We start from the raw sequence: 114,772 nt of genomic DNA, 5'->3' as shown, positions 1-114,772 counted from the left end.
CCATGGTGATCCGGCAAAATCCTCGTGCCCACTTTGTTGCTCTGCATAGCTCCGGGTCCGGCCTCAGGCGGTTCCTCAAAAGCGGCAGTTAAATGACTTTTGGGGCCGGTTGCCAGCTGATGATCTGCATGGCGGGTATACGGATCGGTTCGTCCGTTCCGGTGGTGCGGCGCCGATGTCGGGTCATTCAATCTTTTCTGTATTGGAAAGAGTTCCGCTCAAGATCTGATATAGGCCGCCTGTTTTCCAACCGCAAAAAGGGGGTACTTGCCGCGATCCGGCTTGCATTTGTCAACGAAGACGAATTTCTGCAGCTTGTGATCCACGAATTCGCACAGGCTCACGAGGCTGTCTCCATCGCGATCAAGAAAGGCAACCGTGTCCGGGAGGGTCAATTCTTGTCGAGGTAATCGTCCACAACAACATTGCAGTTCCAGCCAAGTGCGTTGCCCCAAAAGCCGATCTGACCCTGACAATAGTCCAGAATGAACTCCCTGCGGAACGTCTTGAAGAACCGGTCACCAAGGCCCCAGTAGAAGTCGAGTTCGTTGAATTCAACGTCCTTGATCGTGAAGTCACCGATCTTGAACTCTCCCTTGTCGCAAAAGGAGCCGGCCGCGATCTTCTGATCGAAGCGGCGCATGCATTCAGTTTGAAGGGACGGTGATTCCGCGCCAAGACAGGACTGGTAGTAGGCCTGGATATTGCGTCGGTGGCGCAAGCGGCACTCGGTGTAATCGTGTTCACGGTAATTGTAGATGCGCTTGTGCATGGACGCAAAGACGCTGTGCACGGAATGGCCCGATGACTTGGTCAGGAAATAGGTCGGGCAGAACCTGGACTCCTTCAAAAATCGCTCTCGGGCCTTTTCCGCCTTTCCGGGTTGTGCTTCCAGGTAGGGGCTGAAGCCGTCCAGGCTGACAAAGAGATTGAAATGCGGGTCGATCGCCCGTTTCCGGGCATCACTCGCATCGCGCGGAAACCTGACCTCGCACTTGGTCGTCTCAAGTATTTCCCTTGCCATCGCGTCGTGATGATTGTTCCAGTCAGTCAACGCAGCGTTGTAGACGGCATAGAAATCGTTGAAGGCGGAAACGCTGTCGTCGGCAATGTATTTGATGATCCGCTGGGTCTGGCGACGCCGCTCCCGCAGTCTTGTGTCATAGACGGCTCTAGCCGCGGCAAAAGCCTCGTCACCATCCTTGGGGCTGGAGATGAAGGCGGTATGTTGGGCGTTGTAGGTCTGAATGTTCTTCTTCACGATCAGGTCGCCGAAAACAGCACCGATCAGGATCGTAATCACCGATGTGATGATGAGGTTCTTGTATGGATTTCCGGTAGACGGCCTGGCAGCGCTGGTCCTGTTTTTCCTGCGCTTCGATCTGGAAATCCTGTTTCGAACAGTCCTTGTGCCTGCCATCCGGCACTCCCCCGCCATACACAAACTACGTAGGGGAATATACAACGCGGCCAAAACCTGAGGGCTAGCTACCAAAAATTGCAACCGGGTTGCAATTGTGAAGGACTGTCACTGCAGGCAGGAAATCAGGTACGCTCCACGACAGGAGATCGGCGATGCAGTATGACGTAAAAACACCGGACGAATATCTTCAGAAGATCGAAGACGATTGGCGGCGGACCAGTCTGTTGCAGCTTCGCGCGCTCATCCTCGCCGCTGCACCGGATGTCGTCGAAAGCATTCATTACAAGATGCTGGGATATGCACTCGACGGCGACTTTGTATTTCATCTCAACGCGCAGCGGAACTATGTGAGCCTTTATGCGGGCGATGCTGCCCGTATTGATCCGGAAGGTGCCCTTTTGAAAGGACTGAGCGTCGGCAAGGGGTGCGTGCGGTTTTCCAAATCGAAATCCGTGACGGACAGCCGGATCGTCGAATTCATCGAGCGCGCAGTCGTTCTGAAACGGCAGGGTATCGATTTCAGTTGCTGACAGGCTCGGTGATGGAAGCTCGCGGTTCTTGCGCGTCCTGTTCCCGCGCAGGCAACAAGGGACTTCCGTGCAGGGCGTATGCGTATCGTTTCCGGTCGCTGCCGAACGGTCCTGGATTTCTCTGCAGGTTATTGTTCTCATCGGCGAACTGAAAGTGCAACAGAACTCGCAGCCGGCGGATTGAAGGAGAGCAGGATGATCATCTGCATATTCGGCGTGACGTACCGGGACGACATCGACTGGGATCTTCACAAGCGCATCAGCGACGACATGGCCCATGCGGTCGCCGCGATGCCCGGCTTCATTTCACTGAAATTCTACAAGGCAGACGATGGCGATCAGATCGGGATTGTCCGCTTCAGAACCCGGGAAGACCTCAAGAGCTGGCGCGATGACATTGCCCATCGCGGCGCGTGGGGGCATGCGCCTAAGCTTTATCATGAGTTCTGGGTCCAGAACTCAGAAACATTCGACGATTACGTCTGGATTGACGGGGTTCATCACGACAAGGACCAGAGCGATCGTTTCCAGATGACCAGGGATGAGGTTCTCGACGTCTTGTCGACCGACCGTTCCTGACGTTTTTTCTGACCTGCCAACACCGCGATTGCGTTGACGCTAAGAAGTGAACTTCAGTTACGCAGGTGTTTCAGGGCGTGGCTGGCTGCATTCCTGGAGCGGCAATTCGCCTGCAGGTTCTGCTCTCGCCAGTGGCATGTGATTTCAGGCAACCGTTTCGTCCTGGACCTATACTCCTGCGCCAGGCTTTGGTGTGACGTTCCGCGAGATTGAGACAGACAGGATTGTTCCGCGAAAAGGGGGCATTCAGTGCTTCCTGCCGCAGCAGCGCGGTCAGTTGTCGCCGTGAGATGGCCAGCGTAATGGTGTGCAATAGTAAATTGTTGACAATCTACAATAAGAGAGTTTTTATGAAGCGACATGAGCGCTTCAAACACTGCGCCGCTTGACGAGAAGGGGAACCACGAGATGAAATTGAACCGTCGAACAGTTCTGACTCTGACGGGAGCCACGATGGCTTCTGCATTGATCGCAGGCGGAACGCCGGTCCTGGCCGCAGGATCTCTGGAAGATATAAAGGAACGCGGGAAACTGCGTGTCGGCGTGACCCAAGCGCCGCCCTGGTACTCGAAAGATCCCTCAACGGGCGAATGGGCTTCCGGGGTCGGTGTATCTGCCGGCAAGGCCATGGCAGAGACGCTCGGGGTCGAATTCGAACCTGTCGAAGTCACCTGGGGAACCGCGGTCGCGGCGCTGCAAAGCAACAAGATCGACGTCATGTTCGTACTGGACGCGACGGATGAACGGAAAAAGGCTGCCAGTTTCCCGGACTCGCCGCTGCTTTATTACTCTCTCGCCGTACTTGCGAAGGACGACGTGCCGGTGACTTCCTGGGAAGATCTCAACAAGGCCGATATCAAGATTGCCGTCCCCCAGGCGACCAGCATGGACAAGTTTCTGACCGAAAATGTCGGTGCTGCCGATATCCAGCGCTTCCCGGGCAACACGGAGGCGATTGCCGCTTTCCAGTCCGGACGGGTTGATGCGGTTTGCCTGTTTCATCCGCCCCTGATTGCGGCCCGCCAGAAACTGGGAAGGGGCAAGATCGTGGTTCCCTCACCTGTCAAGTCAAATCCGACCAGCGCGGCCGTGCGCAAGGGCGATACCGAATTCGTTGAATTCGTCGACGCCCAGCTCGCGGACTACTACCAGTCTGGAAAAATCCAGACCTGGTACGAGGAATTCCTGACCGGTTTCGGTCTCGACCCCAAATCCGCGCCGCCGATTATCAAGGAACTTCTCTGAGGCTCTCGGATAGATCATGTACGAGTGGGATTTTTCACCGGTGCTGGCGGAAGGCGGCTTCTTGCTTGTCGGCTTCCGCAACACGCTTGTCCTGACCGCGACAGCGCTTTCCGGCGGACTGGTTGTCGGTCTTCTGCTGGCCTTTGCGAGATTGTCTCACAGAAGGTGGCTGAAAGTTCCTGCGGGAATTGTCATCGAGGTTTTCCGCACAACCCCGCCACTCGTGCAATTGTTCTGGTTCTATTTCGGTTTGCCGATCGTGCTTTCCATCGAAATGACGCCATTCCTTGCCGCATCACTGACTTTCATGATCCAGAGCGGAGCGTTCTTCGCTGAGATCTTCCGTGCAGGCATCGTTTCGATCGAACGGGGGCAATGGGAAGCCGCCAACGCAATCGGCATGACCTACAATCAGTGCATGCGCAGGGTGATCCTGCCTCAGGCCGTCAAGCGCATGTTTCCATCCATGATGGAGCGTTCCATCGAGCTGATGAAGACAACAACGCTGGTGGCGACGGTTTCCTATGCTGATCTGCTGTTTCAGGCCAACGAACTTGCCCAGAAGACTTTCCGGCCGCTGGAGGTCTTCACCGTTGTCGCGCTGATCTATTTCGTGTCGATCTCGTTCATCAGTTTCATTGCTTCCCGCATGGAGCGCCGCTTTGCCAAGAGCGGTGAGTTCACGCCATGAACTACATATGGAATTTCCAGGACGTATTCGACAACTGGTGGGCGCTTGCGATCGGTGCGGCCGGGACACTGCGATTGTTCGTTGTCTGCCTGGTGCTGGGCATGGGGCTTGGCCTGATCATCGCGCTGGGCAAGCGATCCAGGAACCGGCCGGTCCGCTGGCTGTCGACGGCGTTTGTGGAGTTCTTCAGAAACACGCCGGTACTCGTGCAAATCCTCTGGTTCTATTATGCCCTGCCGATCATCGCGCCGATCGAGATTGGTCCATTTCTGGCGGCCATCCTGGGCATCTCGTTGAACTCGGCCGCCTATTCGGCGGAGATCTATCGCGGTGGCATTCAATCCATCGAGCCCGGTCAGTGGGAAGCCGCGCGGGCGATCGGCATGAGCGGTCTTCAGACGTTGCGCCGTGTGATCCTGCCGCAGGCAATCAGGCGGATCATCCCGGCCCTGACGAACCGCGGGGTGGAAATCTTCAAGATGACCACACTGGCGTCGGTCGTCGCCTATGTGGAACTGCTGCAGCAAGGCAAGCTGATCGCCTCACTTAATTACAATCCGCTCGAGGTCTATACCGTCATCGCGGCGATCTTCCTCATTATCCTCTACCCGATCGTGCGCCTGACCTATGCGCTCGAGCGCCATCTTGCACGGAGTGACTGAACGTGAGCGCACCTGTTCTCAGATTGTCCGGTTTTGGCAAACAATTCGGGTCGTTGCGCGTGTTCTCCGACGTCGATCTCGATGTCATGCCAGGGGACCGAATTGCCATTCTGGGTGCTTCGGGGTCCGGCAAGAGCACGTTGCTTCGCTGCATCAACGTTCTTGAAACACCGAGCGAGGGGCGCCTTGAGCTGGACGGCGAACTCGTGGGTCAGCCATCGCGTGCAGGAGACATGCGTTTTTCGGAACGTGAATTATGTGCCCTCCGGCAACGCGTGGGCATGGTGTTTCAGCAGTTCAACCTTTTTCCGCACATGACCGTGGCCGGAAATGTCGCCGAGGGCCTGAAAACCGTTCGCAACGTCAAATCCCAAAAAGCGCATGAGCGGGCCGTCGCAGAATTGCAGCGTGTGGGCCTCGCCGACAAGGCCGACACATATCCGTCCCGTCTATCCGGAGGGCAGAAGCAGCGTGTCGCCATTGCGCGCGCACTGGCCATGGACCCCGAAATTCTGCTGTTTGACGAACCGACCTCCGCACTCGACCCGGCGCTGGTCGGCGAAGTTCTCGGGGTTATCGAACAGCTGGCAAACGAAGGCCGCACAATGCTCCTCGTCACCCACGAAATCGGCTTTGCCTATCATTTCGCAACGCGGATCCTCTATCTGGCCGAAGGCGGGATCTACGAGAGCGGGACACCTGATGAAGTCCTGAAAAATCCGAAACGCCCCCTGACCCAGCAGTTTCTTGCAGAGCATCGGCGTTTTCAGTTCTAGAGCCCTTTTTGGAGACAAATAATCGATGAACAACTCTGCAAGCGCTCAAAGCTATTTGGCAGATCCGCGGAATGAAAATGTTCTGGTCTATGTCGACGACCGGCTTGTGCCCCGTCGCGAGGCCGTTGTTTCCGTTTTCGACAGTGGTTTTGTTCTGGGAGACGGGGTCTGGGAAGGGCTACGCGTCATTGACGGGCGTATCCTTCAATTGGACGCTCATCTGAACCGCATGTTCGAAGGCGCGAATTCGATTGCACTCGACATCGGCCGCAGCCGCGACAATCTCAAAGCCGCCATTCGTCAAACGCTGGATGCCAATGGCATGAAAGACGGCGTCCATATCCGGCTGATGGTCTCGCGCGGGCTGAAAAGTACGCCCAACCAGGACCCCCGGTTCGTGATTGGCAAGGCCACCGTCGTGATCGTCGCCGAATACAAGGCGCCCCGGCCCGAGACCAAATCGAAGGGGCTCGCCCTGTTTACGTCGACCTTCAGAACAAGCGGTCCGGATGTGTTTGACCTGCGTTTGAATTCGCACAGCCGATTGAACCTCATTCAGGCTCTCATCCAGGCGATCAATGCCGGCGCGGATGAAGCGCTGATGCTTGATCCGAGAGGGTTCGTCGCCAGTTGCAATTCAACGAATTTTTTCATTGTCCGGGGCCGTGAACTCTGGACGTCGACCGGGTCCTTTTCCTTCAAGGGATTGACGCAAAAGGCGGTGATCGATAGTTGGCGAAGTGTCGGCAATATCGTTGAGGAAAAGGACTTTACGTTGGCAGAAGCCTATTCGGCCGATGAAGCTTTCATTACTGGGACGCTCGGCGGATTGACCCCTGTTGTTCGCATCGATGGCCGCCTCATCGGAGGCGGAGCACCGGGGCCGGTCACCGCCGAAGCCGAAAAAGCGTACAAGGAATGGGTCTTGCGGTAGAACTGGCAAGAAGCGTCTTCCGGCAAGAATGCGTGATCATAACGAACAAGTGCACACGACCATGAACGAACCGCAACTGATGTCGCAAAACCGGGTCAAACCCATCAAGCGTGAAACTTTCAGCAACCAGATTGCCGCCAATCTGCGTCGCGCGATCATCAGTGGCGAGATCGAATCGGGAAGTCAGATAACCGAGTCGGATCTGGCAGCACGGTTCGGCGTGAGCAGGGGCCCCTTGCGGGAAGCCATGGGACAGATCGCGGCCGAAGGCCTGATCGAAACCATACCTTACACGGGAACCCGCGTCCTCAAACTCTCGCCAGAGGATGTCCGGGAGATCTATTCACTGAGGACGTCGCTCGAAACGCTGGCGTTCCGTGAAGTCTGGGAGCGCCGGGACGAAGCGTTTGTCCACGAACTCGAAATCCGGCACAAGGCGTTGCTTGAAACACTTGCGCTTGACGATCACGTGGCGTCGAGCGAGGCGGAAGTCCGTTTTCATTCTCTTGTCTATGAAACATGCGGTCACAAGCTTCTACTGGAAAGCTGGCGCCGCATAGCGGGCCGGATGCAGCTTTATCTGGCTGAACACCAGCGGGCACATGGCCGAAAGGCTCCGATCGAAGATGCCCATGAACGGTATCTTCAGCTTGCCGTTGGCAACAGTCTCGCGCTCATGCTGGAAGAAATCGATGCCCATATGCAACGCGGGTTCAGGCAGATGGAACAATATCTGAGCTTTGCGGACTGACACTGCATCAATGTACTGTGCCGCGTCGGTGGCGCGACTCGTTCAAAATCGTATTTTCTTTCGACCTGTCATGTCTTTGCAGCCGACAAATCGCGCAAATCCGGTGCGATTTTGAAGAATGGATCGCGAATTCGGTTCGTAATCGGATAGACTGCGGGGAATGAAGCAATCGGAAATCAAAAAAACCAATCCCACGGTTCAGGATGTCGCGCGCGCTGCCAATGTTTCAACGGCAACTGTCAGCCGGGCCCTGTCCGCGCCGGATCGGGTGTCGGCCAAGACCCGCGACAAGGTGGCGAAGGCAGTTGAAGAGACCGGATACGTACTCAATCACGCGGCGCGAAATCTACGCCGTCGCGATACGGGGACTATCGTCGCGCTCGTCCCGGATATCGGGAATTCTCATTTTTCGAACATCCTGCAGGGCATCGAAACCGTCTGCGCCGACAGGAACCTGAAGGTTTTGATCGCAGATACACGAAAACCTTCCATGTCGCGTCAGCGGATCAATGACTATTTCAGCAAGAACAATTGTGACGGGATCGTCATTCTCGACGGACATTTCTCGATTTCGGAAATCCGTGCGACCAACCCGAAATTGCCACCGATCGTGACTTGCGGTGAATGGAGTGACGATCCGGCGGTGCCGATCGCCGTTGTCGACAATCTTCTCGGAGCTGATCTGGCAGTTTCACATCTGCTCGAACTCGGTCACCGGAATATCGGACATGTCACCGGATTGCTGACACACAAACCGGGGAGAGACAGGGTCGAGGGCTTCAAGGCAACCTTGAAAAGGGCTGACCTCGATCCCGAGAGAGCCTGGATTTTCGAAGGCGACTACACCCTGGAATCGGGCGAAACGGCTGCTTCGACGTGGCTCAATCTGCCCGAGCGACCAACCGCGGTCTTCTGCGCTGCCGACCGGACTGCCTTCGGTTTCATTTCCGCCTTGAACGAGGTCGGTGTGCGTGTGCCTCACGACGTGTCGGTGGTTGGATTCGACGACATCGATATTGCCGGCCACTTCGTGCCGCCCCTGACGACCGTTCACCAGCCGCGCCGGGCGATCGGCGAGCAAGCTGCACAATTGCTGCTCAATGTAATGGAGGGCGGAAATCCGGAGGAGGGCAACGTGAAGCTCCAACCCTGGCTTGTGGTGCGCAAGAGCACGGCGCACCGTGGCGGTTCGCAGCAAGATTGACAGGGTTATGCTCGCCGGCTGTGGTGAAAATTCCTAGTATCCCGTCACGTCTTCCGGCTGGAAGCCTTTGGCGGCCGAGGGTCTTCTGCCGAGAATATTTTTCAGGATATTGTTCATGGTTGCCCGGTCATTGTCGAAGCCGCCATGGGTTTTGCTGTCCGTTATGGCGTCGGCCCGACCCGCATAATGGAGAGTGTGATCGGGCTTCAGCACAAGGTCGTTCGCGAACACTTCCATGCCGAGAAGGGGCGTTTTCTTTTCGTCCTCGAATGCGTTGGAGACAAAATAGAGCAGCGACTTCCGGTAAGGGCCGACGGAATCGTCCCGTTCGCGCTGATCGATCAGGTTGTATTGCCACAGCTTCGACAATCCGGCGGCCGCGTTTTTGTCCCCGACCCTGTCGGTGTAATGGGTCATGAAGAAATCATTGGTGCAGGCCGGGGCCATGAGGGAACAGGATTGCACCGGGACAGCAAGCGGGTTCGCGGCATTGAGCTTGCCCAGCAGATGGCCCAGCAGAATGCTGCCCGCGCTGTGACCGATCAGGTGTACCTTGAGCGGGTTGCTGCGCTGCGCGTTGCCTTTGAGCAGTATCTTGAGCGCTTTGGTGCCGCCGCTGCTGCTCCCTGCAAAGCACTTTTCCGCATCCCGCTTCATGTCGCGCCATACGGCCCGCCCCGGACCGCGAGCGGTGAATTCCAGCATGCGGTCAAAGAAATCGGAAACACTCCCGACACGCGCTTCGGCCTTGGCGTTGGAAGAAAAGATGATGTCTGTCAGGGTTTCAAAGAACCCGGTCTCCCACATGAAGTGAATCGGGTATATCCCGTTCCGCTTGAAAACTTCCTTCATCTTGCGAACGCGATTTGCAGATGCATTCTGGTCATTGAGTCCGCCATGGGCATAAAAAACCAGATGCTTGTAGTCGCGCTTTGCAGTCGCCGTCTCGTCTGCGAGAAAATCCGCCGTTTCCTTTAACGTTGCCTCCGGAGTTGGGTATTTCCCGCGCTCCACAAGCCGGCCGTCATCCAGATGAACGATGTGGCCGACAATTTCCTCGAAACGCGGAGCTCGCGTTTTCGGACTGTCGAACAGGCTGCGACTGCTCCTGTCAGGTTCCCCGACTGTAAGATCGAACGACTCCGGGGTCGGCACTGCAAGCCTCAACACCCAGGCATCCATGACGTTCGCCGCCCAATCCTCGTAGCGCCATCTGGCGATTCCCGGTCGGCCATCGAAACCGCCCCAGGTTTCGCCCCAGGAGTTCTGGATGAGGAAGCCCCGTTCGTCATAGCCGACGATGACGAAGGCATGGCCTCCCTCGGTCAGGTTGGACGGAGCAATGTCACCGTTCCGCGGATTTTGCCAACCGCGATGGACCATTGCAGATACATAGATGACACCGGTTTCGTTGAGCGCGGCGTGATAGTCGATAATCTGCGGGCGCAGACGAAAATAGGCACCAAGCCCGACCTTTCGGGCATCTACCGCCCGGTCCTTGGTCAGGTGCCAGTTTTTCTCGCCCACCCGATAGGGGGCCAGTTCTTCGCTGCAGACCCCGTTGTTGAAAAATCCCTTCAACGCGGCCCTTATGCTGGAGCCTTCATAATCCTCGCCGGGCCATTCGTCATTCAGCTTTGCCATTTCGTAAAGCATGCGTGCACTTGCCATCGGGGCTTCGTCCGGTTGGGACCGGCGTGCGTGACGTTGTCTGTTCAGCAGCGTAATGGCACTTGAAAGTGCAAATCCGGTGCACGCTCCCTCCATTCCCTGGTCGCGGATCGGACTGACACCGGGATCGGGCGCGTCCATGGAAAGGTCGAGCGCCAGGAGTGCAGGCTCATACATGCGGTCGCGCAAATCGGTGATGTCCGCCGGAACGTTAAGCACATGGTCTCCAAGTCGTGGCGCAGCTTCCAGGGTGTTCGAAGCAGGCAGGTTCTGTTTTTGACTTGGTGATTTGGTTTTTTTGGACTTTTTCGGCTTTGCTGGACGTTTAGGCATGGCTTCCCCCTGATTAGTACCTTTGTGCTAATCAATTAACCGGTTGCAATTGCATGTCTTAGCAGCTTTGCGAGTATACGCATGAAGCGATGCCGCCGCAATTACCTAAGGTAAGTTGCGATGTATGCTGGACTGCAAAGAGGCCCGGTCGCATTGCTGCCCACCCGTTGGGTGCAAGAGAAACGTCACGAATTTTTCAAAAAGATCAGCGGTCCGGGACAGGCTGCATCTCAGTGGGTGCGGTTTTGACGAAAATTTCGGCCGATTCCAGGATCGGTCGAGGAACACAATTCGTGAGACCCGCAATGCAACCCCATGTGCCTGCAGCTGGAAACAGGCTCACAGACCGGATCGGCATGTGCCTGTTCGCAGCTGCAGCGCAATTGAAACAATTCGAAACAGTTGGATCATATTGCTGCAAATCGGCCGGTCTAGCTTCTCTATCAAGGATGTGAGGCAAGATCCGTGATCGCCTTCGACGAATTACTTGTTGAAGGTTGCAGCGGCAGACTGTTTCATACCCCTTGAAAGAACGACCCCGAAACAGGGGCACCTTCCAGACCGGTGCGTTTTGCAAAATTACGCACCGGTTAAACAAAAGACGGAACATCTGACGGTTCGTGTAAGCGGGTACGGAAACGATGGTCCAAGGGGAAGAAACAGATAATGGTAGGGTCGGCCAGCGCTTCACCGCGCGGGGAGGACACTTTTCCGAAGATCCTGTTGCACAATGCAAAGGTTCTTGGAACCCGGACAGCGTTTCGGGAAAAGGATTTCGGGATCTGGCAAAGCTGGACCTGGTCCGAGGTGTGTGAAGAAATCCGCGCGTTTTCAATCGGACTGAAGTCACTCGGGATTGAGGCTGGTGACAAGGTTGCCATAGTCGGTGCGAACCGGCCGCGACTTTACTGGTCGATGGTCGCCGCTCAGGCGGTGGGGGCGGTTCCTGTGCCGGTCTATTCCGACTCGGTTGCCGAGGAAATGGCGTATGTCCTTGGTCATGCCGAAGTGAAATTCGCGGTCGTAGAGGATCAGGAACAGGTCGACAAGCTGCTGTCGATGTCCGAAGAGGTTCCGACACTCAAAGATGTCATTTACGACGAAATGCGCGGGTTGCGCGACTACGACCATACTCACCTGCACTCTTATGAATCCTTGCAGAACAAAGGTCGTGAACTGCAGGCGCAGAACAGTTCGCTGTCGAGGGAGTGGGAGGAAGGATTTGCCGGTGGCAAGGGCGACGATGTTGCCGTGATGCTTTATACCTCCGGAACGACCGGCCGTCCGAAGGGCGTCATGTTGTCGTTCGACAATCTGGCTGTTTCAGCACGCAATGCGAACGTGTTTGATCACCTTGACGAGACCGAGGAAGTGCTTGCCTACCTGCCGATGGCATGGATCGGCGACCATGTATTTTCGCTCGCCCAGGCCTTTACCGCAGGCTATTGCGTCAATTGTCCGGAAAGCATTGACACGATCGATGTTGACCGGCGTGAGATCGCACCAACCTATTTCTTTGCGCCGCCAAGGGTCTTTGAAATGCTGCTGACGCACATCATGGTGCAAATGGAAGATGCAGGCAAAACCAAGCGCGCCATGTTCGACTACTTCATGAAAATCGCGCGCAAGGTGGGCGAAAAGATCCTGAACGGCGAGGACGTCGACGCAAAGGACCGTCTTCTCTACAGGCTTGGAGAGTTCCTGGTCTACGGTCCGCTCAAGAATCGCATGGGGCTGACGCGAATGAAAGTCGGCTATACGGCGGGAGAGGCGATCGGTCCGGAGATCTTCCGTTTTTATCGCTCGCTCGGCCTCAATCTGAAACAGCTTTACGGACAGACGGAAGCGAGCGTCTATATTACGCTTCAGCCTGACGGGGAAATCTTCGGCGATACGGTCGGAAAACCGGCGCCTGACGTCGAACTGAAAATCGCCGACAACGGCGAGGTCATGTACCGCTCGCCCGGTGTCTTTGTCGGCTATTTCAAGAATGACGAAGCCACCAAAGAGACCAAGACGGCCGATGGCTGGGTGCATACCGGAGATGCCGGCATCATCGCGGAAAACGGACACCTGAAGATCATTGACCGGGCCAAGGATGTCGGAAAACTCACCGACGGGGCGTTGTTCGCGCCGAAATATATCGAGAACAAGCTCAAGTTCTTCCCTAATATTAAGGAGGCGGTCGCCTTTGGTCACGAACGCGACGTGGTCGCGGTCTTTCTCAATATCGATCTGACTGCCGTCGGGTCCTGGGCGGAACGCAACAACGTCAACTACGCTTCCTATCAGGAACTGGCAGCTCATCCGGATGTCTATTCGATGGTTGAAAGCCATGTCGACCAGGTCAACCGCGATCTTTCCCGTGAGCCGATGATGGCCGGTGCCCAGATCAGAAGATTCCTGATCCTGCACAAGGAGCTGGATGCGGATGACGGCGAACTGACGCGGACCCAGAAGGTGCGCCGATCCTTCATCGCAGACCGATATGCGCCCCTCATCGAAGCGCTTTATGACGGTTCCAAAACCAAGCACGTGCGCACGGAGGTGACATTCGAGGACGGCCGGAAGGGCGCCATCGAAGCGACAGTCGAAATCCGCGATATGGAGCCTCATGTTCCCGGCAAAGACTATCAGGAGGCCGCCGAATGAACGCCTTTGCCACAGACATTACAGCTAAACCGGATGGTGTCCCCGAAACGGCGAATAGCGAAGAGTTGCTGAGGGTCGACAATGTGTCGCTGTCCTTCGGCGGCGTGAAGGCGATCACAGACATTTCCTTCGATATCCTGAAGGGCGAGATCCGCGCGATCATCGGACCGAACGGTGCCGGCAAGACTTCAATGCTCAATGTCATCAACGGCTTCTATCATCCCCAGGAAGGCACGATCACCTGGCGGGGCAAGGAACGGCGGAAGATGAAGCCGTATGAGGCGGCAAGCCAGGGCATCGCGCGGACCTTCCAGAACGTTGCGCTCTTCAAGGGCATGACGACACTCGACAACATCATGTCCGGGCGTTCGCTGAAGATGCACCGGAATTTCTTCTGGCAGGTCATCTGGCGTGGCCCTGCCGAGCGCGAGGAAATCGAGCATCGCAGGAAAGTCGAGGACATTATCGACTTCCTGGAGATCCAGGCGATCCGAAAGACGCCTGTCGGGCGTTTGCCCTACGGTTTGCAGAAGCGGGTCGAACTCGGCCGGGCTCTTGCCATGGAGCCGGATCTCCTGCTGCTCGATGAGCCGATGGCCGGAATGAACCTTGAAGAAAAAGAAGACATGAGCCGGTTCATCCTCGACGTGAACCAGGAATTCGGCACCACGATCGCGCTTATCGAGCATGACATGGGCGTGGTCATGGATCTGTCCGACCGGGTCGTTGTGCTCGACTACGGCAAGAAGATTGCGGACGGTCCGCCTGAGGAAGTTCAGGCGAACCAGAACGTGATCGACGCTTATCTCGGCGTCAGCCACTAGAAGGGAAAATCATGCTTTACGACATTTTCATCGATCCCTTCGTGCAAATGTACGAGATGCCGGACTTCTTCCTGCAAGTCCTGTGGGAAGGTTTCGTCGCCGGAATTCTCTACGCCCTGATCGCACTTGGTTTTGTGTTGATCTTCAAGGCTTCCGGCGTTTTCAACTTCGCACAGGGCATCATGGTGGTGTTTGCCGGTCTTACCCTGGTGGGTCTCAATGAAAACGGTGTACCGGCCTATCTGGCACTTGCCCTGACTATTGCCGCGATGGGCATACTCGCCTATGGCGTGGAACGGGTCGTCATGCGTCCGCTGGTCAACCAGCCCGACATCATCCTGCTGATGGCCACCATCGGACTGACCTATTTCCTGATCGGCTTCGGAGAATTCGTTTTCGGCGGCGAGCCGAAGCAGATGATCACCGAGGAACTCGGTCTGCCGACCGGCTCCACCGCGATTGAATTCGGGGAACGGGGGCTGGTCATCCTGCAGCATATCGACATCGCGGCAGCCGTTATCGCTGTTCTGATGGTTGCAGCGCTAGGTATCTTCTTCAACAAGACCCGAATCGGCCGGGCGCTCAGGGCGGTCGCGGACGATCACCAGGCGGCGCTTTCCGTGGGGATCTCACTCAATCAGATCTGGGCAATCGTCTGGTTCGCAGCCGGTCTCGTCGCATTGGCAACAGGCATCATGTGGGGCGCGCGCTCCGACGTGTCGTTTGCGCTGGAAATCGTCGCCTTCAAGGCATTGCCGGTGCTGATCCTGGGTGGCTTCACGTCCATCCCCGGCGCGATTGTCGGCGGTCTGATCATCGGTTTCGGCGAGAAGATCGGTGAACTCTACTGGGGCGGTCTCGTGGGCGGCGGCATCGAGTCCTGGCTCGCCTACATCATCGCGCTGATCTTCCTTCTGTTCCGGCCGCAAGGCCTCTTCGGCGAACGCATCATCGAGCGGGTTTAAGGTACAAGTTCATGTTTTATCGCGAAGCTGGCCAATTCAAGACGAGTTACAAGGCGGATCAGGCGCTCATGCCGATCCTGCAGGACAGGGTGGGTCTTCTGGTCATCCTGGCTGTCGCCTTTGTTGTCATTCCCGTCTTTGCCAACGACTTCTTCCTGACCTCCATCATGATCCCGTTCCTGGTGTTCTCACTGGCGGCGATCGGCCTGAATGTCCTGACGGGTTTTTGCGGACAGCTTTCGCTCGGTACAGGGGCCTTCATGGGTGTGGGCGCCTATGCGGCCTACAAGCTGACCTCGATCTTCCCGGACGCCAATGTCATATTGATGGTTCTGCTTTCCGGTGTGTTTTCCGCCGCAATCGGTGCCGTGTTCGGTCTGCCGAGCCTGCGCATCAAGGGTCTGTATCTGGCCGTGACGACATTGGCCGCCCAGTTCTTCCTGGAGTGGTGTTTCATCCGCATACCCTGGCTCTACAACTACAATGCCTCCGGCGCGATCGAGATCCCGCACCGGGAGGCCTTTGGCGTAGTCGTTTCCGGTGCGGAAGCAACGCCGATCGTGCGCTACTTCATCGTGCTCGGTATCACCGCGCTGATCGCCTATCTGATGGCCAACGTCCTGCGCGGCCGGATCGGGCGTTCCTGGATGATGATCCGCGACATGGACATCGCAGCTGAACTCATGGGCATCCGCCCGCTCCAGACCAAGCTGATGGCGTTTGCCGTGTCGTCCTATATCTGCGGCGTCGCCGGCGCGATGATGGTGTTCTTCTGGCTGAATGCCGCAGAACCTTCGTCCTATTCGATATCCCTGTCCTTCCAGATCCTGTTCATGGTCATCCTGGGGGGGCTGGGAAGCCTGAGCGGCGCGTTCATGGGTGCGGCCTTCATCTGGATCCTGCCGGTTTTCCTGAAATTCATTCCGGGCACCATTGGTATCAATGTGGCCGCCGAAACCGTTGAACACATCACGTTCATGATCGTCGGCGCCCTGATCATCTTTTTCCTGATCGTCGAACCGCACGGCTTTGCGCGGCTCTGGCAGATCGCGAAACAAAAGCTCAGGGTCTGGCCATTCCCCTATTAGGGTGGCCAACCTTATCGCACGTCATCCGGACCCGGACCTGTCCGGGGAGGAATGGCGCAACTGGTCTGGCGGTACCGGATGGTCCGGAGCCGCATGGGAGGAGAAACATGAAAAGCATCAAGCAAATTGCGCTGGGAACCGCTGTTGCGCTTGGAGTCGGATTTTCCGGTCTCGCGACAACGGTTGCCCAGGCTGAAGACGCCAACTATGTGCCGCTGCTGACATACCGCACCGGTCCGTTCGCGGCTTCAGGCATTCATATCGCCAACGGCATGCATGACTACCTGAAAATGCTGAACGAGCGTGATGGCGGTATCGGCGGCGTGAAGCTGGAGCTCGAGGAATGCGAGACCGGTTACAATGCCCAGAAAGGCGTCGAGTGCTATGAGGCGACCAAAGGCAAGGGTGCTCTGGTCTATAACCCTTATTCCACAGGCATCACCCTGCAGCTGATCCCGAAGGCAGGTGTCGACAAGATCCCGGTTCTGTCCATGGGCTACGGCCTGTCGGCTGCTGCCGATGGGTCCGTCTTCCCCTGGGTGTTCAACGTGCCGGACACGTACTGGGACGGCGCGTCGGTCGTGATCAAGTATATCGGTGAGCAGGAAGGCGGTCTTGATAACCTCAAGGGCAAGAAGATCGGTTACATCTTCCTGGATGCAGGTTATGGCCGCGAGCCGATCCCGCTGCTGGAACAGCTGGCTGAAAAATACGGCTTCGAGCTGCTGCAGTATCCGGTCGGTGTCAAGGAGATGCAGAACCAGTCCTCGCAATGGCTGAACGTACGCCGTGACCGTCCCGACTACATGGTCATGTGGGGCTGGGGTGCGATGAACCCGACTGCCATCAAGGAAGCCGTGAAGATCCGCTTCCCGATGGACAAGTTCATCGGTGTCTGGTGGTCAGCAGGTGATGACGACGCCGCTGCTGGCGGTGAAGGTGCCAAAGGCTACAAGGCCATGAACTTCTCCGGAGTCGGCAGTGACTTTCCGGCGCTTGACGACATCAAGAAACACGTTGTCGATGCCGGCCTGAGTTCAACTGACGCGAGTTCCATTGGCGGCACCCTCTACAATCGTGGTGTTCTGAACTCCGTCATCATCGCCGAAGGTATCCGTACTGCACAGGAATTGACCGGCAAGAAAGTCATCACCGGTGAAGACATGCGTATGGGCCTTGAAGCGCTCAACCTGGACGAGGCCCGCCTGAAGGAACTCGGTCTGGCAGGTTTTGCGCACCCGATGAAGGTCACCTGCGAGGATCACGCTGGCAGCCACCCGGTCTTCATTCAGGAGTGGGACGGCAAGCAGTGGCGTCAGGCTTCCGGCTGGATCGAGCCGATGACCGATCTTGTACGTCCGCTTCTGGAAGCGGCGGCCGCCGAGTATGCGGAAAAGAATGCGCCGTGGCCGGCGCGCACGGAACCCTGCCCGAACTGATCAGGCAGATCGCTCCGCCGCGCACAATGCGCGGCGGAGTATCCCGGGAGAGAATGGAATGGCATTGCTGGATGTAGATCAGGCCGGTTCGGACAACGCGGTAGAAGCTGCGGAAACGATACTTTCGGTCAACAATATCGAGGTCATTTACGACCATGTGATCCTGGTTCTCAAGGGTGTTTCCCTTACGGTTCCCAAGGGCGGGATCGTCGCACTGCTGGGAGCGAACGGCGCCGGCAAGACGACAACGCTGAAGGCAGTCTCTAACCTTCTGAGTGCCGAGCGTGGTGAGGTGACAAAGGGAACGATCCTGTTTGACGACGACGAAGTCCAGGCGCTCTCACCCAACGAACTGGTACGGCGCGGTTGCATTCAGGTGATGGAGGGCCGCCACTGTTTCGGCCACCTGTCCATCGAGGAGAACCTGTTGACCGGAGCCTATACCCGCAAGGACGGTCATGCGGCTGTGAAAGCCGATCTTGAGATGGTCTACAATTATTTCCCGCGCCTCAGGGAGCGGCGCCAGAGCCAGGCAGGTTACACGTCCGGCGGCGAACAGCAGATGTGCGCGATCGGACGCGCCCTGATGAGCCGACCAAAAATGATCCTGCTCGACGAGCCCAGCATGGGACTTGCACCGCAATTGGTTGAGGAGATTTTCGAAATCGTCCGGCAGCTCAACGAGAAGGAAGGGGTTTCCTTCCTGCTGGCGGAACAAAACACCAATGTGGCGCTGAGATACGCCACCTATGGCTATATCCTGGAATCGGGACGCATCGTGCTCGACGGGGACGCGAAGGCGCTCCGTGAAAACGAGGATGTGAAGGAATTCTACCTGGGCGTCGGCGGCGAAGGCCGCCGTTCGTTCCGGAATGTCAAACATTACAAACGAAGGAAGCGCTGGCTAGCCTGACGGTTTTCTGACCCAGGGCGGAAATAGCGGAGACGACCATGAGCGACCAACAGTTTGATGCACGCGAGCGGCAGGATCCCGCTCAGCGTGAACAGGATCTCTTTGCCAGGTTGCCGGAACTTCTGGCACATGCGGCCGGAAATGCCGATGGCTGGGCAGAGCAGCTGCGAGGTTGCGATCTCTCCGGCACTCGCGACAGAAACGCTTTGTCGTGCCTGCCGGTATTGCGCAAATCCGACCTGATGGATCGGCAGAAGGCCAACCCTCCCTTTGGCGGTTATCTGGCCGGTGAACTTTCCGAAGCCGCGCGCGTTTTCATGTCCCCGGGTCCGATCTGGGAACCACAGGCGCCTGGCCTGGATGCCTGGAACGGGGCACGCAGTCTGTTTGCCGCGGGATTCCGCAAAGGGGACGTGGTCCTGAATGCCTTCTCCTACCACCTGACGCCAGGCGGGTTCATTCTGGACCAGGGTGCGATTGCTCTGGGGTGCACTGTTTTTCCAGCAGGCGTCGGCAATACCGACACGCAGGTGGAAGCCCTGGAAGTCTTGAAGCCCACCGGTTTTGTCGGGACACCCGACTACCTCAAAATCCTCCTTGACCGTGGCCGGGAACAAGGCCGGGATGTCTCCTCCATCAAAAAGGCTCTTGTTTCCGGTGGGGCGTTGTTTCCCTCGCTGCGGCAGGAATATGAAGACCAGGGGATTCAGGTCGGCCAGTGTTATGCGACGGCAGATCTTGGAGTGATCGCCTACGAAACCGAGGCTCGCGAGGGTATGGTCGTCAACGAAGACTACATCGTTGAAATCGTGCGTCCAGGCACCGGGGAACCGGTTGCAGACGGTGAGGTTGGCGAGCTGGTCGTTACCAACTTCAACAGGCTTTATCCGCTGATCCGGTTCGGAACAGGCGATTTGTCAAAAGTCATTCCGGGCCAGTCACCCTGCGGGCGGACCAACATGCGCCTCGCGGGCTGGATGGGACGAGCGGACCAGCGTACGAAGATCAAGGGAATGTTTGTCGACCCTGCCCAGATTGCCCAGATTGTCGCGGCGCATCCTGAAGTCAGCAAGGCGCGCCTGGCGGTCAGCCGTGCCGGTGAGGCGGATGCGATGGTGCTTTCCGTTGAAACGGAAGCGCATGGGGACGGGCTGACCGACAGGGTGGCCACAACGCTCAGGGATGTCACCCGGCTCAGCGGCGATGTTCAGATCGTGTCTCCCGGTGCCTTGCCTAATGACGGCAAGGTCATTGCCGATGAGAGAGAGTATGGTTGACCACGTTGAGGCGCCTTGACTGAAGCCAGATCGTGTTTACGGGTCCTGATTGCGCGAAAGTACCTCGTTTTTGCATAACTCATCTTCGATGATTCTCCTGCCGGGCGCAGCGCAGAGACCGGTCCGAACCGCCTGTTCGTTTTGTCGATGACTTCGTGAGGAACTGCTGGTCCAGTTAGTCGCTCTTGAATCAAGGGGCTCAGGTCCCGCGGCGTTCGACCGTGATGGCGGTGCAAATCGGCGTCTGTCCGTTGGAACAACAACGGCTGCCGTGCATCTCCGGCTTTCTTTCCCGTCCGAGCGTGTCCGCCGGTGATCTGTCCTTTTCGCCAAGCGTATGAAAAATGCCGCATTGGCCTCGGCTTTGCCTTGGCCTATGTATGGCATCAGAGGACTAGCCGCTGAGGGACAATCCGCGCTTATGAACGTTCAACCGACCACTTCGCTTTCGGCCGAGAGGGCCGCTGAGTTCCGCAAACTGGATCTGCCTGAGAACCACCCGCCGGTGAAAAGCGGCAAGGTCGGTGTGCTCCTGGTCAATCTCGGGACCCCGGATGCAACGGATTACTGGCCGATGCGCCGTTACCTGCGTGAGTTTCTGTCCGACAAGCGTGTCATCGAATGGCCGAGGGCGATCTGGTATCCGATCCTTTACGGAATTGTCCTGATGACCCGTCCGGGTAAATCCGGCAAGGCTTATGACGAGATCTGGAACAACGAGAAGAACGAGTCCCCACTGCGTACCATCACGCGCAGTCAGTCCGACAAGCTGTCCGAGGTTCTCGGTGATGAAGGCGGCAGGCTCAAGATTGATTGGGCGATGCGCTACGGTCAGCCTTCGATCCCTGACAAGTTGAAGGCACTCAAGGAGGAAGGGTGCGACCGGATTCTTGTGTTTCCGCTCTATCCGCAATATTCGGCAACAACCACGGCAACCGTCAATGACGTCGTCTGCAGAACCCTGCTGGAGATGCGGTGGCAGCCGGCGATAAGGACCGTGCCGCCCTATCACGATGATCCGGTCTACGTGACCGCGCTGGCCGAATCCGTCAAACAGCACCTGGACACACTGGACTTCAAACCGGATGTGCTGCTGACGTCCTATCACGGTATTCCGCAATCCTACTTCAAGCGCGGCGACCCCTATCATTGTCATTGCATGAAAACGACGCGCCTGATGCGTGAGGTCCTCGGATGGGATGACCAGCAACTCCGCGTCACATTCCAGTCCCGATTCGGACCGGAGGAGTGGCTGCAGCCCTATACAGACAAGACAGTCGAGCAATTGGCAAAGGATGGCGTCCAAAACGTCGCGGTGATGAATCCCGGTTTTGTTGCCGATTGTCTTGAGACTCTCGAGGAGATCGCGGGCGAGGTTGGTGAGATCTTCGAGGAAAACGGTGGTGGCAATTTCACCCATGTTCCGTGTCTGAACGACAGCGACCTGGGCATGAAGGTGATCGAACACGTTGTCCGCCGGGAATTGGGCGGCTGGCTCTGAGGGCCAGTTACCTTTGAATATTATCGCAATCAATCGGCCTGACGCTCATGTTTCATCTGAGCGTTTTGGCTGTTCATGATTACCTGATCAACATTGCGTGGAGTGCCGGTGGTCGCCGGAGCGACGGCTGTCGTCCTGTTCCCAGGTACATTCCGCCCTGGTGGTGACGAGGCCGATGGCACCAGTTCAGTCGCCGGGGAAATCTAGCTGATTGCCTCCGTGGCGCGTGGATCTCGCGCAATGGCGCTGGAACGACTCACTCAAACAGAGCATAGTGACCGCGAAATTCCAGATGTTTACGGGAGAAATTCATGCCGTTAGAAATTGATGGACCCAGCATTTTCCTGATCGGCCTATTGGTTCTGGTCATTCTGGTGTTTTTCGCCGGGGTCAAAACCGTACCCCAAGGCTACAACTATACCATCGAACGGTTCGGCAAGTACCGCAAGACGCTGTTACCGGGCCTGAATTTCATTATCCCGTTCATTGACAAGGTCGGCCACAAGCTGAACATGATGGAACAGGTTCTCGACGTTCCCTCGCAGGAAGTCATCACGCGGGACAATGCCACCGTGACGGCGGATGGCGTGACGTTCTATCAGGTGCTCGATGCGGCGCGGGCCGCGTATGAGGTGCTGGGACTTCAAAATGCGATCCTGAATTTGACGATGACCAATATCCGTTCGGTGATGGGATCCATGGATCTTGATTCCCTCCTGTCAAACCGTGACGAAATCAATGCAAAAATCCTGAGGGTTGTCGATGCTGCTGCCGAACCCTGGGGCGTGAAAATCACGCGTATCGAGATTAAGGACATCAATCCGCCACGGGATCTGGTCGACGCCATGGCGCGCCAGATGAAGGCAGAGCGCGACAAACGGGCGTCCATTCTGGAAGCGGAAGGCAAGCGACAGTCTGAAATTCTGAAGGCGGAAGGTGAGAAGCAATCACTTATCCTGGAGGCAGAGGGACGTCGCGAATCCGCTTTCCGGGATGCGGAAGCGCGCGAAAGGGAAGCTGAAGCGGAAGCGAAGGCTACCCAAATGGTAAGCGCGGCGATTGCCTCCGGTGATGTTCAGGCGATCAACTATTTCGTTGCGAACAAATATGTCGAAGCCTTCCAGGCGCTCGCGACGTCGAGAAACCAGAAAACACTGATCCTGCCCATGGAGGCTACCGCTCTTCTGGGATCCCTGAGTGGTATCGGTGAAATTGCCAAGGAGGCATTCGGCGACCATTCGAAGGAAAATCAGACATCGTCGCGCATCCCGAACACCGGTTCGTCTGAGGGAGGCAATCCGTGAGCCTGATTGAAAGCGCTATTGATGCTCTCGGGCCCTGGAGCTGGTTTGTTCTCGGTCTGGTGCTTCTGGGGCTGGAAATAGCCGCTCCGGGGACCATTTTTCTGTGGTTCGGTCTGTCGGCACTTGTCGTCGGTGTCATTGCGCTGGTCTTTGACCCGAGCTGGCAAATCCTCGTCAGCATTTTCCTGGTTCTGTCGATTGTGAGCCTGCTGATAGGCAGGCGCATGATGATCAGGCTTGCCTCGGAAAAAGGGGACCCCGGACTAAACCAACGCGGCAGTCGTTATGTCGGGCGCGAATTCACGTTGGAAAAACCCTTGAGTGAGGGCGCAGGAAACCTGTCGATCGACGACACCATCTGGCGGATCACAGGACCGGATCTTCCCGCGGGCACAAAGGTGCGTGTCGAATCCATCGACGGGGTCCGACTGGTCGTTTCCCAGGTGGAGTAGGCGCCGTCCGGTCAAATTTGAAAAGTGTTCTGGCAAGAACAACTTTGCAAGGCCGGGATTGGTTTGCAGACATCCAGCGCGGCATGGTCTCGGGTCAGTTTGAGTGACCCTAGACGGTGTCAGAGCTTGTGGCCCGGCGGAACCGGCGGTTCCTCGGCCTTAAGCAGAATGCCGATGCGCCTGTTTGCGGCCAGATAGGGGTCGTTCGGAAAGAGCGGTTCGGTGTCTGACTTGCCGATGACTGCGAAGAACTGGTCTTCCGGAACACCGTATTCCGCCAGGATCTGGCGGGCAATGTTTGCGCGCTCGCTCGACAGGTCCCAACCGGTGTAACCGGGGTTTGACGTTTGCTGACCGGCGGTGGTGTGACCGGTGATCTCGACGCGATTTGGCATCTGCGCAAGAACGGGTGCCATTTTGGCGATCAGCCGGCGGGTGGTCTCATAAGGATATTTCGAACCTTCGCGGAACATGGACCGGCCATCCTGGTCGACCAGCATGATGTTCAGGCCGTCCTCGGTTTCTTCGAGAATGATGTTGCTGGAAATTTCTGTAATTTCAGGCATCTCCTGCCATGCCTGACGCAGGGAGGCTGCGGCTGTCGCGAATTGCCGGGGTTTTTCGATCTCTGCTTCCAGCGTGTCGTGAGTATTCGCCTCAGGTCCCTGTTTGCGCCGTTTTTCATGGCGCTCCTGGGAGAAATCTGAATCGTTTTCCTGTTCGACCTGGCTGATGTCTTTCATGTAGTCGCGGATCGGGATGCCCTCGACTTCGATGATACCCGTGCGGCGGGAGGTTTCCTTGACACCGAAAGCCTCTCGCATGGACCCTGCCACGACCTGCAGCTTTTCCTTGTCCTGAATTGAAAACGAGATGATCAGAACGAAGAAACAGACGAGCAGCGACATCAGGTCGGCAAAGGTAACCAGCCAGTCGGGAGCGCCGCCGCCGCCTTGCTGTTTTTTCTTTGCCATCGGCTCTCGTCCGTTCGAATGCTTGTGTTACGCCGCTTCAGCCATATCGGCCCGGGCTTTTTCTGGCAGATAGGCGACCAGCATTTCCTTGATGAGCGCAGGGCTCTTGGATTCGCGAATCTGGCAGACACCGTCGATTATCAGCGTCTGGTTGACTTCATCGACGTCGAACTTGGCATCGAGCTTGTCCACCAGCGGCAGGCAGATGATGTTGGAAATGAGCGCACCGTAGAGTGTTGTCAGGAGTGCGACCGCCATGGAAGGACCGATTGCGGCAGGGTCATCCATGTTCGCCAGCATCTGCACCAGACCGACAAGCGTTCCGATCATGCCGAATGCCGGCGCAGAGTCGCCGAGAGCCTTCATTACGCGCTTGCCTTCCGACAACCGCGACAACTGAAGATCACGCTCCCGTTCCATCGCTTCCTTGATGAACTCCAGTTCGTAGCCGTCAGCAATGTATTGAACGCCTTTGGCAAGAACCGGATCGGACACGTCCACGTTTTCCAGGCCGAGCGGACCGGACTTGCGAACGATCTCGCCAAGATTGGTGATCTCCGTGATCAGATCGCGAGGGCTGGGGCCTTTACCGGAAAGGGCAACCTTGAACCCGGTTACGAAAGCGGCGGCGATGTTGGACAGCTGAAACCGGATCAGGGTTGCGGCAAGACCGCCACCGATCACGATCAACATCGAAGGAATGTCGACGAACTGTGTGAAGCTCCCGCCCAGAAAGATAGCGGTTATCACAATGCCAAACGCACCAACAATACCGATTAGGGTCGCCAGATCCATTCTGTTCACACACCAAGGTCTTTGGCATCAAGCCAGTGAAACGTGTGAGCAGTCTAAGGTCGGTGTGGCTAATCAAATCCTAATGCAGGGCGACTGAGGACGCTGAAATTCAACTTTTTTTGGCTGTTGACGCAGTTTTGACAGGATGTCGGCGTGCCAGCCTGCGGATCAGGCGGCTCCGATGCGCAGCAGGTCATGCAGATGCACTATGCCGACCGGCCGTCCGTCTTCAATCACGAAGACCGACGTGATCGACAGGCTGTTCACCAATTCCAGAATGGATGCCGACAGCGTATCCGGCTGAACAGTCTTCGGCTCGCGTGTCATGATTTCGCCGGCGGTCTTTTCAAGGAGGTTTGCGGAGACGTGACGACGCAAGTCACCATCGGTAATGATGCCGATCAGCTGGTTCAGTTCGTCCGTTACGCCCAGGACACCGAACCCGCTGCGGGTCATCAGCACGATGCCTTCACTCATGGATGTTGAGGCGGACACGATCGGTATCCGTTCGCCGGAATGCATGATGTCGCGGGCGGTTTTCAGGCTTGCGCCAAGGCGGCCGCCAGGATGCAACACACGAAAATCCTGAGCCGTGAAACCCCGGCCTTCCAGAAGGGCGACGGCCAGCGCATCTCCGATTGCAAGCTGAATGAGCGCAGACGTCGTCGGCGCAAGCCCGTGCGGACAGGCCTCTGCCACACTCGGGAGTTTCAAAACGATGTCCGCAGCCCTGCCAAGCGAACTGTCGTCGCGCGACGTGATCGCAACCAGCGGGACCTTGAACCGACGTGTGTAAGTGACGATGCTGGCAAGTTCCTGGGTTTCGCCGGACCAGGACAAGGCGAGGACGACGTCATCTTCGGTGACCATTCCAAGGTCGCCGTGACTTGCTTCGCTTGCGTGGACGAAAAAGGATGGTGTGCCGGTCGACGCAAGGCTTGCGGCAATCTTTGTGCCGATGTGCCCACTCTTGCCGATCCCGGTTACGATCACCCGCCCCTTGCTCTTGCTAATGAGATCGAAGGTCCGTTTGAACGGAACTGCGAGACCGTTCTTCAGCGCTGCCCTGACCGCGCTCAAACCCGCAATTTCAGTTTCGAGAGTCCGTTCTGCTGAAACCAGGCTTTGAATCAGGCTATCTGCATCGTCTTCGAAACAGGATTCGAGTGAGGAATTTGCCATTGGCTCTTTCTTTTTGTCAGGGTCGCATAGGACTAGGACACTCGACTGCCGCGATCAAGAAGCCGTGAATGATTAAATGCATTAGATCGTGCGCTGCGTACCCCTGTCGTTTCGAAATGTGCCAAATCTATGGAAATTGACGATTTTTCAGCAACTGGTACGGCATGGCCGCACGTGACTTGTGGAAGACTTGCATTGGCATCTGCAGAGGAATGACGCTGTAACCGAAAACTCTGCCCTGCAAGTGGTTGTTCCGAATGTGCCGGGTGTCGGGTTCCAACCTGTCAATTTGCAAAAAGGAAACGAAGCATTAACCAACATTCGTCAGTTTGAACCGGATCACGAATTCGACCGGTCCTGAATTTCAATGCGCCGCATCCTGCACCTGATTGTCTGTTTCGCCGCTCTTCATGCGGTGCCGTCGGTTGCGCAAACCGCACTCTCCGGCCTTCGCGGGCCTGGTGATCCCATTGCTTCGGAAGGTGCAACGGACCAGGCAGCCGAGGGCGCGACGGTCAACCCGACACAATCGAATGTCTATGCGCTGAGGCGTACGCTCAACAGTGCGGAAGAAGAGACGGGCTCGAGCGGACTTGGTACGAACGGGCAGGTTCTTCCGGTTCGTCCGTTCTCCGACAGGCTCGCGGCGGTCGATCGGTCGGTTCCATTGGCTGACAGCCTGATCGACGACAGCGTGTTTGGCGGCGACACGACCTTCGACGCACCGGACGGAATTCGGCTTGGATCGTTTACCTTTACACCGCAAATCACATTCTCGACCGGTTGGACGGACAACACATCTCAATCCGCATCGGGAACCGCGGGCGGGCTTTACCGAATTTCGCCGGACCTTGGCCTGGTTTCAAACTGGTCGCGGCACCAGTTCGACGCGTCCTTGCGTGGCACCTATACGGGTTATCCGAAGAACTCGGACGACAACGATGGCAATGTCTCTGCTGCCGCCAATCTGCGTCTCGACATAAGTGATGCAACACGGGTGGATACGGGAGCGTCCTATACCTATTCGCGCGAAGAGGACGGAAGTGCTGAATCGACGTCTTCAGGAGCGGATCACGTCCAGACATTTTCCGCCGATTTAGGTGCAACGCGCGCCGTCGGCCTTGTTGCCGCGACAGGCTCATTCGGTGTCAACCGGAGTGTTTACATGTCCGACGACGACATCGAAAGCGGGCGTGACAACACACTTTATTCGGCAACACTGAGACTGGATGCCGACACGGGAAGCGTTTTCACTCCGTTTGTTGAAGGCTCATTGCTGCTGCGGCGATATGATGAAAGCTGTAGTGACAGCCTGTGCGAGAAACGGGATGCCAACGGCTACCAGCTCCGAGGTGGGCTGGCCATCGCCTCCGGGCCGAAACTGGCCGGCAATATCGGTGTCGGCTGGCGGATAGAGGATATAGAGGACAATCGGCTGGATGCCCTTTCAGGCTTTGTCGTTGACGGGTCGCTGGTCTGGTCACCTTCCCGGCTGACGACTGTCACGGCAGGTGTGGGCACGAGTTTCGAGGCAACGGATATTGACACTGCGAGCGGGTCGATCATTTATTCCGGGGACCTGAGGATTGCCCATGGCTTCTCCGACCGGCTGGTCGCGGAAACGGGTGTCGGGTACAGTTACAGGACGTATCAAGGGGTCTCGATCGAAGAAAACACACTGACCGGATTTGGGGGTCTGACCTATGCCTTGACCCAGAACGTGGCGCTGACGGCGGATTACACCCACCGGCGGTTCGACAGTTCGGAAGACGGCAGCGACTACACGGAAAATGCTATTGAGGCAGGTGTTCGTTTCCGGCATTAACGGTACAGTAACCAATAGAAGATCATTCATGGGGCGGGGCAGAAGCGAACACGGACATGGGCATAAGGAGGCCCTGATGCGGAGCTTTGTGCAACAGACTGCAAGCGTGACGGCTTTATTGCCTAAAAGGAAAACCATGAAATCGCGAATCAAGCGGTGGACCGGCAGACTGGTTCTGGCCTGCGGTCTGGCTTTAATCTTTTCACCCGCCCAGGCCGATCCGGGTTTCGACCGGTTTGTTCGTGACTTCTGGCCGAAAGCAAAAGCCGCCGGAATAACCTCCCAGACCTACAATTCCGTTTTTACGGGAATGGAGCCTGACGACGACACGCTGCGGCTGATGAGCAAACAGTCGGAATTTGTGAAGCCGATCTGGGAATACATGGACAGTGCCGTATCTGAAGACAGGGTCGAAAAGGGCCGGAAGCTGCTTCAGGAATATTCGACTGTCCTGCGGCAGATCGAGGCCCGATATGGCGTCGACCGGGAAGCCGTTCTAGCTATCTGGGGAATGGAAACCAATTATGGCGGCTACATGGGCCGGCACAACGTTATCCAGGCGCTTGCAACGCTTGCCTACGCCGCGCCGCGCCGCAAGAAGTTCTGGAACAAGGAGCTGGTAACAGCACTTGGCATCGTGCAGGCGGGCCATGTCCGCTTTCAGGATATGGAAGGTTCCTGGGCTGGTGCGATGGGACATACCCAGTTCATGCCGTCCAGCTGGAAAGCATATGCTGCAGACTATAATGGCGACAGCCGCCGTGACATCTGGACATCAATCCCGGATGCGCTTGCCTCGACAGCCAACTACCTGAAGAAACACGGATGGCAGACCGGCAAGACCTGGGGCTATGAAGTCAAGCTTCCGGCAAGCTTCAATTACAACTTGGCTGACGGCGACAAGACGCTGACGCTCGGTGAGTGGTCGAAATACGGCATCCGCCGGTCAAACGGCAAAGGGTTTCCAAGGCCGGCTGACAAGGCAATCCTGGTATTGCCGGCCGGTGCAAGTGGGCCGGCGTTTTTGATGCTCAGAAACTTCTACGTGATCAAACGCTACAACAATGCCACCGCATATGCGCTCGCGGTCGGGCATTTGTCGGATCGCCTGATCGGTGGCGGGCCACTGGCCGGCGACTGGTCCAGGGACTATCTCCCGCTTAGCCGCTCCGAAAGAGTGGAATTGCAGAACTATCTGAACCGGCTCGGTTTTTCAGTAGGAGCGGCAGATGGAAGGATTGGTCCGGCAACCCGGCGCGGCATTCGGGCTTATCAGAGTTCGCGTGGACTTGTTCCGGACGGTTATCCTTCCGTGGTTCTGCTGACACACCTGAAAAAAAGAGGCTGATGGCAGCACACGCACCACGGGGAGCCCCGCAATGTCTTCCCATTCATGGTGGTTGGTATAAGCTCTGCCTGAATTGAACTGAACAGGAGCTTGCTGTGACGGTCGCGGCTGGAACAGGAATACTGAAGGCAGCCGCAAGGCTGATGGTTCGGTGTGCCCTGATCATTTCCTTCTGCGCAGCCGCCGAGACATTTCCAAACGCAATGGCTCAGCAAGCGACCGACAAGGAAATAGTCGTTGCGCAAAGCGGTCTCCTGCGCGGCTTCAATCCATTTTCGCCGCTGCAAAAACTCTTTGGCAGCAAGGAAAGGCGTCGCGGTCAGCCGCCGCCCCAAACGCAACAAAAACGCCGTACGCCGTCGCGGGCTGCAGGTACCCCTCCGAAAATTGAGATCACGCCGAAGGACCCCAATGCGGGTGTGATCCTGGTTGTCGGGGACAGGATGGCCAGGGGTGTTGCGGACGGGTTGGAGTTCATGTTTGCCGACAAGCCACAGATCCGCGTGGAAAGGGTTACGGAAGACAAGGCCGGATTTGCAGGTGACACCCCGCCTGAATGGCCGACAAAAGTTCTCGCCAAGATCCGGGGTGCCGACGTGAAAGCGGTTGTTGTCATGATCGGACGCCAGGACCTGGGCAAGGCGTTTCCAGGCGATCCGCCGATCGAGTTCATGACGCAGGAATGGCTCGACACCTATCGCAAGACGGTCGAAGCGCTGGCACGTGTGGTGCGGCAGGAAAAGAAACCCATCGTCTGGGCAGGACTTCCGCCAACCAACACAGAAAGCGTCAATGCCGAATTCACGCAGCTGAATTCAATCTTCCAGTCAGCGTCCGAGGACAGGCGTGTCCGTTACGTCGATATCTGGGACATCTTCCTGGCCGAAGATGGCAGCTACTCGTCGTTTGGTCCTGACGTCGACGGCAAGAATACACGGCTGCGGACCGGAGACCGGATCGGATTTACCTGGCCCGGGTTCCAGAAGGTTGCCTTTTTTGTGGATCGAGAGCTCTTGCGGCTGCTAGGCGGTTATGGCGGACTTGCATTTGAAGGGGTCGAGGATGATCCCAACTTTATCGTCCTGACCGGACGGACGACCTCACCTGAAGCCTTGCTGCTGGGAGGGGAAGACGACGACGGGGAAAAAGACCGGAAAAGTACCGCCTATCGCTTCTTCGTAAAGGGAGACGCCCTGCCACCGATGCCCGGCCGCGTCGACGATCCGCGGATGGCCGTTGAGGGTACGTCTGTTCTGGACGGGGTAACGGCGAGCGGCTCCTGAGTTGTTCGGCACAGAAAAACCCCTGCGAACGTTGCATGTGCGCAGGGGTTCTGTTGCAGTGTGAATTCGATTATCGCGGCAGATCGGAAGATCCGGTGAGGAATTCGTCAACGGCCCGGGCCGCCTGACGGCCTTCGCGAATTGCCCAAACCACCAGTGACTGACCCTTGCGAACGTCACCCGCCGCGTAGATTTTTTTCATGGTGGTTTTGTAGTCCTCGGTGTTCGCCTTCACGTTCGTGCGGCCGTCCAGTTCAAGTTGGTCGCCAGCCTCCGCGATATAGGTGTCGAGCAGAGGTCCGGAAAATCCGATGGCGGCAAGGACGAGATCGGCGCGCAGGATGAATTCCGTTCCCTCGATCGGGCGGCGCTTTTCGTCGACGCGGGCGCATTTGACGCCCGTCACCACGCCGTCTTCTCCAACGAGCGCAAGCGTTGCCGCGGAAAATTCGCGTTCGGCGCCTTCCGCCTGCGAGGAAGACGTGCGGAACTTGGTCGGCCAATAGGGCCAGACGGTCATCTTGTCTTCCTTGAGCGGTGGGATCGGACGTATATCGAGCTGAGTGACCGACAGTGCGCCCTGACGAAACGCGGTGCCGACGCAGTCGGACGCCGTGTCGCCGCCACCAATGACCACAACGTGTTTGCCGCCAGCCCAGATCGGCAATTCATCTGTTTCCGGCTCACCGCCCAGGCGGCGGTTTTGCTGAACCAGGTATTTCATGGCCCAATGGCAACCTTCCAGCTCCATTCCCGTGACGCCGGGATCGCGCGGGCGCTCGGCGCCGGCGCACAGGATGACCGCATCGTGGCGTTCAGCCAGTTCTTCCAGAGCCGTATCGACGCCGACATTGACGCCGTAGTGGAAGGTGACGCCCTCGGCTTCCATCTGCTCGACACGGCGGTCGATATAGTGTTTTTCCATCTTGAAGTCAGGAATGCCGTAGCGCAGAAGGCCACCGGCCTTTGGCTCGCGCTCGTAGACATGGACCGTGTGTCCGGCACGCGCAAGTTGCTGGGCCGCTGCCATTCCGGCCGGGCCGGAGCCGATTATCGCGACCGCCTTGCCGGTTTTCCGGGCGGAGGGCTCCGGTACGATCCAGCCTTCTTCCCAGCCCTTGTCGGCCAGGGCCTGCTCAACGGTTTTGATGTTGACCGGTATGTCTTCCAGATTAAGCGTGCAGGCTTCTTCGCACGGTGCGGGACAGATGCGGCCGGTGAATTCGGGAAAGTTGTTTGTCGAATGCAGATTGCGCAGCGCGATGTCCCAGTCGCCCTGGTAAACCAGATCGTTCCAGTCCGGAATCTGGTTGTTGACCGGACAACCGTCCGGGCCGTGGCAAAACGGGATGCCACAGTCCATACAACGTGCGGCCTGATTAACGACTTCGCGATCGTTCAGCGGAATTGTGAATTCGCGGAAATGGCGGATACGGTCAGAAGCCGGCTGATACTTCTGCTCCTGACGATCGATTTCCAGAAAACCGGTTACCTTGCCCAAGGCGACCTCCTCAAATTTGTGTCTTTCCAAGGTGGCTGCAATCGGCCGCACCAAGCGACCGAGAGCCAAGCTGTTCTATTGGCGGTTATTCGGCGGCGACCATGCCGAGGCGCTGTTCTTCCATTTCCCGAAGCGCTCGACGGTACTCGACCGGCATGACCTTGACGAATTTCGGCCTGTAGGTTGCCCAATCTTCAAGGATTGCACTCGCTTTTGCCGAGCCGGTCAGCTCCAGATGCTTGGTCAGCATCTGCCGCAGGCGTTCATCGTCGTGACGGGTCATGTCCGAGGACAGATCGACACGCCCCTTGTGTTCGATGTCACCGCCATGGTGGTGGAGTTTCTCCAGAAGATCGTCTTCTTCCGTAACCGGTTCCAGATCGACCATCGCGAGATTGCAGCGCGTTCCGAAACTGCCGTCCTCGTCAAGAACATAGGCGATCCCGCCAGACATGCCGGCCGCGAAGTTCCGTCCGGTCCGGCCGATGACAACGACGACTCCGCCGGTCATGTATTCACAGCCGTGATCTCCGACACCTTCAACAACAGCAATGGCGCCTGAATTGCGGACCGCAAAACGCTCACCGGCCACGCCGCGGAAGTAGCATTCACCTTCCGTCGCTCCGTAGAGAACGGTGTTGCCGACGATGATGGACTCCTCAGCAACGATGCGCGTGTTTTCCGGTGGACGGACGATAAGCCTGCCCCCGGCGAGACCTTTGCCGACATAGTCGTTGGCATCACCTGCCAGATCGATCGTGACGCCGCGGGCGACGAAGGCACCGAATGCCTGGCCCGCCGTTCCCGTCAGGTTGATCTTCAGCGTATCAGGCTTCTTCAATCCCTTGTTGCCATAGCGCTTTGCGATTTCGCCGGACAGCATTGCACCGACTGACCGGTCAACCGAGCTGATCGTCTCATTGACGATGGTTGGTTCCTTGCTGTCGAGAGCCGGTTTGGCTGCCGCGATCAGGCGACGGTCCAGAATGTCAACGATCGGGTGCTCCTGGGTTTGCGTCCAGCGCGTTTCCTCAGGCGATGCCTCCGGCTGGAAGAAGATGCGCGAGAAATCGAGCCCCTTGGCTTTCCAGTGTTCGATGGCGGCGTTCTTGTCGAGGAAATCAGACCGGCCGATCAGATCATCAAGCTTTTCGACGCCGAGCCCGGCCATGATCCCGCGGACTTCTTCAGCGACATAGAAGAAGTAGTTGATGACATGCTCGGGAGTGCCCTTGAACCGCTTGCGCAGGACCGGGTCCTGGGTCGCAATGCCAACCGGGCAGGTGTTGAGATGGCACTTGCGCATCATCAGGCAGCCTGCAGCTATCAACGGCGCGGTGGAGAAACCGAATTCATCGGCCCCGAGCAAGGCTCCGACAATGACGTCGCGGCCGGTGCGCAATCCACCGTCGACCTGAAGCGCGATGCGCGACCGCAGACCATTCAGCACCAGTGTCTGCTGGGTCTCGGCAAGACCGATTTCCCATGGGCTGCCGGCGTGTTTTATGGACGTCAGCGGGGAAGCGCCGGTTCCGCCGTCAAAGCCTGAAATCGTGATGTGGTCGGCGCGGGCCTTGGCGACGCCCGCCGCAACCGTCCCTACACCGACTTCCGACACCAGTTTGACCGATATGTCAGCATCGGGGTTGACGTTTTTCAGGTCATAAATGAGCTGAGCCAGATCCTCGATGGAATAGATGTCGTGGTGCGGTGGAGGCGAGATCAGGCCGACACCCGGTGTCGAGTGACGAACCTTGGCAATGACCGCATCCACCTTGTGCCCGGGCAGCTGACCGCCTTCACCCGGCTTTGCACCCTGGGCAACCTTGATCTGGATCATGTCGGAGTTGACCAGATACTCAGTGGTTACGCCGAAACGGCCAGAGGCGACCTGCTTGATCGCGGAACGGCGCGGGTTCATCGAACCGTCGGGCAGCGGATTGAAGCGTTCCTGCTCCTCTCCGCCTTCACCGGTATTCGACTTGCCGCCGATCTGGTTCATGGCAATGGCAAGGGTCGTGTGGGCTTCACGGGAAATGGATCCGAAGGACATGGCGCCGGTGACGAAGCGTTTGACGATGTTCTCGGTCGGCTCGACCTGATCGATATCGATCGCAGTGCGGCCGATCTCGTCCGCGCCCTTGATACGGAACAGGCCGCGGATCGCATAGCGGCCGCTCTTGTCGTTCACCTCCTCGGCGAAGGCCCTGTACATGTCTGGCAGTTTTGCGCGAACGGCATGCTGGAGCTGAGCAATGGAGTCCGGTGTCCACATGTGGCTTTCGCCACGGGTCCGGTAAGCGTATTCGCCTCCGATCTCAAGTGATCGGCGGAGAATTGCAACGTCGCCGAATGCTTCGGAGTGACGCAGAACCGTTTCCTCGGCAACTTCCGCAAGACCAATTCCTTCGATCATGCTCGCTGTGCCGAAGAAGAACTTTTCAATGAACCTGGAGTCGAGGCCGACAGCATCGAAAATCTGTGCACCGCAATAGGACTGATATGTCGATATGCCCATTTTGGACATGACCTTCAGGATGCCCTTGTCGATCGACTTGATGTAGCGCTCGACGACCTCGTACTGATCAACCTCTTCCGGGAAGTCCATTTCCATGTGCATGGAAAGAAGGGTCTCAAATGCGAGATAGGGATTGATTGCTTCTGCACCGAAACCTGCAAGCACGCAGAAATGATGAATTTCGCGCGCTTCACCTGTCTCGACAACCAGGCCGACGGAGGTTCGCAGCCCCTTGCGAATCAGGTGATGGTGGACCGCGGCTGTTGCGAGCAGCGCAGGGATAGCGATCCTGGACCGGCTTATCAGACGGTCCGAAAGGATGATGATGTTGTAACCGTCGCGAACAGCCTTTTCAGCGCGCTTGCACAATTCCTCCAGTGCACCGTCCATGCCGTTGGCACCCTTCTCGGCATTGTAGGTAATGTCGAGGGTCTTGGCGGAAAACTGATTGTCGGCGATGTCGCCGATCGCGCGGATCTTTTCCAGATCCTCGTTGGTCAGGATCGGTTGGCGCACTTCGAGGCGCTTGGAAGAGGACAGCCCCTTCAGGTCGAACAGGTTCGGGCGCGGGCCGATGAAGGACACCAGGCTCATCACCAGTTCCTCGCGGATCGGATCGATCGGCGGGTTGGTGACCTGGGCAAAGTTCTGCTTGAAATAGGTGTAAAGCAGCTTCGACTTGTCGGAGAGCGCGGAAATCGGAGTGTCCGTGCCCATTGAACCGATCGCTTCCTGTCCGACGGTGGCCATCGGTGTCATCAGAAGCTTGATGTCTTCCTGGGTGTAGCCAAAGGCCTGCTGCCGGTCGAGCAGACTTTCGCCGGCAACCGGTGCACGCTGGCGAACGCCCGGAAGGTCTTCCAGAACGATCTGGGTCCGGTGGAGCCAGTCCTTGTAGGGGTTGGCGGTCGACAACTCGCGTTTGATCTCGTCGTCGGAGACGATGCGGCCTTCCTCCAGGTCGATCAGCAGCATCTTGCCCGGTTGCAGGCGCCATTTCTGGATCACGCGCTCCTCGTCGACCGGCAGGACGCCGACCTCGGAGGACATGATGACAAAATCATCGTCAGTAACGATATAGCGTGCCGGGCGCAGGCCGTTCCGGTCCAGGGTTGCGCCGATTTGCTGTCCGTCGGTGAAAGCAACCGCGGCCGGACCGTCCCATGGCTCCATCAGTGCCGCATGGTACTCATAAAAGGCACGCCGGTTGTCATCCATCAGCGGATTGCCGGCCCAGGCTTCCGGGATCAGCATCATTGCCGCGTGCGCAAGCGAGTATCCGCCCATGACGAGAAACTCGAGCGCATTGTCGAAACAGGCAGTATCCGACTGGCCTTCGTAGGAAATCGGCCAGAGCTTCGAAATGTCGTCGCCAAGCAGCGCAGAGGAAACGGACGCCTGCCGGGCCGCCATCCAGTTGACGTTGCCGCGAAGGGTATTGATCTCACCGTTGTGGGCAACCATGCGGTAAGGGTGCGACAGGTCCCATGACGGGAAAGTGTTGGTCGAAAAACGCTGATGCACCAGGGCAAGAGCGGATGTGAAGCGTTCGTCTTTCAGGTCCGAATAATAGGCTCCGAGCTGGTACGCCAGGAACATGCCCTTGTAGACAATGGTACGGCTCGAGAACGACACGATGTAGAAGCCCTTGGAGACAGCGTCGGTCTCGGCACGCACCGTGTTGGAGATAACCTTGCGCAAGACGTAAAGACGGCGCTCGAACGCGTTCTGGTCCTCACTGCGCGTGCGCTTGATGAAAACCTGACGGGACACCGGTTCTGTCGCGGCGATATCTGGTGCCTTGGACAGGGACGAATTGTCGACAGGAACGTCCCGCCAACCGATCAGGTCCTCACCCTCAGCCTTGATAACCCGTTCGACGATTTCTTCACATTTTGCGCGCAGCGCATCGTCCTGTGGCAGAAAAACGAAGCCGACACCGTAATGGCCGAAATCGGGAAGGGGAGTACCGGACCGCTCCATCTCTTCCGCATAGAAACTGTGGGGGATCTGCACCAGCATGCCTGCACCGTCTCCCATCAGGGGATCCGCACCGACTGCTCCGCGGTGCGTCAGGTTTTCAAGAACCTGAAGGCCGTCCGCAATGATCTTGTGAGACTTTTCGCCCTTCATGTGGGCAACAAAACCGACACCACAGGCATCGTGTTCGCGCGACGGATCGTAGAGCCCTTTGTCGGCGGCCGTGCCCAGTCGTTCGGCAAGTGTCCGGGTAGCGGCGGTTTCCCTGTCCACGTCCCCTGCTCGCATGGCTGTGCTGGTCGTCAGCTCTCGTATCGTCATGTGCGCCCTCACTGTTAACCCCAGTGGTGCCGTGGCTTGAAGCGTCCGGTTTCGTTCGGGTCGCATTCCATCAAGAATGCGGCTCGGCGAACCCTGGCACTCGCGCCCCGGCTCTGTCGTTGTATTACCGCGCCGGTCTACCAAAACAAACCGTCGCATTGCCGCAGCGAACGTATCGCTGCCGAAACCTGTCGTTTCGTCCTGTCACGAATCCTCTTCCGGATCCGTCGACCAGTCAGCCTGATCGCTGCTTCTTGTGCGGTCGTCAGCATGTTCCGCCGGAACCGCAACAATTGGGACAGCATACCTGTCCTATTCTAGGCGGGCGGAACATGACAGATTTCACCGCCATGGGCAAGTGTGTTTCTGTGCGGCCGCATTATAATTGTTTCGCCTCAAAAGTGCCAATTGTCTGGAAAGGTCAAATTCGGCAGATTTTTCGTAAGATTCTTTCGTCTGTGAAAATCTGAGCATTACCTGCTCGCAAATCGGTCACAGGCGTTTGATTTCCTATTTATCAGCAATATGCTCATCTACGTGCTGCGCCCGCGCTGTATTTAGAAGAGCGTTGGCCTCGATTGGAATTTAGTTCGACCAGAGGAGTTCGAAATGAAGCATAAGGCTATGTCTGCAGCAATTGTCGCTGGTGCCGTTGCAACAGCGGTTGCCGGTCTGTCCGCGACCGCGCCGGCCCACGCCCAGGCGAAAGAAAAGTGCTACGGAGTGTCCCTGAAAGGCCAAAACGACTGTAAGGCGGGTGCCGGAACCACTTGTGCAGGTACATCCACCGTTGATTACCAGGGAAATGCCTGGACTCTTGTCCCGAAGGGTACCTGCGTTTCCATGGATCTGCCTGACGGTCGTCACGGCTCTCTGACCGAACTTGATCGCGATCTGCCGGAAGCATAAGTCCGGATCTGTTTATTGCTGTAAGTACAGCCGTTTATTCGGGCAGGCGGGTCTAGCACGCCTGCCCGGCTATCGATACTGCCTGCCCATGGAGCAATTCATGTCCGTTCAACCTTCTCGTCCAGACCGAACAGACGCAACAGTACCGGCGCGTGCGGGTGCGGGGCTAAAAGCGGAACATGTCGAGGAAATCCTGACTTCCTCTGCAGATATCGGTTTTTTTGAAGTTCATGCGGAAAACTATATGGGCGCAGGGGGGAAACCGCATCGTCAACTCGAGGCGATCCGTGACGTTTACCCGCTTTCGCTTCATGGCGTCGGGCTCTCGATCGGCGGTGAACAGCCGCTGGACAAGGATCACCTTCAGAGACTTGCCGCGCTCAACAAGCGCTACGAACCCGGTCTGTTCTCCGAGCACCTGGCCTGGTCGACGCACGACACGACCTACTACAACGATCTTCTACCCGTCCCCTATGACAAGGCGACCCTTGACCGGGTCTGCGAACATATCGAAGAAGTTCAGGACGTCGTCGGGCGCAAGATGCTGCTGGAGAATCCGTCGACTTACGTTGCCTTCGAGCAAAGCACGATGAGCGAGATCGATTTCCTCAAGGAAATCACACGCCGCACGGGATGCGGTCTGCTGCTCGATGTCAATAATGTCTATGTTTCGTGTACCAACCACGAGCGTTCGGCCGAGACCTATCTTTCGGAATTTCCGATTGGCGATGTCGGTGAAATTCACCTCGGAGGCCATGCGCCGGATGTGGATGACGCCGGCCGACTCCTGTTGATCGATGCACACGACCGGGAAGTCGATGACGCCGTTTGGCCGCTCTATGAAATGATTGTCAGCCAAACCGGCCCTTTGCCGACACTCATCGAGTGGGATAACGAAGTTCCGGTCTGGTCGGTCCTGCTTGCCGAAGCACAGGCAGCGGAGCGGATCCTTCATCGGGCCTCCGCAACGGGTTTGCAGCGTGCGGTCTGAGATGGATCTACCCGAGTTTCCCCCAAAAGTGGGTGTCGGCGATTTCGGGGAGGCACTCTGGAACCCGGAAGCCGCCACGCCGCCGGGCCTGATCGGGCCGGACGGATTGACGGCCCCGAAGCGTTTCAACGTCTATCGTAACAACGTGATCGTCAGTCTCTGTGATGCGCTGGAACAAACGTTTCCCGCGCTCCAGAATTTGCTTGGCGAGGACTATTTCAAGGCACTGGCGCGGGCATTTGTCGTGCAGCATCCGCCGAAGTCTCCAGTGCTCATCTGGTACGGGTCTGATTTTCCGGATTTCATTGAAGCTTTTCCGCCGCTGGCCAGCTATCCGTATCTGGCAGACGTCGCTCGGGTCGAGTGGGCCTGGGTACAGGCCTATCACGCTGCAGATGTTGCCCCGTTGGACCCTGCTGCACTTGGAAGCGTGGACCCGAATGTACTAGGTTCGATCAGATTCGAAAAACACCCGGCGGCTGCACTCATAATGTCCAGCTGGCCTGTCTGGGACCTGGCGCGCGCAAACAGGTTTGAACCCGATGAGGAAATTCGCGTCGATCTGGACAGGTCTCAATCGGTCCTGATCGCGCGACCGGAATTTGATGTGGAGCTCTTGCAGCTCCGGCCTGGTGGAGACGTTTTCCTGAACGCTCTCCTGTCAGGGGCAACACTGGGCGAAGCTGCAGCACTGGCTGAAGGACAGGTTGCGGAATTTTCATTGTCCGACTGTCTGTCGGATTGTCTTTCAATTGGTGTCTTCACAGACCTCGTAACGGCTTGAACAGATAACTGCCGGAGGTCCTTGCTTGAAAGGGAAGGGGGAATTTATGGGTGCTCTCATCGGATTCTTCGTAAGATTGTACACAGCGGTATTCGGTACGCTGGAACGTATTACCAATGGTTGGCTGCTGGGACTGGCGTCCAGGTTCATATTTGCAGCGGTTCTGCTGCAGTTCTTCCTGAATTCGGCCATGACCAAAATAGGTGGCAGCATTACGAACATCTTCACGCCGACCGCCGGCGCATATGCGCAAATGCTGCCCCAGATGATGGAGCAGGTAAGCTATGACACCAGTCAGATCGCGTTCTTCCCTTACGGTCTGATGGTCCTCGCCGGAACCTGGGGTGAATTTATCTTGCCGGTCCTGGTGGTGGTCGGATTGTTTACACGATTTGCAAGCCTGGGCATGATCGTTTTCATCATTGTCATGTCCTATGTGGATATTACCGGACACGGCGCCGACGCAAAGACGATTGGTGCTCTGTTCGACGGTGAACCCTACGCGATCATTTCCGATGACCGCCTGCTCTGGATCTTCCTGCTGCTGGTGCCGACTCTCAAGGGACCGGGTGTGATCTCGCTCGACTGGTTGTTCGGGCGCATGTACCGCAAGCGGGAAATGTACTACTGAGCAAATTCAGGTTGCCGGTTTCCGGACGAGGTGCTTAAACCGGCACATGAACTTCGCAAGCGACAATTGGGCGGGTGCAGCTCCGGCGGTGATGTCGGCGCTGACCCGCCATAATTCCGGGTACGCACCGGCCTACGGCACAGACCCGCTGACCGACAGCATCAACCAGAAATTCAACGACATTTTCGAGCGTGAAGTCGCCGTGTTTTTCGTGGCGACGGGAACGGCTGCCAATGCACTTTCCCTGGCCGCCTATAGCAAGCCCGGTGGAGCGATTTTCTGTCACCGGGACAGCCATATCAATATCGACGAATGCAACTGCCCGGAATTCATGACCAGCGGCAACAAACTTGTCGGCATCCCCGGCGACGAGGGCAAGATTGCACCGGAAACCCTGAACGAGGCGATGTCCGCATTTCCGGACGGGGTGGTGCACCATGGCCAGGTCGCATCGGTTTCGATCAGTCAGGCAAGCGAATGTGGAACTGTCTACTCGCTCGACGAGATAGCAGCCATCAAGGAAATCGCGAATTCTCGCTCGGTGCCACTTCACATGGACGGCGCCAGGCTCGCAAACGCGCTGGTCACGCTCGACTGCACTCCGGCGGAGATGACCTGGAAATCGGGTGTGGATGTCTTGTCCTTCGGAGCCACGAAGAACGGCTGCTGGTGTGCCGAGGCGGCGGTCTTCTTTGATGCCGATGCCGCCAGGAACTTCGAGTATTTCCGCAAGCGCGGTGGACACCTTTTTTCCAAGAGCCGGTTTGTTGCGGCGCAATTTGACGGATATTTCGAAAACGACAACTGGCTTGCCACGGCGAGACACGCCAATGATGCTGCGACCAGACTGGCGGACGGTATCCGGGCTGCCGGCGGGCGGACGGCCTGGGCGGTCGAGGCAAACGAGTTGTTTCCGATCCTCAGGCGCCACCAGTTCGACACGCTCCAGTCCGCGGGTGCGAAAATCTACGAGTGGCCGGCCAAGGACCTGTCGCCGGAACACGCGCCGGCAAAGGACGAAGTCTGCTTTCGCATGGTGACGAGTTTTGCGACGCAAAGAGAAGACGTCGAGGCGTTTTTGAACACGCTCGCCGGGACGGTCTGAACATCCAGCTCATTTGACCGTAGCCGGCTCAAAGGCTGGGACGGCCGCAAGCTGAAAGGTCATTGTCGGACGCCCGACTGTGCCCGTGCGTTGACATTGCGTTTTTTGAATATTGTCATCTTGGCTGCGAGCCGGGTCACACAGCACTGAGGGATCAGGATCCGGACTAGGCTGGGGACGGCGATGGCGATGGCTGGAGGTTTGCGCTTCGCCTTGACGTGATGACAAGGTTTGCACAACATCAAGAAAGGCGCCTGGTTTCCCAGGCGCCCCGATTTTCCAAAGCTACAGGATCAATCCTGAAGGCTTAGTGAGCCTTGGATTCGATCTGCTTGGACGCGCTGGATGTGATTTCTATCTTGCGCGGTTTCATGGCTTCAGGAATTTCTCTGACGAGGTCAACATGCAGCAGGCCGTTTTCCATGCTTGCACCGTTAACACGGACGTGCTCGGCGATCTGGAAACGGCGCTCGAATGTGCGCGATGCGATGCCGCGATACAGGATTTCCTTGTCGGAATCTTCTTCCGATTTTTCGCCCTTGATGGTCAGAACGTGTTCCTTGGCTTCCACCGAGAGTTCGTCGTCCGTGAAGCCGGCGACGGCCATGGTAATCCGGTAGGCGTTTTCGCCGGTACGTTCGATGTTGTAGGGCGGATAGCTCGGGGCGTCGTTGCCGGCTGTGTCCAGCATCGAGAAGAGACGGTCGAAACCGACGGTAGAGCGGTAGAGGGGGGAGAAGTCCAAGTGACGCATTTAAGTGTCCTCCTTTGAGCAACGGATACTTCACTGATTTTGATGTTTCCCCTGTCCCCCATTATTGGCGGGACCGGAGCGTTTCGCAGACCCTGTTTGGCGCCTGCAGGTGTGAGGTGGGAATTTCGCAATCCGATTTCAAGGGCATGACGCTGCGGCTCTCTTCACACATGAACACCAGATGAACGGGGTCTTCCGCTACGGTTCAAACGGAGTGAGGCATCTTCCAGTCAACGTCAGCATGGCGCTGGCGGTCAGATCAGGAGACGAGAAATGTCCGCATTTGCCTCAAAACTTTCCGCGCCGATCGCAGGTGCCATTCTGATGGCCACAATCGGGTTCGCTCCGTCAGCGTCTGCTGCACCGCTTTCGATTGCAAAACAGATCCAGGCATCACAAGACACCCCGATCGTGCAGGTTCATCACAAGAAGAAAAAGCATGGCAATCGCCGCGGCAACGGCTGGCATGGTGGCCACGGTGGCGGACATTATTCACTCGGCCCGCGCCAGATCCGCCGCAGCCTGCGTCATCGGGGTTTCCACAGGATCAGGATCATCGACCGCCGCGGTCCCATGTACATCGTCAAGGCTATCGGATGGCGGGGCATGCCGGTCAAGCTTGTTGTCGATTCGCGCACTGCGCATATCGTTCGCAGCCGGCCGGTCGGGCATGGCCGACGCGGAGGGCACGGCGGACATGGAGTTTTCTGGCAGCACAGCTGGTGATTCGACGAAAATCATGTTCATTTCCAGGCCGGTCCCAGAGACCGGCCTGAAGTCTGTTGTCGCCCGGACCGATCCCCGCTATCAAATGAGGTCATGAGTCTCATTGAAATTCCCGACAACCCGGTGCCGGACGGGACAAAGACCGGGTTCGTCACGACACCGGACGGCATAAAGATACGTTACGCGCATTGGCCTACGGCCGGCGGGCCGCGGCGCGGCACCGTGACTCTTTTGCAGGGGCGCGCGGAATTTATCGAAAAATACTTTGAAGTGGTCCAGGACCTGCGCCGGCGTGGATTTGACGTTGTCGCCTTCGATTGGCGTGGGCAAGGGGGGTCCCAGCGTGTCACCCGAAATCCCCGTCGGGGCCACATATCGAATTTCAAGAAATTCCGATTGGATCTGCGCACGGTTTTGAAGGAAGTTTCGCTTGCGACCTATCCCGGCCCGCATTTCGCTCTTGCGCATTCCACCGGAGGCCTGGTGCTGCTGTCGGACACCGAGCGATTGCGCACGATGCTCGACAGGGCTGTCATCACCGCACCATTGTTGGGTTTGCCTTCCGGAGCCTGGTCTCCCGGTCTTGTTGCGGCAAGGCGCTGGGTATTGCGCAAGCTTACATTTGGACTTCTGGGAAAACCGCCGCTGAGAGCCAAAGCCCCGAAGACGTCGGCGGCCGTCGAGAAATTCGGATTTGGCCTGGCTCGGATTTTCTCCCTGATCGGACTGGGCCGGCTTTATATCCTGGGCGGCAATGGCAAGATCTTCGTGCCGTTCGAGACCAATCGCCAGACATCCGACCAGACCCGTTTCGACCGTTTCAACAAGGTCCTCGAAAAAGCACCGGAACTTGGTATCGGATCCCCGACCTTCGGCTGGCTGAATGCGATGGCGCGCACCATGATGCCGCTGCGCAGACGACAGGCCGGCCCCGGGATCAAGCTGCCCTGCCTGATGCTCGGGGCTGGCGAGGACAGAATTGTCTCAACACCGGCTATTGAGGATTTTGTCGCCCGGACAAGATCTGCGGCCTATGTCGAAATTGCAGGCGCCGCACATGAGTTGATGATGGAGCGCGATGTCTTCAGGGACCAGTTCTGGGCTGCATTCGATGCCTTCGTCCCGGGTCTGGAAGCGGTTCAGGAACTGGAAGATGCCGACTTGTCGACGATTTCCGTCCACAACACCGGGAAGGAAACTTCGGACCCTGCAGAAGTCAGACAGGTTTAGCCAGTTCCTTCAGAAGTATGTCATGCAGGCGCGGGTCTCCGGTCGCAAGAATCTGTCCGCCCTCTGACGGCGATCCGCCGGTCCAGGTCGTGACGACTCCACCAGCTCCCTCGATGATCGGGACAAGCGCGACGATGTCATAGGCCTGAAGACCTGTTTCGATGACGGCGTCGCCCTGCCCGGCGGCGACCATGCAATAGGCGTAGCAGTCGGTCCCGTATCTCGCGAGTTGGACAGAAGCTTCGATGCGGTCGTAGACATGGCGCTCCGACGCGGTGAAAATTGCTGGAGTCGTTGTGAATATCGCCGCGTCCGCGAGCCGGTTGCAAGGCCGGGTTTTCAACGATTTTTGTCCAAGGGGCCCCTGGTACCAGGCGTGTTCCCGATCACCGGCGAAGCGTTCGCCGACATAGGGCTGTACCATCATGCCCAGGCTCGGCGTTCCCAGGGTGCGGAGCCCGATCAGCGTTCCCCAGGTCGGCAGGCCGGTGATGAAAGCGCGTGTACCGTCGATCGGATCCAGAACCCAGACGTTTTCCGCATCCAGATTCTCGGCTCCATGTTCCTCACCAAGTATACCGTGGTCCGGATAAGCAGTGTTGATCAATTCCCGCATGACGGTTTCGCCATTCCTGTCGGCAATCGTGACAGGGTCGAAACCTTCATTCCGTTTGTTGTCGACCGCAAAGCCCTGGCGGAAATGGGGCATGATGGCTTTCGCAGACGCGTCAGCCAACCTTTCCAGAAAGGGAGCGAATTCGTTTGAACCGGAAACGGGCGTGGTCATCATCATTTCCCATGGTTAAACGCGAACAGGCGACGTCGAAAATTACCGAAGTGCCGCTTGTATAACCTGTTCTGCTGAAAATTGAATCGGCAATATCGCGATAAATGCCCATAGTTTGTACAGGAGGGCCCCTGATTCAGGCTTGACCTTTGTGCGGTGCGGTGCGATTTTATTGCGGTGCGGTATCCGTACCGCATCGCCCTCCTTGGGCGTTTCCTCCCTAGACTCGGGCCGCCTCATTTGAGTGCGGCCTCTTTTTTTGGAGAGGCGCTATTCGGCTGCTATTGAATCGGCGGGCAGCGCGGCGTCCGGCATGGCAATCAATTCCTTTGCAAATTCACCGAGATTGCGGAAAAGGTCTTCAAATCCCGCAGACGGCTCGTGGGAGCCTTCATCCATGTAGAGGCCGCGGTTGATCTCGATTTGCAACGCATGCAGGCCACTGGCAGGCCGACCGTAATGCTCTGTAATGAAGCCGCCCGCATAGGGCTTGTTACGGCTTACGCTGTATCCCATGTTGCGCAGGATCGTGCAGGCATATTCTGTCAATTCACCATTACAGCTTGTTCCGTATCGATCGCCTAGAATGAAATCGGGGCGAGAATCGGTCGTCTGACATTTCACGCTCGACGGCATTGAATGACAATCGATCAGGACCGCGTAGCCGAAGGTGACGTGGGTCTGTGCCAGGAGACGGCGCAGTGTCGAGTGGTAAGGCTTGTAGATTTCCTCGATCCTGCCGAGCGCTTCCTCGACCGGCAGCCTGTGTCGGTAGATCTCGTGGTTTTCGCTGACAATGCGCGCGACCGTGCCCAGTCCACCGGCGACCCGTATCGACCGGACATTGGCGTAGGTTGGCAACCTGCCATCGAACATTTTCGGATCAAGCTCGTAAGGTTCCCGGTTCACGTCGAGATATGCGCGTGGAAAATGTGCCCTGAGAAGCGGTGCACCAAGCGGAACGACATGAGCAAACAGATCATCGACGAACGCGTCTTCCGAGCGCCTTATGGAGCTTTCGTTGAGGCGGGATGATGCCAGAAAGTGTTGCGAATACTGACGTCCCGAATGTGGTGAGTTGAAAACGAAGGGAACCCGTTGATCGGCGGGGCACAGAACTTCAAATGCAGGTAAGCCGTTAAAGTCGACTTCGAAGGGCGAATTGAATGTGGGCTGTGTTTCTTCCGTCAAATTGTTTATCCCGCTTGTTTGACTTCTGGGCCAGGCCTCTCCAACGGTTTCTGAAAACCTTCGCCTATGGTGCCAAGGAATCAACACGCAGTCCACAGTCACTCGATCAAAAGCTCTGAAGAACCAATTCTCCCTATCATTCTGTGGAATTCGAGCTATAACCGGCAAAAGGTGTGACCCGACGCCGCCTAACCGAAAAATGAGGAATGGTTTTCTACGATGTCGCGTATCCTGCTTGCTGAAGATGATAACGATATGCGCCGCTTTCTGGCGAAAGCCCTTGAAAATGCCGGGCATGATGTCGTCTCGTTCGACAATGGCAGAAGCGCTTATGAGCGATTGCGCGAAGAGCCGTTTTCTCTGCTACTGACTGATATTGTCATGCCGGAGATGGATGGTATCGAACTGGCGCGACGGGCGACGGAACTGGATCCTGACCTGAAGGTCATGTTCATAACGGGTTTCGCGGCGGTTGCGCTAAACCCCGAATCCGACGCTCCCAAGGATGCCAAGGTTCTGTCGAAACCCTTCCATCTGAAGGATCTCGTTCAGGAAGTGGAGCGTATGCTGGCGGCCTGATGGTCCGTGGTCAAAAGCATCTGACCGGACTGGGGAAATTTTGACGGTTCGGTGAAAAAGGGGGGTTGCACTGACTGGCGATCCCCGTTATATCGCACTCCACCACGGCGCGGCGGCGCCGGGATGCCGAAAATTTCGGGCGTGTAGCTCAGCGGGAGAGCACTTCGTTGACATCGAAGGGGTCACAGGTTCAATCCCTGTCACGCCCACCATTGTTGCGCTGATTGATCGTTTCAAGATGCGCAGGCTGATCAAATGACTGGCGCAGGAACTGCAGCAGCTTTGGGATCAGCCATTGAACGTGAGCGCCTCAGGCGCTCATTTGGTTTAAAGTAACAGGGCCCTCACGGGGGGACAGTGACATGAAGATCAAGAATTCGCTCAAAGCACTGATGAACCGCCATCGCGACAACCGCATGGTTCGCCGCAAAGGCCGTGTGTTCATCATCAACAAGAAAAACCCGCGTTTCAAGGCACGTCAGGGCTGACCCTGCTGCTGTGCGTTGCGCTGAGGGATGCAGAAAAATCCTTCAATGCGAAGTGGTTAGTCGACCATTGATGTTGGCTTTGCGCCGTTAAACGGCGTTGCGCACGAAGAAGTGTCAAATTCCCGGATTGACCGCCGCATTCAACGACCCATAATCGTTGGATGCGGATTTTTGTGTTTACCCTTCTGATTTTCCTGACGCCCGTCCTTGCCGGGGCGCAACCTGTTCCTGATCTCGGACCGGAGGTCGAACCTCCGTCTGCAGAAGACTTCAATCCGTTGCCGGAGGTTCTGCCGGACGCGGGCGGCCAGGTTGTCGTCGAGGAAGCCGATCCGGAGGACGAGCAGTCGCGTCTGGACGAGCTGTTTGAGGATCTTGCCGTAGCCGACGAACCGTCGGCGGCGGAACGCACGGCGCGTGAGATCCAGATGATCTGGATGCAATCTGGAAGCGACACAGTCGATATTCTGATGTCGCGTGCAGGCAAGGCGATCCAGGGTGAGGATCATGCGCTTGCGCTTGATCTCCTTGATGTGGTTGTTGTTCTCAAACCCTCATATGCAGAAGGCTGGAACCGCCGGGCGACCGTGCACTACATGCGTGAGGAATTCGGAAAGTCGCTCGTGGACATCGAACGCACGCTTGCGCTTGAACCGCGTCACTGGGGCGCGCTTTCAGGACTTGCGATCATCCAGCGACGACTGGGTTTTGATACCGAGGCCCTGCGAACCTTCAAGCGAGCGCTGGAAGTCAATCCCGGCCTTGAAAACGCCGTTGAGGCGATTGAAGACTTGGAAAAGAAAGCAGAAGGCGCGCCGGCCTGAACATCATTGAACCATAGTGTCTTGAATGTCCGGGCGCGGATGCTATGTCCGCGCTATGGTGACAATTATCTTCTTGCTTTGCGTTCTTCCGCTTGCGGCCTTCGGCTATACCCTTTTCCGGCTGCGCAGAATGAATTTCCAGATAAAACCTGATGGGGCTTTTGCGGAAATCGATGGTGTCCGCATCCACTATCATTTTATTCCTGTCGGCGAGGAAGACCTCCACACGCCCACACTCGTGTTTCTCCACGGTGCCAGCGGCAATGCCTACGACATGCGTCTCGCCTTTCTGGAGACTCTCAAAGGCAAATACAGCCTGCTATTCGTCGATCGCCCGGGTCTTGGGTTTTCAGGTGGAAAATCAGGGATACACGATTTGCCATCCGGTCAGGCACATGTCATCGCCACACTCCTGGAAAGACTGGAAATCGAAAAGTCGATCGTCGTGGGACATTCGTTTGCCGGTTCTGTCACGGCAGCGCTCGGGCTCTGCGCTCCGAAGCGGGTCAAGGGGCTTGTTTTTCTTGCTCCTGTCAGCCACCCGTGGCCAGGCGGGGTCAACTGGTATTATTCCGTTGCTTCGTGGCCATTGATCGGTCCCGCCTTTTGCTGGACCTTCACACTTCCGATCGGCAACCTGCTGGCTCCCGCAGCCATGACAAACGTGTTTCTACCCGACCAGCCGCCCGGAAACTATGACGCGGAGATCCGGCTGCCCTTGTTGTTCCGACCTGCGTCCTTTCGTGCCAACGCGAATCAGATCGTGCATCTGAATGCGGCTGTGGCAGATCAGTCGAACCGGTATTGCGAGATAAATCAGCCGTCTCTTGTGGTTACCGGAACGGAGGATACGGTCGTCTGGCCTTCAATTCACTGCGAGGGGCTGCTGCGGGACCTGCCGCAAGCGCAATTGATGTGCCTCGACCATGCCGGTCACATGCCGCACCACACGCATACGGACATGATTGTGAAGGGCATCGAGCGGCTGGTTCACAAGATCGAAGGTAAGGAAGAAGTGCCGTCAGCTGAGCGGCGCAGTTGCGACCCGGTTGTTAAAATCTGAGCAGTGGTTCGCACCTCTGCCCAGACCTTTCAAACGATTAGATCGTCAAATGCCGCCCTGACCGTCGTTGCCGACAAATGCTATCCGCAACATGTTTGTCGACCCTGGCGTGCCAAAGGGTACACCGGCAGTGACGATCACCCGCTGGCCGGGCTTTGCAAATCCTTCGGAAAAGGAAATGCGGCAGGCACGGTCAATCATGTCTTCCTCGTTTGAGGCATCTTCACTGACAACGCAATGGAGCCCCCATCCGAGAGACAGCCGGCGTGCGGTTGCCAGAACCGGCGAGAGAACAATCACAGGTGAAGATGGACGCTCGCGAGACGCTCGCAGACCGGTTGCACCCGACGTGGTGTAGCAGACGACGGCAGCAAGATTGAGTGTCTCGGCAATTTGGCGGGCAGCCGCTGAAATCGCGTCAGCACCCGTCGCTTCCGGTTCAGCACGCTGGGCGTCGATGATCGTGCGGTAATTGCTGTCCTGCTCGACCTGATGCGCAATCTTGTCCATCGTGGAGACAGCTTCGATCGGGAAGTCGCCCGCAGCCGATTCAGCCGACAGCATGACCGCATCGGCGCCTTCAAACACCGCGGTCGCTACATCGGAGACTTCCGCGCGTGTCGGGACAGGTGCGGAAATCATCGATTCCAGCATCTGTGTCGCGATCACGACCGGCTTGCCTGCGCGCCGACAGGCGCGTGTGATGCGCTTTTGCAGTCCGGGAACATGTTCCAGCGGCATTTCCACGCCCAGGTCACCGCGCGCGACCATGATTGCGTCGGAGAGCTCTATGATTTCGTCGAGGCGGCCGATCGCCTGCGGCTTTTCGATCTTGGCCAGTACACCTGCCCGGCCACGGGTGATCTTGCGTACTTCGGCCAGGTCATCCGGGCGCTGCACAAAGGAAAGTGCGACCCAGTCGACTCCCTGTTCGAGCGCTGCAATCAGGTCCTTGTGATCCTTCTCCGTCATCGCGCTGGTCGCGATTTCCGAATCCGGCACGCTGACTCCCTTGCGATCGGACAGCTTGCCGCCGACAATGACTTCGGTAACAGCTTTTGTATCGCTTGCCTCGATCACATTCAGCTGGACCTTGCCATCGTCCAGCAGCAACCGGTGACCTGGCTCCAATGCCTGGAGGATTTCCGGATGCGGAAGATGAACACGATTGACGTCGCCGCCTGACGTGTCGGCGTCAAGCGTGAAAGTCGCTCCATTTTCCAAAATCACCGGCCCGCCGGAAAATGTTCCGACACGCAGTTTCGGGCCCTGCAGATCGGCAAGAATGCCGATCGGTCGCCCAACTTTACCTTCAACAGAACGAATGCGCTCTACGAGCAGTTTCAAACGATCATGGTCTGTATGGCTCATGTTGATGCGGAAGACGTCCGCACCGGAGCGATACAGGTTTTCAATGATGTCTTGTTCTGTGGAAGAGGGTCCGAGAGTTGCTAGAATTTTAACTCGCCGGTTTCGCCTCATCGCCCACCTGTCCCTTGTTGCACGGGTTCAGTCAGCTGAACCGTCCAGCTGCTTTGCTCTCCCGTGTCGATTTCAAAAAAGCCTGTCCGCTCAAAACCGCGAGCTACACAGTCCTCAATTCCGCGAATCGTGAATTCTTTTTCCCGGGTACACATGAAGGCCCGGCCACCCCATTCGCCAAACTGATCGTAGTCAACTGCGTAGATGTAATAATAGCGTGACACGAGGGCGCCCGGAACCAGAGTCTCGCACGAATTGGAGGCAAGGTTCCACCAGCCCTCGGTAACCCAGTCCGCCTTGTCCTTGTAGCCGATGGCTACGCCGACCTGACTGTCCGTCTTGTTGCAAAGCCTGAGATCGGCTTTTGCGTCGTCGCTGGTAATTGAGGAAAACAGCAATGCGAGGCAACCGGCGACAACTGTCCTCATAGGCGCGCCGATGCGTACCCGAGACCATCCTTGGTGCCGTTCCCCAACCTCAAACATATGCAGTCGTTCACTTTGCTGCTTTACTGACATTCGCTTTTTGCGTCGACAACAGGGTATTGTCAACGTCGTTAACAGGTTTAAGTGCAGACACTCACCCAACCGCGTTCCCGGAAACCGTTCAATTAATTCTGCCCGCAAGAACGATAACGACACCTATGTGGCCAGAATTGGGGCGGGAACATGGCGGTTTCCTCGCTGATAGATGTTAGCCGTCAATAAAGCGTATACTCATGATGCTTTGCGACCCTCAAGGCTCCTGAATTCACAGAGTTTTCCAGAGCTGTGTGCATTTTCGCGACGGACATCGAATCGAACCGCAAGGACTTGCAGGTTTTGCGCTTTCAGGCTTGGTTCTTCCGCCAGATTGACGTAAACCTGTGCGCCTGCGCATTCAGCGCCTGAGAAATTTCCACGAAGCGTGACATGACACAGACTGCAGCAATGGCCGGTGAAATTTTCCAACCGACCGAATATGTGAACGGCGACCTGAATTCCGGAATTCTGCTCCTGTGCGATCATGCCTGCAATGCAGTGCCGCCCGACTACGGGAGCCTGGGCGTCGCGCCCGAGCAGTTCCGGCGCCATATCGGTTACGATATCGGTGCAAGGGCGGTCACGCTTGAACTCGCAAGGCGCCTCAATGCACCTGCCTGCCTGACAACCTATTCACGTCTGTTGATCGATCCGAACCGCGGAGAAGACGATCCGACACTGATCATGCGCCTGTCGGACGGTGCGGTTGTTCCCGGAAACGTCACGGTTGACGGCGAAGAACGGGCCTACCGCATAAATCAGTTCCACAAGCCGTATCATGACCTGATCGACCGGACGATCGATGCCATGATGCAGACTTCGGCGCCGCCTGTCCTCGTGTCGATCCACAGCTTTACGCCTGTGTGGCGCGGTCTCCCGCGGCCCTGGCACGCGACTGTTTTGTGGGACAGCGATCCGAGAGCGATCGAACCGATGCTGACCGGACTGAGAGACCAGGGTGATCTCGTCGTCGGCGACAATGAACCTTATGACGGGGCTCTCAAAAACGACACGATGTATCGGCATGCAACGCAGCGCGGGCTGGCTCATGTCTTGCTTGAATTGCGGCAGGATCTGATCGCAGAAGAGGGCGGGCAAATGGAATGGGCCGGTAGGCTGGAGCCGATCTTGCTGGGTATCGCCGGACAAACCGATTGCCGGAAAGTGACATTTTTCAAATCCCGCAACGACATTACCTGAATGGTGATGGTTGAGACGGAAGGAGTTCGTTGCAATGGACGATAATACGAAGCAGGAATTGGAAGCGGCCGTTTTCAGGCGCCTCGTCGACCATCTGCGCAACCGCACCGATGTCCAGAACATCGACATGATGAACCTTGCGGGTTTTTGCCGTAACTGCCTTTCGAACTGGTATCAGGATGCTGCGGAGGAAAAAGGTCTCTCCCTCGAGAAGGCTGATGCCCGTGAAATCGTCTACGGGATGCCCTACGGCGAATGGAAAGACAAGTACCAGACTGATGCGTCCGACGCCCAAAAGGCGGCCTTTGAAAAGAACAAGCCGCAACACTGAGATGCGCGGACCGTTCGTCATGTGCAGAACGTACGGATCCGATCAGCGGTGATTTGAATTGAAAGGTATCCGGATGGGGCAGATATCATCCGGTGCTGGTCAATGATCGACGAATAGAAAGAAAAAAGGAGACCTTATTCCATGTCCGATCCTGGTGGAGTTGCAGCCGATCAGCTGCGGGCATTCATTGAACGCGTTGAGCGTTTGGAAGAAGAAAAAAAGGTGATCGCCGACGACATCAAGGACGTCTATGCGGAAGCCAAGGGTAATGGCTATGACGTAAAAATCCTGCGCAAGGTGGTATCACTGCGCAAGAAACAGCCGCATGAACGTGAAGAGGAAGAGGCTGTTCTCGACCTCTATCTCCATGCTCTTGGCATGGCGGGGCCGGCTGATCCCGAGAGCTGATTTTTCTACATTGTGAAATAAAAAAGAGCGGCCAGAGAGCCGCTCTTTTCTTGTCTGGTCAGACCAGCCCAAGCAGCAATCTTTACCGCGCGTAACGGACCGGCAGCACGACAATCGCAGGCCCCTCGAAACGGTCTGTTCTGAGCGAGCCGTAAGGCGCCTGGTCGAAGCTTGCAGCGACAAAGCGGTTAGCGGGCATCATCACGTTTTTCAGCCGGCGCTGGTTGGGGTGACTCAACAGTGCAAATGTCTGGTGCCGTGTCGTTCCCGCACCTGAAAGAAGTGTCGGTTCGGACTTGTCAGGCAGGCTGGCAAACCCCGCCATGGGATCAATGATCTGGGCTCGCGGAATGCGGCCGGAAACGGACGGTTGCACCGGGGCTCTACTGGCCTGAGGCGTTGCTTTTGCGCGTGTTACCGCTGCGTTCTCCTGAGAAGAGGCAGAAGGCCGCAATGAGCGGTTCAGAACCGGTGGTGTTGCCGTCGCTGACGCATAAGCCAATGTAGTCTCAGGGCGGGGTGCCGGTGCCGGATAGGGTGGTGCGGTTCCTGTTGCTGCTGCAATCGCTGCAACGGCGTTGTCGGCCGGTGGATTGCCGATCGCGGGCTGTTCCCCGTCGATTCCAAGCTGTGCCGCCGCTACCTTCGCTGCTTCGCTCAAACCTGTGTCGGGCTTCTGGGACGGTGCTGCCGCGGTCTGAAAACGGGAATCGATCGCCTGGTTGGTCGGCTCGGGCTGACCGCTTTCAAGTGCGAAGCGTTGCGCATCCAGCGTGTTGGGTGCCGGCGGCGTTTCAATCGACTGAGGCGGTGTGGGCCCTGCGGGAACGGGTTTGGTGCCGGATGAAGCACTCGCCACGACAATCGGTTCAGTCACTTGCGGCTCAGGCTGGCTTTCCAGAACCTTGCGGGCCGGAACAGGCGGATTTTTAAGGACTGGTGACACGGCGGTCCGGGTCGCGTTCTTGTTGCCAACGGCGCCCGCCCGGTTCGCCTGGTCTTCATTCTTGTTGCCGCCGCCGCCGAACAGGCCGGCAAAGAGGTTGCCACCACCGCTGCGTTCAACGGGCTGTTCGCTGCCTGCCGATGTCAAAATCGGTTTGCCGGGTGCCGTCAGGTTCTGATCGCGCGTGGTCGGGGTCCGCGTAGCGGAACCGGAGTTGGATCTGGTGCTGGAGGCAACAATGGTCGGCCGTGAAGTGCTTCGCTTGCCCGACTTGGATTCTGCAAGTGCGAGCTTGTAGCCTTTCATGGGCTTGCCGTCCGAGGGGATATGGAGAGTCTTGCCGCTGGGAAAGACCTTGGCGAGCTGTGAACGGCTCATCTTCGGCCAGTGGCGGACACGACCCGTGTCCATATGCACAAACGGCGAACCGGATCGCGGATAGTATCCGACACCACCGATCTGCTTGCGCAGACCCGTGGCCCGAAGCCTGGCCAGATTGACGCCGGGAATGTAGAAGTCCATGGCCTTGCCGAGCGTATGCTGGCTGTTCTTGGCAACACCCCTGGAACGTTTTCGCAGCATGTTGTTGGTCGCAGGTGACCGATAGCTGGACACGACGTAGATGTGATCCTTGCCACGCACTTCGCGGTAGACTTCCCAGATCAGGTCGAGAAGTTCCGGATCCATCTTGGTGATTTCATTTCTGCGCCAGTCGCGCAGGAAACGGTTGGCCTCGCGCAGACCTGCGGGCAGATAACGGCCGTTTTTCTTGAAGGTGATGGAGACACGCTCTTTGGTGTGCGTGTTGTAAAGCTTGAGCGTACGGGTCTGAGCATGCGCAGCTGTCGCGACGCAGGCAAATGCGACGACAAACGCACTCACGATCTTCGCTGCCCGTTTCAGCCAACCGACGGCGCCGAAATCAACAAATCGGTTACGCAATCTCTATCTCGCCGTTCTTTGAGGGCCAAACGCCCATCCCATGCTCCCCAGCAGGAGACATACACTAACCGCTGCAGGTTAAGAAGTTTTTACCCTAATTCCGCTCGCTTGGTAATCGTGGCGGAATTGCAACGGTACGCATGCAATCAAGAAAAACCCTGCTTTTGGGCTGAATAAGGGCAGAATGCGTCAAAAAATCGTCCATTTTGACAAGTGACCGAGATTCCCGGCAACAATCATGCCGCGGCATTCTTGTCGTTGTCCTCCAGACCGTATTCCTTCAGCTTTCGATAAAGTGTGGATCGGCCGATTCCCAGGCGTTTCGCGACTTCCGTCATGCGTCCGGAATAATGGTTGATGGCTGCCCGAATCAGTTCTTCCTCAATGTCGGCCAATTTTCGGACATGACCCTCCCTGTCGAGGTTGCGCATGAAGCCGAAAGGCGCTGCGAATTCAAATCCGGATTGCGGAGAAGACGAGGACTGCTCTCCGGATGCGGGCCGGGCCTGCATGACAGGATCGGCCGTGGCCGAATGGGCCGGTGTTTCCTGCTCAGCCGGATGGTGTTGCACCGGTGCAACCGGTTCCACAGTCGGCTGGTCCACCGCTGCTGCAATCTGCGGAAAGTCATAAGCGGTCAGTTGAGCGCCATCACACAGGACCACTGCCCTGAAGACAGCGTTCTCAAGCTGGCGGATGTTCCCGGGCCAGTGGTAGTCCTGCAGCATCGCAAGGGTGTCCGCAGCAACACCTGCAACATGGGGTTTTCCCTCTTCCGCGGCAAAGCGTGCGAGGAAGTGCCGCGTCAGGGCCGGAATGTCCTCGCGCCGGTCGCGCAAGGGCGGGATCCAGATCGGAAACACGTTCAAACGGTAGTAAAGGTCTTCCCTGAAAACACCTTCCTTTACCTGGTCTATCAGGCGCCGATTGGTCGCCGATATCAGACGGAAATCCACCTTCACGGGTCTTCTGCCCCCAATCGGATCGATTTCGTTTTCCTGGATCGCACGCAGGAGTTTCACCTGGACGTCCTGCGGCAACTCGCCGACCTCGTCCAGAAACAAGGTGCCGCCGTGCGCTTCCTGGAACTTGCCGACATGCTTGTCGACAGCGCCCGTAAAGGCTCCCTTTTCGTGCCCAAACAAAATGGATTCCACGAGGTTTTCCGGGATAGCACCGCAGTTGACGGCGACCAGCGGCTTGGACCTTCGATCGCTGGATCCCTGAATGGCGCTTGCGATCATTTCCTTGCCGACGCCGCTTTCCCCCTCGATCAGAATGGGGATGTTGGAGGCCGCTGCCCTTTTGCCAAGACTGATCACACGCTCCATCGCTGCGGAATGGGTGATGATGTCGGCAAAGGTCAGGGTCCCTGACGCCTGTTTCCGGAACCTTGTGATTTCGTCTTCAAGAGCGGAAGTTTTCAGCAGATTTCTGATGGACACATTGAGGCGCTCGGGGGCAACAGGTTTGACCACGAAGTCCTGTGCGCCCGCGTTCATGACGCTGACGACCGTGTCGATCCCGCCATGTCCCGTCTGGACGATCACCGGTGTGGCGTTCTTGTTACCGCGCAGCTGCTCCAGGACGCCCAGGCCGTCGAGTTCCGGCATGACCATGTCCAGAATGATCAGGTCGATCTCGCTGGCTTCCGGACCACTCATGACCCGCATGGCTTCAACGCCGTTTTCCGCCGTCTTCGAGCGATACCCGAATTTTTTCACAGCCTCTTCCAGGAGCCTGCGCTGGATCGGATCGTCGTCGACGATGAGAATTTTTCCGCTTGATGCTTGCATGGGTCGGATCAGTTCACTTCGATTTGTCTCGTTTCGAACCATTATGGTCGCAATCGGGTAAATAAATCGTCCAAGCATTCGTAAAAAAATCAGTATTCAGAATTGCGCCATTGTGGTTGCCCGTCCTACTAATCTGAGAACAGACAATTCCCCGCTCCGGCCGGAGCGGTTTCTTACCGGAGTGAAAAATGCCCCTTCCGCATCCAGTGCATGCACCCCAGTCAGCTGCGTCCGGTGATCTCGGAGCCTTGCCTGAATGGGATCTGACTGATCTTTATCCGTCGATGGATGCGCCGGAGGTCGCGCAGGATCTTCAGGAAAGCCTGGAACGGGCAAAGACATTCGAGGCTTCTTACAAAGGCCGCCTTGCGGAGATGGCGCAGGACAATGTTCCGGCCCTGGTGACCTCGATCCGTGCTTATGAGGATCTGGAAGACCTCATGGGCAGACTGATTTCGTTTGCGGGTCTGGTTTACGCCGGAAATACAATCGACCCGTCAGCACAGAAATTCTACGGCGATGTCCAGGAACAGATCACGACGGCCAGTTCGCATCTCCTGTTCTTCACGCTGGAACTGAACACGGTCGACGACGCTATTGTGGAGGCAGCGCTAGAGGACGGGCAACTGGCGCATTACCGGCCCTGGATAGAAGATCTGCGCAAGGGCAAACCCTACCAGCTCGAGGATCGCGTCGAGCAGCTGTTTCACGAAAAATCAGTGACGGGAAGCAACGCCTGGAACCGGCTGTTCGACGAAACGATGGCATCGCTGACATTCGAGGTTGACGGAGAAAAACTGGCGATCGAGCCAACCCTCAATCTTCTCGTCGATCCGTCGGCTGACAACCGTGGCAAGGCATTCGCCGCATTGAACGAAACGTTTTCGGAAAATCTGCGGACGTTCGCTCTGATTACCAATACGCTGGCCAAGGACAAGGAAATTTCGGACCGTTGGCGGAATTTCAAGGATATCGCCGATAGCCGCCACCTGGCGAACCGTGTCGAGCGGGACGTCGTCGATGCCCTTGTCGCTGCCGTACGTGACGCCTATCCCCGGCTCTCGCATCGATATTACCGTCTGAAGGCCAACTGGCTCGGAGTGGAACAGCTCAACTGCTGGGACCGCAATGCTCCACTTCCGGATGCTGATACCAGGGTTATTTCCTGGGACGAGGCCCGGCAGACGGTTCTGTCCGCGTATGATGCCTTTTCTCCGGAAATGTCCGAGATCGCGGGCAGGTTCTTCGATAAGGGCTGGATCGATGCGCCTGCGCGGTCCGGCAAGGCACCAGGCGCGTTCGCGCATCCGACGGTTCCGAGCGCCCATCCCTATGTTCTCGTCAACTATCAGGGCAAAATCCGGGACGTCATGACGCTCGCGCATGAGCTCGGCCATGGCGTACACCAGGTTCTTGCCGGCCATAACGGCACGCTGATGGCGCCGACGCCGCTGACGCTTGCTGAAACGGCAAGTGTTTTCGGTGAAATGCTGACCTTCAAGTCCCTACTGGCAAAGGCGGACAACCCGCAGACACGCAAGATCATGCTGGCGTCAAAGGCCGAGGACATGATCAACACCGTCGTTCGCCAGATCGCGTTCTATTCGTTCGAGCGAAAGGTTCACACGGAGCGGCGGAACGGCGAACTGACGTCCGACAAGATCGGTGAGCTCTGGATGTCTGTCCAGGGAGAAAGTCTCGGACCGGCCATCAAGCTGAACGAGGGATACGAGTCCTTCTGGACCTATATCCCGCATTTCATACATTCGCCTTTCTATGTCTACGCCTATGCGTTTGGAGACTGTCTGGTGAATTCGCTGTTTGCAGTTTATGAGGATGCCGAGACGGGATTTCAGGAAAAGTACTTCGACCTGCTGAAAGCGGGTGGTACCAAACACCATTCCGAGCTTCTCACCCCCTTCGGCCTCAGCGCATCCGACCCGGATTTCTGGAAAAAGGGCCTGTCGGTGATCGAACGCATCATTGACGAGCTTGAAGAGCTGGACGGGGCTTGACCCAGCGAACCGGACACGTATGCGATCGCCTGCCTCAGCTCCCTTTCGTCACAGGCCGTATGACGGCACGACGCAGCCTTTCACGGTCGGCCTGAGGCCGGTCGCCGAAGCAAGCTGGCTTGAGCCTGACGCTTTGCTTTGCGCCCATCTGGAAGAAAAGGAGCGGCTCTTCGCCGCGAACCTTCCGGCTGTGTTCAGAGCAGAGGACAACACCGCTGCGGCACAAGGCGAAGTGTTTGAGCTTGTGGTTGAGAACCTGAGGCGCTTTCACGAAGCAACGCATTCTTTCAATTCCGGAAACGTGCATCTGACGTCCACGGCGCGGCGGATCGCACTCGGTGAAGCGCAGGATCTTCTGACGGCATCGAAACTGGTTCAGGAAGATCTGGTGATCATGCGGCCGGGTCCGGAGGGGTACAGGATGGTCGCTGCGTCTCTTTGCTTTCCTTCTTCCTGGCGGCTGTCTGAAAAGTTCGGACTGTCGATGACGGGGATCCATGAGGGCGTTCCCGGCTTTAACCAATCGCGCATGGGGCAGGTGGTTGCGCGCCTGTTTGAAAACCTGAAGCCGGGCCAGTTGCTGTGCCGCTTCAACTGGTCAATCTATCCGGATGGTGAATTGCATCATCCACAGCCGGAGCGAATTGCCTTCAAGGTCAGCGCGAATTCCTTCGCCAGGCTGTTCCTGCGTGTTGAGCGGCAAACCTTGCGCAGGCTTCCCCGGAGCGGCGATATCCTGTTTACAATCAAGATCCACCACGATCCGCTTGCGGTTCTCTCCCGGCAGGAAGACCGGACGCTGATTGCTTCAAGCCTGAGAAAACAGCTTCTGGCACTGGACAACGACCAGCTGACCTACAAGGGGCTTGTTGCCGCGCGAGATGAAATCGCAATGCAGCTTGAGCAGGTTTAACCGGGCCGGGTGACGTTTTGTCTGCTGGTCCAACTGGATTTCTTTGCCGTAATCCATATCTGATGAGATATTGAGTTCCGGCTGGAGTGCAGCTGTGGAACCTGCCGATAGGAGAAGCGTGCCAGATGGCGCAGTCCAAAGACCGTGAGAGCAATCGGTTCAGCGCCCGAATGGGACGTTATGCCAAGGTGGGAACAAATATGGGCGGTATTGCCGCCAAGTTTGCCGGCGCCCGGTTTTTCGGCATGAACCTAGACAATGCAAAAAATGCGGCAGAGCTCGCGGAAGCCCTGGGTGGGCTCAAGGGCCCGTTGATGAAGGTCGCACAGCTTTTGTCAACGATTCCGGATGCCTTGCCGCCGGAATACACAACCGAACTTGCCAAACTGCAGGCAAGCGCACCACCGATGGGCTGGTCTTTTGTCAAGCGTCGGATGCGTGCAGAACTTGGAGCCGAATGGCAAGGACGGTTTGCAGAATTTGGCCGCGAGCCGGCGGCTGCCGCTTCGCTTGGTCAGGTGCACCGGGCAACGGCCCATGACGGCCGTGTGCTGGCGTGCAAGCTGCAATATCCGGACATGGCGTCCGCCGTTGAAGCCGACCTGAAACAGCTTCAGATGCTGTTTTCCCTGCACAGGCGGATGAGCCCAGCCATCGACACGCGGGAAATTGCCAAGGAAATCAGCGCAAGGGTGCGCGAGGAACTCGATTACGCGCGCGAAGCAGCGCATATAGCGATGTATCAGGACATTCTCTCCGACTACGATCAGGTCCGGGTGCCGAGCGTCGTTGACGAATTGTCGACCCGACGATTGCTGACGATGGGCTGGCTCACCGGCAAACCGCTTCTTGAATACAAGGAACACAGCCAGGAAGAACGCAATCTTCTGGCAAAGACCATGTTCCATGCCTGGTGGCACCCGTTCAGCCATTTCGGGGTGATTCACGGCGACCCCCATTTGGGCAATTACACGGTGTTCGAACAGGAAGGCAGCCCTGCAGGCATCAATCTTCTCGATTATGGCTGCATCCGCGTGTTTCCCGATGCCTTTGTCCAGGGTGTGGTCGATCTCTATCGCGGGCTTCTGGAGGAAGACAACGACCGTGTTATTTCGGCCTACGAACGATGGGGGTTCAAGAACCTCCAGAAGGATGTTGTCGATGTGCTCAACATCTGGGCGCGGTTCATTTACGGTCCCTTGCTGAGCGACCGTGTGCGTTCAATTGCCGACGGAGTGTCGGCCGCCGAGTATGGTCGCAAGGAGGCTTTCAAGGTGCATTCCGCGCTGAAACAGCTCGGGCCGGTCACCGTCCCGCAGGAATTTGTCTTTATGGACCGTGCGGCAATTGGTCTTGGCGGCGTCTTTCTGCATCTGCGGGCCCAGCTGAATTTCTTTCAGCTGTTCAATGAGCAGATCGAGGGTTTCGAAGCAGAGACCGTTCGCCGACGGCAGGAGGAAGTGCTTCGGTCGGCCGGACTTTCGGGAGCTTCGCACGCAGCCTGAACACGACGGCTTAACCAGCAAAAACCTTTGGAACCGATGCACGAGCCTTGCATAGGCCAAAAAGTCGCGTTTAATCGATCCGAATATGCGCTTGCCGTCATTGCCGAACCCGAAGTGTTTATTGTATGAAGACAGCCGACCGTGATTTTTCCTGGGGGACTTTATGTCTGACGAAAACGCACCCGCAATGGACTACGACGCTCACGAGAGGACTTATGAAGGCTTCATAAACTTCTCCAAAGTCGGCACGATTGCCGTCTTGAACATTGTGTTGTGCCTCATCCTCTTCGGTTTCGGTGGCACGGCTGCCTTCGTCTTTGGCTGGTTGATGCTTATCGCGACCTTTGTCGCCTCCGCAATCGGCCTTGCCATAGGTGATTCCGGCTGGATCCCGCCCACCGCGGTTTTTGTCCTGACTGGCATACTGGCAATCCTGACTGTCTGATCCTTGACGGATCTTCAGGTTGTCGAGTGCCCGGATTTCCGGGAATGGCGCGGTCCCTCACCGCGCCTTTCGTTTTGACCGGAAGGCACAATAGGCAATTCATGTCTGCAGCTGCGCCCGAAACGTTCGTTTACGATCCTCCGAAGATGCCGTTTCTGTCGGTTCTACATACGGATGACGATCTGCTTGTTCTCAACAAGCCCAGTGGGCTGCTGAGTGTTCCGGGCAAGGCTCCGGAACATTCCGATTGTATTGAGCGCCGGGCGCAGGAAACCTATCGAACTGCGCGAATCGTTCACCGTCTCGACATGGATACGTCCGGCGTCATGATCCTGGCGATGCACGCTAGGGCTCTCCGTCATCTGGGGCTGCAGTTCGAACGGCGCATGACCCGAAAGACCTATATTGCAGACGTCTGGGGTCATCTGAAGGAAGATACCGGCGAGGTGGATTTGCCCCTGATCTGTGATTGGCCGAACCGGCCCAAGCAGATGGTGAGTATGGAGAACGGGAAATCCGCACTCACCCGCTGGCAGGTGCTTGAGCGCAGGGAGCGAACAACGCGTGTGCATCTTTTTCCGCACACGGGACGTTCACACCAGCTGCGTGTGCATATGCTGTCCTTGGGGCATCCGATCATTGGTGACAGGTTTTATGCCGAAGGGAAGGCCCTGGTCGCGTCGGAGCGACTGGCGCTTCATGCGGAGAGCCTGGAGCTGCACCATCCGACCGGCGGTGAACGCACGACGTTTCGCGCAATCTGCCCGTTCTGAAGAATGCCTCCCGGACACTGGTTTCAGTTTGCCCCTTGTCCCAGGCTTTCCATTTTCGCCAACCATCGATTGATTTGATCGTCGTCTGCGTGTTCGACCATGCCGAGCACAGTCGACTTGACCGGTTTGAAACCGACAAACCCGAGAATATTCCGCTTCAGGTTCTTCAGGCTGTGGGCGCGATACCAGATGTTATAGGCGAGGGCAGGCATACCAGCGGTCAACACGATGCGGGCGGATTTGCCGCGCATCTTGCCTTTGGGCCACCTGTCGCTTTCCGAGCGCTCAAATGCAGTGTCATAGTGGAGGAGCTGTTCCAAAAAGCCCTTGGTGTAGGCCGGAAGGCTTCCCAGCCAAAGCGGGTAGATCAGAACCAGGTGATCCGCCTCGATCAACGCATCGTGCGCTGGGCCAAGCGCCTGCGGGCTGGGCTGACTGGTGAAGTCCGATGGCGTTCGCAGAATGGGAAAGTCGATATCCGCGATACGAATGAGCGTCGTTCGGTGCCCTGCATCGCTGGCGCCTTTGCCATATGCGCAGGCGAGCGCGTGACAAAGGTGTCTGTCTGCCGGATCCGGGTGGCCGTCCAATATCAGAAGGGATTTCATGTCCTACCTTCCAATGGCTTCAAAATGATGCTGGAAGGTTCACATGATAGATGATTGCGGTTCCGCCGCGTTGACCTGGATCAGGCGGCCATGGGGCCTGGTCTGCAGCTATGCAGCGGCCATTACCCCTGGCCGACCCGGCCAAGACCTTCACGCGCGATCTTGTTGGCATTGTCCAGCGACATGGCGCGGGAATAGTTGCGGCGGGCGTCCTTGGGCTTGCCAAGCAGTTCAAGTGCGAGGCCGCGATTTGCCCATGCAACAGACGATTCCCTGTCAAGGTTCACAGCCATCGAAAGATCTGAAAAGGCAGCGGTGGGGTCATTGACGGCAAGATACGAAATACCGCGGGCGATATAGGGTGCGGCGGCTTTCGGGTTCAGACCGATCGCGGTCGCAAAATCCTCGATAGCCAGGTTGTCCTGTTTTTGCGCCTGATAGATCAGTCCACGGTTGTAGAAAGCGCGTGCGTCACTGCTGTCGCGTGCGATCACCGAGTTGAAGTCAGCGAGGGCCGCATTGTAGTTGCCCTGCTGGCGGTAGATGTTTCCGCGGCCGACATAGGCAACGTCATAGTCCGGTTTGATGTTGATTGCGCGCGTATAGTCGGAGACCGCGAGATCATTCTGCCCCTGCCGCCGAAAGACGAGAGCCCGGTTCGCGTAGGTCTGATAGGACTGCGGATTGAGCTGCAGGGCGCGGTTGAAATCCTCGACCGCGAGATCGAGCTTGCCGGCCTGGCCATAGGCGATACCGCGCGTGCTGTAGGCGGTCGCGTCGGACGGATTGGAATCAATCACTGCCGAGAGGGAGGCAATATTGGTGGACGAACCGGCCGACTTGTTGACCGGAACGTCCTCATAGACGCCGGACGTGTTGCAGGCAGCCAGCAAAGTTGCAAGGCTGAGCAGGGTCGCGTGGGGCAGAAATTTGCGCATGCGGCACATATGCTCTCTAACAGTCAAGCGTTTGAACATGCCGTTCATCTGCCTCCAATAGGGCGGTAATGTGGCTGCTTTTTTTTCTGCCGGCGCATGTCCAGAACTATCTTTCCGAAAACGCCAAAAAGCCGACCGTATTTCGGTCGGCCAACGGCAGATTTGTATGGGACAGACGGTTCTTACCGCCAGACACACTCAAGCCGGATCAGCGGCGAGCGGGCTTGCCCGGAAGTAGGCCTTCACGCTGTGCCCGCTTGCGAGCCAGCTTGCGCGCGCGGCGAACGGCTTCAGCCTTTTCACGCGCCTTTTTTTCGGACGGCTTTTCAAAGTGGCCGCGAAGTTTCATTTCCCGGAAGATGCCTTCGCGTTGCATCTTTTTTTTCAGCGCCTTGAGCGCCTGATCGACATTGTTGTCGCGAACCAAAACCTGCACGCGTTTTTTCCTGTTTTCGATGCACTGCGGCCAATCCGCAGACAAATTGAACATTGATAAGCAAGAGCCTTGTCAGCACTTGGCAGGACCGTCCTGTTCATACGCCGCAAATATCTATTGCAGCTGCTGGCTGCAATGCATTCACTTGTGTACAGAGACCTGATCGCCGCTGACGCGTCGCTCACATAGGGGGGCTTAATACCAGAGGGATCTCTACCTGTCCACAGTCATTCGCAAATAAAGACGGCGGAAACCGGCTTTGCGTCTTGGTTGCGAGCACGGTGCGATGGACAGAAAGCCTTTAGAGGACTAGAGGTGGAATTCTCACCAGAACCCGAATGCCTCATTCAAGAAGGCGGTTCAAAGCCCCGATTGTTGGAGGAAGCAATGGCGCATCCCGCGTCAAAGGAGCCTGATTCGGCTCAAGGCAGGTCTTTGTGGCAAAGCGACATTCTGCCGACACTTTCGCTCGGCATGCCGCTTGCCGGAGCGCAGCTGGCGCAAATGGCGATTAACACGACGGACGTTCTGATGATCGGCCGTCTGGGTGCCGTCGAACTTGCAGCCTCGGTTCTGGCCTTCAATTTCTACATGCTCTTGTGGTTCTTCGGCATGGGGATCCTGCAGGCGGTCATACCTTTTGCCGCGCGTGCACTCGGTCAACGCAAACCCCGCGAGCTGCGCCGCGCTGTCCGGATGGGCTTCTGGGTAGCCGTGTTGTTCTGCATCCCGGTCTGGCTTGTTCTGTTCTTCATCGAATCGATCCTTCTTCTGATGGGGCAAAAACAGGAACTGGCAGAGCTTGCAGGTACCTACATGCGCGTTTTGCAGTGGACCATGCTGCCCGCGCTGCTGATCATGGCAATTCGCGGGTTCCTGACGGTGATGGAACGTACACAGGTCGTGCTTTGGGCAACCATTGCCGGCGCCATAATCAATGCCATTTTGGATTATCTTCTGATTTTCGGTGAGTTTGGCTTCCCGCGCCTGGAGCTTGTCGGCGCGGGCATTGCTTCCGTCTTCAGCGCAACAACAACATTTCTGTTTCTGCTTGTTTATTCACTCTGGCATCCAAGACTGCGACGCTACAATCTGCTCGGACGCATATGGCGTTCGGACTGGCCGGTCTTCATTCAGATCGTCCGCATGGGGGCACCGATCGGATTGACCATCGTCGCCGAAGGCTCACTGTTTACAGCCTCGGCAATCATGATCGGCTGGTTGGGCACTATCCCACTGGCCGCGCACGGCATCGCTCTTCAGATCGCATCCATTACATTCATGGTGCCGGTTGGCCTGTCGATGGCGGCAATGACACGCGTCAGCCTCGCGGCAGGGCGCGACGATCACCAGGGGATCGGCCGGGCCGGGTGGACTTCGCTGGGTGTGACGATGATTTTCATGGGTATTTTCGCCGTTCTGTTCTGGACAATCCCGGAGAAGCTCGTCGGCCTGTATCTTGATCTCGATGACCCTCAGGCGATGGAAGTCCTTACCTATGGTGTGTCATTTCTGCTTGTCGCTGCGCTGTTTCAGCTTGCCGACGGGGCCCAGATCATCGGCGTCAATAATTTGCGCGGCCTGGGCGATACGACTATTCCGCTTTTATATGCCCTGTTCGGCTATTGGGTGGTCGGCATCAGCCTTTCGCTCGGCCTCGGTTTTCTTGCAGATTGGGGGGGAGTCGGCGTGTGGGTCGGCCTGGCCGGCGGTCTGGCGTCAGTCGCTCTTCTGGCAAATTACCGATTTGCGCACCGGGAAAAACTGGGATTGGTCAAGGGCTGAGCCTCGAACTCCGATCCCTAGTCCGTTTTCTCCGAGATACGGTTGATGTGACCCATCTTGCGGCCGTCACGGGTTTCTGCCTTGCCATATAAATGAAGCTGTGCGCTCGGGTCCTTCAGCACCTGGCCCCAGGTGTCGGCTTCAACTCCGATCAGGTTTTCCATGACGGCATCCGAATGTCTCTCGGCTGACCCGAGAGGCCAGCCCGCGACTGCACGGATATGCTGGTCGAACTGGGAGGTCAGGCAGGCATCCTGCGTCCAGTGACCTGAATTGTGAACGCGGGGGGCCACTTCATTGACAAGAAGCCTTTCCCCCGTTTCATCACGGACAAGAAACATCTCCACACCCATGACGCCGACATAACCAAGCCCGCAGACAATCTGTTCGGCCATATGGCGAGCGGTGTCCGTCGTTGTCTGCGAAACACCTGCCGGAACCGTCGAGGTCTTAAGGATATGGTTTTCGTGGTGGTTGCGCGCGATATCGTAACAGCTCGTGGTTCCGTCAATATCCCTGGCGACGATCACGGAAACCTCGCATTCGAAGGGCACCAGCGCTTCCAGGACGGCCGGGACCGATCCAATTTTGCCAAACGCACCTGCGACTTCGCCCGTTTCGCGGATCATGAGCTGGCCCTTGCCGTCATATCCGAAACGACGGGTTTTCAAGACGCCCTCGCCGCCAAATCTTTCCAGCGCGCCTTCCAGATCCTCCTGAGAGTTGATCTCGGCATAAGCTGCGATCGAAACACCTGCTTCCGACAGAAACTGTTTTTCGAAGAGCCGGTCCTGTGAAACCTCCAGGGCGCGCACGCCGGGCCGGACCGGAACCCGGGCATGCAGATGCGCAGCGGTCGCGCCGGGCACGTTCTCGAATTCATAGGTGACGACGGAAACGTCCCCGGCAAACCGGTCAAGCGCATCAATGTCTTCATAGGCGGCCACGGTTCTGGCCGCGCTGACATCGAAGGCAGGGCTGTTCGGGTCAGGACAGAAGATGTGTGTTTTCAATCCGAGACTGGCAGCGGATTGAGCGAGCATGCGCCCCAGCTGACCACCGCCGAGAATTCCGATGGTGTCGCCCGGGCTGAGCCGTTTGTCTGTCGTCATTGCTTCGTCCTGAACGTCAATTGCTAGAGAGCGTCGTTGCTCGGAAATTCGGCCACCGCCGCCGTGCGCTCGGCACGATACGTGTCCAGAGCCGCTTCGACCGCCTGGTCGCTGAGGGCAAGAACCGCAGCGGCCAGAAGCGCTGCATTGGTGGCACCGGCCTTGCCGATCGCGAGTGTTCCCACAGGAATACCGCCGGGCATCTGGACAATTGAAAGCAGGCTGTCCTCTCCTGACAGGGCGCGGCTTTCAACAGGCACTCCGAAAACAGGCAGGGGTGTCAGCGATGCGGTCATGCCCGGAAGGTGGGCAGCGCCACCGGCGCCCGCAATAATGACCTTGAAGCCTTCGGCCTTCGCACCCTTTGCAAAGTCATACATGCGTTCCGGCGTGCGATGTGCGGAGACGATGCGGGCTTCGTAACCGACGCCGAGCTGGTCGAGCGTGTCCGCGGCGTGTTTCATTGTCGGCCAGTCCGACTGGCTGCCCATGATGATTGCGACATCCGCATTTGACATTACTTGCTCCACATTCCGGCGGCTCAGAAAGGCGCGGAGTATAGGCAGAGCGGCGCGCACCGCAAGACGGAAACGCGCGGTGCAGCCAAAATTTACGCCGGCCATTTAATGATGAACGGAGCGGCGCGCCGACCGGCTACGCGATGATGTCCGGAAACAGCTGATCTTCCAGCGAAGAAATGCGGTCCTTGATCATCAGCTTTTTCTTCTTCAGGCGTTGCAGCTGAAGGACGTCGTGGTTTGATGTTGCCGCAAGCGCCTCCACCGCTACGTCAAGATCCCTGTGTTCCTGACGAAGCCGTGCCAGCTCCTGTCGCAAAGCATCAGTGTCCATTTGGCCCTCGATTCCCCCATTGCCCAAGACACAAGTCCTAGTCCATTTTGTTGTTGGCGGGCAAGATAACATCTTTCACTATTCAAGTGCCTTGTTAATGGTGCCGATAAATTGGTGAGTCGGCAGAGTTCTACCTGATTTTTGTCCGGTGTGTGGAATTGTGTGGAATAGTGAACCGGCAATGAATCAGGGATCTTTTTTGCTTAGTTTTGAGGCAGTTACCTGTGGGCAAATATTCAAGGTTTTCTAAGCATATCTATACGAATGCATAATTCGACAGCGAAATTGGTCAGATATGCAAAATCTGCAATCGACAAGGCCAGATTTCCTGTGGCACGATGGTAATGTTGAGCCAACAGGCAGGAGGTTTATCCATGTCAATGCAGTCGCATCTCGAAGAACTTGAGCGCCGTCACGCGGAAATGAAACGCAAGATTGAAGACGCTCTGATGCACCCGAGTACAGACTCCCTAAAATTGGCTGACATGAAACGACAAAAGCTCAAGATCAAGGATGAAATTGAGCGAATACGGCATGACAAGACTCTTCACTAGGCCATAGCCGAATGTGAATCGAGACGCCGCGCTTTGCGCGGCGTTTTTGTTTTACTTCAGAGTGTTTTTGCCTGCTCGCGCAGGGCAAATTTCTGGATTTTTCCGGTCGAGGTTTTCGGAATATCGCGGAAGACGATTGTTTTCGGTGTCTTGAAACCCGCAAGGTGCTGTCGGCAGAACGCAATGAGATCGGCCTCGCTCACTTCAGAGCCCGTTTGAAGCTCCACAAAGGCACAGGGTGTTTCGCCCCACTTCTCGTCAGGTCGTGCAACGACGGCTGCAGTCTGCACTTCAGGATGTTTGTAGAGTACATCCTCCACCTCGATCGATGAGATGTTCTCGCCACCTGAAATGATGATATCCTTGGAACGGTCCTTGAGCTGAATGTAACCATCAGGATGCATCACGCCGAGATCACCGGAGTGAAACCAGCCTCCGCGGAAGGCCTTGTTCGTTGCGTCTTCGTTTTTCAGATACCCCTTCATGACCACGTTGCCACGGAACATGACTTCGCCAAGGGTTTCGCCGTCCAGGGGTACGGGTCCAAGCGTCTCCGGGTCGAGGACCTTCAAATCTTCAAGGGCAACATAACGCACACCCTGCCGGGCTTTCTTCTGCGCTTGCTCTTCAAGGGACAAAGCGTCCCATTCCCCCTTCCAGTCATTGACCACCGCAGGTCCGTAGACCTCGGTCAATCCGTAAAGGTGGGTGACATTGAAGCCCGCCGTCTTCATGGCCGCCAGAACGCTTTCCGGTGGTGGGGCGGCCGCGGTGAAGAATTCTACTTCGCGGTCAAGGTCCTGCTTTTGATCCGCGGCAGCGTTCAGGAGTGTCGACATGATGATCGGTGCCCCGCACAGGTGGGTCACGTTTTCATTCGCGATAAGATCCCACATCGCCTGCGGGCGAACCCAGCGCAGGCAGACATGTGTTCCGGCGACGACTGAGATCGACCAGGGAAAGCACCAGCCGTTGCAGTGAAACATCGGTAGTGTCCACAGATAGACCGGATGCTTCGCCATGGATGCGGTGATCACATTGGCCTGTGCAAGAAGGTAGGCGCCCCGGTGATGATAGACGACACCCTTCGGATTTCCGGTGGTTCCGGAAGTGTAGTTCAGGGTGATCGCATCCCATTCGTCGTCCGGCAGCGACCATTGAAACTCAGGGTCTCCGGACTGCAGGAAAGCTTCGTAGTCGAGCGTTCCCAACCGCGCGCCGTCCTGCGGATACTCGGGATCGGAATAGTCGATGACTGTCGGTTTCACGGTCGCGATCGACAATGCCTCGCTGACGACCGGGGCATATTCCCGGTCGGTGATGAGGACCTTGCAATTGGCGTGATCCAGCTGAAAGGCGATGATCGCGGCGTCAAGGCGCGTGTTCATCGAATGCAGCACTGCCTTGGCCATGGGAACGCCGTAGTGCGCCTCCAGCATCGGCGGCACGTTCGAGAGCAACACGCTGACGGTGTCGTTCTTGCCGATGCCGAGTGAGGTAAGGGCCGACGCCAACTGCCGGGACCGGCGATAGAACGTCCTGTAGTCGGTTCGCAGGTTGCCGTGGACGATCGCCACCTTTTCGGGGAAGACGTCCGCAGCGCGCGCGAGAAAGCTGAGCGGACTGAGCGCCGCAAAATTGGCGGTGTTCTTGTCAAGCCCCTGATCGTAGGGGCTGATGCTGGCGTCCATGGCGACCCTCCCTTTTTAGTGTTCTGTTTCCAATATCAAATCCGGAAATGCCGATGGGCGCAATCTCCGGCAGGAAATGAGCTGCCTGCGTCGTCACGCCAACAGGTTCACCAGGCCGTCATATGTCAGTTTCAAACCGATCACTGCCATGAAGATGTAAATGAACGTGTAGAACGTTTCGGCCTTGACGAGGCGCACCAGTCGGATCCCGGCCAAGGTGGCCAGAAAGGCCAGTGGCACCAGGACGGCGGAGGTCGTCAGATTGGTGGTGTCGAACTGGCCGAGCAGGAAATAGGGAACCAGTTTGATGGCATTTCCGGTTGCAAAGAAGATGACCGCGGTTCCGGCATAGATCGCCTGCGGCATGCGCAAGGGCACGGTGTACATCTGATAGGGCGGTCCGCCCGTGTGGCTGATGAAGCTGGTAAACCCGGCGATTCCACCCCAGAAGAATCCCTTTGCGGGATTGTGCCTGGCCGCGGTTTCCTGTTTTCGTCCCTTGAAGACATGGTCGGCGACAAACGCAAGCGAGATCAGTCCCACCAGCAGCCGGACGAAATCGTCGTTGACGTAAGCGGCGGCGGCCCAGCCTATGCCGATGCCGACAACTGTGGCAGGCAGCAGGATCGAAAGGCACTGCCAGTTGGCGCGACCCTTGTAGGCAATCAAGGCCACGATATCCATCAGGACGAGAATCGGCAGCATGATCCCGGCCGCCTGGACCGGCGAGATGGCAAGCGTCAGGATCGGCACGGCAAGCATGCCCATCGTTCCGCCGAAGCCGCCTTTGGAAAGGCCGACAACTATGACGGCCGGGATCGCGGCGAAGTAAAACCAGGGATCGATAATCGGGATCATATGCCGGAAAAGTCGGTTGGGTATTTCGGATGGAGGCGCGAAACAAGCACGCCAGAGTGATTACGTAAAGACCCGACCACCTAATTGCCTATATATGGAGGCTTGCATTTCCAACTTGCCTTACAGCACTCTAGCAACAAATTACCAAGGCGGCTGTTTGGGAGGATTGAAGATGGCGAGCCGGTATCACGAGGTTTATCAGAGCTGGAAGGACGATCCGCTCGGATTCTGGAAAACGGCGGCGGCCGAAATTGACTGGGTTTCCACGACGGACAAGGTATTCGATCCGGATCAAGGGCAATATGGCCGCTGGTATCCGGATTGGGAGTGCAACACCTGCTACAATTGTCTCGACCGGCATGTGGAACGCGGGCGGCCGGGTCAACCGGCTCTGATCTATGACAGCCCGATTACCGGAAAATCGGCGTCTTACACATTCGAAGAACTGCTTGACGAGGTTGAGGCCTTTGCTGCGGTCCTGCGTGACCGGGGACTGGAAAAAGGCGACCGCGCCATCATCTACATGCCAATGATCCCCCAGGCGGTCATGGCGATGCTTGCCTGCGCGCGCCTTGGCGTCATTCACTCGGTGGTCTTTGGTGGTTTTGCGGCGAACGAGCTTGCAACGCGGATTGACGACGCGACTCCCAAGGCAATCATTGCTGCTTCCTGCGGCATCGAACCCGGGCGTGTCATCGCCTACAAGCCCCTGATCGATCAGGCGATCGAATTGTCGACGCACAAACCCGATGCCTGTCTGGTGTTCCAGCGCGAGGAGCAGGCGGCAGATTTGATTGCGGGCCGCGACCACGACCTTGGTGTGCTCATGGACGAGGCGAGGGCAGCTGGCCGCACAGTCGCACCAGTGACGGTGAAAGCGACCGACCCGCTCTATATTCTTTACACTTCCGGCACAACAGGACAGCCGAAAGGTGTCGTTCGCGACAATGGCGGTCACATGGTTGCTCTGAAGTGGTCGATGAGCAATCTCTACGACATCGAACCGGGCGAAGTCTTCTGGGCAGCATCCGATGTCGGTTGGGTCGTGGGTCATTCCTATATCTGCTACGCCCCGCTGCTTCACGGCTGCACGACGATGGTGTTCGAGGGGAAACCCGTTGGAACCCCTGATGCAGGTGTTTTCTGGCGAGTGATCTCGGAGCACAATGTGGCGTCGCTGTTCACGGCACCGACCGCGTTTCGGGCGATCCGCAAGGAAGACCCGAACGGTGAATTGATCGGGAAGTACGATCTTTCGCAGTTCCGGTCACTGTTCCTGGCAGGGGAACGCGCTGATCCGGAAACAGTCAACTGGGCAATCGACCAGTTGCAGGTTCCGGTCATCGACCACTGGTGGCAGACCGAAACCGGCTGGTGCATCGTCGGCAATCCACTCGGCCTCGGGCAACTGCCGGTCAAGCCGGGCTCGCCGACCGTTCCCATGCCTGGGTACGATGTTCAGGTTCTCGATGACGCCGGGCATCCGCTGGGTGCCAACACGCTGGGCAATATCGTCGTGAAACTGCCCTTGCCGCCGAGTGTACTACCGACACTCTGGAATGCCGACCAGCGTTTCTTTGATGCCTATCTCGCGGAGTTCCCCGGATACTACAAGACATCAGACGCCGGGATCATCGATGAAGACGGATATCTGTCCATCATGGCGCGGACCGATGATATCATCAATGTGGCCGGCCACAGGCTTTCCACCGGCGGCATGGAAGAAGTTCTCGCGACCCATCCCGACGTTGCCGAATGTGCGGTCATCGGCATCGCCGACAAGCTCAAGGGCCAGCTTCCCTGCGGGTTCGCAGTTCTGAAGTCCGGGGTTGAAAGGTCTCACGAGGATATTGAAAAGGAACTTGTCAGGCTTGTCCGCGAAAAGATCGGACCGGTCGCTGCGTTCAAGATTGCGATAACCGTCGACCGCCTTCCGAAGACCCGTTCCGGCAAGATCCTGCGCGGTACCATGCGGCAGATCGCAGACGGTGAGAGCTACAAGATGCCTGCCACGATCGATGATCCGGCGATTTTGGATGAAATTACCGACGCCTTGAAATCACACGGTATTTCGACCTGAAACTGTCAACTTCCGTTACAGGAGGAGCAGAACAGTCATCGACAGGGACGTTTTTGACACTTAAGGTCGGGCCGCTGCGAAGCGGCCCGCGTTCGTTGTCGGCGCGGTTTATTGTCAGTCAGCCGTGAGGTTTTTCGTGTCGTTGGAAAATAAGGTCGCCATCGTTACCGGTGCAGCCCAGGGAATAGGATTTGCTGTCGCCAAGCGTTTCGTTTCGGACGGGGCGAAAGTCGTGATCGCCGATATAGATGACGCAAAGGGCGAGGAAGCAGTCGAAGACCTGCAGACAATCGGCGAAGCCATGTATATCCACTGCAATGTCGCCGAGCGTCTCGATGTGCGCAACATGGTTGCCGAGACACTGAACGCTTATGGTGACATAGACATCCTGGTCAACAATGCCGGCATCGTCATCGGCTCCGATTTCCTGGAGTTGGAAGAAGCTGATTTCGACAGGGTTCTATCCACCAATCTGAAGGGCGCTTTCCTTTGTTCGCAGGCCGTCGCACGCCATATGGTTGAGAAAATCGAAGGCGGCGGTGAGCCTGGTTGCATCATCAACATGTCGTCGGTCAATTCGGTCCTCGCGATCCCGAACCAGATCCCTTATTGCGTGTCCAAGGGCGGCGTCTCCCAGCTGACCAAGTCGACGGCCCTGGCTCTGGCACCCCATGGCATACGCGTGAATGCGATCGGCCCGGGATCGATCATGACCGAAATGCTCTCGGCGGTTAACAGTGACCGGGAAGCAAGGCAGCGCCTCATGTCCCGCACTCCTCTGCTGCGGATCGGTGAGCCCGCGGAAATCGCCGGCGTGGCGGCCTTTCTCGCCTCACAGGATGCAGGCTACATAACAGGTCAGACGATTTTCGCCGATGGTGGAAGAATGCCGCTCAACTACACGGTCGCCGTTCCCGATGGGGACTGAAGGGGAGCGTGCTTCCTTTGAATGAAGTGCATGCGCGTTCAACTCCATTCCCCGGTCGGGTTGGTCGAATTGTGTTGATGAAAAACATCCCGGTAATGGTCTCCGGACACACCTGAACGCAGCGAGCGTGCAGGCCCCGGTCGAGTTCCGGAACGATACACTTTCGGCAGTTGCCGTTCTCGGGTAGTGTTTCAACACTGTCTGGATTGGCTGGGGGACAGATCGTGACCCGGAAGATTGAGCTCAACTGGAGCAAGAAGTTTGATTTCGTCGGCAATCTGACCACCGGTCCGACCAACGGTTCATCCACCAGCTTTCAGGTCAAGGCCGCGCTCAAGGCCACCTACAGTTCGCTCTTCGGGATCTACATGTTTCTCGAGGACACAAATTTTGAACCCGGCCGGCGAGCGGCGATAGAAAGCTGGCGAAAGAGCCATGACCTCGGTACCACGGGCGCACTGAAACCGATCTATATAGGCATCGTGAAATCCGACCAGCGTGACTACGTGGAGCGGATGCGCGAACATCACAAGAAATGGATCTACCAGTATCACAACAAGGGCCAGCTCTTCGTGAAATTCGCAACGACTTACTATTGGTGCGAGGATGAGGAGCTGCCACAGCTCATCGAGGACGCCGAGAGCGTCCTGATTTTCGAGAAAAAGCCCTACGAGAACACGGCCAAGACCAGTTCCTACAGCATTGCTGAGGATATCCTGATCATCAATACCGGCCACCATGAGCCATTGCCCAAATCGATTTCGTCGAAGAGGCATTTTTGATTGGATGAAACATCCCGCCACGGGCACCAGCAGGGGAAAGTGCGCCGGTCCCGCATGTCAGTACAGTGCTTGCCGCGACGCTCACGCCGTTTCTTTTTGTTTTTCGGAGCCGAACTGAAGTCGCGCAAGTTTCGCGTAGAGGCCGCCGGCAGCACTCAGTTCCGCGTGTGTGCCGGTCTCGACAATCCGGCCTTCGTCCATGACAAGGATCCTGTCCGCCTTCAGTACCGTGGCCAGGCGGTGTGCGATGACCAGCGTGGTCCGGCCTTCCATCAGCCTGTCGAGAGCTTTCTGAACAAGATTTTCGCTTTCAGCATCGAGCGCACTGGTCGCCTCATCCAGCAGCAGGACCGGTGCATTCCTGAGCACGGCCCGTGCGATTGCAATCCGCTGTCGCTGACCACCTGACAGGGTGATCCCGCGCTCGCCGACCATTGTGTCGAAACCGTCTGTCATATTGTCGATGAAAGGGGCTGCAAGGGCTGCGTGGGCGGCGGCGACAATTTCATCGCGGGAGGCGTCCGGTCGGCCATAGGCGATGTTTTCTGCGATCGTTGCGCCGAATATCGCTGTGTCCTGGGGAACAAGGGCAATGTGGTTGCGCAGATCCTGCGGATCCAGCTTCTGCAATTCAACCCCGTTGAAAAGGACGGTCCCTTCGCTCGGATCGTAAAAGCGCATCAGAAGGCTGAAGAGCGTTGATTTTCCAGCACCCGACGGGCCGACGACGGCGACGGTTTCGCCGGGCGAGACGTCCAGTGTCAGGTTCCGGACAACCGGCATGTCCTTGCTGTTGCGATAGGCGAAAGAAACCCCGTGGAACGAAATCGCGCCGCGATCGGTCTCCGGTAGCCTGACCGGGTCAGCCGGTGCATGAATTTCCGGTTCGATTTCCAGAAGCTCGGACAGGCGCTCGGCCGCGCCGGCAGCCTGGGAAAGTTCTCCCCAAACTTCGGAAAGCGCTGCCAGCGACCCGGCAGCCAGGATGGAATAGAGGAGGAACTGGCTGAGTTCACCACCGGTTATTCGCCCGGCAAAGACATCGCTTGCACCTATCCAGAGAACGGCAACGATACTGGAGCCAATGACAAAGATTGCGAACCCGGTGAGAGCCGAGCGGGCAACGATCGCCTGACGGGCTGCCTGAAATGCCTCTTCGATAGACGAGGCGTAACGCTCGGCACTGCGGTTTTCGTGTGTGAAGGCCTGAAGCGTGCGTACGGAGCCGAGCATTTCGCTCGCATAGGCTGATGCGTCGGCCAGCGTGTCCTGAGCAAAGCGTGAGCGCTTTCGCACCTTGCGGCCAAAACCAAGGACGGGTACGAGAATGACCGGAATTGCGGCCAGAACAAATACAGAAAGCCGCGGGCTGGTCACCACCATCATCACCGCGGCGCCCGCAAACATGATGAAGTTGCGCATTGCCAGCGAGGCACTGGCGCCGAACGCGGCCTTGATCTGGGTGGTGTCCGCCGTCAGGCGGGAGAGAATTTCACCGGATTTTGCGCTGTCGTAGAAGGACGGACTCAGACGCGTCATGTGGGCGAAGACATCGGATCTCACTTCAGCGACGACCCGCTCGCCCAGCCACATCACCAGGAAATACCGGACCGAACTTGCCGTTGCCAGCGCACAGACAACACCGACCAGAACGGCGAAGTACGAATTGACCAGCGCAGGATCGTCCGCACCAAAGCCAAAATCGATCATTCTGCGCACTGCGTTCGGGAGGATGAGCGTGATCACCGCCGCGGAAAACAGTGCCGCAATAGCCGCGATAACCATTCCCCGATGCTTGAGAAGATAGGGCAGAAGGCGGGTCAGCGGCTTCAACGATCTGCGAGATCTGGTCTGGTCGCTTTGCGGGTTCGAGACGGGCGCGTCAGCCAAAAGGGCTCTCCTTGTTATCCGCACCGACTAGGTCGGTACAGCTTGTCTTTAGCATGTTCGGGCATTCAGACAATGCCCGCCAGCAGTTTGCAGCTTGAATGTGATGTGACAGAAAACCGCGTGCAAATCCTTGATCAAAGCCAAACCGGGCAAGCAGGAAATTGCCACTTGTCTTGCTTGCCGCCTTGGGGTATATCCCCGCCTCATGTTTGTGAGGGCGGCGTCCGCATCCGGATCGGCGGCCCCTTATCTCGTTTTGCGCCACCACGCAGTCTTTCCAGGAAAGATGTATCGCGGCGCCTGAAAGGACCGGTCATGAAAGCGGATATTCATCCCGACTATCACACCATCAAGGTCGTCATGACCGATGGTACCGAATTCACCACCCGCTCTACATACGGCGCGGAAGGCGACACTCTGCAGCTGGACATCGATCCGACGTCCCACCCGGCCTGGACCGGTGGCGACCGTCAGCTGATGGACCGCGGCGGCCGCGTGTCCCGCTTCAAGAACAAGTTCGCAGGCTTCCTCGGCTCCTGAGCCGCGATTGCGACAGATTCGATTTCGAAGACCCGGTCCCTGGCCGGGTTTTTTTGTTTGTTACACGCGCAGTTTGTTCTGGCGCCGTTTTCAGGACCTGGCTTTGCCTGACCGAGGCTGACCCGGGATCGGAGTCCTGGCAGCGGTTGTGCGGCAAGGTGTCGGCTCAAGAGACCGGCGCGGCAATTTAGAACCCGATGCCGCCTGACAACAAAAGAAAAAGCCGCCCGTTGGCGGCTTGTCATGATCTTGAATGGTGTACCGGATCAGCCGAGCTTGCCGAAGGCCGCATGCAGCTGGTTGAGTTGAGAAGCAACCGGATTGTCGTTGATCGCTTCGCTGGCCTTTTCCTCGGGTCCCTTACGGTAGAGCATCTTGTCGAGATGGACGACGCGCTCCTGGAGCCGGGTTGAACGTTCAATCAGTTCGCGAAGTGTTTGCGGGAGTTCATCCCAGGAAGGACCACCGGTTGCGCTGCTGAGTTTGTCGAGGCGAACCTTGTTCTTTTCACTGCCGGCCTGTTCGCGGGACATCTCGCCTTCGTTGACGGCGCGTTGCAGCAGTAGCCATGAAGCCAGCTGCATCAGGCGGGTGGTCAGGCGCATTGATTCCGTTGCATAGGCGAGAGACGCCGGGCGCGGAAGCAGTTTGGCTTCCTCTCGGCCATCACCGTCAAGATACATCGCTGTCTCTTCCACGAGCGACATGCCTTCCTGAAACAGGTTCTGGAAGTTGTCCGAGTTGGCGAGATGGTGAGCAATGTGCACCGCACCTGCAGGACCATCGGCTTTTTTCATGTCTTCCGTCATAGGATTACTACGCCTCAACTACTCTTCCGGTACGACGCGCCTTTGTCTTGTTTTGTCCCGGGACGAAACATCCTTTGACAGATGTCCCGTTTCGGAACGTCGCGCGACTTCATGCCAATTACCGAGCAAGCCCTATGCCAAATTGCCCAGTCCGGCAGTTAACCAGAACGTACCTACGATACTATGTGAGCGAAGTAAAAAAAAGAGCCGCACGGTTGCGGCTCTGAAGTCTTTAACAGGGAGGCGTCAAACAGAGTGGACAGGAGCCACTCAAATCCAGATGACTGGATGACTTTCTTTATACTTTGGAAAGATTAATGAGAGGTAAACGCGTAAAAATTTACCAAACCTGTTCACCAAGAACGGGGTCATTTTCTGAAGATATTTCGTGATCTCGTAATAACTTACAGGGAAATCATTGGAAAACCGAGTTTGCGGCATCGCGAATAGTGCCGCGTTGCTCAAGTTCCCTTTGGGTACGGTTAATTTCCTCGCTCAATGCGGAAATGCGTTCGGTAAGCTCGTCTTCGGACAAACTGGAGAGATCTTCACCGACGATAACCTTACCGGTTTCGTTTTTTTTGGGGACATCTTCATCAAAAATACTCATTGTCTCGATCCCTGAAGCATGACGCGTACAAATCCGGCACTGGCTTTCACGTCCATCTTTCTTGCAGACAGGCTGTCATCATCTTTACCATATGTCAGTCTCGGACCGCCTAGCCAGTCCCAAAATGAACCAGGAGAAATTGTCTTTATGCAAAATTTGCCGGAAAACATGACCGCTGTCGCAATTTCAGAACCTGGCGAGCCGGATGTTCTCCAGGCCGAGCAGCGACCGCTTCCGGTTCCCGAACCGCATGAGATCCTGATCCGCGTTCACGCGGCCGGTGTCAATCGTCCCGATGTTCTGCAGCGCAAGGGTGCCTATCCGCCACCGAAGGGAGCCTCCGACCTGCCCGGACTGGAAGTGGCCGGAGAGGTGGTCTCCTGTGGTGCCGACGTGCAGCGGTACAGGATCGGCGACCAGGTTACGGCTCTCGCGCCGGGGGGAGGCTACGCTGCATACTGCAAGGTCCCGGCTGGACATGCACTCCCGATCCCGGCAGGCCTGTCCATGGTCGAGGCTGCAGCGTTGCCGGAAACCTTCTTTACTGTCTGGACCAATGTGTTCGATCGTTGCGGTCTTGGAACAGGCGAACGGTTTCTGGTACACGGCGGGACCTCGGGGATCGGTACGACAGCCATTCAACTTGCGAAGGCGTTTGGCGCAGTCGTTTTCACAACGGTCGGCTCGGAAGAAAAGGCAGATGCCGTCCGCAAGCTCGGCGCGGACCACGTCATCAATTACCGTGAAACTGCTTTTGAAAAGTCGGTCCATGAGATCACCGGTGGAGAAGGCGTCGATGTCATTCTCGACATGGTTGGCGGAGACTATGTCGAACGAAACTGGAAGGCTGCGGCAGTCGAGGGACGGATCTGCCAGATCGCGACGCTCAACGGCATCGCCGAGAACGTCAATTTTTCCCGCTTGATGGTCAAACGCCTGACACATACAGGCTCGACGCTGCGGCCGCGCAGCGATGCCTTCAAGACGGCTATCGCCGAAAACCTGGAGGCACGGGTCTGGCCGCTGATCGAGGCGGGAAAAGTTAAGCCGGTTATGGATTCAACCTTTCCGCTCGATCAGGCCGCCGAGGCACATCGACGGATGGAAAGCTCTGGACATATTGGCAAAATCGTCCTGACGATCGACGTTTGAATGTCGGTCCCGCGGCCGTGAATTGCTGAACGCCGGAGACCATTTGCGTTTCCGCGACGTTCAGCTTATATTCCCGCGAACTTCCCATGAAACTGGAATGAATCACCGCTTTTTCGCCCCGCCGGGCGGGGGAGCACACGAGAGGAATTTACCCGATGGCGAACACGCCGCTTATGCCGAAGGCCACCGCCGTCTGGCTCGTAGACAACACGGCTCTCAGCTTCACGCAGATCGCTGCTTTCTGCAAACTGCATCCGCTGGAAGTCAAGGCGATCGCCGATGGAGAAGCTGCCCAGGGCATCAAGGGCCTGGATCCGATCCTGACAGGCCAATTGTCACGCGAAGAAGTCGAAAAGGCTCAAACCGATCCCAACTACCAGCTGAAACTTCAAGGGTCGAAGGTGGTGGTTCCAGAATCCAAACGCAAAGGTCCGCGCTACACGCCGGTTTCCCGCCGTCAGGACCGCCCGAATGCGATCCTCTGGCTGGTGCGCAATCATCCGGAGATGAAGGACGCGCAGATCATGCGTCTGGTCGGCACGACCAAGCCGACGATCGCGGCGATCCGCGACCGGACTCACTGGAATTCGGCAAATCTCACGCCATCCGACCCGGTCACTCTGGGTCTCTGCAGCCAGCTTGAACTGGACATGGAAGTTGAAAAGGCAGCGAAGAATGCACCTCAGCCTGTCGCCGGCGAACCCGTCGAGACGCTGATGCCGGTTGACGAGAGCACCAGCGAAGATGCAATCGCCGCAGCCTTCTCGCTCGATCCGAGCCAGCCGGTGAAGCGCGAAGAGGAAGAAGTAATCGATGCGGATGCAGTCTTCGCCAAACTGAATTCGCTGAAGGGCGATGACGCCGAAGAGGAAGACGAAGACGACACCAAGTAAGGTGGTTGTCCATTTAGTGTTGTTTTGGCCGCCGACTGACACCAGCCGGCGGTCTTTTGTTATTTTATTGCCGCGCGGCTAGGCTTTCATGAGATCAATTCGATAGTGTTCGAGCCGGTCTTTTAGGAACGTATAGTCACGCCTTGCTTTTTGCAGGGTTTTCCGGTCAAGCGAGATGACCTGAAAGTCTTCCGATCTTTCCGCGAATGACAAGGGTGGTGTTTTTTCGTCCTGCCATGGCAGGCAGAAGAGAGAGTTGCCGTAGGTTTCTCCCGCCCGATTGAGTGACAGGAAAAATACCTGGTTTTCCAGAGCCCGAGCGGTAGCAAAGGCATGCCAGGTGTGAAAGCTCTCATCGCGATAATAAGCGCCGCAATGCAGGATCACATCGACATTCTGATCCACGACCAATGTTCTGGTCAGTTCAGGAATGCGGATGTCGTAGCAGATGATCGGCGCCAACCGGAAGCCTTTGACCTCAAAGGCGAAAAGGTGATTTCCGCGGTGGAAGTATTCTTTTTCCATCGAGGCGCCATATTGAGCAAGGTGAAGCTTGTCGTAGTACCCTACGAGCTCACCGTCCGGTCCGACGACGCCGGTGCTGATGAAAGGGCCGCCTTTGCCGCTGCGTGCAAAGCCGTATGAAACGTAAATCTTGAATTCCTGCGCCAGTTGACGCCAGGCGCCGAAGGAGGCTCCGTCCACGGGTTCCGCCAATTCATTCAATCCGGCGAATGCCTCGCGAGAATAGTCGATGCTGGAAAGCTCCGGCAGGACAACAAGATCAACGGAAACGCTCCCGTTCAGTCGTGCGCGCACCTTTGCAACCGTGTTGGCAAGATGGGCATCACGGTCCTGCACCGACACGGTTGGCGGCACATCGATCTGGCAAGCCAAAATGGTGAGCGTCTCGTCAGATGTCATTATCAGGCTTTCTTGTTTTTCCAGTATTCGTTCAGGCGCATTCGGTCTGCCTCGATGCGCTCAATGCGTTCAACCACATGACTGGACTGGCCTATCGTGAAAAACCCGATCAGGGCTTCAATCAGAACAGTGGTTCCGACATAGGATTCAAAGAACAACGGACTGCGATTGGGTCCGAGCAGGACATAATCGGCTTCAAAGGAAATGGGGGCGGCTGGACTGTCGGTGATCGCGACAACCTTCGCACCACGTTCCCTGGCCAGGATCGCAAGTTCAATCGACGCGCGGGCACAGGGCTGCTGACTGATTGATATCATGACGTCGCCTACGCCGATATCGGCAATCGGATCGGCAAAAACGCCGCCTTCCCCCCGGACCAGCCGGATCTTGCCACTGGCCATACCGGCGAGGTAATGCGTGTAAGCGGAAAAACTTGCAGACGCCTGCATGCCGACGACAAAGATCTGACGGCTTTCGTTCAGAACATTTGCGACGCTGGCGAAATAATCCGGGTCGATGGATTCGAATATTGCCGTCAGGTTGTCCAGCGTCGAAGACCGGAATTCTTCCCATATTTCACGTGTGCTGATATCGCTGCCTGTCTTTTGCAGGTTTTCAGCGCGCAAGTGGTATTCCTTGATGTCGCTCTGCTGAACCTGCTTGCGATAAACCTCGCGCAGTTCCCCGTAGGTTTCGTATCCCAGTGCCTTTGCCAGACGCGAAAAATTGGGAAGGGAGACACCGGCACCGGAAGCAACCTGGCGCATGGACAGCGTTGCAATGTCGCCCGGATGTTCAAGCATGTAGGTCGCTGCCACCTTGAGCGCGCGCGGAAGGCCTGGAAACAGCTCCTTCAGGCGTTCACTGACACCCAGATACGCGTTCATGTCGCTCGACTTCTCCTTTGGCACACTCATCTCCCTGCCTGTTTACGGGGCGCTGATCTGATCATTCGTTACTCGCCGGAGCAATAGTTTTCACAGTTGTAACCGTTCGGGACATCGCGAGCCGGTCTACTGATCTCGAAATCCCCCTTTTCCTCTGCAATCAGCGGCTGAGCAGCAGGTTCGGAAGCCACAGTGAAAGCTGCGGGACGAACGTCGTCAGTACGAGCGTCGGCAACCAGGCGCAGAAAATGAACAGAAAGGTCGGACCCAGCATCTTGCTGACCGGTGTATTTGTAATCTGCGCTCCCAGATAGAGAAGCGGGGCGGTTGGTGGTGTCACATTCGCCATACCCAGGTTCACACCCAGAATTGCCGCAAAATGAATCGGGTCGACGCCGACGCTCTGCACGATCGGAAGCAGCAGGGGTGTCGACAACAGCAGGCCCGAAATATCGTCCATCAGCATGCCGATCAGGATCATGACGACATTGACCATCAGCAAAATGATGATCGGATTTTCCGAAACGGAGAAAACCATTTCACGGGCGATTGTCGGAATGTCCTCAAAGATGAGAAACCGGCTGACGATCAGGACCATGAAGATCATTGTCATGACAACACCGATGGTTATCCCGGCGTCAGAAAGCGTGTTGATCAGGCTTTTCCAGGTCAGACCCCTGTAGACATAAATGGCAATCGGTATGGAGTAGATAACCGCGACACCGGCTGCCTCCGTGGGTGTCATGATGCCACCGTAGATACCACCCAGAATGATCAGGGGCATGAACAGGGCAGGCAGGGCCTGGCGCGTCTGGATCTTGAATTCCGGAACGAAATCCGTGGGCCGTTCCGTAACCCTGATGTCCTTGTATTTGCGCAGGGCAAACTGATTGGTGACGATCAGAAGAACGATCAGAATGATCCCGGGAAAGACGGTCGACAAGAACGCCTTCAGCACGGATTGCTGCGCAACCCATGCATAGAGAATGTGCGACGAACTTGGCGGAATGAGCAGGCCAAGCGGGCTGGCGCTGACGATCAGGGCCGCTGATAGACCCTCGGGGTAATTAGCCTTGCGCAGATGGGGCATCATGATGCCGCCGATACAGGTCAACGTCGCGTTCGCGCTGCCGGAGATCGATCCGAATATGCCGCTGGCGACGACGGCCGCTGCCGAAAGCCCACCCTTGATATGACCGATGAAGAGTTCTGCCAGCGCAACGAGCGGCGCGGCGATCTTGCCTTTTTCCATGATCGCTCCGGCAATCATGAACAAGGGAATGGCCAGAAGAACCAGAGTGTTCATCTTCCAATACCCGGCGGGGAGATATCCGGTGATGTCGTGGCCGCCGGTCATCGCGAGAAAGAGCAGAACGGCTCCGAATGCGATATAGACACTCACGCCGAGCAGGAGCAGGCCGCAAATGATGATGATGCTACCAAGAATGATCATTTTCCGGCCTCCAGCCGACCTGTTTCAAACCGGGCGGGGCCATCGATGATGTGGAGGATCATGTAAATGGTGTTGAAAAGGGTCATGAAAAAGAAACCGACGAGAATGGCGGTCCTTGGAAACACTGCCGGAATCTTGAGGGCGGTTGTCTTTTCCCAGAGCGGATAGGCGATAATTTCGCTTTCGACCGCCAGGTAACACCAGTAGACGATGTATATGCCGATCACGAATTCGATGAGGTAAACCGCCAGACCCCGCCACCACGCAAGCCTGGATCTTCCAAGTACGACACCGAGAATGTCGGCATTTACATGCGACTTCCTTTCAGCGGCAAGCGCAGCTCCGAGAAAGAATGTCCAGAAACTGATCGCCAGCAACCATTCTTCGTAGGCGAAAAGATTGCCGGAAAAGCCGTATCGCACGATAACCACGACGAAGAAGGTCAAAGCCATCAACAGGCCACCTGCGGCAACGAAAAGGCGCATGAACTTCAGGGTCAGCCGCATGGGCGTCGCAGCAACTGCGGGCAACCTGTCAACGATTTCAGTCATCCGGTTTCCTCCACCCATAGACTGCCGGACACAAAAGAGGCCGGTAACGCAGGCTACCGGCCAGTTCGGCTGCTTATTGCGAGGTCAGGCGATCAAGTGTCTCCTGACCGATGGTCTCAACCATGGTCGGCCAGATGTTTTCGCGGACCCAGGAAGCCATTGCAGCCTGTTCTTCTGCGTCCAGGGCGAGTATTTCATAGCCCTTTTCCTCGAGTTTCTTGCCGAACTCCGCATCATTGGAACGGTTGTAGGCAAAGAAGTCGTCGGACGCCTTCGTGAATGCCGCCTGTACGACCTCACGCTGCTTGTCGCTAAGTTTGTTCCAGGTCTTCTGCGACCCATAGTAGGACGTCAGTTCGGAAACCGAATTGTACTGGACATAATATTTGCCGACGTCGGACTGTGCGAAAATCGAGTAGGTCGCTGATTTGGTGCAGCAGATTGCGCCGTCCACGATGCCGGACTGTATGGCGGGAAAGATGTCGCCCCAGGCCATGGTGGTTGCCTGATAACCCATGCCTTCGACCATCGCCTTGATCACATTCGATGACCAGACACGGATATTCATTTCCTTGGCGTCGAGCGTGTTCCAGTTTTCGGGTTTCTTGTTGGCAACGATTCCGGTGAATCCTTCCGGGTTGTTGGCCAGAAGGACGAGGCCGAGCTCGTTCAGGCGTTCCTGCAGGATCTGGTTGAACCGGGAATCCATGTTGCGCATGACGCTGTCCATCTCGTCAAAATTGTTGACGAGAAACGGCATCGACAGGAATTCCAGCCGGGGGTCCTTGTGAGAATAGATGAAGGCAGCGGTGAAATCGATGTTGCCGCGGATGGTGTCTTCCATCAGGGCTTCACCGGAACCGAGCTGGTTGGCCGGAAAAACCGACATTTTCAGGCCGACATCGGCTGCTTCGATGTCCGACTTGATCTGTTCCATCATTTTGGTGCCCGGATGATCCACCGGGAACGTTCCCGCGAATTTCAGGCGTATGTCAGCGGCCGAGGCCGCGCCGAGTGCAGACAGTGTCAGAGCGCCCGCCAATGTGGCGCCGGCAAACAATTTTCCGAATTTCAGTGACTTGAGCATGGTTTCCTCCCTTGCGCAGGCTCGTCACGACCGATGTTTCGGGCCTGCGATGCAAAGATCCTCACGGCAGCCCGACCTGATGGGAGGGCGCGCGTGATTGGTCAGGAGCGTAACGTCAAAAATATTACAAATGCAACTCTTTTATTGATTTTTGTTACATTTGTTAAAATTACTGCAGGCACGTCCAATTGTCTCTGGTGCGATCAGCGGCCGGATCCACCCACCAGAACTTGAGAATGCCTGCAATTTCTTGCGAAAATTCCGGAAGGACCCGGGTGCTGCCAGAGCAAAGACCCGTGCGACAGGCCGACGCCAAAGACGCCGGGATTGTCGCAAGTTGACTTGGGTAAACCCGATCAGGTCCGCCGCACTTTTGGCAGTTTGGCCTGCCAGTAGGCGCCGAAATCCTCTCGAATGGCCTCGTAGCCGGCAATTCGGGACTGCGCCCCTGTTCCACCTCTGCTGACCAGGTGGAACAAAAGGCTTTCCAGGACGACCATCGCACCGGCAAAGCAACTGAAATGGTGAAGGGAGTTGAGCGACACCTTGAGAAACAGGTCCGCGTCAATGTTGGGTGCAATCAATTCACTGTCTGAAATCAGGATGACCCGTGTGCCATTGCGCTTGGCCAGCCTCAAGGCACTGATTGTGTCAGCGCTGTAAGGCGGAAAAGTTATCGCCATAAGAACGTCTTCCCTGCCGACCGACATCATCTCATCGACCGGACTGCCCATGTGCCGGGGGATCAGGTTGAGATTGGGAAGCGCCATGCGCCCCACATAGTGAAAGTAATAGGCGAGCGCATAGCTTGCCCGCGTTGCGGTGACGTAGGCGTTGCGGGCATTCATCAACATGTCCACCGCGGTCTCGGTCTTTTCGATCGTGAGCAGGCGGAGGGACTGTTTGACGATGTCGATTTCGTTGCGCACGGATCGTGCGTGAAATTCTCCGAATTCGCCAGCCTCCGTCAGCCGATCGATCCAGCCGTCGCCTGAAGATCTGTCGTATTGTTCCACCAGGGAAATGCGGAAAGGCTCGCGTAGCTCCTCAAAACTGGCAAACCCCAGATGATTTGCAAGGCGTACAAGAGAGTTTGCGCTGATGCCGATCTTGTCAGCCGAGATGCGGATCGTGTCGAGACCGAAATCGTTCGCATTGTCGATAATGTACTTCGCTGCCAACTGGAGGCGCGGTGGCAGTCTGTCGACATCCTTGAGCAGGCGCTTGCAGATTTCAGCTTTCTCGTTGGCTGACATCTTTGGTTCTCCGTTTCAATTACAAGAAAGAACAAATGTTCTTTAGTTTCCATATTGAGAATATTTGTAACATAGGTGCAAGTCACGCCCGAAATGAACGGAGGGTGTCATGCCATACCAGACCATCATCTATCGAAAGACAGGCCCGCTGGCCGAAATCCGCTTCAATCGCCCCCATCGATTGAACGCGGTCGTGACTGAGTTCTACACGGAGATCCTCGAGGCATTGACCGATGCTGAAAAGGATATCGACGTGCGCTGTGTGGTCCTGACGGGAGAAGGACGCGCGTTTTGCGTCGGTGCAGACCTCAAGGAACATGGCGCGGGGGTTCGCACGGAGCTGGAGAAACTTGAATACCTGCAGCTCGGCAACGATGTCTGCGAGCGCATTTACAGACATCCCAAGATCATCATTGCCGGTGTGAACGGATATGCGCTCGGGGCAGGGGCCGAAATGTCCTGTTCGTCGGATTTCATCCTGATGAAGGAAAGCGCACAAATCGGCTTTCCCGAGATCTCGATAGGGACTCATGTGGGCGGTGCCGTGACCGAAATCCTGCCGCGCCTGGTCGGGCTGTCAAAGGCCAGGGAGCTGATCCTGACCGGCCGCCGCGTCGCTGGCAAAGAGGCGGCCGAAATCGGCCTTGCCACCAGAGTGCTTCCCGACGATGAATTTGAGGCGGGAGTTGCATCATTTGCAGCTGAGATCGGCTCGAAAGCTCCAATTTCCATGCGTTTCGCCAAAGAGAATCTGAACGCCACGCAGCGGGACTATGGCTCGCGTCTGGTGACCGAACTGGACGCCTTGCGCACCTGCATGTTGACCGAGGACTGGCGGGAAGGTGTCGACGCCTTTGCCGAAAAGCGAGCGCCGGTCTTCAAGGGCAGATAACAGGGCAGGACGAATTCTCATGAGCAATGCACTCAACAGCATCTTCAAGGCGCGCTCCATTGCGATTGTCGGTGCCTCGAAAGATCCTTCCAAACGCGGAAATCAGGCAATCCGCAAGCTTCGCGCAGACGGTTATGAAGGCAGGATCTTTCCGATCAACCCGAAAGAAACCGAAATTCTCGGCATAGGGGTCTATCCCTCGATTCTGGCGGTCAGGGAGCGGATCGATGTCGTGCTGATCTGCACACCGGCCCGCACGCTGCCTTCCATTCTTGAGCAATGCGGACAGAAGAACGTCCCCGGAGCGGTCATTCTGGCGGCAGGTTTTTCGGAAATCGGTGCGGAAGGTGAAGCAATCGCGCAGGCGACCTTGGAGGCTGCGCGCAAGAACAATGTGCGTGTCATCGGCCCGAACACCAACGGCGTTTTCAACCTGCAAAACAAGATGAACATGGTTGGCGTTCAGGATGTTGAACCGGGCAATATCGGCATCTGCTCCCAGTCCGGCAACATGATGCTTGCCTTTGTTACCGAAGCGAAGCGGCGCGGCGGTGTCGGCTTTTCTTCTTATGTTGGTGTCGGCAATCAGCTGGACGTGACGCTGGCTGAATATCTGGAATATTTTGGTGAAGACAACGACACCAAGGCATCGGTTTTTTACGTGGAAGGCTTTCAGGACGGCCGGGCATTCCTGGACACATGCCGCCACGTGACACAGAAGAAGCCGGTGGTTGTCTACAAGTCCGGTCGGACCGAGGCAGGCCAGGTTGCAGCCAGTTCGCACACCGGCTCGCTCGCATCCAGTTTCGACCTGACCCGGCACCTGTTGCGCCAGGCCGGAGCCACCGTTGTTGAGCAGTCAGACAAGATCCTTTCGATCGCCGAAGGCCTTTCAAAGCTGACAGTGCCAAAAGGCGGCCGGGTTGCAATCCTTGCAGATGGCGGCGGCCACGCGACGATAACGGTCGATGCTCTGGTTGACGCAGGTGTTGAGCTGGCGGAACTGTCTACCGGGACGGTCGCAAAACTGAACAATGTTCTGCCGACGGCGGCATCCTGCGTGAACCCGGTGGATGTTGCCGGCGGCACGGACGATGATCCTTCGGTCAGCGCGCAATGCGCCGAGATCATTCTTGCGGATGACAATGTCGATATCCTGATGATCATCGGGATGTACGGCGGCTTCGCCGAGCGCTTCAATCCCGCGCTGCTGGACAATGAAATCGAAACCTCGCAACGCCTTGCCGCGTTGCCAGAAAAATACGGCAAGCCGCTGATTGTGCAGAGTGTCTATAACACGGTCCGGCCAAAACCCATCGAAGTGCTGAAGGAGGCAGGCGTGCCTGTTTTCGTCTGGCCGGAACCAGCCGTGCGCTGCATCTCGGAGCTGATCGACTACGCCCGTGCCCGTGCCCGCAATGCCCTGTCCCCTCTCATTGTACCTGATGGTCCGACAGAGCAAGGCAAGGCCATTCTTTCCGGGGTCATTGGCGAAGGTCGCGATGCGTTTTACGAGCATGAGGCCAAGGACCTGCTCGTTCAGTATGGCGTTTCGGTTCCGCCCCAGATGCTCGCCACTTGTGAAGCGGATCTCAAGCAGGTGCCTGTCGATCTAGGAAATGGGCCCATGGCCATGAAAATCGTCAGCCAGGATATCCTGCACAAATCCGACGCTGGAGGCGTTAGGCTGAAGATCTCCGGTGAAGACGAATTGCGCAGTGCTTACAAGGATATTCTGGCGAATGCGCGCGCCCATGATCCGGAGGCGGACCTGCACGGCGTTCTTGTTGCGCCGATGGCCGATTCAGGTGTCGAGGTCATCATCGGTGTCGTGCATGATGCCATGTTCGGACCCGTCATGATGTTCGGTCTGGGCGGCATATTCGTCGAAGTTCTGAAAGACGTGTCGTTCCGTGCCCTGCCTATGAGCCGGGCAGATGCCGAAGACATGATCGATGACATTCAATCGAGCAAGATCCTTGAGGGGGTACGGGGTGCGCTGCCAGTCGACAAGACCGCACTTGTCGACCTGATGATGAAGATTTCCCAACTGGCACTCGCCCATCCGGAGATCAGGGAAATCGACCTGAACCCGGTCATCCTGCGCCATGACGGTTATGCTGTGGTCGATGCCAGGATGATATTGAATTCAAAGGGACAATGAAATGACAGAAAAACTTCTCATGGATCAGACCGGTCATGTCGTGACCCTGACGCTGAACATGCCCGAGACGCGGAACGCGCTTACGGATGTTGACCTCTGCGATGCCATCGTCGACGCCATGCGTTCAATCACCCGGGACGCATCGGTTCGCTGCGCGATCATCACCGGCGCCGGCAAGGCCTTTTCCTCGGGTGGCAACCTCAAGCACATGAAGGAAAAGAGTTCGATTTTCGGCGGTGATGCGATCGATGCGAAAGACGGATATCGCGCAGGCATTCAGCGGGTTGCCAGAGCAGTCTGGGACTGCGAGGTGCCGCTGATCGCAGCCGTGAACGGCCCAGCCTATGGCGCCGGTTGCGACATGACCTGCCTGTGCGACATCCGCATCGCATCGACCCGCGCGACTTTCGCTGAAAATTTCGTCCGGGTCGGCTTGATTTCCGGCGACGGAGGCGCCTGGTTGCTGCCACGACAGGTTGGACTGTCGCGCGCCGCTGAAATGACCTTCACCGGCGAACCTGTGGATGCTGCAACGGCGCTCGCATGGGGACTGGCATCGAAAGTCGTTGAGCCGGAAGACTTGCTTTCAGAGGCTTCAAGCCTGGCGGACCGGATCGCGCAAAATCCACCAAGGCAGTTGCGAATGGCAAAACGGCTGCTGCGTGAAGGCCTGAATACCAGGTTCGATGGTCTTCTGGAATTGGCCGCGGCATACCAGGGCGCCTGTCACCAGACCGAGGATCACACGGAAGCGGTGGATGCGCTCCTTGAAAAGCGGTCTGCCGTCTTCACGGGTCGCTGAGCGCCGATCTGTGGGCTGAACGCCGCAATGCAGTGCCGGTTTTCAGTTCAGATAAAACATCCGGACGGTCTGCAAGCGTTCTTTCGTGGCCGCCCGTTTGAAGGGTGGTTCGTCATAGGCATCCTTTGCACCCGACACGGTATAGCCTTCGCTCGGGACCTGGCCGTCCATGTCAAGGTCCCGGTTTTCGTTTTCATCGTGGAAGGCGACAACCGCATAGGGGCCGGATGTTAGCTTCGGAAAGAAGGCCTGAACCGATCCGGTCGAGGCGGGGACTTCCTTGTAGCCGACAGCGGTCTCATAATCATAGGCCTTGAAGGCGTCACGATTGTCCATGACGAGAACGACCACCAGGCCTTTGCTGTTCCGCACGCCTTCGACCGTTACCTCCAGGCCCCGGCTGGCATTCTTTTTCTCTTGGGCCTCTACCGTGGGAACAAGGCTGGCGGCGAAGGCGCCACCCAAGAGGATTGCTGTGCTGATACAGATCGCTGACACTCGTTGTCTTATGCTTGGCATTGGTTTTCTCGCATTATTTTGAAGGCGTTTCGGATTTGTCTTTAGGCTGCCAGCCCGGTGGGTTCAGCAGAACGCCGACCTTGTTGGCGAGGCCCGGCATTTGCCAGACGTCACGTCCGAGGCGGTAGAAGCCGTGCAGAAACGCGACGACCGGGTTCACCGAGTTGATCGGATGCACAAGGCCGTAGGTGACCCTTTCCTTCTCTTCTGCGAACGTGCCGAACATGCGATCCCAGACGATGAAGATGCCGGCATAGTTCTTGTCGAGATATTCGGCGTTTGAACCGTGATGCACCCGGTGATGGGAGGGCGTATTCATGACTGCTTCCACCGGTCGCGGCAGTTTGCGCACGGCCTCGGTGTGAAGGGCGGTCTGGTAGACCTGAACGATCACTTCGGCGAAGAGAACGACAATCGGATTGAAACCGAGCAGGACCAGGGGTAGGTGGAACAAGACCGGCCAAAAGGAATCCATCGGACCGAAACGATAGGCGACGGAGATATTGAAGAAGGGTGAGGAGTGATGAACCGAATGGGTCGCCCAGCCAAGGTTCACCCGGTGAAGAAACCGGTGTTCCCAATAATAGACGAGATCGGCAAGAACGATGCAGATCAGCACCGTGAGCCAGTTGACCTCGATATCAAATATCGCGAACCGCCAGACGTAATAGAACGCGGCGACGTAGAAGGCTCCGAGCACCAGAACCGTAATTCCGATGAAAAGTGCGAGGGTTACATAATTCGTCAACGTGTCGCCAATCAGCGTCCAGCTCAGTTTCCTGAAGATCCGGTAGCGGATCAGTTCAAAGACCAGGAAGCCGAGGGCGAGTACAAAGAACCAGTCGTCGATGAAGACTTCCAGCTGTTCCAGCCAGGCAGTGCTGAGTGGGGATAGAAGGATTTCCAAGGGAATGCTCCAAAATTATCAACCTTGACAATTAAATGCGATTACCTAAATTGATTGTCAAGGTTGAAAATCTAATGGAGATGCATTTTGGCGCGACCTGAAATCAAGGATGATCGCAGGGAACAGATCCTCGACGCATTCGAAATGTGTGTTGCGCGGTATGGACTGGAAGGAGCAACACTCGGCAAGACGGCAGAGATTGCCGGCCTGGCCAGACCGCTCATCCGACACAATGTCGGAAACAAGGAAGATTTGCAGGAAGCCCTTGTCGAGCGGTTTTTAACGCGAAGCAGAGAGGCAATGGAGGATCTGTTGGGATCGCTTCCGGAGGGAAACCGGCTTGAAGCACTCCTGGAGACACTGTTTGATCCACGCAGTGCCAATCCTCAGCTTGTTCTGGTCTTCAACGCCCTGAGTGCGGCCGCACCCGATGATGCGGTGCTTGCAGCGCAGCTGCAGCAATGGCTCACAGATTTCGTCAAATGTCTGGAAGCGGAGATCGCGCGCGGCTGTCCCAACGCTCCGGCTGGGCTTGTGGAAGCTGCTGCTGCCGGGGTTTCCGGCATCTATTTCAACGTCGAGGCGCTTTATCCGATCGGCATTTCAGACCGGTTTGTGGCGTTATCCAGAAAGGCGGCAAACTTGCTGATCGCAGCGCTGGAGACAGGCAATGACTGATACTTGCCGACTGAAACCGGAGGCTTACTTCAGCGAAGCTCGGCACAGGCTGGAACAGCAATCCCTGTTTCGCGATTCCTGGGGTTTTGCAGGTACGGTCGGGGACCTTACCGAGCCCGGAGACAACATTCTTGCTGAGATCGGCGCGGCAACGATCGTCGTTGTTCGCGACAAGTCCGGCACCTTGAACGCGTTCCACAATTTCTGCCGTCATCGCGGGGCAACCCTGCTGGATGCTGCGAACGGGAACACAGGCGGCGCGATCGTCTGCCCTTATCATCGCTGGACCTATGATCTCGACGGTGGATTGAGGGGAGTTCCGGACAGGCAAAGCTGCTTTGCCGATCTCGATCGGGCGAAACTCGGACTGAAACCGGCTGCGCTCGGAATTTTTCGGGAGTTCATCTTTGTCAATCCCAACGCCGGGGCACGCTTCGAGGACTGGATTGCGCCAGTTGCGGAACTGGCCTGGCCGCACGATCTCTGCGCCGGTGATGTAAAGGAAGCGGTTCCACTGGTTTACCATCTCAAATGCAACTGGAAGGTCTTTGCCGAGAACGCTATCGATGGCTATCACCTTGCCTATCTCCACGAACATACGCTGGGTGGACCTACGCCGGACAAGAATATCTGGGAACGGGCCGGCGAACACATGATCTGGTACGCGACCGAGAACGGTGTCCGGCATCGCCTGCCCCAGAAAATCCGCGACGAGGCCGGTTCCAGCGGTATTCTCAAGAGCGCGTCGGAAGCCGGATATGGCGGAGTCTATTTCCTGTTTCCCACGACGCTGATCGTGCCGACGCCTTATGGGTTGTCGCTGACTGCGCTCAAGCCGGTTGCGCCGGACAGAACCCGGCTCGACGTGCGTCAGTGGGTCGGGCCGTGGCAGTTGAAAGACGAGCGCTCACAGATCCCGGGCTTTGACAAGAAAACCGGAATTATTTCCTCTGAGAACTGGACCATGCCGCCGCTGGAGACAGGCGATTTTCAGACCGAAGACATCTGGATCTGCGAGAAGGTTCAGCGTGGCCTGCAAATGCCCGGTTTCGAGTTCGGTCCCCTGTCTGAAGGCCCCGGCGCTGAAGATCCGATCCGCTGGTTCCATGAAATTCTCAGGCAGAAAATGCGCTTGAGCCCCACAGGGGAACACTGACATGGCCTGGACCACGACCCTCGGCATCCTGTTGCTGTTATGGGTTGCCTACGATCTGGTGACCGGGCGGGTCTGGTTGCACCGGGCGTATGATCGGGCAACCGAACCGGCAGGCTACTGGGTGACCATGTGTCTCTGGCTGCTCGTGGCGCTTTCCTGCATTTTCTGGACCGCTTCGGTTCAGGCATACCTTTCGCCGCCGGTTTGACCGGCGGTCCGCAAAACGGGGACCTAGTTCCGAGCCTTCTCGCGAAATGAAAGGTTGCTGTTCTCGCCCAGTCCGTAACGGACGCAGCAAAAGATGGCTCCCAGGCTGAGAACCAGCCAGAGCGCGCCCCAGAACATGGTCGGGCCGCCGAATTCCTCGGCCAGCATGTAGGCATCGGACCGCACGCCGGAGCGGCGGATCGTGTCGTCGAAAATGTCGTAGGGCACATAGATGATGCTGGAAAGCCCGATGACCCGAAGGATCATGTCATTGACAGGGCGGCTGAGATAGCGGGCAATTGCCAGCATGCCAAGGCCAGTTGCTGCGCAGAAGAACAGAGCGAACCAGTCCCGCACGTAGAGGAGTGCGACCAGCAGCGTCAGGCACCCGAACAGCGCCAGAACAGCCCGGTCAGCATTGGTTCGAAGCGCGATCATCAGCAGCGTGATACCGATCAGCAGCGACCCGAGATAGCCGGCTGACAGCGTAATGAAGCGGTTGCCGCCTCTGGAGATAACATGCCCTCCCTGCTGCGGCGATATGGACAGATCCACCACCGACCCGCCGGTCAGCACGGTCGCGACGGCATGGGCGAGTTCATGCAGAAAGACCACCAGGATCTTGAGCGGAATGACGACCGGTGTGTTCCACAAAAGGAACAACACGCAAGTTATCGCTATGAGCTGCCAGTGACCTTTGACGAGTTGCATCAGGGTGAAAGGGCATGGAGGGGAGGTGAAGTCAAGATTTTGTCCCGATCGACGGTCTGGTTGGGGTCTTTGTTGCCAAGGCAGGTGCGCGCATTGCGCTCCGTGCCAGACTTACCTGTCGCACGAAAGGGCTTCCGCAAACCGGACACTCTGCGCGCTGCTGCTGCCGCATCGCCCAAGTCATTGACAAGGACAGGCAGCACACGGGCACCTGCAGGCCGGACGCGATGAGACCGATACGGAAACATGTTTGGGCAGCAGGCTCGACCATGTTGCGTTTGGCGGTACAATTTCCGTGAGGATGGCGTTGACCGGGCGGTTTGGGTTCAGACAGTGCACTCCAAGTAATTTTCAGGCTTCCAGGGCCCCTGGTGTTTGTTCACACCGGAACGTTCAAGCCGACCTTGGTCCGGTCCATGACCACTGATGTTCGAAATCGCTTCACATTCGTATCGTCAAAAAACAAACGCTGAATGAGCTTTTGATATTCATTCATGTCCTTTGCCAGGGCAATGAGCGCAAAATCCGCATCCCCGGTTATGTAGTAGCACTGCTGGACCTGTTGTTCCGAAGTGACCTTTCTGCGAAACGTATCCAGGATATCGATCCGCTCCCGCTCCAACTCGACGAGAATGAGAAACGTCATTCCCTGACCAACGGTCTCCGGGTCAACCACCGCAATTTCGCGCTGGATGATGTTTGCTTGCCGAAAATGACGAAGTCTGCGCTGCACCGTCGCGATCGATGCCCCGGCTTCTTCCGCAATTGATTCCATCCGGGAATTAGAATCCCTTTGCATGATGCTGAGAATAGTTCGGTCTACGCTTGATAGTTCGCTGTGATCGTCTGACATCCGATTTTCCAATTTATTGACTGAATCAAGTCACGATAATTCGAAAATAGATAATGTGAAGAGCAAACTATTCAATAATATGAGAATGAGACCGCAATGAATGCGGCAATGTCGTTGGTCGGATCATTTGACTTTCGAAAATAACAGAGAGGATTAGCTATGATTTCTTCTTTCAAGACTACGGTTGTATCCGCCATTGGGGGCTTGATTTTGCTTTCATCCGCGCATTCTAGTCTCGCGGATGAGTTGACTGATCGTATCAATGCTGGCGATCCAATTCGTCTCGGCTTTGCGACCGCAATTCCCTGGGCCTATCCTGGAGACAACGGAGAACCTTTGGGTTTTGTCAATGCACTGACCCTCGTGGTGCTGGAGGAAATGGGAATTACCAACTACGAGACATCCGTCAACGAGTGGTCCGGTCTGATCCCCGGTCTTCAAGCCGATCGCTACGATATCATTACCGGTGGCATGTATATTCTCAAAAGCCGCTGCGAAAACATCAACTTCACCGACCCGATCGGGCTGTTCGGAGATGCCATGCTCGTTCCGGCCGGCAATCCGCAAGGCATTCACAATTACCAGGACGTGATCAAGACCGGTGCGACGCTGGTGACTGGTGCCGGCTTCAATACCGTTGAAGCTGCCAAGAAGGAAGGTGTGCCTGAGAGCCAAATGATGCTGGTTGCAGGGGAAGTTGAAATCCTTGCGGCGATGAATGCGGGTCGCGCCGATGTCGCGGTGCAAACATTCTTCGGTGCGAAGGAACATGTCGAAAAATCGGACGGTAAATATGATGTAACCGATCCGGCCGACATGCCGGAATGGACCCAGAACTGGGTTGGCATAGGCATGCGCAAGTCTGATCCTGATTTCCTGGCCGCTTTCAACGAAGCCATGGCCAAGGTGATCGGTGGTGAAAAATGGATGGCTGCAACAGCCCCATATGGCTACACCGAATTTCAACTTCCGGGCGAAGATGCCTCGACGGAATATGCTTGCGCCAATCGCTAACCGCATACAGATGACGTCAGGCGGCAAAGCCGTCTGACGTATTTTGCCGGAGTTCCAGATGGGCTATTGGGAATTTCTAGTCGAGTACCTGCCGAAACTCGCAAATGGTGCGGTCATGACCGTGATGGTCATGGTGTGCGCCACTCTCCTGGCGGTTGCCGTCTCCATGGTATTCGGCCTGATGCGGCTGTCTTCACATTTTGCGATACAGGGTGCAGCCACCGTTTACATCGAGTTTTTTCGCGGGACGTCGCTCCTGGTTCAACTCTACTGGATCTATTACGTCCTGCCGTTGATGGGACTCACCTTGTCGCCATTCGTATCCGGCGTTCTGGCGCTGGGACTCAATTTTGGAGCCTATGGGGCGGAGATCGTCCGGGGCGGCATTCAAGCCGTGCCGCGCGGCCAATATGAAGCAGCACTGGCACTGAACATGTCGCCGTTCAGTCGGATGCGGCGCATTATCATACCGCAGATTTACACAATCATACTCCCGCCGGCGGCCAATCTGACTGTCGAGCTGTTGAAGGCAACCGCGCTTGTTGCGCTGATCACGGTCGTTGATCTGATGTTTGTTGCCAAACAGATAAACGCAACCACCTGGTTGTCGGCCCAGGTCTTTGGGACTGCCTTGATCATCTACTATGCCATGGCGCGCTTTGCGCTGATCCCGTTTCTGAGGTGGCTTGAACTTATCGCCGCCCGCAAGATCGGCAAAGCGTGAGGAAACACTGATGGAATGGCGCTGGGAATTTGCCTGGGAAATTCTGCCGAGGATGCTTTGGGCGACAGGTAACACCCTGCTTGCTGCAGGTGTCGGCTACACGATTGCCGTGGTTCTAGGACTGTTGTTGATGTTGGGGCAAAGAACGCCCTATCGGCTGATAAACATGCCTGTTCGCGAACTGGTCGAATTTGTCCGTTCGACACCATTGCTGGTTCAATTGTTCTTCGTGTTTTTCGTTGCTCCGCAGTTTGGAATCAAACTGTCCGCGTGGACCGCTGGCATGCTGACCATCGGGTTGCACTTCGGGACCTATCTTTCGGAAGTCTATCGCGGCGCACTGGAGGGCGTTCCAAAATCCCAGTGGGAAGCATGTCGTGCGCTGAATTTCACAACCGGATACACATATCGCCGGGTGATCCTGCCGCAAGCGTTTCCGATCGCTCTTCCCGGCATGGGCAACTACCTCGTGGGCATATTCAAGGATACGCCGTTGCTGGCGACCATAGGTGTTGCTGAACTCATGCACACCGCCAATGCACTGGGGGCCGAGACCTATCGATATCTGGAACCCTACACGATGGTCGGATTCATCTTCCTGATCATATCTCTTCCCACAGCGTTGGGGCTGCGCCGACTTGAAGCTGCTGTCGCCCGTGCGCAAGGCAATACAAGACATTAAGGCAGAACAATCAATGGATACTACCCATCCGCAAGTGCTTCCGGAAGGCAGCCCGCTGGTTCGGTTCTCGGGTGTCACCAAATGCTATGGACCCCTTACGGTCCTGGACAAGCTGGACCTGGATATCGCGCAAAATGAAATGGTGTCGATCATAGGACCTTCCGGGTCGGGAAAAACCACGGTGCTGCGCGTCTTGATGACGCTTGAGAAGATCAATGATGGTGTCATCTATGTCGACGGAGAACCGTTGACCCACATGCCGAAAGCCGGTGGTCTGACCTTCGCCACCGAGAAGTATCTTCATGAACGACGTTCGAAAATCGGGATGGTCTTCCAGCAATTCAACTTGTTTCCTCACATGACAGCGCTGCAAAACTGTGTGGAAGCTCCCATGCAGGTTCTTGGCCTAAGCCGTGAGGACGCCGAGGAGCGGGCACTCAATCTGCTGGAATTGGTCGGCATGGGAGACAAGAAAGACCAACACCCCACGCGCCTTTCCGGTGGTCAGCAGCAACGGGTTGCCATCGCCCGTGCACTGGCAATGCGGCCGAAGGTGATGCTGCTGGACGAAGTCACGTCGGCGCTTGATCCCGAAGTGATTGGTGAAGTGCTCAACGTTATTCGTTCGCTCAACAGTGAACACAACCTGACGATGATCATGGTGACCCATCAGATGGGCTTTGCGCGCGAGATATCAGACCGGGTCTGCTTTTTCTACGAAGGAAAAATCGCGGAGCAGGGATCACCGGAACAGCTGTTCGGAGATCCGCAAAACGAAAGAACAAAGCAATTCCTGCACGCCGTGCTGGATGCCAACTGAGTTTCCGGCGCCTGTGCGGGAACCTGTGGCAAGCCGGCAAGCCGGGATTGGTCGCTAAAGATCAAAGAGGAGGCGTCCGCCCTCACCAGAAACCATTTCCAGATCCCCGGATCACATTGACAGGATCGATCGGGCGGGACCCAGCAGAACAAACCTGATTTTCACCCGGTGTCTCCGGGTATCTGAACCTAATGAAAGGCCGGTACGATGTTGCCAGGACTAGAGGATACCATTGTCGATCGTGACGCTTATCAGCGCAATGTGGATCACCTGCGCGGGCGCGAAATCGTATTGCCGAAGATAGCCGAACTAGCTGATCCGACACAACATATCGCCCCGCGAATGCAGGCTGTGTCAAAAGCGGACCCTGATGCAGCAGATACGCTGAACCTTTTTCGTGTCCACTGGCACAATGCGCGTGATCGCCGGGCGCTTGCCAAGGTGCCTGAACATATTGTTCTGGATGAACGTGTTACCGGAGTGAAAGCCAAGATCGTTGTTGCTCTCGGCAATTGCTTTCCGATGATCGATTGCCACAAGGTCCTGGCAGCTTATGGCTGCCTGATCCCGCGTCTTATGTCGGGCGTATTTGATGCAACACGCCACAGGGCCGTGTGGCCGTCTACGGGCAACTATTGCCGCGGCGGCGTTGCCATTTCGAAGCTGCTCGGCTGCAGATCTGTCGCCGTATTGCCGGAAGGGATGAGCCAGGAACGGTTTGACTGGTTGAATGCCTGGCTGGCGGATCCCAATGACATCTATCGAACCCCGGGAACAGAAAGCAACGTCAAGGAGATCTATGACGCCTGCCACGAACTCGCGAAGAGTCCCGATAACCTGATCCTGAATCAATTTGCCGAATACGGAAACTACATCATCCATCGTTCGGTCACCGGACCGGCAATGGAACGTGTTTTCAATCATGTAAATGTTTCAGGCAACCTGACGGCGCGCGCGTTTGTTTCTGCAACAGGATCTGCTGGAACCATCGCTGCAGGAGACCACCTGAAGTCCGCTTTGGGCAGTCAGATCGGTGCTATCGAAGCTCTTGAATGCCCGACACTTTTGTACAACGGTTATGGCGAACACAATATTCAGGGCATTGGGGACAAGCATGTTCCGTTGATCCACAATGTCATGAATGCAGATTTTGTCATCGGTGTTCCGGATAATGCAAGCGATGGTCTGAACCTTGTGGCCAATACCACCGCCGGGCGGGACTATCTCTCCAGATACCGCGGCCTGGGACAGCAAGAGACCTCGGATCTCGGAAACTTCGGTTTGTCGGCGCTCGCGAATATCATAGGTGCGATAAAATACGCCAAATACATGAATTTGGGAGACAGTGACGTTGTCCTGACTGTAGCGACGGACGGCGCGGACATGTATCAGACCGAGTTGCAAATAGCCCGGAGGAAACATTTCGCAGACGGGTTTGACGCGGTGAGAGCTGCTGAAACATTCGGCCGTTCCGTTCTGGGTGCATCCACGGATCACATGATCGAATTGACACGCGTCGACCGCGAAAGGATCTTCAATCTTGGCTACTACACCTGGGTTGAACAGCAGGGTACGACGCTGGATGATTTTGACCAGCGGCGGGATCAGGCGTTCTGGGACGGCTTGCTCGATCTGGTTCCGGTCTGGGATGAAATGATCGATAACTTCAACAGGGCCTAGTCGATGAGCGATCACACGCGCTTGCCTTTGACCGCAGCGCATTGGGGCGTCTATCGCGCCGATGTCACAGACGGGAAGCTTGAGGCGCTGCATCCGTTCGAACACGACCCGGATCCGTCACCGATCGGGCAAGGGTACCTTGATGCAATCGACGATCCGGTGCGTATCAAGACACCCGCGGTGCGCAAGGCCTGGCTGGACAATCGCAGCGACGGCGTGGCGGCGCGGACCGGCCGGGACGATTTTGTCGAGGTCAGCTGGGAGACAGCGGAAAAGCTGGTCGCCGAAGAGTTGAACCGGGTACGCGAAGAACACGGAAATCAGGCGATTTACGGGGGATCATACGGGTGGTCATCAGCAGGACGTTTCCATCATGCGCAGAGCCAGCTGCACCGGTTCTTGAACTGCATCGGCGGATACACCCGATCGGTGAACTCATACTCCCTGGCCGCCGGCGAAGTTATCCTGTCCCATGTTCTGGGGGACGCGACCGCTTTCATCCATTCACCGCAGCCATGGCAATCGGTTTCCAAGCATACAGGATTGATTGTCGCGTTCGGCGGCATGCCTTTGAGAAACAGTCAGGTCAGCTCAGGCGGTACTGGATACCATCGAACCCGTGAAGGGTTGAGGCAGGCGAAAGAAGCGGGCGTCTCCTTTGTTAATGTTTCGCCGATCCGAAGCGACGTTTCCAGTGAATTGGGCGCTACCTGGCTTGCCGCGCGTCCAGGAAGCGATGTTGCCATCATGCTGGGTCTGGCGCACGAGATCATGAGCAACAACTGGCACGACAACGCTTTTCTCGAGCGTTACACGTCAGGCTTTCAGGAGTTCGCCGAATATCTGGCCGGAGCAAAAGACGGCGTTGCGAAAACGGCAGCCTGGGCGGCGGAGATCGCGCAAATACCCGAGAGTGAAATACGTCTGCTGGCAAAACGCATGTCGGCCACCAGGACGATAATCTCGGTCAGCTGGTCGTTGACGCGGCAGGAACATGGCGAGCAGCCGTTCTGGATGGCCACCGTGCTTGCCGCCATGCTGGGGCAGATCGGATTGCCTGGCGGCGGGGTCGCATATGGCTATGGTGCTGCCAACTCCGTGGGCAATGAGCGACTTCCTGTCCGTTACGCAGCCTTGCCTCAGCTGAAGAACCCGGTTGACGACTTCATTCCGGTTGCCCGCATCAGCGACATGTTGCTCAACCCCGGCTCAGAGTATCGTTTCAATGGCGAACGGCGCAGCTATCCTGATATCCGGCTGGTTTACTGGGCAGGGGGCAATCCTTTTCATCATCACCAGGACCTGACGCGGCTGTCGGCCGCCTGGCAGAAGCCGGAAACGGTCGTGGTGCATGACTATTGCTGGAATGCACTCGCAAAGCGCGCTGACATCGTATTGCCATGCACCACGCCGCTGGAGCGTGACGACATCATGATCACGCCAAGGGACCGCTTTGTCATTGCCATGAAAGCGGTTGTCTCTCCGGTCGGAGAGGCCCGCGATGACCATGATATCCTTCGCGGTCTCAGTCGGGAGCTTGGTGTCGAAGAGACTTTTACCGACGGCAAGTCGGCCTCTGAATGGATGAAATGGCTCTATTCGGAAAGTAGCATCCACGCACTCAGCAGCGGTGTTGAACTACCCGATTTCGACAGTTTTCTCGCCAAAGGATGGCACGAAACCGAGCGGCCAAAAGTGCCGGAGGACGCGTTCGCAGCCTTCCGCAGGGATCCGGCGGGGTCACCCTTGAAAACACCGAGTGGCAAGATCGAGATCACATCTACCTCCATCGCAGCCTTTGAAGACAATCCGGTGTTGCCACACCCGGCTTGGTATGAGCCCGAGGAATGGCTCGGCCGCGCTGAAAAGCGCTTTCCATATCACCTGATTTCCAGTCAGCCGGCAGACAAACTGCATTCACAACTGGACCAGGGCCGAACCAGCCGTTCAGCAAAGCTGAAGGGGCGGACACCGCTTCAGATCCATCCCGCAGATGCTGAAAGATCGGGCATTGCCGATGGGGATTGTGTCCGCGTTCACAATCGTCGTGGCGCTTGTCTTGCAACTGCAAAGCTGGACGCAGATATCATGCCCGGTGTCGTTCAAATGAGCACGGGGGCCTGGTTGGATGCCGTGCCGCAGAAAAACGGAACAATTCTTTGCCGGCATGGAAACCCCAATACGGTTACCAGGGATGCAGGTACGTCCGAGTTGGCACAGGGACCGGTTGCGCATTCCTGCCTCGTGGCAGTCGAAACCTATCGGCAGGATGAGAGTATCGAAGCCTTTGAACCGCCGGCAATAGAGCGACAAGGAACCAGGACTGTATCGCAGAAGGTCTGATTTTCCGGTGCGAGTGACGACATGACGCGTCAGCTGATGTTTCTGCCTTTCCTCCCTCTTTGACCTGATACCGCCGGGCATGCCAGGCACTCACAGCCAATCTGGCGGATGTTGCTCTGGGACACCTGCAGACGGTGCGTTTTGGTCTGCGCGATCATGTCGATGCGCGGTGAACCACCCCGACATTCGGCCCGACATACACCCCTTGATCCCGCTCAAGGTCAACGTCGATGGGTTTCAGGGCGAAAGGGGCGATGTACCGGCCGGATCCAGGGAAACCCAGTCCCGTGCGGTCCTCCCAATCACTGATTGTTTCCGGAATGATCATCGACTGGCGGCAAACCCCGATCTTGTCGCCATCCAGTCTCATGTGAAGGAACATCCGCAGGCTGATCGTGTTGGTCCGTGCTCAAATGCATGGATCGAGCGATTTCAGGCCGGAAAGTGCACACTTGCGAAAACGTAATCTTTCGGACACCCGTTGTTCACCTTGCACTCCCAGATACCTGGTCTCGGGAAGTGCCAGGTCTTGAATTTGGCCAGGGCGGCAATGCGACAAACCACGTTCGTTCCGTCGGCAAAGTCAAAATCATCAATTCGCATGCAGTACGGCTGACACGCCGTGTTGCGTTTCTTCCTGAGGTTCCTGAATCCGGATTGAAGGCAGACCGCAATCAGCCAGAGGTCCCGAGAGACAGTCGCGCCGCTCTTCCTCAGCCGGGGCGTGTGGTCGCGTTTCCATCAACGAACCAAACCAGACAGGATGATTGCGATGAAGTCCCTCCTACCAGGCAGCCTGGTAACCCAGATCGCCGTCGGGCTTGTGGCCGGCGTTCTTCTTGCCACCGTTTGGCCCGAAGCGGGCCAGGCAGTGGGTTTGCTCGGCGAATTCTTTGTAGATGCCTTGAAAGCCGTTGCCCCCGTTCTCGTGCTGATCCTCGTGAGCGCTGCCATCATCAACCACAAAAAGGGCAGCCAGGCGCATATGGGCCCGGTTGTTTCTCTTTACGTCATCGCCACTTTCTCGGCAGCACTTCTTGCAGTGGCGGCAAGCTTCCTGTTTCCCGTTACGCTTCAATTGACCGGAACTCCCGAGATCATGGCCGCGCCTGGTGGTCTGGGCGAGGTCATGAAGAACATTTTGCTGAAGATGGTCGATAATCCGGTGAATGCCATTGCCCAGGCGAACTACATCGGCATTCTGGCCTGGGCAATCGGCTTTGGCCTTGTTCTGCGCCATGCCAATGATACGACCAAAGTCCTCATGTCGGATCTCGACAAGGGGGTCACAAGGATCGTCGCGGCTATCATCCGGCTGGCACCTGTCGGCATCTTCGGAATTGTGGCGTCCAGCATCGCCGAAACCGGAATTGGAACGCTTGTCGGCTACGCGAACCTGCTGGCGCTGTTGATCGGTTGCATGGTTGTCATGGCTCTCGTGGTCAATCCGCTGATCGTCTTCCTGCGCATAAGACAGAACCCCTATCCCCTGGTCTTCACCTGCCTGAGGGAATCGGGGATCACCGCGTTCTTCATGCGGAGCTCCGCCGCCAACATCCCCGTAAATATGGAACTCTGCCGGCGCATGAAACTCGACGAGGAAACCTATTCGGTGACGATCCCGATCGGGGCGACGGTCAACATGGCCGGCGCGGCCATAACAATTACCGTCATGACACTTGCGGCGGTAAATACCATGGGCCTAGAGGTCGATTTCCTGTCGGCTGTTTTGCTCAGTTTCATTGCCGCGATAGCAGCGACCGGAGCTTCGGGCGTTGCAGGGGGCTCACTGTTGCTGATACCGATGGCTGCCAGCCTGTTCGGTATCGACAACGCGACTGCAATGCAGGTGGTAGGCATCGGTTTCATTGTCGGTGTCTTGCAGGATTCAGCGGAAACCGGATTGAACTCGTCGTCCGATGTTCTGTTCACCGCGGCCGGTTCCTATAAGCAAGGGGATCCTTACCCGCGCAAACTGCCGCTTGAACCGGAAGGTCCACGGTCCGATGATCTGGTGCTGGCGAGAGCCGGTTCGCAGGCATAGGCGCAATCTGGGCTGACGATCGTGCAGGAACGCCGCCGTCCTTCAGACCGGCGGCGTTCTCGCGCTGCGAAGAAGGCGGTGACAACAGGCATGCCACCGGGACATTCAAGGGGCTGACAACCAGACCTAGATATAGTCGAAGGCCCATTCGTTATAGCCTTGGACACCGCGGTACCAGAGCACGCTGTCGGTCTCCTTTTCCCCGTGATTCCAAAGGTGTTTCTGTCCCGTGTTCATGGCATCACGGACCAGGGCGCGGCGTTTTTGACTGAGCAGGATGGCATCGACAAGCTCGGTCTCGTTCCATTTGGTTCTGACTTCCTCACAGAACGCCTCGACAAGCGGTTGATGGACTTCCGACGTGGCCAGGTTTGTGAGTTCGTCCGGATCCGCTGCCAGATCGAACAGCATTATCCCATCGTGAGAGGAGGAGATGAATTTGTGGTTCTGTCTTCGGATCATGAAGATCGGCGCAGGCGTCGCTTCGGCCAGGTACTCGGCATAGACTGGCCTTTGAGGTGGCGGATTGCCCTTGTCAAGCAAGTCCATGAGATCGATCCCTTCCAAGGGTTCCACTGGTGTGGGAGAACCTGCAAGACTGCCGAATGTCGGCAATAGGTCAACAAGCGACGTCAGTTCGCTCACCCGTTGTGCCGCAATCCAGGGAGCCTTGACGATCAGCGGAACGCGAAGGGCTTTTTCAAAGAAATGCTTCTTGAACCACATGCCGCGTTCGCCCAGCATTTCACCATGATCGGATGTGAAGACGACAACGGTGTTTTCCGCCGCACCGGTGGCTGAAAGCGCATCCAGAACACGGGAAATCAGGCTGTCGAGGTAGCTTATGGAGCCATAGTAGGCACGTATGGCGCGGCTCACGTCCTCGTCCTTGAAGCGGATGCCGAGCATGCCGAAATCCTTCAAGAGGCGAACCGAATGGGGATCGTGCGACTGTTCGGAAAGGGCCGAGACCTTTGGCATCGGAATTTCCTTTCCCTCGTAGAGATCCCAGAATTCCTTGCGGCAAAGATAGGGTTCGTGCGGGTGCGTGTAGGAGACCTGCAGGAAAAATGGCCGTTCATCGGAAGAGCGGGCCATGTCGTAAATGTGCTGCACGGCCCTGAACGTAACTTCCTCGTCGTAGTCGATTTGCACAGAGCGTTCGCAAATGCCGGCGATCCTTACGGCACGGTCGTCATTCGTGTCTCTCTTTCCCTCGTTCGCCCAGTTGGGAACCCAGGCAAAATCGGCTGGATAGAGATCGGCGGTCAAACGTTTTTCAAAACCATGAAACTGGTCGGGTCCGATGAAATGCATTTTCCCAGAAAGCGCGGTCTGATAGCCGGCCACCCTGAGATAGTGCGCATATGTCGGTATTTCGGCTGAAAACTCGGCCGCATTGTCATATGCGCCGACAGCGGAACAAAGCTGGCCGGTAGCCATCGAAAACCGCGACGGTGCACAAAGCGGGAAGTTGCAATAGGCGTTTTCGAAGACAACTCCGTTTTCCGCCAACCTGTCGAGAGCAGGTGAATGGCAGATCCGGTCACCATAGGCACGCAGCGCGGACGCGGTCAGTTGGTCGACCTGAAGGAACAATATGTTGGGAGACATTTTCATTTGCGGACCAGTGTTCTGACAGCCCCGATCGGGCCGGTTTCGTACCATTTCTGATGATTACGGTCGCGGGACGATTGACCGAAGCTCTGGGACACCCGGTCAATGACAATGGCCAGGAAAACAATGCCGAGACCACCGACTGTCGCGAGTCCCATGTCCAGGCGGCCAATGCCGCGCAATACCATCTGCCCGAGGCCCGTTACGGAAATCATCGAGGAAACGACCACCATGGAAAGTGCCATCATGATGGTCTGGTTGACGCCTGCCATGATCGTCGGCAGGGCGAGCGGGAGTTCCACCTTGTAAAGGGTCTGCCGGTTGGATGCACCGAAAGCCCTGGCGGCTTCCACCATATCAGGGCGTACCTGGCGAATTCCCAGATTTGTGAGACGCACGACCGGGGGCAGCGCATAGATGAACGTCACGATGACCCCTGACACATTGCCAATGGAAAACAGCATCACGATCGGCACGAGATAGACAAAGGATGGGATCGTCTGCATCAGGTCGAGAGCCGGCTGAAGCACCATCCAGAACCTGTCGCGCTTGGCCGCAAGAACGCCGAGCGGGATGCCGATCAGCGAGCAGAAGACAACACAGGTCAACACGATCGACAGGGTCGTCATGCTTTCTTCCCAGGCACCCATCAGGCCGATCGCGGTCATGCAGACAGCTGCGATGATACCAAGCCTGCGCCCGCCGGCCTGCCAGGCAATCAGCACAATCAACGCCAGGATCAGAAGATCCGGTGCCTCGGTCAGTCCGTCTTCAAGGGCGGTCAGAACGATATCGAACGGTACCTTGATAGCCTGGAAGATGAAGCGGAAATTGACAACGACCCATTGCAGGGCGCTTTCAACCCAGACGCCGATCGGAATCCATTCCTTGTCGAATATGTTCCAGAGATCCACAGCCGCCTCCCTAGCGTCCGTCTGATGCACATTGGGTCACCAGACCCGATTTTCGTTTCTTTTGACGAGATGCGATTGGCGCCGCATTCCGGCTGACTTCGGGCAGAGCGCCCCGACGTCCGGAAGGCAAGGTCAACTCACCGAAAACGCTGCTGAATTCACCCGATGCCCTACATCTCATCGGGTTCCGTGCCTCGGATCCAGGACGATTTGGTTCCATCGAGTGACTCCTTGTTCTTCGAAGAGGCCCTAACCGCGCAAAGCCTTGAGCGCCGCCTTGATTGTGATCAGTCCTACGGGTGTGTTCTCCCGGTCTCTCACGGTCAAGGGAGACTGGTCATCCATGAAACTGTCGATGATCTGTCCCAGTTCCGCATCGATCTGTATCTGCCTGGAAGTTGGGTCACGGCCCTCAAGCGGTTCCATTATCGTTTCGACGCTAATGAGACCGATGCGGCTTATACCCTCGACGAAATCCGCAACATAGTCGTTGACCGGATTGGTCACGATCTCTTCCGGCGTTCCGACCTGGACGATTTCGCCGTCGTTCATGATGGCGATATGGTCGCCCATCCGGATCGCTTCATCCAGGTCATGGGTAATGAAAAGGGTGGTCTTTTGCATGTGTTCGGACAGGCTGAGAAACTGGTCCTGCAGTTGCCTGCGGATCAGCGGATCAAGCGCTGAGAACGGCTCGTCCATCAAAAGAATTTCCGGGTCGGCGGCAAGGGCACGAGCCAGGCCGACACGTTGTTGCATGCCCCCGGAAAGCTGATCGGGATAGTGATCGATCCAACCGGCGAGTTCCATCGATTCCAGCGCTGCTTCTGCCGATTTGCGCCGCTCGGCCAGCGGCACACCGCGTACCTCGAGACCAAACCCGACATTTTCTCCAAGGGTTCGGTGCGGCCACAAGGCCATGTGCTGGAAAACCATTCCGATGGTTTCCGCCCGCAGTTGCCTGAGTGCCTCTTCACCCATCGTGTCGACGCGCTTGCCGGCAACATGAATCTCTCCGGCTGTCGGTTCAATCAGCCTGTTCACATGTCGTACCAGTGTCGATTTTCCAGAGCCCGACAGACCCATGATACAGAAAATTTCGCCTTTTCTGACCGAGAAGCTCGCGTTTCGAACGCCGAGGACACAGCCGAATCGATCGCGAACTTCTTCCTTGGACAACCCTTGAGAAAGAACGGCCTGCATGGCCTCGTCGGACCGCTTGCCGTAAATCTTCCACAAGTCCCGGCATTCGATCTGGGCTTCGCTCATGACGAACTCCCTTTGAGAAAAACAGGCGCGGCGAGCGCCGCGCCTCTGAAGGTGGGGAGGGATATCAGTTTGCTTTGGCTGCCTCGGTGACCCAGCCGTCGAACTCCGCCTGGTTTTCCTCGACCCAGTCTTCCGCATGGCGTCGGAAATCCTCGAGGGTGTTCTCACCGTCCCGCAATTTTACCTGAGCGGCGTTCACAGCCGCGATCGGGATCTTGACCAGCTTGAAGAACCTTGCCGCCGCCGGGTTTTCTTCGAGGAAGTCATTGTTTGCGACGATATAGACGTCGTTCACCGCGAAGCCGGCATCAAACTCACCGTCCGTCGGCACACCGACCTGGACAACATCATTCCCTGGAACAAGAACATCGCTGATCCAGTTTGGCGTCCAGGTGTAGTAGAGAATTGACCCGCCTTCATTGTAGCGCGTAATCGTGTCCGCCATGATGGCGAAATAGCTGCCCTGGTCGTGCTGGACGGTTTCACGCAGATCGTAGTCGTCCAGGTGCTTTTCGATTGCCAGTTCGCAGCCCCATCCCGGATTGCATCCAGACAGGTTGGCACGGCCGTCGCCGTCACTGTCGAAGATTGCACTGACGGCAGGATCCTGGAGCTGGCCGATATCCTTGATGCCGTGCTCTTCGGCGGTTTTCTTGTCGATGAAGTATCCTTGCCCGGCGCCGGTGATCGATGCGTTGACCCGTGTCATGACGGCTTCACCGCCCGACTTGTCGAAAAAGCCGTTATGAAGCGGCTTCCAGTGATTGAAAGTGTAGTCCGCATCGCCGGAGGCGACGGCCAGATGAACGGCAGGAAAGTCCGCTTCGAGCGTTTCCTGGACATCATACCCCAGGGCTTCAAGGCCGAGCTGAACGACCATGTGCTGGAACCAGGCGTTCGCCGGTGACCCCTTGATCGGGGATACGGACACACCATTTCCCGGTAGTTCCTGTGCCACAACAGGCGCGGCGGATGCCATAACCGCTGCCAGTGCCACTAGTGATAGCTGTCTCATACTCTCCTCCCAAGCACGTCAAGATGCATTTCTCCCGCATCATGTTCGGCTCATGAACCGGGTTTGTGAAGTTCCAAAATCCGGTTCAATCTGTTAGCTTGAATGTTATGGGAAACTTGCGCAAGACGCTTACCAAACTACCGCATCTCATTACTTTTGAGGCAGTTTGTCGAAACGACAACTTTACACGAGCTGGAGAGGCTCTCGGGATCACGCGGGTGTCCGTTAGCCGGCAGATTGCGGAGCTCGAAGATTTGCTGGGCGTGCGCCTGTTCCATCGCGGCCATCGCAAGGTCGTCCTTACGCAACCTGGCCGCATGCTTGAGGCGGAGGTTTGTCCCGCCCTGCATCAGATCGCAGGTGCGCTCAACAACGTATCGGCTGTTTCCGGCCGAACACGGCTGACGGTAACGACAACGTCTGCCTTTTCGACCTACTGGCTCATGCCAAGGCTTGTAAACTTCAACAATCTGCATCCGGAGATCGAACTGAACCTTGTCGTCTCCGACCGGATGCTGGACCTCGTGGCAGAAGGCGTCGACGTCGCCGTCCGTTACGCGCGGACACCGCCGCCGTGGGACAACGTCACAAGACTATTGCAGGAGAGGATTTTTCCGGTCGTCAGCCCGAAATATTCCGCGCGAACCCCGCTTGCCTCGCCGGAAGACCTTTTGAGCGAAAACCTGCTTCATCTCTCCGGCATATACCGTCCTGGTGCCCGTTGGCCGAACTGGTTCCGGCTGAACGATCTTCATGCTCCGCCCGAGGCGAGTGGTGTCGTGATGAACACCTATATCAACATGCTGCAGGCTGCCATTGCGGGGCAAGGCGTGGCTCTTGCCGGCTACCCTCTTGTGAATTCCTATCTTGCAGACGGGTCGCTCCTGAAACTTGACGGATTTCTGGAACACGATCGGGATTATTTCTATCTGATCGATGCCACGAAAAACCGCAAGGACGCCAGATGTTTCTGCGACTGGCTCCTCGCGGAAACCAGGCAAATGTCAATTTCCGCGCAACTCTCATAGGCAGCCGAACAAAGATCCGGCGGTCTCCAAGGCCACGCGGCGTCAAGGGAGCAGCAGCAAACCGTCTCGCAAGGTTCGTGCGCCTAAACGGCCACGTGATGCACGACCCATACATTCGGTTCGACGTACAGCCCTCGATCCCGCTCAAGGTCGATGTCGATGGGATTCAGGGCGAACGGGACGATGTATCGGCCGGAACCGGGGAAACTTTGTCCCGTCCAATCCCCCCATTCACCGACCGTGCCTGGAATGATCATCGACTTGTGGCATATCGAGATCATATCGCCTCCCAGCCGCTTGTGAACGCGCAGCCAGCTGTCAAACGGCAGTCCTTCGGGATTTTTCCAATGGATGTAGTCCGCCATCGGGATCAACGGGTAGAGGTGTTTTTCGTTCGGCCTGACCGGGAGCACGACAAATTGGAGCTTGTGTCGCCTGGCGTGTGCGATCACCTCACGGGTTGCAATTCCGCTGAATTTTTTCCCTCGAAATTCTTTCGCTACAACAACCTGCAGACCCATCAGGGCGTTGGGCCGAATTCCGGCCTCGTGATCGGACACGGACTTTTCAACGCCCCAGTCCACACCTGTGTCCGGGAGTTTGCCGAAGTCGGCGTCCACCTTGAGCGGAACCATGTTGACGACCGCTGCGATCTTGTCTCCGACGAGCAGGGAAAGCTGGTCGCCGGCAAAGTACGACATCATTTTCCCCCAGTTGGCGACGGCAACCGGGTCATGCAGCATGAATTCAGGCCAGGCAGACCCGCCTGTTTCCTGGTGCAGGTTCAGAAGATCCGGCCGTTCGGAAAGCGTTGCAACGTGATAGGGGGTTAGGGCTGATGAAACCACGTGAGGAGTTTCGGAAGGCATGGGTTGTCTCCGTTGAGCAAAATATCAATGGTGATTTCCTGCTCAGGCGATATCCATTTTCAGCCGCTCCACTCCATGGTTTCCGTTACCTGATTTCTAAAGGATAATACGAGAAACGCAATTTGATCCTCCCCTTTTTTGAAGTGGCCCGCCGTTATGTCTAGGGACAGGGAGGACGTTTCCGTCATTCTCAAGGTGTCATCTCTCCAAGCCGTCCAGGATCTACGCTAGGTCAAAACATCTGAGCGTTGCTGAATTTCGTTGCAACTGGGCACGCTATTCCAGCGAGGGTTCCATTATGATTCTCCGGCCATCAGCTTTTCCGCGTAGTCCTCCATCGTGATCGTGCCGCCTTCAGCCTGCGTTTTTGCGCGAGCGTCTTCCGGCAACGAGTCCTGCACAAGGTCGATGCGCTTCCAGGAGGGGTGAGGCTGTTCACCCTTGTTGTCGGGTACGTACGGGCTGGCCGAAACGCGCTGGTGCCGGTGGATGTAACGGGCGCAGTTGAGGAAGCAGGATGTCACGGCGACACGCACGAGCATGTTCGCACCCGGATAACGGGCCAGTTCAGGATCGGTTTCGGACAGGGTCGCGTTCCCCTGGACCCTTACGCGGTTGGGAGTTTCCATGTCGATAAACAGCAGACCAACCTTGGACGCGGCCTGGATGTTGCCCATGGACTTGAACATGCCGTTACCGTCATAGCTCGGGAAGACCAGCGTTCTTGAATCCAGCACCTTCACGATCCCGACCGGACCACCCTTGTAGCTCACGGTCGGTTCACCTTCGGCGCTGACGGTTGAGAGAAAAAAGAAATCCCGGCTTTCTATGAAGGGTATGTGCGGCTCTTCGATCTCGTCGCGAACGATTGCGGTGACGACCGTGTCTGCCAGCCTGGAGCTGTCGAACCGTTTCTGCAGTTCGCGTTGTTCACTCGTGTAGAATTCGTCTGCGGTCAGCATTCTTGCCTCCGGAAGCAATGGAGCGCGCGGAACGTTTCCGCACGCTCAGGTTCATGTGGACGTCTACTCGGCGGCGGATTTGGATAGCCGATCTTCGTCGGCCTCGGTCATTTCCACCGAGCGAGCTGCCTCATTGTCGAACGCCATGACCGGCGGGCTCGGTTTCCTGTTGAACATCAGCCGGAACACATCCGGTCTGGAATAATGACCGCAAGGGTCAGCGGCGGCTTTGCCTATCGCGATCATGTTGAGATCGATTTCGGCAATGACCAGGCCTTCTTCATCGGGTGCGAGGTTTTCGCCGAGCGGAGACCCATCCGGGCCGAAGATGCGCGCGTGGCCGCCGCCCTTCTTGAGCAGTTGCTGCTTCACCGGCGTGTCGCACAGGAATTCAACCATTTCGTCGGAGACGGTGGCGCAGGCCGCAAGGACGAAACACTGGCCTTCGACAGCGTAGATCCTGCTTGCGGCTTCGTTGACTTCAGGTCCAAGGGCGTAGGCACCGCCTTCGTAGAGCGAAAAGCTCGGCCAGGCAGCGACATGGATCTGTTCGTTTTGTGAATACATGGCGTACTTGTTGAGCGGTTGGATATGTTCCCAGCAGCAGAGTGCGCCGACCCGGCCAAGGTCTGTGTCGTGAACCGACATGTCGCTGCCGTCACCTTCGCCGAACACCGTGCGTTCCACATGGGTGGGTTTCAGCTTGCGCCGCCGCGAAATCATCTCACCATCCGGACCATAGTGCCATTGGCCCATGTAGAGCGTCCCGTTGACGTTCCAGGAAAGACCCATGACGACATGCATGTCGTTGTCTTTCGCCGCCTGGGCCAGGCGTTTGTCCTGCTCACTGCCTTCCTGAATGGAGTTGGCGACGTAGCGGGGGACGAGTGGCATGTACATGGCCGTTGCATCGAGCCAGATATACCAGGGGTAGCCCGGCAGGTAGGTCTCGGGGAATGCGATGAGCTTGACGCCCTTTGCGGCTGCCTCCTCGATCAGGCTGATGGCCTTGTCGACGCTTGCGTCCAGGTCGAGAAAGACCGGAGACGCCTGAACGGCCGCCGCCTTGAATGGTGCTGTCATGATGCTTCCTCCAGAGCAGTGTGATCGTCCGCAAGCGTGGCATGGCTGCTTTCGGAGCTCTTCGCATTCGGTGCGGAAAAAGGCGGCTTTTTGGGCGGATTGGCCGGAGAACTTCGCAAATCGGGCGGTCTGTGCTAGTCGTATCGTCCAAGGAGGTCGTCACAGATGGCGATATTGCTGAGCACCAACAGCGTCCGGCAAGTTGAACGCTTTGCCTTCTGGCGGGAAGCCGTCTGCGATGCCTATGTCCACCTCGATTGCGAGTGTTCCCACCCGGATGAATTTGACGGCGAGATCGTCCTCAACCGGTTGTCCCGTCTGTCGGCGTCCTTTGTTTCGGGCAGCCAGCAGTCAGTCCGACGCAGACGGAAGGACATTGCGCGTGCGGGCGAGGAGAGTTTCCTGATCAGCCTGCAGATGCGGCGGGAAGGGAGTGTCAGCCAGCATGACCGCGAAGCCAGCCTTCAGCCGGGTGACTTCGCGCTTTACAGCAGTGTCGATCGCTACAGGCTCGAACTGCCGGATGGGTTCCGGCAACTGGTCGTGCAGATCCCGCGGGAAGACCTGCTCAACCGTCTGCCCAAGGCGGATCTTCTCACCGGAATCGGTGTTTCCGGGCGCAGCGTGCTGGGCGGCATCATCAATGACAGCGCTGTCAGACTTGTCAGTGCCATCGACCAGTCTCCGGATGCCGTGAAACAATCCCTCCAGGAAACGGTTGTCGACCTTTTCGTAACCGGCCTCGCGTCGCTTCAGGAAACGAAATACGAGCTCTCCAAGCCGGAACAGCAACTCCTGCTGCGCGCGGATGCCACAATACGTTCCAACCTGCACCGGCCCGACTTCGACCGCCGTTCACTCGC

109 protein-coding genes and 1 tRNA gene (2 of these 110 cut by a window edge) are annotated in these 114,772 nt (G+C 56.9%); 65 read left to right on the top strand and 45 right to left on the bottom strand.

Features of this window, described 5'->3' with window-relative positions:
• The 3 genes from ACO6TI_RS01595 to ACO6TI_RS01585 all read right to left on the bottom strand — a co-directional run.
• Window positions 1–47, bottom strand: partial view of a DMT family transporter gene (locus ACO6TI_RS01595; RefSeq protein ID WP_422384210.1) — the 5' portion only. Its footprint begins 820 nt before the window's first position; the window shows 47 of its 867 coding nt (coding positions 1–47); its start codon is at window positions 45–47; the stop codon falls past the left edge of the window.
• A 171-nt stretch (window positions 48–218) separates the two neighbouring features.
• Complete coding sequence (locus ACO6TI_RS01590) at window positions 219–395, bottom strand: hypothetical protein (RefSeq protein ID WP_422384209.1); 177 nt, start codon at window positions 393–395, stop codon at window positions 219–221.
• A complete protein-coding gene (locus ACO6TI_RS01585) occupies window positions 392–1,420 on the bottom strand; it encodes a hypothetical protein (protein WP_422384208.1) in 1,029 nt (342 codons plus the stop codon). Before ACO6TI_RS01585 ends, ACO6TI_RS01590 begins: the two co-directional genes overlap by 4 nt.
• Before the next feature lie 155 nt (window positions 1,421–1,575).
• Here ACO6TI_RS01585 and ACO6TI_RS01580 point away from each other — a divergent pair, with 155 nt between their 5' ends.
• The 9 genes from ACO6TI_RS01580 to ACO6TI_RS01540 all read left to right on the top strand — a co-directional run bounded on the left by ACO6TI_RS01580 (window position 1,576) and on the right by ACO6TI_RS01540 (window position 8,795).
• Window positions 1,576–1,953 (top strand): iron chaperone, encoded by a 378-nt coding sequence (locus ACO6TI_RS01580; protein WP_055114040.1) that lies wholly within the window; start codon window positions 1,576–1,578, stop codon window positions 1,951–1,953.
• A gap of 195 nt (window positions 1,954–2,148) precedes the next feature.
• On the top strand, window positions 2,149–2,532 hold the full coding sequence (locus ACO6TI_RS01575; RefSeq protein ID WP_144435910.1) for an antibiotic biosynthesis monooxygenase family protein: 384 nt from the start codon (window positions 2,149–2,151) through the stop codon (window positions 2,530–2,532).
• Between the two features lie 453 nt (window positions 2,533–2,985).
• Window positions 2,986–3,777, top strand: coding sequence for a transporter substrate-binding domain-containing protein (locus ACO6TI_RS01570; protein WP_422384207.1), 792 nt, complete (start codon window positions 2,986–2,988; stop codon window positions 3,775–3,777).
• Window positions 3,778–3,793: 16 nt separating this feature from the next.
• Window positions 3,794–4,468, top strand: coding sequence for an amino acid ABC transporter permease (locus tag ACO6TI_RS01565; RefSeq protein WP_055114036.1), 675 nt, complete (start codon window positions 3,794–3,796; stop codon window positions 4,466–4,468).
• A complete protein-coding gene (locus ACO6TI_RS01560; RefSeq protein WP_055114034.1) occupies window positions 4,465–5,130 on the top strand; it encodes an amino acid ABC transporter permease in 666 nt (221 codons plus the stop codon). Before ACO6TI_RS01565 ends, ACO6TI_RS01560 begins: the two co-directional genes overlap by 4 nt.
• A gap of 2 nt (window positions 5,131–5,132) precedes the next feature.
• Window positions 5,133–5,906, top strand: coding sequence for an amino acid ABC transporter ATP-binding protein (locus tag ACO6TI_RS01555; protein WP_422384206.1), 774 nt, complete (start codon window positions 5,133–5,135; stop codon window positions 5,904–5,906).
• Between the two features lie 25 nt (window positions 5,907–5,931).
• Window positions 5,932–6,840, top strand: a complete 909-nt coding sequence (locus ACO6TI_RS01550; RefSeq protein ID WP_281929126.1) for an aminotransferase class IV — start codon at window positions 5,932–5,934, stop codon at window positions 6,838–6,840.
• Between the two features lie 61 nt (window positions 6,841–6,901).
• The gene (locus tag ACO6TI_RS01545; RefSeq protein WP_422384205.1) at window positions 6,902–7,591 is read left to right on the top strand and encodes a GntR family transcriptional regulator; all 690 of its coding nucleotides are present in this window, start codon (window positions 6,902–6,904) and stop codon (window positions 7,589–7,591) included.
• Window positions 7,592–7,751: 160 nt separating this feature from the next.
• Entirely contained in the window at window positions 7,752–8,795 is a 1,044-nt protein-coding gene (locus tag ACO6TI_RS01540) for a LacI family DNA-binding transcriptional regulator (RefSeq protein WP_108875839.1), read from the top strand.
• Between the two features lie 33 nt (window positions 8,796–8,828).
• Here ACO6TI_RS01540 and ACO6TI_RS01535 read toward each other — a convergent pair whose 3' ends face one another.
• Window positions 8,829–10,799 (bottom strand): C1 family peptidase, encoded by a 1,971-nt coding sequence (locus ACO6TI_RS01535; protein ID WP_422384204.1) that lies wholly within the window; start codon window positions 10,797–10,799, stop codon window positions 8,829–8,831.
• Window positions 10,800–11,465: 666 nt separating this feature from the next.
• On the opposite strand from ACO6TI_RS01535, the gene ACO6TI_RS01530 reads away from it, so the two are divergent.
• The 10 genes from ACO6TI_RS01530 to ACO6TI_RS01485 all read left to right on the top strand — a co-directional run bounded on the left by ACO6TI_RS01530 (window position 11,466) and on the right by ACO6TI_RS01485 (window position 23,214).
• Window positions 11,466–13,451 carry an AMP-dependent synthetase/ligase gene (locus ACO6TI_RS01530; RefSeq protein WP_055114024.1) on the top strand — a complete coding sequence of 662 codons (1,986 nt, stop codon included), beginning with the start codon at window positions 11,466–11,468 and terminating at the stop codon, window positions 13,449–13,451.
• Window positions 13,448–14,275, top strand: coding sequence for an ABC transporter ATP-binding protein (locus ACO6TI_RS01525; RefSeq protein WP_422384203.1), 828 nt, complete (start codon window positions 13,448–13,450; stop codon window positions 14,273–14,275). Before ACO6TI_RS01530 ends, ACO6TI_RS01525 begins: the two co-directional genes overlap by 4 nt.
• An 11-nt stretch (window positions 14,276–14,286) precedes the next feature.
• Window positions 14,287–15,240: a branched-chain amino acid ABC transporter permease gene (locus ACO6TI_RS01520; RefSeq protein ID WP_055114020.1), complete on the top strand. Its 954-nt coding sequence runs from the start codon at window positions 14,287–14,289 to the stop codon at window positions 15,238–15,240.
• Between the two features lie 11 nt (window positions 15,241–15,251).
• Window positions 15,252–16,328 carry a branched-chain amino acid ABC transporter permease gene (locus ACO6TI_RS01515; protein WP_055114018.1) on the top strand — a complete coding sequence of 359 codons (1,077 nt, stop codon included), beginning with the start codon at window positions 15,252–15,254 and terminating at the stop codon, window positions 16,326–16,328.
• A 107-nt stretch (window positions 16,329–16,435) separates the two neighbouring features.
• Entirely contained in the window at window positions 16,436–17,767 is a 1,332-nt protein-coding gene (locus tag ACO6TI_RS01510) for an ABC transporter substrate-binding protein (RefSeq protein WP_055114016.1), read from the top strand.
• 58 nt (window positions 17,768–17,825) lie between these two features.
• Window positions 17,826–18,680, top strand: coding sequence for an ABC transporter ATP-binding protein (locus ACO6TI_RS01505; RefSeq protein ID WP_108875842.1), 855 nt, complete (start codon window positions 17,826–17,828; stop codon window positions 18,678–18,680).
• 38 nt (window positions 18,681–18,718) lie between these two features.
• Entirely contained in the window at window positions 18,719–19,957 is a 1,239-nt protein-coding gene (locus ACO6TI_RS01500; protein WP_422384202.1) for a phenylacetate--CoA ligase family protein, read from the top strand.
• Between the two features lie 421 nt (window positions 19,958–20,378).
• A complete protein-coding gene (gene hemH / locus ACO6TI_RS01495; protein WP_055114344.1) occupies window positions 20,379–21,458 on the top strand; it encodes a ferrochelatase in 1,080 nt (359 codons plus the stop codon).
• Window positions 21,459–21,781: 323 nt separating this feature from the next.
• Complete coding sequence (locus tag ACO6TI_RS01490; RefSeq protein ID WP_208992630.1) at window positions 21,782–22,762, top strand: SPFH domain-containing protein; 981 nt, start codon at window positions 21,782–21,784, stop codon at window positions 22,760–22,762.
• Window positions 22,759–23,214 carry an NfeD family protein gene (locus tag ACO6TI_RS01485; protein ID WP_422384201.1) on the top strand — a complete coding sequence of 152 codons (456 nt, stop codon included), beginning with the start codon at window positions 22,759–22,761 and terminating at the stop codon, window positions 23,212–23,214. The genes ACO6TI_RS01490 and ACO6TI_RS01485 overlap by 4 nt, the downstream gene beginning before the upstream one ends.
• Window positions 23,215–23,333: 119 nt before the next feature.
• Here ACO6TI_RS01485 and ACO6TI_RS01480 read toward each other — a convergent pair whose 3' ends face one another.
• The 3 genes from ACO6TI_RS01480 to ACO6TI_RS01470 form a co-directional block, all read right to left on the bottom strand.
• Entirely contained in the window at window positions 23,334–24,188 is an 855-nt protein-coding gene (locus ACO6TI_RS01480) for an OmpA/MotB family protein (RefSeq protein ID WP_108875844.1), read from the bottom strand.
• 27 nt (window positions 24,189–24,215) lie between these two features.
• Window positions 24,216–24,983: a motility protein A gene (locus ACO6TI_RS01475; protein ID WP_029066649.1), complete on the bottom strand. Its 768-nt coding sequence runs from the start codon at window positions 24,981–24,983 to the stop codon at window positions 24,216–24,218.
• Between the two features lie 168 nt (window positions 24,984–25,151).
• On the bottom strand, window positions 25,152–26,165 hold the full coding sequence (locus tag ACO6TI_RS01470; protein WP_108875845.1) for a KpsF/GutQ family sugar-phosphate isomerase: 1,014 nt from the start codon (window positions 26,163–26,165) through the stop codon (window positions 25,152–25,154).
• Window positions 26,166–26,532: 367 nt separating this feature from the next.
• Here ACO6TI_RS01470 and ACO6TI_RS01465 point away from each other — a divergent pair, with 367 nt between their 5' ends.
• From ACO6TI_RS01465 to ACO6TI_RS01455, 3 genes are all read left to right on the top strand, one after another.
• Window positions 26,533–27,990, top strand: a complete 1,458-nt coding sequence (locus ACO6TI_RS01465) for an outer membrane beta-barrel protein (protein WP_422384200.1) — start codon at window positions 26,533–26,535, stop codon at window positions 27,988–27,990.
• 136 nt (window positions 27,991–28,126) lie between these two features.
• Window positions 28,127–29,338 (top strand): lytic murein transglycosylase, encoded by a 1,212-nt coding sequence (locus tag ACO6TI_RS01460; protein WP_055113999.1) that lies wholly within the window; start codon window positions 28,127–28,129, stop codon window positions 29,336–29,338.
• Window positions 29,339–29,433: 95 nt separating this feature from the next.
• Window positions 29,434–30,621, top strand: a complete 1,188-nt coding sequence (locus tag ACO6TI_RS01455; protein ID WP_282047064.1) for a DUF459 domain-containing protein — start codon at window positions 29,434–29,436, stop codon at window positions 30,619–30,621.
• Between the two features lie 70 nt (window positions 30,622–30,691).
• Here ACO6TI_RS01455 and ACO6TI_RS01450 read toward each other — a convergent pair whose 3' ends face one another.
• Window positions 30,692–32,122, bottom strand: a complete 1,431-nt coding sequence (locus ACO6TI_RS01450; RefSeq protein WP_196999965.1) for a glutamate synthase subunit beta — start codon at window positions 32,120–32,122, stop codon at window positions 30,692–30,694.
• Between the two features lie 85 nt (window positions 32,123–32,207).
• Window positions 32,208–36,941, bottom strand: a complete 4,734-nt coding sequence (gene gltB / locus ACO6TI_RS01445; protein ID WP_104700833.1) for a glutamate synthase large subunit — start codon at window positions 36,939–36,941, stop codon at window positions 32,208–32,210.
• 609 nt (window positions 36,942–37,550) lie between these two features.
• Between gltB and ACO6TI_RS01440 the strand changes: the two genes are divergently transcribed.
• From ACO6TI_RS01440 to ACO6TI_RS01420, 5 genes are all read left to right on the top strand, one after another.
• Window positions 37,551–37,850 (top strand): DUF2282 domain-containing protein, encoded by a 300-nt coding sequence (locus ACO6TI_RS01440; protein WP_055113994.1) that lies wholly within the window; start codon window positions 37,551–37,553, stop codon window positions 37,848–37,850.
• 100 nt (window positions 37,851–37,950) lie between these two features.
• Window positions 37,951–38,841, top strand: a complete 891-nt coding sequence (locus ACO6TI_RS01435; protein WP_422384199.1) for a DUF692 domain-containing protein — start codon at window positions 37,951–37,953, stop codon at window positions 38,839–38,841.
• Between the two features lies 1 nt (window position 38,842).
• Entirely contained in the window at window positions 38,843–39,625 is a 783-nt protein-coding gene (locus tag ACO6TI_RS01430) for a DNA-binding domain-containing protein (RefSeq protein ID WP_055113993.1), read from the top strand.
• 46 nt (window positions 39,626–39,671) lie between these two features.
• The gene (locus ACO6TI_RS01425) at window positions 39,672–40,256 is read left to right on the top strand and encodes a DoxX family protein (protein WP_029066640.1); all 585 of its coding nucleotides are present in this window, start codon (window positions 39,672–39,674) and stop codon (window positions 40,254–40,256) included.
• 46 nt (window positions 40,257–40,302) lie between these two features.
• Window positions 40,303–41,361, top strand: coding sequence for a threonine aldolase family protein (locus ACO6TI_RS01420; protein WP_422384198.1), 1,059 nt, complete (start codon window positions 40,303–40,305; stop codon window positions 41,359–41,361).
• Window positions 41,362–41,668: 307 nt separating this feature from the next.
• Here ACO6TI_RS01420 and ACO6TI_RS01415 read toward each other — a convergent pair whose 3' ends face one another.
• Window positions 41,669–42,115 (bottom strand): Hsp20 family protein, encoded by a 447-nt coding sequence (locus tag ACO6TI_RS01415; RefSeq protein WP_029066637.1) that lies wholly within the window; start codon window positions 42,113–42,115, stop codon window positions 41,669–41,671.
• Between the two features lie 273 nt (window positions 42,116–42,388).
• Between ACO6TI_RS01415 and ACO6TI_RS01410 the strand changes: the two genes are divergently transcribed.
• Window positions 42,389–42,841, top strand: coding sequence for a hypothetical protein (locus tag ACO6TI_RS01410; protein WP_422384197.1), 453 nt, complete (start codon window positions 42,389–42,391; stop codon window positions 42,839–42,841).
• A gap of 93 nt (window positions 42,842–42,934) precedes the next feature.
• Entirely contained in the window at window positions 42,935–44,071 is a 1,137-nt protein-coding gene (locus ACO6TI_RS01405; protein WP_082442667.1) for an alpha/beta fold hydrolase, read from the top strand.
• Here ACO6TI_RS01405 and hisN read toward each other — a convergent pair.
• Both hisN and ACO6TI_RS01395 read right to left on the bottom strand, forming a co-directional pair.
• A complete protein-coding gene (hisN, locus tag ACO6TI_RS01400) occupies window positions 44,058–44,864 on the bottom strand; it encodes a histidinol-phosphatase (protein WP_422384196.1) in 807 nt (268 codons plus the stop codon). The genes ACO6TI_RS01405 and hisN overlap by 14 nt on opposite strands.
• A gap of 264 nt (window positions 44,865–45,128) precedes the next feature.
• The gene (locus ACO6TI_RS01395; protein ID WP_055114334.1) at window positions 45,129–45,974 is read right to left on the bottom strand and encodes an N-formylglutamate amidohydrolase; all 846 of its coding nucleotides are present in this window, start codon (window positions 45,972–45,974) and stop codon (window positions 45,129–45,131) included.
• 294 nt (window positions 45,975–46,268) lie between these two features.
• Here ACO6TI_RS01395 and cpdR point away from each other — a divergent pair, with 294 nt between their 5' ends.
• From cpdR to ACO6TI_RS01370, 5 genes are all read left to right on the top strand, one after another.
• Complete coding sequence (cpdR, locus tag ACO6TI_RS01390) at window positions 46,269–46,628, top strand: cell cycle two-component system response regulator CpdR (protein ID WP_029060655.1); 360 nt, start codon at window positions 46,269–46,271, stop codon at window positions 46,626–46,628.
• Window positions 46,629–46,765: 137 nt separating this feature from the next.
• Window positions 46,766–46,840: transfer RNA gene (locus ACO6TI_RS01385), tRNA-Val, on the top strand.
• A gap of 150 nt (window positions 46,841–46,990) precedes the next feature.
• Entirely contained in the window at window positions 46,991–47,116 is a 126-nt protein-coding gene (gene ykgO / locus ACO6TI_RS01380) for a type B 50S ribosomal protein L36 (protein WP_029060654.1), read from the top strand.
• A gap of 173 nt (window positions 47,117–47,289) precedes the next feature.
• Window positions 47,290–47,940, top strand: coding sequence for a tetratricopeptide repeat protein (locus ACO6TI_RS01375; RefSeq protein ID WP_209003413.1), 651 nt, complete (start codon window positions 47,290–47,292; stop codon window positions 47,938–47,940).
• Between the two features lie 130 nt (window positions 47,941–48,070).
• A complete protein-coding gene (locus tag ACO6TI_RS01370) occupies window positions 48,071–49,003 on the top strand; it encodes an alpha/beta fold hydrolase (RefSeq protein ID WP_422384195.1) in 933 nt (310 codons plus the stop codon).
• A 45-nt stretch (window positions 49,004–49,048) separates the two neighbouring features.
• Here ACO6TI_RS01370 and pyk read toward each other — a convergent pair whose 3' ends face one another.
• Together pyk and ACO6TI_RS01360 are read right to left on the bottom strand one after the other, a co-directional pair.
• Window positions 49,049–50,485 carry a pyruvate kinase gene (pyk, locus tag ACO6TI_RS01365; protein ID WP_029060652.1) on the bottom strand — a complete coding sequence of 479 codons (1,437 nt, stop codon included), beginning with the start codon at window positions 50,483–50,485 and terminating at the stop codon, window positions 49,049–49,051.
• A complete protein-coding gene (locus tag ACO6TI_RS01360; protein ID WP_055113980.1) occupies window positions 50,482–50,913 on the bottom strand; it encodes a DUF1036 domain-containing protein in 432 nt (143 codons plus the stop codon). The genes pyk and ACO6TI_RS01360 overlap by 4 nt, the downstream gene beginning before the upstream one ends.
• Window positions 50,914–51,396: 483 nt before the next feature.
• Between ACO6TI_RS01360 and ACO6TI_RS01355 the strand changes: the two genes are divergently transcribed.
• The 3 genes from ACO6TI_RS01355 (at window position 51,397) to ACO6TI_RS01345 (ending at window position 52,945) form a co-directional block, all read left to right on the top strand.
• Window positions 51,397–52,206: an N-formylglutamate amidohydrolase gene (locus ACO6TI_RS01355; RefSeq protein WP_282047055.1), complete on the top strand. Its 810-nt coding sequence runs from the start codon at window positions 51,397–51,399 to the stop codon at window positions 52,204–52,206.
• A gap of 34 nt (window positions 52,207–52,240) precedes the next feature.
• Window positions 52,241–52,537 (top strand): DUF1244 domain-containing protein, encoded by a 297-nt coding sequence (locus ACO6TI_RS01350; protein WP_029060649.1) that lies wholly within the window; start codon window positions 52,241–52,243, stop codon window positions 52,535–52,537.
• A gap of 141 nt (window positions 52,538–52,678) precedes the next feature.
• Window positions 52,679–52,945 (top strand): DUF2312 domain-containing protein, encoded by a 267-nt coding sequence (locus tag ACO6TI_RS01345; RefSeq protein ID WP_055113976.1) that lies wholly within the window; start codon window positions 52,679–52,681, stop codon window positions 52,943–52,945.
• Window positions 52,946–53,027: 82 nt separating this feature from the next.
• Here ACO6TI_RS01345 and ACO6TI_RS01340 read toward each other — a convergent pair whose 3' ends face one another.
• A complete protein-coding gene (locus ACO6TI_RS01340) occupies window positions 53,028–54,773 on the bottom strand; it encodes a DUF882 domain-containing protein (RefSeq protein WP_422385283.1) in 1,746 nt (581 codons plus the stop codon).
• Between the two features lie 296 nt (window positions 54,774–55,069).
• The gene (locus ACO6TI_RS01335; protein WP_104701291.1) at window positions 55,070–56,629 is read right to left on the bottom strand and encodes a sigma-54-dependent transcriptional regulator; all 1,560 of its coding nucleotides are present in this window, start codon (window positions 56,627–56,629) and stop codon (window positions 55,070–55,072) included.
• A 188-nt stretch (window positions 56,630–56,817) separates the two neighbouring features.
• Here ACO6TI_RS01335 and ACO6TI_RS01330 point away from each other — a divergent pair, with 188 nt between their 5' ends.
• The 5 genes from ACO6TI_RS01330 (at window position 56,818) to ACO6TI_RS01310 (ending at window position 62,280) form a co-directional block, all read left to right on the top strand.
• Window positions 56,818–58,644 (top strand): M3 family oligoendopeptidase, encoded by a 1,827-nt coding sequence (locus ACO6TI_RS01330; protein WP_055113974.1) that lies wholly within the window; start codon window positions 56,818–56,820, stop codon window positions 58,642–58,644.
• 19 nt (window positions 58,645–58,663) lie between these two features.
• Entirely contained in the window at window positions 58,664–59,557 is an 894-nt protein-coding gene (locus tag ACO6TI_RS01325; RefSeq protein ID WP_422384194.1) for a heme-dependent oxidative N-demethylase family protein, read from the top strand.
• A gap of 125 nt (window positions 59,558–59,682) precedes the next feature.
• On the top strand, window positions 59,683–61,062 hold the full coding sequence (locus tag ACO6TI_RS01320) for an ABC1 kinase family protein (RefSeq protein ID WP_055114328.1): 1,380 nt from the start codon (window positions 59,683–59,685) through the stop codon (window positions 61,060–61,062).
• 163 nt (window positions 61,063–61,225) lie between these two features.
• Window positions 61,226–61,507 carry an aa3-type cytochrome c oxidase subunit IV gene (locus tag ACO6TI_RS01315; RefSeq protein WP_055113970.1) on the top strand — a complete coding sequence of 94 codons (282 nt, stop codon included), beginning with the start codon at window positions 61,226–61,228 and terminating at the stop codon, window positions 61,505–61,507.
• Window positions 61,508–61,608: 101 nt separating this feature from the next.
• On the top strand, window positions 61,609–62,280 hold the full coding sequence (locus tag ACO6TI_RS01310; RefSeq protein WP_422384193.1) for a pseudouridine synthase: 672 nt from the start codon (window positions 61,609–61,611) through the stop codon (window positions 62,278–62,280).
• A gap of 23 nt (window positions 62,281–62,303) precedes the next feature.
• On the opposite strand, the gene ACO6TI_RS01305 is transcribed toward ACO6TI_RS01310, so the two are convergent.
• From ACO6TI_RS01305 to rpsU, 3 genes are all read right to left on the bottom strand, one after another.
• On the bottom strand, window positions 62,304–62,888 hold the full coding sequence (locus ACO6TI_RS01305; RefSeq protein ID WP_055113968.1) for an NAD(P)H-dependent oxidoreductase: 585 nt from the start codon (window positions 62,886–62,888) through the stop codon (window positions 62,304–62,306).
• A 122-nt stretch (window positions 62,889–63,010) separates the two neighbouring features.
• Window positions 63,011–63,826, bottom strand: a complete 816-nt coding sequence (locus ACO6TI_RS01300) for a tetratricopeptide repeat protein (protein ID WP_082442664.1) — start codon at window positions 63,824–63,826, stop codon at window positions 63,011–63,013.
• 208 nt (window positions 63,827–64,034) lie between these two features.
• Window positions 64,035–64,262: a 30S ribosomal protein S21 gene (gene rpsU / locus ACO6TI_RS01295; RefSeq protein WP_029060639.1), complete on the bottom strand. Its 228-nt coding sequence runs from the start codon at window positions 64,260–64,262 to the stop codon at window positions 64,035–64,037.
• Window positions 64,263–64,649: 387 nt separating this feature from the next.
• On the opposite strand from rpsU, the gene ACO6TI_RS01290 reads away from it, so the two are divergent.
• A complete protein-coding gene (locus ACO6TI_RS01290; RefSeq protein ID WP_422384192.1) occupies window positions 64,650–66,047 on the top strand; it encodes an MATE family efflux transporter in 1,398 nt (465 codons plus the stop codon).
• Window positions 66,048–66,064: 17 nt separating this feature from the next.
• Here ACO6TI_RS01290 and ACO6TI_RS01285 read toward each other — a convergent pair whose 3' ends face one another.
• The 3 genes from ACO6TI_RS01285 to ACO6TI_RS01275 all read right to left on the bottom strand — a co-directional run bounded on the left by ACO6TI_RS01285 (window position 66,065) and on the right by ACO6TI_RS01275 (window position 68,011).
• The gene (locus ACO6TI_RS01285; protein ID WP_055113964.1) at window positions 66,065–67,159 is read right to left on the bottom strand and encodes a 5-(carboxyamino)imidazole ribonucleotide synthase; all 1,095 of its coding nucleotides are present in this window, start codon (window positions 67,157–67,159) and stop codon (window positions 66,065–66,067) included.
• A gap of 23 nt (window positions 67,160–67,182) precedes the next feature.
• Window positions 67,183–67,677: a 5-(carboxyamino)imidazole ribonucleotide mutase gene (gene purE, locus ACO6TI_RS01280; RefSeq protein ID WP_055114323.1), complete on the bottom strand. Its 495-nt coding sequence runs from the start codon at window positions 67,675–67,677 to the stop codon at window positions 67,183–67,185.
• 136 nt (window positions 67,678–67,813) lie between these two features.
• The gene (locus tag ACO6TI_RS01275; RefSeq protein ID WP_055113962.1) at window positions 67,814–68,011 is read right to left on the bottom strand and encodes a YdcH family protein; all 198 of its coding nucleotides are present in this window, start codon (window positions 68,009–68,011) and stop codon (window positions 67,814–67,816) included.
• A gap of 374 nt (window positions 68,012–68,385) precedes the next feature.
• Here ACO6TI_RS01275 and ACO6TI_RS01270 point away from each other — a divergent pair, with 374 nt between their 5' ends.
• Entirely contained in the window at window positions 68,386–68,565 is a 180-nt protein-coding gene (locus ACO6TI_RS01270; RefSeq protein WP_055114321.1) for a YdcH family protein, read from the top strand.
• A gap of 56 nt (window positions 68,566–68,621) precedes the next feature.
• On the opposite strand, the gene ACO6TI_RS01265 is transcribed toward ACO6TI_RS01270, so the two are convergent.
• Both ACO6TI_RS01265 and ACO6TI_RS01260 read right to left on the bottom strand, forming a co-directional pair.
• Complete coding sequence (locus ACO6TI_RS01265) at window positions 68,622–70,256, bottom strand: acyl-CoA synthetase (RefSeq protein ID WP_422384191.1); 1,635 nt, start codon at window positions 70,254–70,256, stop codon at window positions 68,622–68,624.
• Between the two features lie 93 nt (window positions 70,257–70,349).
• The gene (locus tag ACO6TI_RS01260; protein WP_196999973.1) at window positions 70,350–71,114 is read right to left on the bottom strand and encodes a sulfite exporter TauE/SafE family protein; all 765 of its coding nucleotides are present in this window, start codon (window positions 71,112–71,114) and stop codon (window positions 70,350–70,352) included.
• Window positions 71,115–71,286: 172 nt separating this feature from the next.
• Here ACO6TI_RS01260 and ACO6TI_RS01255 point away from each other — a divergent pair, with 172 nt between their 5' ends.
• The 3 genes from ACO6TI_RS01255 to ACO6TI_RS01245 all read left to right on the top strand — a co-directional run bounded on the left by ACO6TI_RS01255 (window position 71,287) and on the right by ACO6TI_RS01245 (window position 74,904).
• Entirely contained in the window at window positions 71,287–73,194 is a 1,908-nt protein-coding gene (locus tag ACO6TI_RS01255) for a propionyl-CoA synthetase (RefSeq protein ID WP_055113956.1), read from the top strand.
• A 136-nt stretch (window positions 73,195–73,330) separates the two neighbouring features.
• On the top strand, window positions 73,331–74,122 hold the full coding sequence (locus ACO6TI_RS01250; protein ID WP_196999975.1) for an SDR family NAD(P)-dependent oxidoreductase: 792 nt from the start codon (window positions 73,331–73,333) through the stop codon (window positions 74,120–74,122).
• Between the two features lie 224 nt (window positions 74,123–74,346).
• A complete protein-coding gene (locus tag ACO6TI_RS01245; protein WP_422384190.1) occupies window positions 74,347–74,904 on the top strand; it encodes a hypothetical protein in 558 nt (185 codons plus the stop codon).
• A gap of 81 nt (window positions 74,905–74,985) precedes the next feature.
• On the opposite strand, the gene ACO6TI_RS01240 is transcribed toward ACO6TI_RS01245, so the two are convergent.
• The gene (locus ACO6TI_RS01240) at window positions 74,986–76,794 is read right to left on the bottom strand and encodes an ABC transporter transmembrane domain-containing protein (protein ID WP_422384189.1); all 1,809 of its coding nucleotides are present in this window, start codon (window positions 76,792–76,794) and stop codon (window positions 74,986–74,988) included.
• A gap of 315 nt (window positions 76,795–77,109) precedes the next feature.
• Between ACO6TI_RS01240 and rpmE the strand changes: the two genes are divergently transcribed.
• Window positions 77,110–77,334: a 50S ribosomal protein L31 gene (rpmE, locus tag ACO6TI_RS01235; RefSeq protein WP_008196026.1), complete on the top strand. Its 225-nt coding sequence runs from the start codon at window positions 77,110–77,112 to the stop codon at window positions 77,332–77,334.
• A 266-nt stretch (window positions 77,335–77,600) separates the two neighbouring features.
• Here the strand turns inward: rpmE and ACO6TI_RS01230 are convergent, their stop codons facing one another.
• Complete coding sequence (locus ACO6TI_RS01230; protein ID WP_082442663.1) at window positions 77,601–78,143, bottom strand: DUF1465 family protein; 543 nt, start codon at window positions 78,141–78,143, stop codon at window positions 77,601–77,603.
• A 415-nt stretch (window positions 78,144–78,558) separates the two neighbouring features.
• Window positions 78,559–78,753 (bottom strand): DUF1192 domain-containing protein, encoded by a 195-nt coding sequence (locus ACO6TI_RS01225; protein WP_055113946.1) that lies wholly within the window; start codon window positions 78,751–78,753, stop codon window positions 78,559–78,561.
• 147 nt (window positions 78,754–78,900) lie between these two features.
• Here ACO6TI_RS01225 and ACO6TI_RS01220 point away from each other — a divergent pair, with 147 nt between their 5' ends.
• Entirely contained in the window at window positions 78,901–79,905 is a 1,005-nt protein-coding gene (locus ACO6TI_RS01220; RefSeq protein WP_422384188.1) for an NAD(P)H-quinone oxidoreductase, read from the top strand.
• 155 nt (window positions 79,906–80,060) lie between these two features.
• Entirely contained in the window at window positions 80,061–80,798 is a 738-nt protein-coding gene (locus ACO6TI_RS01215) for a DUF1013 domain-containing protein (RefSeq protein ID WP_108875866.1), read from the top strand.
• Between the two features lie 78 nt (window positions 80,799–80,876).
• On the opposite strand, the gene ACO6TI_RS01210 is transcribed toward ACO6TI_RS01215, so the two are convergent.
• The 6 genes from ACO6TI_RS01210 to ACO6TI_RS01185 all read right to left on the bottom strand — a co-directional run bounded on the left by ACO6TI_RS01210 (window position 80,877) and on the right by ACO6TI_RS01185 (window position 86,956).
• Window positions 80,877–81,722 carry a carbon-nitrogen hydrolase family protein gene (locus tag ACO6TI_RS01210; RefSeq protein WP_281929197.1) on the bottom strand — a complete coding sequence of 282 codons (846 nt, stop codon included), beginning with the start codon at window positions 81,720–81,722 and terminating at the stop codon, window positions 80,877–80,879.
• Between the two features lie 2 nt (window positions 81,723–81,724).
• Window positions 81,725–82,633 carry a MurR/RpiR family transcriptional regulator gene (locus ACO6TI_RS01205; RefSeq protein ID WP_422384187.1) on the bottom strand — a complete coding sequence of 303 codons (909 nt, stop codon included), beginning with the start codon at window positions 82,631–82,633 and terminating at the stop codon, window positions 81,725–81,727.
• A 136-nt stretch (window positions 82,634–82,769) separates the two neighbouring features.
• Window positions 82,770–84,062 carry a TRAP transporter large permease gene (locus ACO6TI_RS01200; RefSeq protein WP_055113936.1) on the bottom strand — a complete coding sequence of 431 codons (1,293 nt, stop codon included), beginning with the start codon at window positions 84,060–84,062 and terminating at the stop codon, window positions 82,770–82,772.
• Window positions 84,059–84,613, bottom strand: coding sequence for a TRAP transporter small permease (locus ACO6TI_RS01195; protein ID WP_208992596.1), 555 nt, complete (start codon window positions 84,611–84,613; stop codon window positions 84,059–84,061). The genes ACO6TI_RS01200 and ACO6TI_RS01195 overlap by 4 nt, the downstream gene beginning before the upstream one ends.
• Window positions 84,614–84,686: 73 nt before the next feature.
• On the bottom strand, window positions 84,687–85,700 hold the full coding sequence (dctP, locus tag ACO6TI_RS01190) for a TRAP transporter substrate-binding protein DctP (protein ID WP_055113935.1): 1,014 nt from the start codon (window positions 85,698–85,700) through the stop codon (window positions 84,687–84,689).
• Between the two features lie 356 nt (window positions 85,701–86,056).
• Entirely contained in the window at window positions 86,057–86,956 is a 900-nt protein-coding gene (locus tag ACO6TI_RS01185) for a MurR/RpiR family transcriptional regulator (RefSeq protein ID WP_422384186.1), read from the bottom strand.
• Window positions 86,957–87,065: 109 nt separating this feature from the next.
• Here ACO6TI_RS01185 and ACO6TI_RS01180 point away from each other — a divergent pair, with 109 nt between their 5' ends.
• From ACO6TI_RS01180 to ACO6TI_RS01170, 3 genes are read left to right on the top strand one after another with little or no spacing between them, the layout of a single operon-like run.
• Window positions 87,066–87,848 carry an enoyl-CoA hydratase/isomerase family protein gene (locus ACO6TI_RS01180; RefSeq protein ID WP_422384185.1) on the top strand — a complete coding sequence of 261 codons (783 nt, stop codon included), beginning with the start codon at window positions 87,066–87,068 and terminating at the stop codon, window positions 87,846–87,848.
• A gap of 19 nt (window positions 87,849–87,867) precedes the next feature.
• Window positions 87,868–90,012, top strand: a complete 2,145-nt coding sequence (locus tag ACO6TI_RS01175; protein WP_422384184.1) for an acetate--CoA ligase family protein — start codon at window positions 87,868–87,870, stop codon at window positions 90,010–90,012.
• A gap of 1 nt (window position 90,013) precedes the next feature.
• The gene (locus tag ACO6TI_RS01170) at window positions 90,014–90,814 is read left to right on the top strand and encodes a crotonase/enoyl-CoA hydratase family protein (RefSeq protein ID WP_104700856.1); all 801 of its coding nucleotides are present in this window, start codon (window positions 90,014–90,016) and stop codon (window positions 90,812–90,814) included.
• Window positions 90,815–90,856: 42 nt separating this feature from the next.
• Here the strand turns inward: ACO6TI_RS01170 and ACO6TI_RS01165 are convergent, their stop codons facing one another.
• Together ACO6TI_RS01165 and ACO6TI_RS01160 are read right to left on the bottom strand one after the other, a co-directional pair.
• The gene (locus ACO6TI_RS01165; RefSeq protein ID WP_422384183.1) at window positions 90,857–91,333 is read right to left on the bottom strand and encodes a DUF2141 domain-containing protein; all 477 of its coding nucleotides are present in this window, start codon (window positions 91,331–91,333) and stop codon (window positions 90,857–90,859) included.
• A gap of 13 nt (window positions 91,334–91,346) precedes the next feature.
• On the bottom strand, window positions 91,347–92,240 hold the full coding sequence (locus tag ACO6TI_RS01160; protein ID WP_422384182.1) for a sterol desaturase family protein: 894 nt from the start codon (window positions 92,238–92,240) through the stop codon (window positions 91,347–91,349).
• Window positions 92,241–92,327: 87 nt separating this feature from the next.
• On the opposite strand from ACO6TI_RS01160, the gene ACO6TI_RS01155 reads away from it, so the two are divergent.
• The 3 genes from ACO6TI_RS01155 to ACO6TI_RS01145 are packed head-to-tail and all read left to right on the top strand — an operon-like array spanning window position 92,328 to window position 94,282.
• Complete coding sequence (locus ACO6TI_RS01155; protein WP_422384181.1) at window positions 92,328–92,918, top strand: TetR/AcrR family transcriptional regulator; 591 nt, start codon at window positions 92,328–92,330, stop codon at window positions 92,916–92,918.
• Window positions 92,911–94,074, top strand: a complete 1,164-nt coding sequence (locus ACO6TI_RS01150; RefSeq protein WP_422384180.1) for an aromatic ring-hydroxylating oxygenase subunit alpha — start codon at window positions 92,911–92,913, stop codon at window positions 94,072–94,074. Before ACO6TI_RS01155 ends, ACO6TI_RS01150 begins: the two co-directional genes overlap by 8 nt.
• Window position 94,075: 1 nt before the next feature.
• Window positions 94,076–94,282 (top strand): hypothetical protein, encoded by a 207-nt coding sequence (locus ACO6TI_RS01145; protein ID WP_196896526.1) that lies wholly within the window; start codon window positions 94,076–94,078, stop codon window positions 94,280–94,282.
• Window positions 94,283–94,305: 23 nt separating this feature from the next.
• Here ACO6TI_RS01145 and ACO6TI_RS01140 read toward each other — a convergent pair whose 3' ends face one another.
• Entirely contained in the window at window positions 94,306–94,992 is a 687-nt protein-coding gene (locus tag ACO6TI_RS01140; RefSeq protein WP_055113914.1) for a M50 family metallopeptidase, read from the bottom strand.
• Window positions 94,993–95,371: 379 nt separating this feature from the next.
• Window positions 95,372–95,845: an Lrp/AsnC family transcriptional regulator gene (locus tag ACO6TI_RS01135; protein WP_055113910.1), complete on the bottom strand. Its 474-nt coding sequence runs from the start codon at window positions 95,843–95,845 to the stop codon at window positions 95,372–95,374.
• A gap of 246 nt (window positions 95,846–96,091) precedes the next feature.
• On the opposite strand from ACO6TI_RS01135, the gene ACO6TI_RS01130 reads away from it, so the two are divergent.
• The 6 genes from ACO6TI_RS01130 (at window position 96,092) to ACO6TI_RS01105 (ending at window position 103,108) form a co-directional block, all read left to right on the top strand.
• On the top strand, window positions 96,092–96,859 hold the full coding sequence (locus tag ACO6TI_RS01130) for a transporter substrate-binding domain-containing protein (protein WP_235808818.1): 768 nt from the start codon (window positions 96,092–96,094) through the stop codon (window positions 96,857–96,859).
• A gap of 58 nt (window positions 96,860–96,917) precedes the next feature.
• A complete protein-coding gene (ehuC, locus tag ACO6TI_RS01125; RefSeq protein ID WP_055113905.1) occupies window positions 96,918–97,583 on the top strand; it encodes an ectoine/hydroxyectoine ABC transporter permease subunit EhuC in 666 nt (221 codons plus the stop codon).
• Between the two features lie 10 nt (window positions 97,584–97,593).
• Entirely contained in the window at window positions 97,594–98,265 is a 672-nt protein-coding gene (ehuD, locus tag ACO6TI_RS01120) for an ectoine/hydroxyectoine ABC transporter permease subunit EhuD (protein WP_208992594.1), read from the top strand.
• A 13-nt stretch (window positions 98,266–98,278) separates the two neighbouring features.
• Window positions 98,279–99,085: an ectoine/hydroxyectoine ABC transporter ATP-binding protein EhuA gene (gene ehuA, locus ACO6TI_RS01115; RefSeq protein ID WP_055113903.1), complete on the top strand. Its 807-nt coding sequence runs from the start codon at window positions 98,279–98,281 to the stop codon at window positions 99,083–99,085.
• A gap of 207 nt (window positions 99,086–99,292) precedes the next feature.
• Window positions 99,293–100,765: a pyridoxal-5'-phosphate-dependent protein subunit beta gene (locus ACO6TI_RS01110; protein WP_196999988.1), complete on the top strand. Its 1,473-nt coding sequence runs from the start codon at window positions 99,293–99,295 to the stop codon at window positions 100,763–100,765.
• A gap of 3 nt (window positions 100,766–100,768) precedes the next feature.
• Window positions 100,769–103,108 carry a molybdopterin-dependent oxidoreductase gene (locus ACO6TI_RS01105; protein ID WP_422384179.1) on the top strand — a complete coding sequence of 780 codons (2,340 nt, stop codon included), beginning with the start codon at window positions 100,769–100,771 and terminating at the stop codon, window positions 103,106–103,108.
• Between the two features lie 154 nt (window positions 103,109–103,262).
• On the opposite strand, the gene ACO6TI_RS01100 is transcribed toward ACO6TI_RS01105, so the two are convergent.
• Window positions 103,263–103,478 carry a hypothetical protein gene (locus ACO6TI_RS01100; RefSeq protein WP_159100909.1) on the bottom strand — a complete coding sequence of 72 codons (216 nt, stop codon included), beginning with the start codon at window positions 103,476–103,478 and terminating at the stop codon, window positions 103,263–103,265.
• Between the two features lie 402 nt (window positions 103,479–103,880).
• On the opposite strand from ACO6TI_RS01100, the gene sstT reads away from it, so the two are divergent.
• Window positions 103,881–105,152, top strand: coding sequence for a serine/threonine transporter SstT (gene sstT / locus ACO6TI_RS01095; RefSeq protein WP_209013669.1), 1,272 nt, complete (start codon window positions 103,881–103,883; stop codon window positions 105,150–105,152).
• Between the two features lie 126 nt (window positions 105,153–105,278).
• Here the strand turns inward: sstT and betC are convergent, their stop codons facing one another.
• The 4 genes from betC to proX form a co-directional block, all read right to left on the bottom strand.
• Complete coding sequence (gene betC, locus ACO6TI_RS01090) at window positions 105,279–106,766, bottom strand: choline-sulfatase (protein WP_422384178.1); 1,488 nt, start codon at window positions 106,764–106,766, stop codon at window positions 105,279–105,281.
• 2 nt (window positions 106,767–106,768) lie between these two features.
• On the bottom strand, window positions 106,769–107,683 hold the full coding sequence (locus tag ACO6TI_RS01085) for an ABC transporter permease (RefSeq protein ID WP_055114312.1): 915 nt from the start codon (window positions 107,681–107,683) through the stop codon (window positions 106,769–106,771).
• Window positions 107,684–107,932: 249 nt separating this feature from the next.
• Window positions 107,933–108,952, bottom strand: coding sequence for a quaternary amine ABC transporter ATP-binding protein (locus ACO6TI_RS01080; protein ID WP_422384177.1), 1,020 nt, complete (start codon window positions 108,950–108,952; stop codon window positions 107,933–107,935).
• A gap of 64 nt (window positions 108,953–109,016) precedes the next feature.
• Window positions 109,017–109,967, bottom strand: coding sequence for a glycine betaine/L-proline ABC transporter substrate-binding protein ProX (proX, locus tag ACO6TI_RS01075; protein ID WP_104700869.1), 951 nt, complete (start codon window positions 109,965–109,967; stop codon window positions 109,017–109,019).
• A gap of 107 nt (window positions 109,968–110,074) precedes the next feature.
• Here proX and ACO6TI_RS01070 point away from each other — a divergent pair, with 107 nt between their 5' ends.
• Window positions 110,075–110,995: a LysR substrate-binding domain-containing protein gene (locus tag ACO6TI_RS01070; RefSeq protein ID WP_350185913.1), complete on the top strand. Its 921-nt coding sequence runs from the start codon at window positions 110,075–110,077 to the stop codon at window positions 110,993–110,995.
• An 83-nt stretch (window positions 110,996–111,078) separates the two neighbouring features.
• On the opposite strand, the gene ACO6TI_RS01065 is transcribed toward ACO6TI_RS01070, so the two are convergent.
• From ACO6TI_RS01065 to ACO6TI_RS01055, 3 genes are all read right to left on the bottom strand, one after another.
• On the bottom strand, window positions 111,079–111,864 hold the full coding sequence (locus tag ACO6TI_RS01065) for a hypothetical protein (protein ID WP_422384176.1): 786 nt from the start codon (window positions 111,862–111,864) through the stop codon (window positions 111,079–111,081).
• A gap of 296 nt (window positions 111,865–112,160) precedes the next feature.
• Entirely contained in the window at window positions 112,161–112,826 is a 666-nt protein-coding gene (locus tag ACO6TI_RS01060; RefSeq protein ID WP_108875885.1) for a pyridoxamine 5'-phosphate oxidase family protein, read from the bottom strand.
• Between the two features lie 63 nt (window positions 112,827–112,889).
• The gene (locus tag ACO6TI_RS01055; protein ID WP_196901173.1) at window positions 112,890–113,909 is read right to left on the bottom strand and encodes a carbon-nitrogen hydrolase family protein; all 1,020 of its coding nucleotides are present in this window, start codon (window positions 113,907–113,909) and stop codon (window positions 112,890–112,892) included.
• A 165-nt stretch (window positions 113,910–114,074) separates the two neighbouring features.
• Here ACO6TI_RS01055 and ACO6TI_RS01050 point away from each other — a divergent pair, with 165 nt between their 5' ends.
• Window positions 114,075–114,772, top strand: the 5' portion of a protein-coding gene (locus tag ACO6TI_RS01050) for a helix-turn-helix domain-containing protein (RefSeq protein WP_055113880.1). The gene runs 247 nt beyond the window's last position; 698 of the gene's 945 nt are visible here — the first part of the coding sequence; the start codon lies at window positions 114,075–114,077; its stop codon lies beyond the right edge, outside the window.

Origin of the sequence: Roseibium album, from assembly GCF_965233825.1 — a bacterium.
Classification (GTDB): Bacteria; Pseudomonadota; Alphaproteobacteria; order Rhizobiales; family Stappiaceae; genus Roseibium; species Roseibium album.
This window is presented reverse-complemented; position numbering and strand designations above follow the sequence as displayed.

Coding starts and splice junctions, on each gene's coding strand:
- ACO6TI_RS01315 (WP_055113970.1), top strand. CDS start 61,226: ATGTCTGACGAAAACGCACCCGCAATGGACTACGACGCTCACGAGAGG.
- ACO6TI_RS01195 (WP_208992596.1), bottom strand. CDS start 84,613: ATGACTGAAATCGTTGACAGGTTGCCCGCAGTTGCTGCGACGCCCATG.
- ACO6TI_RS01570 (WP_422384207.1), top strand. CDS start 2,986: ATGGCTTCTGCATTGATCGCAGGCGGAACGCCGGTCCTGGCCGCAGGA.
- ACO6TI_RS01285 (WP_055113964.1), bottom strand. CDS start 67,159: ATGACGACAGACAAACGGCTCAGCCCGGGCGACACCATCGGAATTCTC.
- ACO6TI_RS01360 (WP_055113980.1), bottom strand. CDS start 50,913: ATGAGGACAGTTGTCGCCGGTTGCCTCGCATTGCTGTTTTCCTCAATT.
- ACO6TI_RS01060 (WP_108875885.1), bottom strand. CDS start 112,826: ATGCTGACCGCAGACGAATTCTACACGAGTGAACAACGCGAACTGCAG.
- ACO6TI_RS01500 (WP_422384202.1), top strand. CDS start 18,719: ATGAGCGACCAACAGTTTGATGCACGCGAGCGGCAGGATCCCGCTCAG.
- ACO6TI_RS01270 (WP_055114321.1), top strand. CDS start 68,386: ATGTCAATGCAGTCGCATCTCGAAGAACTTGAGCGCCGTCACGCGGAA.
- ACO6TI_RS01345 (WP_055113976.1), top strand. CDS start 52,679: ATGTCCGATCCTGGTGGAGTTGCAGCCGATCAGCTGCGGGCATTCATT.
- ACO6TI_RS01225 (WP_055113946.1), bottom strand. CDS start 78,753: ATGAGTATTTTTGATGAAGATGTCCCCAAAAAAAACGAAACCGGTAAG.
- ACO6TI_RS01355 (WP_282047055.1), top strand. CDS start 51,397: ATGACACAGACTGCAGCAATGGCCGGTGAAATTTTCCAACCGACCGAA.
- ACO6TI_RS01440 (WP_055113994.1), top strand. CDS start 37,551: ATGAAGCATAAGGCTATGTCTGCAGCAATTGTCGCTGGTGCCGTTGCA.
- ACO6TI_RS01505 (WP_108875842.1), top strand. CDS start 17,826: ATGGCATTGCTGGATGTAGATCAGGCCGGTTCGGACAACGCGGTAGAA.
- ACO6TI_RS01300 (WP_082442664.1), bottom strand. CDS start 63,826: ATGCGCAAATTTCTGCCCCACGCGACCCTGCTCAGCCTTGCAACTTTG.
- rpmE (WP_008196026.1), top strand. CDS start 77,110: ATGAAAGCGGATATTCATCCCGACTATCACACCATCAAGGTCGTCATG.
- ACO6TI_RS01575 (WP_144435910.1), top strand. CDS start 2,149: ATGATCATCTGCATATTCGGCGTGACGTACCGGGACGACATCGACTGG.
- ACO6TI_RS01170 (WP_104700856.1), top strand. CDS start 90,014: ATGACAGAAAAACTTCTCATGGATCAGACCGGTCATGTCGTGACCCTG.
- ACO6TI_RS01520 (WP_055114020.1), top strand. CDS start 14,287: ATGCTTTACGACATTTTCATCGATCCCTTCGTGCAAATGTACGAGATG.
- ACO6TI_RS01275 (WP_055113962.1), bottom strand. CDS start 68,011: ATGGACACTGATGCTTTGCGACAGGAGCTGGCACGGCTTCGTCAGGAA.
- ACO6TI_RS01410 (WP_422384197.1), top strand. CDS start 42,389: ATGTCCGCATTTGCCTCAAAACTTTCCGCGCCGATCGCAGGTGCCATT.
- ACO6TI_RS01260 (WP_196999973.1), bottom strand. CDS start 71,114: ATGATCCCGATTATCGATCCCTGGTTTTACTTCGCCGCGATCCCGGCC.
- ACO6TI_RS01420 (WP_422384198.1), top strand. CDS start 40,303: ATGAACTTCGCAAGCGACAATTGGGCGGGTGCAGCTCCGGCGGTGATG.
- ACO6TI_RS01065 (WP_422384176.1), bottom strand. CDS start 111,864: ATGCCTTCCGAAACTCCTCACGTGGTTTCATCAGCCCTAACCCCCTAT.
- ACO6TI_RS01220 (WP_422384188.1), top strand. CDS start 78,901: ATGCAAAATTTGCCGGAAAACATGACCGCTGTCGCAATTTCAGAACCT.
- ACO6TI_RS01475 (WP_029066649.1), bottom strand. CDS start 24,983: ATGGATCTGGCGACCCTAATCGGTATTGTTGGTGCGTTTGGCATTGTG.
- ACO6TI_RS01055 (WP_196901173.1), bottom strand. CDS start 113,909: ATGACAGCACCATTCAAGGCGGCGGCCGTTCAGGCGTCTCCGGTCTTT.
- ACO6TI_RS01580 (WP_055114040.1), top strand. CDS start 1,576: ATGCAGTATGACGTAAAAACACCGGACGAATATCTTCAGAAGATCGAA.
- ACO6TI_RS01135 (WP_055113910.1), bottom strand. CDS start 95,845: ATGTCAGACGATCACAGCGAACTATCAAGCGTAGACCGAACTATTCTC.
- ACO6TI_RS01140 (WP_055113914.1), bottom strand. CDS start 94,992: ATGCAACTCGTCAAAGGTCACTGGCAGCTCATAGCGATAACTTGCGTG.
- ehuA (WP_055113903.1), top strand. CDS start 98,279: ATGGATACTACCCATCCGCAAGTGCTTCCGGAAGGCAGCCCGCTGGTT.
- hisN (WP_422384196.1), bottom strand. CDS start 44,864: ATGATGATGACCACGCCCGTTTCCGGTTCAAACGAATTCGCTCCCTTT.
- ACO6TI_RS01415 (WP_029066637.1), bottom strand. CDS start 42,115: ATGCGTCACTTGGACTTCTCCCCCCTCTACCGCTCTACCGTCGGTTTC.
- ACO6TI_RS01105 (WP_422384179.1), top strand. CDS start 100,769: ATGAGCGATCACACGCGCTTGCCTTTGACCGCAGCGCATTGGGGCGTC.
- ACO6TI_RS01435 (WP_422384199.1), top strand. CDS start 37,951: ATGTCCGTTCAACCTTCTCGTCCAGACCGAACAGACGCAACAGTACCG.
- ACO6TI_RS01325 (WP_422384194.1), top strand. CDS start 58,664: ATGCGATCGCCTGCCTCAGCTCCCTTTCGTCACAGGCCGTATGACGGC.
- ACO6TI_RS01070 (WP_350185913.1), top strand. CDS start 110,075: ATGGGAAACTTGCGCAAGACGCTTACCAAACTACCGCATCTCATTACT.
- ACO6TI_RS01145 (WP_196896526.1), top strand. CDS start 94,076: ATGGCCTGGACCACGACCCTCGGCATCCTGTTGCTGTTATGGGTTGCC.
- ACO6TI_RS01470 (WP_108875845.1), bottom strand. CDS start 26,165: ATGGCAAATTCCTCACTCGAATCCTGTTTCGAAGACGATGCAGATAGC.
- ehuD (WP_208992594.1), top strand. CDS start 97,594: ATGGAATGGCGCTGGGAATTTGCCTGGGAAATTCTGCCGAGGATGCTT.
- ACO6TI_RS01165 (WP_422384183.1), bottom strand. CDS start 91,333: ATGCCAAGCATAAGACAACGAGTGTCAGCGATCTGTATCAGCACAGCA.
- ACO6TI_RS01350 (WP_029060649.1), top strand. CDS start 52,241: ATGGACGATAATACGAAGCAGGAATTGGAAGCGGCCGTTTTCAGGCGC.
- ACO6TI_RS01465 (WP_422384200.1), top strand. CDS start 26,533: ATGCGCCGCATCCTGCACCTGATTGTCTGTTTCGCCGCTCTTCATGCG.
- ACO6TI_RS01210 (WP_281929197.1), bottom strand. CDS start 81,722: ATGACATCTGACGAGACGCTCACCATTTTGGCTTGCCAGATCGATGTG.
- ACO6TI_RS01405 (WP_082442667.1), top strand. CDS start 42,935: ATGAGTCTCATTGAAATTCCCGACAACCCGGTGCCGGACGGGACAAAG.
- ACO6TI_RS01175 (WP_422384184.1), top strand. CDS start 87,868: ATGAGCAATGCACTCAACAGCATCTTCAAGGCGCGCTCCATTGCGATT.
- ehuC (WP_055113905.1), top strand. CDS start 96,918: ATGGGCTATTGGGAATTTCTAGTCGAGTACCTGCCGAAACTCGCAAAT.
- ACO6TI_RS01185 (WP_422384186.1), bottom strand. CDS start 86,956: ATGTCAGCCAACGAGAAAGCTGAAATCTGCAAGCGCCTGCTCAAGGAT.
- ykgO (WP_029060654.1), top strand. CDS start 46,991: ATGAAGATCAAGAATTCGCTCAAAGCACTGATGAACCGCCATCGCGAC.
- ACO6TI_RS01430 (WP_055113993.1), top strand. CDS start 38,843: ATGGATCTACCCGAGTTTCCCCCAAAAGTGGGTGTCGGCGATTTCGGG.
- ACO6TI_RS01335 (WP_104701291.1), bottom strand. CDS start 56,629: ATGCAAGCATCAAGCGGAAAAATTCTCATCGTCGACGACGATCCGATC.
- ACO6TI_RS01110 (WP_196999988.1), top strand. CDS start 99,293: ATGTTGCCAGGACTAGAGGATACCATTGTCGATCGTGACGCTTATCAG.
- ACO6TI_RS01560 (WP_055114034.1), top strand. CDS start 4,465: ATGAACTACATATGGAATTTCCAGGACGTATTCGACAACTGGTGGGCG.
- betC (WP_422384178.1), bottom strand. CDS start 106,766: ATGTCTCCCAACATATTGTTCCTTCAGGTCGACCAACTGACCGCGTCC.
- ACO6TI_RS01330 (WP_055113974.1), top strand. CDS start 56,818: ATGCCCCTTCCGCATCCAGTGCATGCACCCCAGTCAGCTGCGTCCGGT.
- ACO6TI_RS01510 (WP_055114016.1), top strand. CDS start 16,436: ATGAAAAGCATCAAGCAAATTGCGCTGGGAACCGCTGTTGCGCTTGGA.
- ACO6TI_RS01080 (WP_422384177.1), bottom strand. CDS start 108,952: ATGAGCGAAGCCCAGATCGAATGCCGGGACTTGTGGAAGATTTACGGC.
- ACO6TI_RS01215 (WP_108875866.1), top strand. CDS start 80,061: ATGGCGAACACGCCGCTTATGCCGAAGGCCACCGCCGTCTGGCTCGTA.
- purE (WP_055114323.1), bottom strand. CDS start 67,677: ATGTCAAATGCGGATGTCGCAATCATCATGGGCAGCCAGTCGGACTGG.
- ACO6TI_RS01585 (WP_422384208.1), bottom strand. CDS start 1,420: ATGGCAGGCACAAGGACTGTTCGAAACAGGATTTCCAGATCGAAGCGC.
- ACO6TI_RS01200 (WP_055113936.1), bottom strand. CDS start 84,062: ATGATCATTCTTGGTAGCATCATCATCATTTGCGGCCTGCTCCTGCTC.
- ACO6TI_RS01530 (WP_055114024.1), top strand. CDS start 11,466: ATGGTAGGGTCGGCCAGCGCTTCACCGCGCGGGGAGGACACTTTTCCG.
- ACO6TI_RS01540 (WP_108875839.1), top strand. CDS start 7,752: ATGAAGCAATCGGAAATCAAAAAAACCAATCCCACGGTTCAGGATGTC.
- ACO6TI_RS01180 (WP_422384185.1), top strand. CDS start 87,066: ATGCCATACCAGACCATCATCTATCGAAAGACAGGCCCGCTGGCCGAA.
- ACO6TI_RS01550 (WP_281929126.1), top strand. CDS start 5,932: ATGAACAACTCTGCAAGCGCTCAAAGCTATTTGGCAGATCCGCGGAAT.
- gltB (WP_104700833.1), bottom strand. CDS start 36,941: ATGACGATACGAGAGCTGACGACCAGCACAGCCATGCGAGCAGGGGAC.
- ACO6TI_RS01290 (WP_422384192.1), top strand. CDS start 64,650: ATGGCGCATCCCGCGTCAAAGGAGCCTGATTCGGCTCAAGGCAGGTCT.
- ACO6TI_RS01460 (WP_055113999.1), top strand. CDS start 28,127: ATGAAATCGCGAATCAAGCGGTGGACCGGCAGACTGGTTCTGGCCTGC.
- ACO6TI_RS01425 (WP_029066640.1), top strand. CDS start 39,672: ATGGGTGCTCTCATCGGATTCTTCGTAAGATTGTACACAGCGGTATTC.
- ACO6TI_RS01310 (WP_422384193.1), top strand. CDS start 61,609: ATGTCTGCAGCTGCGCCCGAAACGTTCGTTTACGATCCTCCGAAGATG.
- ACO6TI_RS01370 (WP_422384195.1), top strand. CDS start 48,071: ATGAATTTCCAGATAAAACCTGATGGGGCTTTTGCGGAAATCGATGGT.
- ACO6TI_RS01565 (WP_055114036.1), top strand. CDS start 3,794: ATGTACGAGTGGGATTTTTCACCGGTGCTGGCGGAAGGCGGCTTCTTG.
- ACO6TI_RS01480 (WP_108875844.1), bottom strand. CDS start 24,188: ATGGCAAAGAAAAAACAGCAAGGCGGCGGCGGCGCTCCCGACTGGCTG.
- proX (WP_104700869.1), bottom strand. CDS start 109,967: ATGAGACAGCTATCACTAGTGGCACTGGCAGCGGTTATGGCATCCGCC.
- hemH (WP_055114344.1), top strand. CDS start 20,379: ATGAACGTTCAACCGACCACTTCGCTTTCGGCCGAGAGGGCCGCTGAG.
- ACO6TI_RS01265 (WP_422384191.1), bottom strand. CDS start 70,256: ATGGACGCCAGCATCAGCCCCTACGATCAGGGGCTTGACAAGAACACC.
- cpdR (WP_029060655.1), top strand. CDS start 46,269: ATGTCGCGTATCCTGCTTGCTGAAGATGATAACGATATGCGCCGCTTT.
- ACO6TI_RS01150 (WP_422384180.1), top strand. CDS start 92,911: ATGACTGATACTTGCCGACTGAAACCGGAGGCTTACTTCAGCGAAGCT.
- sstT (WP_209013669.1), top strand. CDS start 103,881: ATGAAGTCCCTCCTACCAGGCAGCCTGGTAACCCAGATCGCCGTCGGG.
- dctP (WP_055113935.1), bottom strand. CDS start 85,700: ATGCTCAAGTCACTGAAATTCGGAAAATTGTTTGCCGGCGCCACATTG.
- ACO6TI_RS01525 (WP_422384203.1), top strand. CDS start 13,448: ATGAACGCCTTTGCCACAGACATTACAGCTAAACCGGATGGTGTCCCC.
- ACO6TI_RS01545 (WP_422384205.1), top strand. CDS start 6,902: ATGAACGAACCGCAACTGATGTCGCAAAACCGGGTCAAACCCATCAAG.
- ACO6TI_RS01515 (WP_055114018.1), top strand. CDS start 15,252: ATGTTTTATCGCGAAGCTGGCCAATTCAAGACGAGTTACAAGGCGGAT.
- ACO6TI_RS01100 (WP_159100909.1), bottom strand. CDS start 103,478: ATGAGACTGGATGGCGACAAGATCGGGGTTTGCCGCCAGTCGATGATC.
- ACO6TI_RS01255 (WP_055113956.1), top strand. CDS start 71,287: ATGGCGAGCCGGTATCACGAGGTTTATCAGAGCTGGAAGGACGATCCG.
- ACO6TI_RS01535 (WP_422384204.1), bottom strand. CDS start 10,799: ATGCCTAAACGTCCAGCAAAGCCGAAAAAGTCCAAAAAAACCAAATCA.
- ACO6TI_RS01230 (WP_082442663.1), bottom strand. CDS start 78,143: ATGACGGAAGACATGAAAAAAGCCGATGGTCCTGCAGGTGCGGTGCAC.
- pyk (WP_029060652.1), bottom strand. CDS start 50,485: ATGAGGCGAAACCGGCGAGTTAAAATTCTAGCAACTCTCGGACCCTCT.
- ACO6TI_RS01305 (WP_055113968.1), bottom strand. CDS start 62,888: ATGAAATCCCTTCTGATATTGGACGGCCACCCGGATCCGGCAGACAGA.
- ACO6TI_RS01320 (WP_055114328.1), top strand. CDS start 59,683: ATGGCGCAGTCCAAAGACCGTGAGAGCAATCGGTTCAGCGCCCGAATG.